The sequence below is a fragment of the Prevotella falsenii DSM 22864 = JCM 15124 genome, from assembly GCF_000613945.1.
Classification (GTDB): Bacteria; Bacteroidota; Bacteroidia; order Bacteroidales; family Bacteroidaceae; genus Prevotella; species Prevotella falsenii.
Window position 1 is genome coordinate 1 of sequence record NZ_BAJY01000002.1, and the last position, 115343, is coordinate 115343.

Sequence of the window (115343 nt, forward strand, 5' to 3'; positions counted from 1 at the left end):
GCCATTACGCCGAACTCACGTTAATGGCCATTTTTTTACCGAAAAGTATATACAAATGAAAAAGAATTGTGTATATTTGCAAACTGTAGAAATCTATTTATCTCATAAAATAAATAAATATTCTTATAACCATTATACACAAATAATTAAAAACAAATCGAATTATGGAAATACCATTTGCAGAGTCTTGGAAAATCAAGATGATTGAACCAATCAAGAAAAGTACACGTGAGGAAAGAGAACAGTGGCTCAAGGAAGCACACTACAACGTATTCCAACTCAAGGCAGAACAAGTTTACATCGACCTGCTTACCGATAGCGGAACAGGTTCAATGTCTGACCGTCAGTGGGCAGCAATGATGCTGGGCGACGAGAGCTATGCCGGTGCCACATCGTTCTATAAGTTCGAGGAGACGGTACAGAAAATTCTTGGACTGAAATATATTATTCCGACCCATCAGGGACGTGCTGCCGAGAACGTGCTCTTCTCTTATCTTGTTAAGAAAGGTAACGTAATTCCGGGCAATGCTCATTTCGATACCACCAAAGGACACATCGAAAGCCGCAAGGCACACGCCATCGACGTAACTACCGACGATGCGAAGGACACCCAAAAGGAAGTTCCTTTCAAAGGTAACGTTTGCTTGAAAAAGCTCGAGAAGGTGCTGAAAGAAAACCAAGGCAACGTGCCTTTCATGGTGCTCACCGTTACCAATAACACCGTGGGCGGTCAGCCGGTCAGCATGAAGAATATCAAGGAGACCTGTGCACTCTGTCATCAGTATGGCGTACCGGTAGTAATGGACTCTGCCCGCTTTGCCGAGAACGCTTATTTTATTAAGGTACGCGAGGAAGGTTACGCTGATAAGACCATCAAGGAAATTGTTCGAGAGATGTATGCCGATGCCGATGCAGCAACAATGTCTGCAAAGAAAGACGGCGTTGTGAATATGGGCGGATTTATAGCTACCAATAATAAAGAGTGGTTTGAGGGTGCAAAGATGTTCTGCATACCGATGGAAGGCTACGTTACCTATGGTGGAATGAGCGGACGCGACCTCAATGCGCTTGCACAGGGACTGGACGAGAATACCGAATTTGATATGCTTCAAACCCGAATCCATCAAGTGGAGTATCTTGCAAAGAAGCTTGACGAATACGGAATTCCTTATCAGCGTCCTGCCGGCGGCCATGCCATCTTCGTAGATGCAAGCAAGGTGCTCACCCACGTGCCTAAAGAAGAGTTCCCTGCACAGACACTGACCTGCGAACTTTACCTCGAAGCGGGCATTCGTGGCGTGGAAGTAGGCTACATGCTTGCCGACCGCGACCCTGAAACAGGCGAGAACCGTTTCGGTGGACTCGACCTTCTGCGCTTGGCTATCCCTCGTCGCGTATATACAGACAACCACATGAACGTGATAGCAGCTGCCTTGAAGAATGTCTTCGACCGTCGCGAGAGCGTTACACGTGGTGTTGCTATTGAGTGGGAAGCTCCGCTGATGCGCCACTTCACCGTGCAGTTGAGACGACTCGGATAATAATATGGCTTTATTGTTGATGGAGTCTGAAAGTTGAACGACTCTGTCAGTATCCAAGAAAATGAGGGTATAATATAAAAATGAATTATGTTATACCCTCTTATTTTCTTTTTATATATACCTTATATATATACGTTAATGCGGCATAAGAAGGCAGATTAAGAAGGCAATCTTGCAGATGTTTTTAGTAATATCCCTGATGAGGCAGTGAAAGCTTTTCCGTTTATAAAAGGCTTTTTAAAGGTAATAAACATAAGAATGTACCTTAAATGAAAGACGGAGAGAATGTGATATTAATTCTTCTGTTTTTTTTGTGTTTTCCAAAAAACTTTATTATATTTGCATCGCAAGAAAAATGGGAGGTATTCCAACCTAAATCAAATAATAGCTGGACCAATGATATAACTATCAAAGGGCAGCCAAAAAATAAAATTCTAAAGCAATTATGGAGAATAAAAGAACATGCCTTTATGACAAGCATGTAGCATTAGGAGCATTGATTTCACCGTTTGGTGGTTTCGATATGCCAATTCAGTATTCAAGTATTATTGATGAACACAATGCAGTAAGAAAGCATTGTGGCGTTTTTGACGTGTCTCACATGGGCGAACTTGTTGTTTCGGGCAATGAGGCAGAGAAATTCGTTAATTATATCTTCACCAACGACGTTACAGGCTTACCTGTAGGCAAGGTGCTTTACGGTATGTTCTGTATGGAAGACGGCGGTGTGGTAGACGATACCTGCATCTGCAAGGTAGGCGAGAACGAATTTATCCTGACAGTAAACGCTGCCAACATCGAAAAAGACTACGAATGGATAAAGAAGCATACGGAAGGTTTCGATGTTCAACTCGTTAATGATAGCGAGAAATATGGTCAGCTTGCCATTCAAGGACCTGAAGCAGAAAAGATTATTCAGGACAAGCTCGGCATTCCTTGCTCTGACTTGAAGTTCTACGAAGTAAAGAAAGCGCAGCACGAAGGCGAAGACATTATCATTTCTCGTACAGGTTATACGGGCGAAGATGGCTTTGAACTTTATGGTGCTCCTGCATATATTGTCAAGATGTGGGACAAGCTGATGGAGGCAGGTGCTACACCTTGCGGTCTTGGTTGTCGCGATACATTGCGTTTCGAAGCAGGTATGCCGCTTTACGGACACGAACTTTCTGAAACAATTACTCCGGTAATGGCAGGCTTGTCAATGTTCGTGAAGTTCGATAAAGAGAACTTCCTCGGTAAAGAAGCATTGTTAAAGCAGAAGACCGAAGGCGTAACGAAGCGTCTCCGTGGTATTTGGCTGGACGACAATGCAATTCCACGCAACGGCTATAAAGTATTTAAAGATGGCAAGGAAGTGGGCGAGATAACAACAGGTTACAAGCTTATTTCTGTTGAAAGAAGCTGTGCGGTTGCATTGGTTGATGCCGATATAAAGATGGAAGACCGTGTAGAAGTACAGATTCGCAAGAAGTTCTTCCCTGCAACAGTAGGCAAGAAGAAATTTTACGACCCACATTACGTTAAGTAAAAAACACAAGGTGAGAATGTAACAATGCCGGTGCATTCCCACCTTATATATATAATAACAAAAAAACAATAAAAAGATAAACATAAAATGGCAAAAGTAATTGAAGGACTCTACTATGCAGAGTCGCATGAGTATGTAAAGGTTGAAGGCGATGTAGCTTACATTGGTATTACTGACTATGCACAGCACGCACTTGGCAACGTTGTTTACGTTGATATGCCGGAGGCTGATGATGAGTTTGAAGCAGAAGAAGGCTTCGGCGCAGTAGAAAGTGTTAAGGCTGCTTCTGACCTTAACTCACCTGTTTCTTGCAAGGTGTTGGAAGTAAACGAGGCACTTGAAGACCAACCTGAGCTTCTAAATCAAGACCCATACGCAAACTGGATACTCAAGGTAGAACTTACAAACAAGTCTGAACTCGACAACCTCATGGACGCAAAGGGCTACGAAGAGTTCTGCGCAAAATAGTTTATAAACAAGCATTCTTTATTAAGTTTATAGCTGTTTTCCTTCTCAAAGTAGGTTTTTGCGAAAGAAAACAGCTATTTCCTTTGTGAAAGCTAAATGATTAAATACGAAAATTATGACTTTTAAATTCTTTCCACATACTGAAGAGGATACACAGGCAATGCTCAATAAGGTTGGCGTGAAAAACATTCAAGACCTTTTTGCAGGTATTCCTGAAGCATTACGATTTAAGGGAGAATATGATATTCCTGAAGCAAAGAGTGAAATCGAGATAAGAAACTTCTTTAAGAAGTTGGCAGATAAGAACCAACAGCTGACTTGTTTCGCCGGTGCAGGCGTGTACGACCACTATACACCAAGTGCTGTTCCACAGCTTGTAAGTCGTTCAGAATACCTTACCTCATACACTCCGTACCAAGCTGAAATTTCGCAAGGCACATTACACTACATATTTGAGTTCCAAAGCATGATAGCAGAACTTACCAATATGGACGTTGCCAATGCGTCTATGTACGATGGGTCTACTGCTACTGCTGAAGCAATGATGGTAGCTGCGGCTCAATCGAGCAAGCGCAAGACCGTCTTATATTCTGAAACAATCAACCCACAGATTATCGAAGTGCTCAGAACATACGCACACTTCAATGGTGTAAACCTTGTTTCAGTTGCCGGCGAGAATGGTGTAACATCTAAGAAAGACTTGGAAACTAAAATCGCAGAAGGTGGTGTAGCAGGCGTTATTGTTCAACAACCAAACTATTATGGTATTGCTGAAAACTTCACAGGCTTTGCCGACATCTGCCACGACAATAAGGCTTTGTTTATTGTAAATAGTGTTGCAGCCGACCTTTCTATTCTTAAAACTCCGGGCGAGTGGGGGGCTGACTTTGCAGTAGGCGATGTTCAAAGTCTTGGTTTGCCCATGGCGTTCGGTGGTCCATACGCCGGTTATATGAGCTGTACGCAAAAAATGATGCGTAAGATGCCCGGTCGTATCGTCGGACAGACAAAAGATACCCGTGGACAGCGTGTATTTGTACTTACCTTGCAAGCTCGCGAGCAGCACATTCGTCGCCAAAAGGCAACATCGAATATTTGTTCTAACCAAAGTTTAATGGCACTTTATGTTACCATCTATATGTCAATGATGGGCAAGCAGGGTGTCAAGGAAGCTGCACAGATAAGTTTCGATGCGGCTCATTATCTATGCGATAAGATGGTGGCTACCGGTAAAGCACAGTTGGTTTATAATCAACCATTCTTCAATGAGTTCTTGGTGAAAGTTGAAAATCGTGATGCTTTCTACGATAAAGCAATCGAACAAGGAATCCTACCGGGCGTAAAGGTTGGCGACGACCAACTCCTTGTTGCCGTAACGGAAAAGTGTACGAAAGAAGAGATGGAAGCACTTGTTGCACTTCTCTAACCTAATGAACTTTAAGCAAAGTTTTACAAACACTTAAATTATTGAAGAAATGAACAATAGATTATATGGCAATTTAATATTTGAGCTTTCTCAACCGGGTTGCAAAGCTTATAGCCTACCTAAAAACGAATTTGGAAACTACGAGCTTCCAAACAACTTGAAGCGTGAAAAAGACGCAGAACTTCCGGAGTGCGATGAGCTCACAGTTGTGCGCCACTATACAAACCACAGCGGAAACAATTTTGGTGTAGACAATGGTTTCTATCCATTGGGTTCTTGTACTATGAAGTACAACCCTACTATCAATGAGGAAATAGCTGCTATGCCGGGCTTTACAGGCATTCACCCAATGCAGCCTATCAGCACCGTGCAAGGTGCATTAGAGGTTAATTATGGCTTGGCAAATGTTCTTTCAAGCATCTCCGGTCTTGCAGACTTTACGGTAAATCCATTTGCAGGTGCACAAGGAGAACTTACAGGTCTTATGATTATCCGCTCTTACCACGAGAAACGTGGCGATACGAAGCGTAAGAAGATTATTATTCCTGACTCTGCACACGGTACAAACCCTGCTTCGGCAGCTGTTTGTGGGCTTGATGTGGTAGAAGTTAAGAGCACTGCCGATGGTCTTGTAGACGTTGAAGACTTGAAACCATTGCTCGGCGACGATATAGCAGGTATGATGATGACCAATCCTAATACACTTGGTTTGTTTGAAAAGAACATTCCCGAGATTGCTAAAATGGTTCACGAGTGCGGTGGTCTGATGTATTACGATGGAGCAAACCTCAACCCACTGTTGGGTGTTGCACGTCCCGGCGATATGGGATTTGATGTAATGCACATCAATATCCACAAGACCTTCTCTACTCCTCATGGCGGTGGCGGTCCCGGTGGTGGTCCTGTTGGAGTAAGAACAGACCTTGTTGAGTTCTTGCCAAAGCCACACGTTGTGAAAACAGATGCAGGTTTCGATGTTGAATTGCCTGAAGCAACTGCCGAATACAACCTCAACAACATGCACGTTGGGCAGTTTATGGGCAACTTCCTTGTGTCTTTGCGTGCTTATACTTACATCTTGACACTGGGCAAGGAGAACTTGAAGATGATAGGTTCTTACGCTACACTCAATGCAAACTACATTAAGGAATGCTTGAAGGACGACTACGAATTGCCAATCGAAGGCATTTGCATGCACGAATTTGTATTCGATGGACTCAAAGATAAGAGCACCGGTGTTACAACGATGGACGTTGCAAAACGTTTGCTCGACTATGGCTACCATGCTCCAACGATTTATTTCCCATTACTCTTCCACGAAGCAATGATGATTGAGCCTACAGAGAACGAAAGCAAGAAGACACTTGACGGTTTCATTGATATTATGCACACCATCGCACGTGAAGCGCGCGAAACTCCGCAGGAAGTTTTGGAAGCACCACATAGCACTCCTATCGGTCGTGTTGATGACGTGTTGGCTGCGAAAGAGCCTATCCTTAACTACCGTCAGGCAATGATGAAACAGTAATCTTATAGATTTTATATTATGGAAAAGACCGATTTAATTATAATCGGTGCTGGTCCCGGAGGCTATCATACAGCTGTGCATGCGGCAAAAGATGGCCTCAAGGTTACCATCATCGAGAAACGAAATCCCGGGGGTACGTGTCTGAACGAAGGTTGTATACCTACGAAGAGCTTTGCTCACGATGCTGACCTCTATCGCAACCCTCTGTTGTCTTGCGTGGGGGGCGGCAGTGTTAATTTCGCTCGCATACAAGAGCGTAAGAACAATGTTATCGCTCAACTGCGCGAAGGCGTAAAGGGGCTGATGTCGATGCCCGGCATCACCTATATAGAAGGTGAAGCAAAGTTTGTGGATAAGAAAGTAATAGAAGTGAACGGCATACAGATGACAGCCGATAACATTATTATCGCCACAGGTTCGCACGCTCGTTTGCTTCCGTTTATCCCTGCTTTCGATACACCTGAAGGTGAACCGTTGAAAGACAAGGTTATGACTTCTACCGAGTTGCTCGATATAGACCACGTTCCACAGACAATGGCTATTATCGGTGCGGGTGTTATCGGGCTTGAATTGGCTTCTGCCTTTGAAACATTCGGCAGTTCGGTTACAGTCATCGAGTTCTTGAAAGAATGTTTGCCTACTATCGACTCTGATATTGCAAAGCGTTTGCGCAAGACATTGGAGAAACGTGGCATCAACTTCAACATGAATAGCGGCGTCAAGAGTATCGTTGCCACCGACGACAAGAAGCAAGCGATTGTTACTTTTGAACAAAAGGGACAGGAGAAGCAAGTGGTTGCCGATGTTGTGCTTGTTGCAACAGGACGTGCTGCCAACGTTGAAGGGCTCGGACTTGAAGCAGCGGGTATTAACTGCATCAAGCAAGGCATTGAAACCAACGAACATTACGAAACCAATGTTCCCGGTGTTTATGCCGTTGGCGATGTCAATGGCAAGCAGATGCTTGCACATGCTGCAAGTTTCCAAGGAACACACGTCATTAACCGCATACTTGGAAAGGACGATAAAATACGCTTCGACATTATGCCGGCAGCAGTATTTACCTATCCCGAAGCCGGTTCGGTAGGACTATCGGAAGATGCTTGCAAGAAAGAGAGCATAAGCTACACCGTTAAGAAAGGTTTCTATCGCTCTAATGGTAAAGCGTTGGCAATGGAAGAAACCGAAGGAATGGTGAAGGTAATGGCAGACGAGAATGGAAAAATACTGGGTTGCCACGTCTTTGGTGCCCACTCTGCCGACATCACACAAGAGGTAGCCGTTCTTATGAACAACGATACAACACTTGCCGACCTTGCCGACATGATTCACATACACCCAACCATTGGCGAGGTACTTTATGAAACAATAATTTAGTGCAAATGTTTGGTACATCGAAAAAAAGTGCTACCTTTGTGCTTAGAAAGGAAAAGCTATAGTCGTATCGATTCGATTGGGATAGTCATCAAATAAATCTGAAAACCGAGAAGACTTCTCTTGACAATGGCGGGCCACATAAAACGCATTTCAGCGACTAAACCTTCGGGTCGGTGGATTACAAAAGCAGAGAGCTCTCTTATCATAGATACTCGGACTTTTCATCACATCATCGATACGGCTTTCTCAAATCCTCTCAATACGAGGACTACAAAAAAGGTGGAGTTCCAAAGGAGTTCCACCTTATTTTTTGTGAGTAAAAGCATTCCTGCAAGTTTAATAAAGTTTTTAATAATAAGGAATTATGTTCTCCGGAATTGTAGAAGAAATGGCACAAGTGGTTGCCATTGAGCGTTATCAAGAAAATATAAACTTCGTTTTAAAGTGTTCGTTTACGAGTGAATTGAAGATAGACCAAAGCATTGCACACAATGGCGTGTGTCTTACGGTAGTCCGCCTGCAAGGCGAAACCTATACCGTAACAGCCATGAAAGAAACTTTGGACAGGTCGAACCTTGGTTTGCTGAAAGTGGGCGACCGTGTAAACGTAGAACGTTCCATGCTGATGAATGGTCGTTTAGATGGTCATATCGTTCAAGGGCATGTAGATGAAACTGCTCGTTGCATTGCTATGGAAAATGCAAATGGCAGTACCTATTTCACCTTTGAGTACAAGGGCGATGTAGAAATGGCACAGCGAGGCTACTTCACTGTGGATAAAGGTTCGGTTACAGTCAATGGCGTATCGCTGACAGTGTGCGAACCCACTGCCAACACTTTCAAAGTGGCAATTATTCCCTACACGCTCGAAAATACAAACTTTGCCGAGATACAAGTAGGGACGGTTGTAAATATTGAGTTCGACATACTTGGCAAGTATATAGCAAGGCTCAATAGTTTGTCAAAGTAGATATTTCGTAAAAGTAAAAACCTATGTTCTGCCCCCTAAGAACATAGGTTTTTTAAATATACAATCTGCTTAACAGACAATATTGATGATGGTTCGGCAGGGGGTTATTTCAGCGAATGATTTTCTTTTCACAGCTGAAAGATAGTCTTTAAAGTATCGATAATTTTGTAAAGATAATTCTCTTAAAAAGTGATAAAAGCACTTTGGCGTTGCGAAACCGTAGGTTTTGCAACGCAAAACCTACGGTTTTACCGTGCAAAACAGCCGCTTTTGCATTGCAAAACAATAGGTTTTACAATGCATTGATAACGAGATAGTTACACAAGATGTATCGTTGCTAAAAATCTTTACATATTTTCCGTCTTTTCTCCGCTTATATAAGAAGGAATATTGCTGTATTTTGAGTTTTATCGGACGGCAAATAACAGCTTGTTTTAAATGTCTCTGCCTTTAATGCAATTGTAGCATATCGAGTGCGTTGAGTGTGTCGTACTGAAGGTTCAGATAAGGTTACGCCTATTTTAAGTTTAGCAAACAGCAATATTTCCCTGACAGAATAGGGCGCAGATACCTTATAAAGAAAAAGCTGAATTTTCCTTATTGTGTTTTATCTGTTCTCGTTAAAAGTTTGTACCTTTGCAGAAATAAACAATAAAAAAGTAGAGAAGATATGTATCGGACTAAGACTTGTGGTGAACTTCGCTTAACAGACGCAGGTAAGGAAGTGGTACTTGCGGGCTGGGTTCAACGCTCACGTAAAATGGGTGGTATGACCTTTGTCGATTTGCGCGACCGTTATGGTATTACACAACTTGTATTTAACGAAGCTGAAGATGCTGGTCTTTGCGATGAAGCTAACAAATTGGGGCGCGAATATTGCATTCGTGTGAAAGGTATTGTAAGCGAACGTCAAAGTAAGAATAATAAGATAGCAACAGGCGATATAGAGATTATTGCCAAGGAACTGACGGTGCTGAGCAGCTCGCTCACCCCTCCATTCACGATAGAAGACAATACAGACGGTGGCGACGACCTCCGAATGAAATACAGATATTTGGATTTGCGACGCCCTGCGGTGCGCAGCAACTTGGAATTGCGCCATAGAATGACAATTCTTATTCGTAACTTCCTCGACAATCTGAACTTCATCGAAGTTGAAACACCTATTCTTATAGGTTCTACTCCTGAAGGAGCACGCGACTTTGTGGTGCCTTCTCGTATGAATCCGGGTCAGTTTTATGCACTTCCACAAAGTCCGCAAACACTGAAACAGCTACTGATGGTGGCTGGTTTCGACCGCTATTTCCAAATAGCAAAGTGTTTCCGTGACGAAGACTTGCGTGCCGACCGTCAGCCGGAGTTTACCCAAATCGACTGCGAAATGTCGTACGTGCATCAAGAAGACGTTCTTCAGGTGTTCGAAGATATGGCTCGCTATCTGTTCAAGGAAATCAGAGGATTGGAACTTCCTGCTAAATTGGAACAGATGACGTGGCACGATGCCATGAAGCGTTATGGTTCTGACAAGCCTGATGTGCGTTTCGGAATGGAGTTTGTAGAACTTATGGACGATTTGAAAGGTACGAGCGAGTTCTCTGTATTCAACGAAGCAAACTACATTGGAGGTATCGTAGTGCCGAATTGCGCTGATTATAGCCGCAAGCAACTGAACGAACTTACCGATTTCGTGAAGCGTCCGCAAGTTGGTGCAAAGGGATTGGTTTATATCAAGTACGACGAGAACGGCGAAGCAAAAAGCTCTGTCGATAAGTTCTTTACACAAGAGCAGCTGCAAAAGGTAAAGGAAACAACGGGAGCAAACAATGGCGACCTTGTTCTGATACTTTCGGGCGACAATGTAAATAAAACAAGAGTTCAGCTGTGCTCGCTTCGTTTAGAGATGGGTAATCGTTTGGGCTTACGCGATAAGAATGTTTTCAAGTGCCTGTGGATAGTCGATTTCCCACTCTTTGAATGGAGCGACGAAGAACAACGCCTCATGGCTACCCACCACCCATTCACTATGCCAAACCCGGAAGACTTGCATTTGCTCGACGAACACCCCGAGCAAGTAAGAGCATTGGCTTACGATTTTGTATGCAATGGCATTGAAGTTGGTGGCGGTTCTATTCGTATTCACGACACTGAATTGCAGGAAAGAATGTTTGAAGTGCTTGGATTTACGAAGCAACAGGCAGAAGAGCAGTTTGGTTTCTTGATGAATGCTTTCCGCTACGGTGCTCCTCCTCACGCAGGTATTGCATTCGGACTCGACCGATACGTAAGTATCATGGCAGGACTCGACACAATCCGCGATGTAATAGCGTTCCCTAAGAACAACAGCGGACGCGATGTGATGCTTGACGCGCCGTCGGTTATTGCACCAAAACAGCTCGATGAATTGCAGATAAAATTAGACTTGAAAGAGTGATATATGTTGATGTAAATCAATAAAACTCAACTCTTGGGTCGTTATGGCTTCGAAGTTGTTGTTTTTTTATCAATAAATTAGTTTCATTGAGATATTTAACGTATATTTGCAGCAAATAATAGCGTTTGTTATTATCTACTTCAGTAGTATTTAAATAAGTGATGAATGATTATGGTAGAAAAGAAAGAAGTTGCTAAAGCGGCAACCAAACGGACAACAACAAAGAAAACCAGTGCAAAGAAAGTTGCAGCGAAGGTAGATTTAAGCTCAGAAAATGTAGGCTTTAAAGCCGGCGATGTGTACAATGCACTTGCAGCAGATAACAAAGGACTTACTGTTTCTGAAATTGCAAAGGCAGCAAAAATCACCATTGAAGAGACTTATCTTGGTATAGGTTGGCTTCTAAAGGAAGGAAAAATAAATAGCGAAGACGACAAAATAGTCTTGGCTTAATAAGAGAAACAAAATTAAGAGGGGAGTCTGTATTTATGGTATAGACTCCTTTTTTATGCGATACGAGAAAGAAATATTGTTGTTGTTGATAGAAGCTGGCGAGAAAGGATTGTCAGTTGGTAAGATTTCGCGCCATATATTCAACACGCACAATTCGTTCTTTCTGCCTTTAGACGTTGAAGAAGTGCACCAAGAAGTGCAGCAAAGCCTCATAAAGATGAGCAGACGCACAGACTCTATGTTGGGAAAAGTAAAGAAAGGAGTTTATTGTATTAATACTGAAAACCAACAAATTAAACAGTTGAGGTTAAAATTCTTGGACGAACAGAATGAAACAAAGGAAGTAAAACCTCAAGCCGACCCAAGTTTGAATTTGTTCGAGTAAGGTAGAAAGATAAATATAAAGCTTGTCTTTTCAAATATTTATTTGTATATTTGCACTTATTCTATTTACAAATAAGCTAAGCCTAAAGAAGTTATGATACATACAAACAACCATCTTGTGATAATGGCAGGAGGAGTCGGCAGCCGATTCTGGCCTATGAGTACGATTGATAAGCCCAAACAGTTCATCGATGTGTTGGGTGTCGGCAGGTCGTTAATGCAACTTACATACGACCGTTTGAAAGGTATCACGAAGCCTGAAAACGTTTGGGTGGTTACGAACGAAAAATATTGCGAGCTGGTTCACGAACAATTGCCCGACATTCCTGTTGGTAACATCTTGAGCGAGCCGTGCAGAAGGAACACAGCACCTTGCATAGCATACGTTAGTTGGCGCATAAAGAAGTCCGACCCTAAAGCAAACATCATCGTAACTCCAAGCGACCATATCGTAACCAATCAAGATGAGTTCCGTCGTGTTGTAACAAATTGCTTGAAGTTTACCTCTGAAACCGATGCTATCGTTACGTTGGGAATGAAGCCTTCGCGCCCTGAAACGGGGTACGGATATATACAAGCCGATTTAACAGCACCTTCTGTACGCAACAAGGAGATATTCCGCGTAGACCAATTCCGCGAAAAACCCGATGTAGAAACGGCAAAGAAGTACATCAGTATGAATAATTTCTTTTGGAACGCAGGTATCTTCATCTGGAATGTATCTACCATCGTGAACGCTTTCCGTATATACCAACCCGGCATTGCCCGTATCTTTGAACGTATTTTTGATGTGTTAGGCACTTCCGAAGAACAGAAATACATTGATGAGGTTTATCCGGAATGCGAGGGAATATCGGTCGATTACGCTATTATGGAGAAGGCTGAAGAAATCTTTGTTTGCCCTGCCGACTTCGGTTGGAGCGACCTTGGCACATGGGGTTCGCTGCACTTGCAGTCTCAGCACGACCTTTACGGCAACGCAGTGATAGGCGATAACATACAAATGTATGATAGTAAGAACTGCATAGTCCACGCAACCGATGCAAAAAAGGTTGTAGTTCAAGGTCTTGAAGGCTATATCGTAGCCGAAAAAGATGGCATGTTGCTTATCTGCAAACTTGACGAGGAGCAGCGTATAAAGCAATTTTCAGAAAACGATTGATGAATTAAAATAAACTTCTTAAATAGCCGTTTAAAGTTTAAAACGGAATAATAAATGAGTAAGAATATAGCATTAATAACAGGAATTACGGGTCAAGACGGAAGCTACTTGGCAGAATTTTTGATAGAAAAAGGTTATGAAGTACACGGACTGTTGCGCCGTAGTTCTTCTTTTAATACGGGACGCATTGAGCATTTGTATTTAGACGAATGGGTTCGCGATATGAAGAAAGACCGTTTGATTAATCTGCATTGGGCAGATATGACCGATTCGTCTTCTTTAATCCGTATTATTGGCGAAGTAAAGCTACCGAAATCTACAACCTTGCAGCACAAAGCCATGTTAAAGTCAGCTTTGATGTGCCCGAATATACAGCCGATACCGATGCGGTTGGCGTACTCCGGCTCTTGGAAGCCGTACGTATTTGTGGCTTGGAAAAGGTTTGTAAGATTTATCAGGCATCAACTTCAGAACTGTTTGGTAAGGTTCAGGAAGTTCCACAGAAAGAAACAACACCTTTCTATCCGCGTTCTCCATACGCTGTTGCAAAGCTCTATGGCTACTGGATAATGAAAAACTATCGCGAATCGTACGGAATGTACTGTTGCAACGGTATTCTTTTCAACCATGAAAGCGAACGCCGTGGCGAGAATTTCGTTACGCGCAAAATCACTTTAGCAGCTTCTCGCATTGCTCAAGGTATGCAAGATAAACTTTATCTTGGCAATCTTAGCGCACAACGCGACTGGGGATACGCTAAGGATTATGTTGAATGTATGTGGCTAATACTGCAGCAAGACGAGCCGGACGACTTCGTTATCGCTACCGGAGAGATGTACACGGTGCGTGCTTTCTGCATGGCTGCGTTTAAAGAAGTTGGTATAGAACTTGAATGGAGAGGCGAAGGCATCGACGAAAAAGGATATAACAAAGCCACTGGCGAAGCGATTGTGGAGGTAGACCCTAAATATTTCCGTCCTGCCGAAGTGGAACAACTGCTTGGCGACCCTACGAAAGCAAGAACAAAGTTGGGTTGGAACCCTCGCAAAACCACCTTTGAACAGTTGGTTAAGATAATGGTTGAACACGATATGAAGTTCGTTAAGAAACTATATCTAAAGGCACAGTTGCCTGAATAAATGGAAAATAGATGATAAAGACATATTAGGTGGTTTTCGTTTCTAATGAAAATCACCTTTTATTAATTCAAGTTCGGTATAGGAAAATTCTTAAAAAGTTGAAGCATGAAATATTTTTTGGTAACTTTATATGCGATAATCAAATCCATATCCGTCGTTTTCAACACTTCAAATCATTTCGTTTCATAGTATATATGGAGTTCGACAGAAAGTTATGGGTGAAGGAACGATTTTCTTGTTGTTGCTTAAGCGAAATACCAAAAAATAGCTTTACTTTTGTAAAAACAATTCCGTTAAAAAGCGATAACTGCGATTTGACGTTGCGAAAGTGTAGGTTTTGCTTACCAAAACATATAAATAGCATTTCAATGAAGTTACTTTTTGCTTTATTTCTTGCCCTTATTTCGGCATCAACGTTTGGACAAAACTATCCTAAACCGGTAGCTTTGAATGCACAACACCATTTTAAGGCAACAGTTCCAAAGGGTAATTACAGTGGAATAACATGGCTGGGAGGTAACCGTTATGCAGTTGTTTCCGATAAAACAGAGCGCAGTGGCTTTTATATTTTCACGTTAGATATAGATTTAAACACAGGTGATATTAAGCAAGTGGTGTCTGATGGTTTCTTTGGTTCGCTTGCGTCAAATGCCGATGAAGAAGGTATTGCCTTTCATTCGGATAGAAATAGCCTCTTTATAGCACATGAAGCCGACAATACAATTTATGAATACGATTTGTCGGGCAACCTTACAGGAAAGGCATTGGTTGTACCGGCTGCTTTTCGTAATGCTTCGCACATCTATGGATTGGAGTCCTTAACCTACAATGCTGCTACACATTTGTTTTGGACTACTACCGAATCTACATTGGAAACCGATGGCAAACAGGCAGCACCCATGCAGTTGTTGGAAAACCGTTTGCGGCTTCAAGCTTTCGACGAAAGCCTCCAACCCGTAGCGCAATATGCTTACAAAATGGATAAAAGCACTGTGAACAAGCCTGCAATGAACTATGCCATGGGAGTTGCCGATATGGTTGCATTAGATAATGGCATGCTTCTTGTTTTGGAAAGAGAACTTTATGTTGCACCGAAGAAGCTTGGTTCGTTTGTTAAAAACAAACTTTACAGTGTCGATACCAACACGGCGCAGCAAATAGACAGCGACAATCCGCTCACAGACGCAAGTCCCTATATGCAGAAACAGCTGCTTGCAGAATGGAAAACATCATTAACCTTGTTTCGTCAGGACTTCGCCAACTACGAAGGAATGTGCCTTGGACCTAAGCTGAACGATGGTTCGCAAGTTCTAATCCTGTGTGCCGACAGTCAAAATCAGTATGGAGGCATACTGCGCGATTGGTTTCGCACAATCGTTTTCCGTTACTAATGCCTTCCATCTGATACCTTTATTTCAGCCGTTTTTGTAGTTTGCGCAATGCCTTGTTGCGTATTTGGCGCACACGTTCACGCTTTATTCCCATTTCTTTGGCTATCTCTTCCATAGTATAACGTTGGCCATTCTGCAGTCCGTAGATAAGCGTGATGACTTTCTGCTGCCTTTCGTCCAGTACGTCCATGCCTTTTGAAATTTCGGCAGCAATAATCCGGCGTGTTAAATCCTCGTCGGCTTGTGGCGAGTTCTTGTTTTCCAAGACACTTTGCAAGGTGAAGTTGCCGTTGCTGCCAACAGGTACGGGCTGGTCGATAGATAGCGTGCGGGCTTTCCGACTGCGTTGCTTTTCTTCCCCGACATTCTGTACCTTATAGGTATCGAGCTGTTCTCTTATCGCTTCTTCCATTGCTTTGCGTATGTAGGTAGCAGCAAACTTGACGAACCGTGTACCTTTTGTACCGTCAAACTTCTGTGCTGCGTGCATCATACCAATATTTCCTTCGCTTATCAGGTCGTCTTCGCCAAGCCCGCGATTTCTGTATTGGTGAGCCAATGATACGACAAACTTCAGGTTAGCTTTCGTTAGTGCCTCCAAAGCCTTTGCATCTCCAAGTTTAATCTTGGCTGCAAGTTCGCGCTCTTCAGCATCGGTAAGTAGTTGCTGATTGGCAATTTCTTCTATGTATTTACTGTTTGTAGCCATAATATCTAATGTTTAGTGTTATTCTATTATTAAAATGGTAGCGTGTTGTTGCTTGCCTTTCCTTTTCTCGGTGTAGGTTTAAGCAGTGGATATGCCTCCGGTTTGCTGTCTTCGGGATATAAATCGGCCAGTAAATCTTTTGTTTCTACCAAGTTCTTCTTGATGGCAACGTCTAAAATTCTGTTGTATTCGTCCATCAATCCAAGTTCGTAACAGCATCGTGCATAATGCGCATAGCCTATGTTCCAGTCCTCTGATACTCTTTGCAGATTAGCAGAAAACAGCTTATAGGCATCGCTCATATAGCCGTTACCCATCAGCGAAATAGCCATTTGTATGTATGTTTCCTCTTTTGCTTCTGAGTTTTCAATTGCTTTTTCGAAGTACTTAAACGCCTCTTCTATCTTCTTTTGGTTCAAATAAATATCTGCAATCGTAATGTTCACGAAGTTTTGCCTTGCTCCGACAGTAACTTTCTGAAAGCGTTTGTAATAGTTTATCGCTTCATCACCGTTGCCGATGCTGTATAAGGCATTGGCTTTGTTTACGAGAGCGTCTTCGTCTTCGGGGTCGATAGCCAAGGCATATTCGCTCGCCGTGATAGATTTGTTGTATTCGCCACGAACGAAATGGCATTCAGCCAATTCGTTCCAATAAGTAGTAGAGTAGGGGTTGCTGTCGATTAGCTCGTTCAGCACATCTTCGCTTTCATTGCTTTTCCCCGTCCATAAAAGTATCTTTGCTTTTAGTTCCTTGTAGTCTTTCGCTTCTGTATCTTCATATTGGCTTAGCCATTTTTGCGCAAGTTCTGCTAAACCGTAGTCGTAAAAGAGCGAAGCAACATCGAAAATATAGTCTTGTTGTTCGTCTGCTGCAATTTCGTCGAAGTGTTCCGAAAGATACTTGTTGGCTTCTTCGTGCTTGTTCTGCATCATCATTATCTCTGCAATCAGATAATAATAGTCTAAATCTGTTTTGTCTATAATCTCCTCTGCAAGCAGTTCAGCCTTTACAGGGTCTTTGTCTACAAACAGTGCAGTGCGTGCCAAAAAGCAAAGAGGGGCAGTAGCACCCGGAAAAACATTTACTGCGTATGTTGCTGCTGCCCTTGCTTCTTCCTCCTTACCTATTATATGATAATACTCGGCAATATCGGCAAGATTCTCAGAGTCGAGGAAACTGCCGGCATTCTGCTTACATAACTCTTCGTATTCGTGAAGAATATGTTGGAATTTATTGCTTTTAAAATATTCGTTCAATCGTTTTATCCTTTATTTTGTGTTTTAGCCCATGCGTCTTTCAGGCCTACTGTCTTGTTGAAAACAAGTTTTTCGGCTGTAGAATCGGGGTCGAGCATAAAGTAACCCGTGCGCTGGAACTGCAAGTAATCGCCCGGTTTCTTTTCCAAAAGATATTTTTCAACGTAGCAATTGTTGTACACCTTCAAGCTGTCGGGGTTCAGAAGCTCTCTGAAATCGCGCTCGTCGGCAGATGGATTTTCTACGTTGAAGAGTCTGTCGTATTCACGAACTTCCGCCTTCAGGCAATGTTCTGCGCTCACCCAGTGCAGTGTTCCCTTCACTTTACGGTTGGCTCCTTCCATTCCGCTCTTACTTGTTGGGTCGTATTCCGCTTGAATTTCCACAATGTTTCCTTGCCCGTCTTTGGTACAGCCTGTACATTTAACGATGTATGCACTCTTCAAACGCACTTCTTTACCCGGTGTCATACGGAAGAATTTCTTAGGTGCGTCTTCCATAAAGTCGGCACGTTCTATCCATAAATTCTTAGAGAAGGTAATCGTGTGTGCGCCTTCTGCCTCGTTTTCGGGATTGTTTATGCTTTCCATTTCCTCGGTCTGACCTTCCGGATAGTTGGTTATCACCAGCTTCACAGGGTCGAGCACTGCACTTACACGTGTTGCTTTCTTGTTCAAATCGTTGCGTACGGCAGCTTCGAGCAATGCCATGTCGTTCAGTGCATCGAACTTTGTATAACCGATAGAGTCGATGAAAGCACGGATAGATTCAGGAGAATAGCCGCGACGACGCATTCCGCAGAGGGTAGGCATGCGAGGGTCGTCCCAGCCACTTACAAGTTTTTCGTCTACAAGTGTGTGCAATTTTCTCTTCGACATCACGGTGTAGGTCAGGTTCAGACGGTTAAACTCAATCTGTCGTGGGCGGTTGTCGTTCAGCACATCAGCCGTATTGTCCGACTCTTTCAGGAAGTCGATGAGCTTATCGTAGAGCGGACGGTGGGGCACAAACTCCAATGTGCAGATGGAATGTGTTACTCCTTCAAAGTAGTCGCTTTGTCCGTGTGCAAAGTCGTACATCGGATAGCAGTTCCACTTTGTGCCTGTGCGATGGTGTGGCGTATGTATAATACGGTATATGATGGGGTCGCGGAAGTGCATGTTGGGGTTTGCCATATCCAATTTCGCACGCAGCACCATGCTACCTTCGGCAACTTCGGGTGTATTCATCTTCTCGAAGAGAGCAAGGCTTTCCTCTATGGGTCGGTCTCTGTATGGCGACGGCGTGCCGGGCTCGGTTGGTGTACCTTTCTGAGCTGCTATTTGCTCAGAGCTTTGCTCATCAACGTATGCCAGTCCTTTCTTGATGAGCCATACCGCAAAGTCCCAAAGCTTTTCAAAATAGTCGCTTGCGTAGTATATGTTTCCCCACTTGAAGCCAAGCCAGCTAATATCGTGGAGAATGTTTTCTACATATTCGTTGTTTTCTTTCGATGGGTTTGTATCGTCGAAGCGCAGGTTGCAAATGCCGTTATACTTTTCTGCTACACCAAAATCCATGCAAATAGCCTTTGCATGCCCTATATGCAAGTAGCCGTTAGGCTCCGGCGGGAAGCGGGTTTGTATGCGTCCTCCGTTCTTTCCTTCGGCAATATCTTCTTCTACCAATTGTTCTACAAAGCTCAAACTACGTTTTTCTTCGTTCGTGTTACTTTCTATTGTATTCATAATCTATAATATTTCTTTTGCAAAGATAGCTATTTTTTTCTTCTTATATATACATTTTCATTATTAATAATGTAATTCGATAGCCATAAAGCGTTGCATAATGCTTCTTTTGACGTAAATCTTAAAGCACTTTTATACTTACATTGAATATTTTTGAAAAATAATAATAAAAAAATTTGGTAGGTATTAGAAATTAAACTATCTTTGCACTCGTTATCCTGAATACAATCTTTTTACCTTAAATGACTAATACCTATTGAGGTTGAGTGCCCGTCGCTGCGAAGCGTTGGGCATTTTTATTTTCTTATCGAACCGTTCTGTTCACACGCCGGAAATGTAACGAAAATACGATAGAAGCCGAAATCCGGTGGAGAAAACAGACTGAAAAGCGGCAATAATTTTGTAAATATTTCTCCAAGCTTTAGCTCTTGCCTAACTTTCTCGTTACCAGCGTTTTACAAAACCTATTGTTTTGCATTCTAAAAGCGGCTGTTTTGCACGGTAAAACCGTAGGTTTTACATCGCAAAACCTACGGTTTCGCAACGTCAAATCGCAATTATCACTTTTTAAGAGAATTATTTTTACAAAATCAAAGAGTTTTCGGGGCATTTTCATCAAGCAACGGAAAGAATGTTTTACAAAAAGAAAGAATCAATTTAACATTTGTTGTTGATAAATTTTCCTATAAAAATACGAACTTATTTAAAAAGATGTGAATAAATTTTGAATTATGGATTTTAATGCCTAAATTCGACACAAATACTAACATTGTTGTAGTTACTAACCATTTAAAGAAAGGAGTTTAACATGAAAAATTATTTACTCATCAGTATTATCGGACTATGTATGCTCTCAATACCTGCCTATGCCGACGGCGATGAAACCTTAACGCCGACGAAGTGCAGTATTGAGAACAAACTCGTATATGAGCCTATAAACGAGGCTCACATCACGTTTGCGAGCCATATCGGCATAGCCCAAGGTGCGAAAGCAACGATAACGTGCAACGGTAATACAATGGCAACCGGCGCAATCAGCTCTTATACTTATAAGGAAGAGGGCATTGCAACCGTCGCTTTCGACAATATTGTTCTTCCCAAAGGCAATTCATATAAGTTGGAAATACCGGCGGGAGCTATCTATTTGGAAGCTGCGCCCACTGTGAAAATAGGAAATCTGAAGTTCGACTTTACTGTTCCCGAGAAGATTACAGATGCTGAATGTACGGTGGAGAACGGTTCTGTGGTTGTAACGGAACGGTCTATATGGTTCTATTATAAAACAGAAACAGAGCCAATCGGCAATCCAACCATGACGTTGTATCGTGAAGGCGTTCCCGTAAGGACGCTTAAGGCGCACGTAGGCTGGGATTGGGATTTAGGACAGGTATATGCTGACTTTGGAAAAGGAATGAACTTCGAGAAAGGTGTGCACTTTTCGCTTGTGTTACCCGAAGGTAGTCTGAGTCCGAGGTTCCGCACAGACATCACCAACGAGGAGGCAAGGGTAGACTTCATCGGAGGATATACGAAGCCACTGGAGTCGATAAGCTATGTATGGTGCAGTCTTTTTAACAACCATAATATCGACGTGATTGACGAAGTTCGCTTCTTCTACAACCAAGCCGTCGTGCTTTCGCCCAATCCGAAGATACAATTGCTGAACATAGACCAAACACTTATTAAGGAGGTAACGCCGGTATTGACCGAAGAAAACGGGCAATGGGTGGTATCTTGCAACTTCGGAGGCGTGAAGGTTCCGGAGAAAGGCTGTTGCATAACCATTCCTGAAGGAACTGTCATCTCGGCTAATGGTGATGTGGTAGTTAATGCCAAGAACACTTTTGACGTGAACGTAGCCACCAAGATAGGTAATGTATCGAACCGAAACATTGAGGTCAAGGCGTCTGACGGAAGAGTTGTCATCGATAACGCACCTATAGGAGAAACACTGTATGTATATTCTGCAGAAGGAAAGAAAGTTGCCGAGCGACTTGTTTCTTCGCCACGCACCGCTTTGGATTTGCCGTCGAAAGGCATCTATATTGTTGCCATTAATGGCAAGGCATACAAAGTCAATATACGATAAATGCTTTGTCTGAAACTGTCAGCGCACAATTGCGATGCCGACAGTATGGCAGAAAGAACTTAAAATCGTCGTAATTGACAGAAAACAAATAGCGTAAAGTATTGTTTGTAAATGCTTTACGCTATACCAATAAACTTCACTTCTTCTTCATTATAAGCATATTAAATCATAAAAAACTCTTTCTTTAAGCGTCTTAATAAGTAATATACCGGCATAATTTTTATATCGAACTCACGTTAGAGTATCAGATGTGGAAGCATAATGAATAACAATGAATAGCGAAAAATAGAAATATGGAACAGGTTAAGCGTCTTCGCCCGGTGTGCGAACATAATGCAGGCATACTGTGTCCTTGCCCGAAAGAATGTCCGCGTCATGGCAAATGTTGTGCCTGCGTGGCACATCATCGTCAGCAAGGAGTATTACCTTTATGTTTAAAAGGTTTGGCATAATAATTGCTCACCTTATTATAAAGGAACAACATCGATGGCGAAACAATATAGCGACACAGAATAAGATTGAAATAAGAACAAAAGAAACAGAATATGAAAAGCTTTGGTAAGAAAGCGTGGATACTTCCACAGCCCGTGCTGATAATCGGCACATACGACGAAAACGGTAAGCCTAACGCTATGAATGCAGCGTGGGCAGGTCAATGGGACAACCATGAAATTATGATTTCGATGGGAAAGCATCAGACAACCGAGAATTTAAAACTTAAAGGAGAGTTCACGGTGGCTTTCGCAACGGCAGAAACGATGGTCGCTGCCGACTTTGTCGGCATTGTAAGTCAGAAGAACGACCCTGACAAGATGGCAAAATCGGGTTGGACTGTTGTGGCTTCTGAAAATGTAAATGCCCCTGTATTCACCGATTTTCCAATGACAATGGAGTGTCGCATCAAAGAAAAGCAGAAAGAATCAGCGTCAGGTTGCTACATCATTGCAGAGATTGTGAATATCCTTTGCGACGAGAACTATCTTGCAGAAGACGGCAAACCCGATGTCGAAAAGATGAACCTCATCACCTTCGACCCTATCCACATGGGATATATTCAGTTGGGTAAGCATGCAGGCAATGCGTTCTCAGACGGTAAAGCCCTGAAGTAAACAGCGTGGGTATGGCAATATAGTCTACCCGCAGCAGTTGGTGAAGGCGAACATCGCTCCCGATGTGCAGGAATACAACGTATCTATGCCAAAGGCTTTTCCTGTTGATGAGAACGGCGAAGGGTCGCCCCATAGGCTTTTCATGGGCGAAATCGTTGAGGAAAAAACGAAGTAGTATATTTTATCAGACAAACAACAACATGAGAAGACTATTTTTAGGCTTAATGGTTATGATGGCAATAAACTCGTCTGATGCGCAGACAATAAACAGCGCAATGGAGCAAAACCCGGTGTTGAAGACTATTATGGAACGCCGTTCCATTCGTAAATACATGGATAAACCTGTGGAACACGAGAAGCTGGAAATACTTGCTATGGCGGGAATCAACGCTCCAAGCTCGCACAATGGACAGCAATGGCAGGTGCGCGTGATAGAAGACAAGAAGCTAATGGCAGAGTATAAGAGTATGTTTTACGATGCTCCGAACGTTATTTGCATCTGCACACCAAAAGAAAACAGCGAGTACAACGCCGGTCTGCTGAGCGAAAACATCATGATAGCAGCCCAATCAATGGGCTTGGGTACCGTTTGCCTTGCTGCTTCGGTAAGGTTAATCAATTCAGATGCGCAGTACAAGTCGTTCCTCGACCGTCTGGAAATTTCGGAAGACTATAAGTTAAGCTACGTTATTGCCGTGGGTTATCCTGCCGAACAGCCACAGGCAAAGCCACGCGATGTATCGAAAGTGAAGTTTATTAAATAAACTTGATGGTTATGAAGAAGATATTTGCATTCGCCCTGATAGCGAGTTTGCTGACAATACCGGCGTTTGCACACAAGAAAACAGCCAAGGTAGCAAAGAAAGAACGCACCGCCATTACGTGGATAGAGGATAAACCGGGTCCTACTTTTCAGGCAAGGAAGATATTCTCAACGGTGCCTGACTCGCTTTGGGCATCGCTTGGACTGGGCGACGGTGTACCTTCGAGCGTGAGTTGCTTCCTTTTGCAGACGGAAGGAAAAACCATCTTGCTCGATACCGGCTATGGTGCTCCATTCAGTCAGTTGCAGAAAAAGCTGTCGGAAAAGGGGCTGAAGTCTCGCGACATCAGGCTTATCTATCTTACGCACATGCACCGAGACCACATCGGAGGACTGCTGAAAGACGACAAGGCTGCATTCCCGAATGCAGATATATATATCAACCGCATTGAAGTTGAGGCATGGAAGAACATGCCCGACACGGAAAATGTCCTGCAAAGAAAGGTTTTGGCAGCCTACAAGAACCATCTGCACCTCTTTGAAGCGGGCGAAACGCTTGCCGGCGGTGTGAAGACGATAGATGCCTACGGACATACTCCGGGGCATACGGTATTTCAAAAAGGCACCATACTTGTGATAGGCGACCTTATCCACGGTGCTGCCATTCAGCTGGAACACCCCGAATACTGCCCATCTTACGATATGGACCCTGCCACTGCCACTGCTTCGCGTATCCGTATTATGGAGTATGCACGCAAAAACCACCTCACCATGTATGGCATGCACCTGCCGGAACCCGGATATATTAAGTAGTTTGCACGATAAAAAACAAAGACCGAACTTCCGCAAATGGGAGTTCGGTCTTTTGTTTTGCCTTTGTTTTCGAGCGTGGGACAGCGTTGTGCTACAGCTATATAGACCTTTGTGCAGACCATTTCGGCTTGTAGCAGACGGCATTAAAGTCCATACAAATGTTAAATATCGCATCTGTTCCGTTGATTCTATTCCACAACCTATCATAAAATGAATATAAATGACTACTTTTGTGCTTGTAATAAAAGGTTGGGTTATGGTTAAAACAACGATGGGAACAAAGCTTCCTCGCAAATTGGAACAGAAGATGCAGACTGTAGGCGAGCAGATACGGCTTGCCCGTCTGCGCCGTAATCTTAGCATAGCGCAGGTCGCTGAACGGGCAACTTGTTCTCCCGTAACCATCAATAGGGTGGAGAAGGGTGCTCCCACGGTTGCCATCGGCATATACCTCCGTGTGCTTTATGCCTTGCAGTTGGACGACGACATCTTGCTTCTGGCACAGAAAGACGAGATGGGACGCACCTTGCAAGACCTTGCTCTCAAGCATCGTGAACGGGCATCTAAGAAGAAGTAGCAGATGAACAGATTATTTGTATATGGCGATTTCGATTGGCTGGAGCACCCACTCCTGATAGGTGAGCTTAGCTATGAGTCTCTTCGTGGTGCAGATTCCTATGCCTTCATGTTTGATAAGGACCGGTTTGCCAAGTATGGCTATATCTTCTTGAGTGCGATATTAACAACTATCCGGGTCAGCAGTACACGCAACCGGGAAGAGACATCTTTGGTTGTTTCAGCGATGCATTGCCCGAACCATCGTTAATGAGGTTGTGCAAGGCGTCAGCAAATGGAAGTCTCTCGCTGTAAGGTTGGGCATTAGCAATCGTGAAATCGACCTCTTTGCACATGTATATGGTAGGTCGGCGGATAGCTTATAGGTCGGTATGGATTCTTCTCACATAGAAATAATTTCTTAAAAGTAAATAAAAAAAGATTATGTTTGAACACATTGCAGACTTCACGGCATGGCCAATACTGACAGGTTTCCTCATCGGCTATATTGCCAACCGCATTATGAGTGGCGAAGGAAAAGGGTGTTGTATGAATCTTATAGTAGGTATCATCGGTAGTTATGCCGGAACTTTCATCAGTCATCTGCTTGATATAAACTTGTTTGGTAAGGGTTATCTCACCAATTTCGTATTCTGCGTGCTTGGTGCAGTGTCGGTATTGTGGATTTGGAAGAAACTTTTCGATTAGTATGATAACCATTGACACAGCCAATATGTGCTCGCATTTGCAGCAGAAACTGTTTGATGAACATGGTGTTTACCATCATATTTGGACAGCTATGCAAGGTGAGGACAACCTGACGGCAGTTGTTCGTTCTCGTCAATTGCACATCTACCGCAATGGAAAGAAAGTGCTGGTGCTGGCAGGAAAGGCAAAACCGAAGATTATAAGAGAAGACAAGCTGTGCGAAATGATTTCTAAGGATATGCCGAAATGAAGCTGACGTATATTTTTCATAGCGGTTTTGCCATTGAAACAGAAACTTGTGTGCTTATTTTCGATTGCTGGAGAGACCCGGCCGGAGTTGTTTCAAAGGTTCTTTCTGCCACAAAGCCGGTCTATGTCTTCGCCAGCCATTTCCATGAGGACCACTTTTCAAAGGAGATATTGAAGTGGCGAAATGCGTATCCTTCGCTTTCTTTCACCTATATTCTTTCCAAGGATATACTGAAGCATAGGAGAGCTGTCAAGGAAGATGCAGATGCGTGGCTGGCAAAGGGGGCTGAATGGGAAGACGGGCACGTTAAAGTCTATGCGATGGGTAGCAACGACAGTGGCGTTTCGTGGATAGTGGAAGTTGATGGCAGGCGTATTTTCCATGCAGGCGACCTCAACAACTGGTATGCACGCTTTCTGACAGACGACTATAAGGGTGGTACTATCTTCAGCGAGGAGTTCGGGAAAGTTAATCCGATGCAAGATGAGAAACGCTTTCTTGGCGAGTTGAAGGATATTAAGAAGATTGCAGACTCCTTTGACGTTGCGATGTTCCCGATAGATGGCAGAATAGGGAACGGATATACACGTGGCGGCAGACAGTTCATAGAACGGTTTAAGGTAGGCTTGTTCGTGCCGATGCACTTCGTGGCAAGCGGATTTGAAAGTGCTTGGCGCATGAAAGAGTTTACCGACGAGTGCAACATTCCTTTCTGGAGCATTGCCTATGAAGGCGAAACAATGGAACTATAAACGAAGAAGTATAATATGAATACAGTCGCTTTACGCCTTCTTAATCAGCAACTTATATCTCCGCAGTTCACGAGCGTTGAGGAAGTGGCAGACTATATGTGCGCCATGCAGGCGCAAGACTATCGCATGATGCGTTGGGCAATGGCGATGCGCACAAAAAATCCATCGGCAAAGACATTCAAAAAGGCGTTCGACGATGGTCGCATCGTCAGGCTTCACCTGATGCGCGGCACGTGGCAGATAGTCTCGGCTGCGAACTATTGGTGGCTGTTGGAACTGTGCGCGCCACGGGCTATCAGCCTTATCAAAGGATTCATAAGCAGCAACAAGATTACTATTTCTGATGAAGAACTGTTGCGTGTGCGCGAAATCATTGCCCAAACGGCAGCCGATAAGGGCAGCGCAACGAAGGAAGACTTTGTGCAAGCATTGGTAGAGAGGGGCATTGTGATGGACGCCCACCGATTGAACTACCATATTCGCATGGCTGAAATGGAAGGCGTTATCTGCAGCGGAGCCTTGTTGCCAACGAAAACAACGTATGCTCTCGCTGCCAATAGAATAACCCCGGCTACGCCAATAGACAGAGATGAGGCACTGATGCGTATGGCACGGCTCTACTTTAACAGCCGCCAGCCTGCCACTTTGGACGACTTTGTATGGTGGTCGGGCTTGACTTTGCGCGACTGTCGCAAAGGCATTGCGCTGTTAGGTGATGGCATTCATAAGGAAAACTACTTCGGGCGGGAGTTCTACCTTACCGATGACTGCCGCTCAAGGGGTTTCCGAAAAGGCAAGTATCTGCTGGTGCCACCTTACGACGAATACCTGATTAGCTACAAGAGTCGCGACATTGTGCTGCCACCAGAATACAAACACAAAGCCCATAACAACAATGGCATCTTCCAACCCATCATCGTTCGTGATGGCATCGTTTGCGGAAATTGGACTCCATATAAGGAAAATCCGCAGCCATCGTTCTTCCTTGGCGACCACGATACGGATTTGCAAGCCGAATGGGACGCCTACAAGAAATTCCTTTAACTTTACCGGTACGTGTTTGTGAAAGACAAAAGATGGTAACAAATGTGCCCTTTGTCAGTGTGTCAGCCATGTTGCAGTGTACAAATGTTATCAAAAGTGTATGCTAAAAATGCCGTGGCACAAGTTTTGCACGTTAGCTAACAAACAACATTAGTAACGAAATTAAAAGCGATAGATTATGAAATTCGAGAAAGGAAAAGTATTTGTAGCAAGTGAGTTGGCAGACTATACGGAAGGTGGTGTAGTAAGCAAGGAATTGGTTCACAGCAATGCAGGTAGCGTTACACTCTTCAGTTTCGATGCCGGTCAGGGACTTTCGCAGCACACTGCACCCTTCGATGCGTTTATTCAGGTAGTAGACGGCGAGATGATTCTCAATGTGGAGGGTACAGACTATCGTATTAAAGCAGGCGAAAGTTTCATTATCCCAAGTGGCGCACTCCATTCTGTGAAGGCAGAACAGCGTTTTAAGATGATAATAACGATGATAAGAGGATAGAATATCATTGCTGTCCGATAAGAACTTTTATATTACGAAACAGTTGCGGGATTGCCTTTAAGTAGGCAATCCCGTTTCTTTTGCAACAATCTTATTAACCTCAATCGGTTATTAGGGCGCATTTGTTTAGATTTGTTATTACCGTCATGCTCCCTTACTGCTTTCGTCCGCTTGCCGACATTTGCGCAGCCATTCCATCTCGCCGTAGTCCGCTACGCCTTTGATGAAATATCAGCATATCTGCTCACCAATCGAACAAAACCGGTCAAGGACGCTAACGACCGATTTGGGTTAATGGAGTAACAAGAACTTTTCGCTTTGATTTTGTAAAAACAATTCTCTTAAAAGGTGATAACTGCCGAATAAGTAAGTCATCAGTTCCGTTATGTCCCGCATCCGACCAAGTGTCTACCTTTACAGCAGAACCTTTCAGCTTGTGTCCATCTATCCGGAATACCCCGAAAGATGTATCTATTGAGTTATCTAAAGAGGAAAAGAAGGTACAAGAAATGCTGAAAAAGTCGTCCAAAATCTTTGTTTCTTAAATTATTTACACGTAAAGAAATATTTCTTTACGTGTAAGAAAATATTTATTTACATGTAAAGAAGAAATTATTTACGTGTAAGTAATTTGATAAATCCTTGCTAAAGTGGGCACAAATCATAGTCAAAGACAAGGGAACAGATAAGAACAACGCTGCCAAACCTACATAACGATGAGGTTTGGCAGCGTTGAAAGCACGTATATACTACTGATATACTGAAAATAAAACGAGGGTATGTCAGGATAAAAGTTTCTGACATACCCTCGTTTATATTTAGTTTTTCTACTTCGCTACTTTTTCAAGTTTACCCATTACTGCAAACATGAAGATAGCAGAAAGGATACAAAGCACGATGAATACGCTCCATACAACAGTCAATGGAAGGTCGCCCCAAAGGAAACCACCGACACTAACGAGGAGGTTACCTAAGGCTGTTGCTACGAACCAACCACCCATCATTGCGCCCTTGTACTTCGGAGGAGCAACCTTTGATACGAATGATATACCCATAGGCTGAGCAACAACTCGCCGAAGGTAAGAACAAGGTAAGTACCGATGAGCCAGTTTGGAGATGCAAATGTCTTTGCACCTTCTGCAGCTGCCTTCTGTGCGTCAGGAGTGTTGAGCCCCATAGAAGCGAGCAACATTACCAAGAAACCGCAACCGGCAATCAACATACCGTAAGCAATCTTACGAGGAGCTGTTGGCTCTTTGCCCTTGCGAGCAAGCGCACCGAAGATAGCCATGCTGACAGGTGTGAGGGCTACAACATAGAATGGGTTGAATTGCTGGAAAATAGGAGCACTAACAGATACGCTGCCCTCTACAGCACTGTACTTATAGGCTATTACTGCCAATGCACCGAGGATAACGAGAGCTGAAATACCTTTGGTTTTACCGGTCTTAGCACCGAAGAATGCAAATCCGGCATAGACAATGACAATCACCATAAAGAGGTTAATTACATCGAATACCATGCTCTGAGCACCTTCTGCAGTAGGTTGCACAAACTCGTCGGCAAAGTAAGTAAGCGTAAGACCGTTCTGGTGGAATGCCATCCAAAAGAAGATAACTACGGCAAATACAAGGCAAAGCGCAATGATGCGTTCTTTTGTTTCTGCCGGAGAAATTTCTTCTGCTTCAGTTGCAGCACCTGATTTCTCGTCTTTTTTCTTTGAATTGCCTTCCAAATGCTTAAATCCCGGGCGGAAAGTGTAATAGATAGCAATAGAAAGAATTAAAGAAACACAAGCTACGGCAAATGCCAAGTGGTAAGCTGCGTTAGGGTCCATGTGCAACGAGGTTACAGCCCAATCGTGAATTTTCACGGCAGCTGTCGGAGCAAACAATGCACCGATGTTGATAGCCATGTAGAAGATAGAGAAACCGGAGTCGCGTTTGCTTTCCATTCCGGGGGCATCGTAAAGGTTACCTACCATTACTTGCAGGTTGCCTTTGAACAGACCTGTACCCAGCGAAATCAAGAGTAGGGCTGCAAGCATGCTTGAGAAAGCAACGGTGCCTGTTCCCAATGGGATAGCCAAACAGAGGTATCCGATGAACATAATCATGATACCTGTTGTTACCATCTTTCCGTAACCGAACTTGTCTGCCATGATACCACCAACTAGTGGCAAGAAGTAGACTAATCCAAGGAAAGTACTGTAAATAGCCCCTGCGGCACCCGGATCAAGTCCAAAGTTTCCTCTGAGGAAAAGGGCAAAAACTGCAATCATGGTGTAATAACCAAATCGCTCTCCTGTGTTGGCTAATGCCAATGCATAAAGACTTTTAGGTTGTCCTTCGAACATAATTTTAAACTTTTAATTTTGTTATTAATTGATTTTATCTATTGTTTTTACTTTTTGTTATATCGAACAGGTAGGTTGCCTTGACAATTATATTGCTGTTGTTGGATTTCCCAAAGAAATCTTCTTTTGTGTTGCCGTATATATTGCCCAACCCGTAGTAATAGCGTGCCTCTACAAGGAAATGTCCTAAGTGGCGAATACTCCATTCTGCACCTAAACCGGCTGCAATGCCATAATCGAACTTCTTTTGTGCGGGCATAGATTCCTGTTCTACGATGGTGTTGCTTCTTCCTGTGCCGTCTTTCGATAGGTTTGGTGTTTCGTAGTTCTTAGCTGTTGTCTCGTTCAGTAAAATACCAATCTGTGGTCCTGCCTGAACAAAGAAGTTGAAACCGTTCTGCTCTCGTCCCCATGCCAAATGTGCAAAAACGGGGATTTGAAGATAGTTCAAGGTACGTGAATATTCCTCTGCTGCGCCATTGGCATTGATAACAGGCTCATCTCTCGATGTCCGTATGTCTTGTTTCCACCCCATCGAAGCATAGTTTATTTCGCCATAAATGGAGCAGATGGTGTTGAAATATTTTTCGCACACATATTTAATGCTCAATCCGGCAGTAATTCCACCATGCATCGATTGCGATACTTTAGGGTCGAAACCTATATTTGAAAGCACATAGCCGGCATTGCCACCTATGGAAAGGTCGCTGCGATGGTCTCCTACTTGTGCGTATGTACACAGTGGAAGTATCATCAACAGTGCTGTAAGTATCTTTCTATGCATGTTTTTAGTATCCGTTGTTTTTATCTGTCAGGTTATTGGAAAATTAGTAGACTAAGTTCTCCATCGTCTGGTCGGCTTTGAAGTGTACCAACTGGAAATGATTATTGATATATCCGCCATCTCCTACACGTTCAAAGTTGTATCTTGTCTGTAGCGGAGCGTAGCTAACCTCTGCACTTGTGCCTTTAAAATTCTTGCCTTTATTCTTAATTCCTCTGACGAAGAATTGCGCTTGGTCGTATCCTACTATCGCAAAGCGTGGTATATAGGTATTTTTCATAGGTTCACCATATTTGCTGATATATAGTTTTTCCAATGCTTCTGTTTTCTTTGCCACCTTACTATAATAATAGGTAGAAGGGATATACACTCCGTATTTAAAGTAATTGGATAGGTTGTAGTCCTGATACATAAACCATTCGTTGTAGCCGTATGTTGAAATAGCTATGCCGGGATTTGTTCTTTTGAGCGAATCCAATTTTGCAAATACTTTATTTAGATAAGGACTCTTTTCAGAGTTTATAACTATCACATTAGGTTGCGAAGAGCTAAACTGCTTCACAAAGTTTATTTGCGGTGTGTTTATGTTCGTTACATTGTAGCGAATGTTTGCAAGTCCGAGTTGTTTTCTCAGTTCACTTGTGAAGCTGCCTACTTGGCTACCTTGGTCATTGCAATTAATAAAGACAGGGTGATGCGTCTTCTGAAAACGTTCAAAGAAACAAGCTATTGCCTTTTTTGTTAAACGATTGTAGTCTTGATAGACTTGGAAAATGTTAGGATTGGTGGCAACTTCTTTTGCTTCGATAGAGAAAGGTATCACCAGCTTTATGCCATAGCGTTGGCAAAAGTCGCCCAATGGTTTTACTTGATTAGAGTAAAGCGGTCCAAAGATAATGTCTAAGTTAGAAGCATTCTTATCAACCAAAGTGGTTCTGATGTCAGCATCTTTAGGTACATTCCACGCATGCACATCGGTATTAATGCCTTCTTGCTTCATTTGTTCGAGTGCAAGCAAGATTCCTCTATAATATTCCACCATTCTCAAACCGTCGCCATCTTCTCTGTGAAGTGGAAGCATCACACCGATGCGAACAGTATTCGTAACAGGTGTGTTGGCTGTTATCGGCTTTTTAGCTGTATTGCTTGTTGTATTGGTCTCCGTGTTGGCTGCATACTTCTTGTCGCCCCCTTTTGCAAAAGGCACAAAAATCCAATTCCCCTTTTTAAGCTCGTATCCTTCTTGCTTCATTTCAGGGTTTGCGTTGATAAGTTCTTGTATGCTGACACCATATTCCTTGGCTATACCAAAGAGTGTTTCCTTTTTCTTTACCTTATGAAGGTCTCTCCATACCGTGGTTTGTGCAACGACGTGGACGGAGAAAACCAAAACAACTAATAAAAGTAAATACTTATAATAATGTTTCATAATTGTACGTTGTGAGTTTAACACCTTGCAAAGATAACAAAAAGTATTCACTATTTGCTTTTCGTCAATAGTTTTTTTGTATTTTTGCAGAAATAAGAAGATTATGCAGTCATATTTCAATAAAATATCCTTAATAGTGGTATTGTTTTTATTTACCACGAATGTTTTTTCCCAATCGTGCGAACCATACGGAACGTACATTGGTGAAAACGGAAGTTCAGAAACCATTAATTCTGCGCAAGGCTTTTCCGGCTCTGCTCCATTGACGGTCGATTTCATTGCTAATCCTGTTGTCGATTATCCCAATGGCACTCAATTTGAGTGGCATTTCTTTGAGCAAGGTAATCGCAAAAATGCGTTTTTAATACGTTATGAGCAGAATACGCAATACACTTTTACGACAGCAGGCTCGTTTCAAATTTGTTTGTACGAAATCTTAGGTAGCGATACAATTAATATCTATGACCCGATAACTGTTTCAATAAGCGAGAGCGAAATATCTTTCCCGAATGCTTTTTCGCCTAACGGTGATGGTATAAACGATGTCTACAAGGCTAAAAAAGGATTTAAGAGTATTGTAGAGTTTCGTGCAATTATTTTCAACCGATGGGGACAGAAATTGTTTGAGTGGACCGACCCTAATGAAGGCTGGGACGGAACATTCAATGGAAAACCTGTTGCGCAAGGCGTTTATTTTGTGAATGTAAAGGCAAAAGGTGCCGACGGTAGAAGGTTTCACATCAGAAAAGATGTGAATTTATTGCGTGGATACAATGAAACCACTACGCAGATGCCTTAGTGGTTTTGTAAATTAACTAACACTGATTAATTAATGAACGATAAAATAGAAGTATTAGGGGCACGTGTGCACAATTTAAAAGGTGTAGACGTAACAATGCCTCGCAATGCACTGATTGTTTTTACAGGATTATCGGGTTCAGGTAAAAGTTCTTTGGCGTTCGACACTATATTTGCTGAAGGGCAAAGACGATATATCGAAACATTTTCTGCTTATGCCCGCAACTTTCTTGGTGGTATGGAACGCCCGGATGTTGATAAGATAACAGGACTTTCGCCTGTTATTTCCATCGAGCAAAAAACAACCGGCAAGAACCCACGTTCAACAGTTGGAACTACTACGGAGATATACGATTATCTTCGTTTGCTGTATGCACGCGCGGGAACTGCTTATTCTTATATGAGTGGCGAAGCAATGGTGAAGTACACAGAAGAACGTGTTGTGGAAATGATTCTTCACGATTATGCCGACAAAAGCATCTATGTGCTTGCTCCCTTGGTGCGAAATCGTAAAGGGCATTACCGTGAATTGTTCGAACAAATGCGTCGTAAAGGTTATCTTTACATTCGTGTTGATGGCGAAATCTTTGAAATCACGCGTGGCATGAAGGTTGATAGATACAAGAACCACAACATAGAAGTTGTGATAGACAGGCTCAAACTCGGTGCTGATGATGATGAAACGTTTAAAAACCGATTAACCAAAACAGTGTCGGTTGCCATGAAACAAGGCGATTCGCTTATTATGATAATGGATAAAGACAGCGGGTCGGCTAAATATTTCTCCAAGCGATTGATGGACCCGGTTACGGGAATAGCCTATAAAGACCCCGCTCCGAACGTCTTTTCATTTAATTCTCCTGAAGGGGCGTGCCCCCATTGCAAAGGCTTGGGCAAGATTAGCGAAATAGATTTAAACAAGGTGATACCCGATACTTCGCTGAGTGTCCATGAAGGTGCTATTGTTCCTTTAGGCAAATACAAGAACCAAATGATATTCTGGCAGATAGCTGCCATTCTTGAGAAGAGCGAATGCACTTTAAAAACACCTATTAAAGATATTCCAAAAGAAGTGCTCGACGAAATACTCTATGGTTCTTTGGACAAGGTTCGTATATCGAAAGAACTTGTTCATACCAATTCCGACTATTTTTCAGCCTTCGATGGTGTTATAAAATATTTGCGTTCGGTAATGGAAAACGATGAAACTGCAGCAGGGAAAAAGTGGGTTGACCAGTTTATTGCCGAGCGAGAATGTCCCGAATGTAATGGGCAGCGTCTTAATCGTGAAGCACTTTCTTATCGTATATGGGACAAGAACATTGCCGAACTTTCGGCAATGGACATTACCGACCTTAAAGTGTGGATTGAAGAAGTAGAACAACACATTAGCGAGAAGCAGCAATTCATTGCAAAAGAGATACTAAAGGAAATTCGTAAACGTATAAACTTCTTGCTTGATGTAGGTCTTGACTATCTTTCGTTAAACCGTCAGAGTGCAACACTTTCGGGTGGAGAAAGTCAGCGTATAAGGTTGGCGACGCAGATAGGTTCTCAGCTTGTGAATGTGCTTTATATTCTCGACGAACCTTCCATCGGTTTGCATCAGCGCGACAACAACCGCTTGATAAAGTCGTTGCGCGAACTACGCGACCTTGGCAATACTGTCATTGTTGTGGAGCACGACGAAGATATGATGCGTGCTGCCGATTGGATTGTCGATATTGGACCAAAGGCAGGGCGAAAGGGTGGCGAAGTTGTTTTCCAAGGTACATACGAGCAAATGCTCAAGACACATACGCTTACGGCGCAGTATCTCAATGGCGAGCAGACCATTGCGCTTCCCGAAGTGCATCGCAAAGGAAATGGCAAATCGATATGGCTGTATGGCTGCAAAGGAAACAATCTGAAGAATGTCGATGTAGAGTTTCCGTTGGGTAAACTTATCGTTGTTACGGGTGTATCCGGCTCCGGTAAGAGTACGTTAGTAAACGAAACCCTGCAGCCAATACTTTCACAACACTTCTATCGTTCGCTGAAACTTCCTATGGAATATGCCAAGATAGAAGGCATAGACAATGTAGACAAGGTGGTGAATGTAGACCAAAGTCCCATCGGGCGTACCCCACGCAGCAATCCTGCCACCTATACTGGCGTGTTTTCGGATATTCGCAATCTTTTCGTAAACCTTCCGGAAGCTAAAATCCGAGGTTATAAACCCGGACGTTTTTCGTTCAATGTAAAAGGCGGACGTTGTGAAGCCTGCAGCGGTAATGGTTACAAGACAATAGAAATGAATTTCTTACCCGATGTAATGGTTCCGTGCGAGGTATGCCACGGAAAGCGTTACAACCGCGAAACGCTTGAGGTACGCTTCAAGGGAAAGTCTATTGCAGACGTCTTGGATATGACGGTTAATATGGCTGTGGAGTTTTTCGAGAACGTCCCGCTTATTCTTCCGAAAATAAAGGCTTTGCAAGATGTCGGCTTAGGTTACATCAAATTAGGGCAAAGCTCTACGACTTTATCGGGCGGAGAAAGTCAGCGCGTGAAGTTGGCTACCGAACTTTCCAAGCGTGATACCGGCAAAACGCTCTATATTCTCGACGAACCTACTACCGGTTTGCACTTTGAAGACATTCGTGTTCTTATGGGTGTGTTGCAGAAACTCGTAGACCGCGGCAACACAGTTGTCATTATCGAGCACAATCTTGATGTAATAAAACAGGCTGATTACATTATCGATATGGGGCCTGAAGGCGGACGCGGCGGAGGAAAAGTTGTTGTAACGGGCACTCCGGAAGAGGTAGCAAAGAACCAAGAGAGCTATACTTCGCCTTTTATCAGGAAGTTCTTTGAAGGCAACAAAGATTAACTTCACCCCCCAAAAACAAGTAAATTCAGTTACGTAGCTTTGTCGGTATTCTCCGTTTCATAAGCGAAAAACAGATGGAAATACTGTAAATATTTTTCGTAAGAATATCTGTCGTGTAACTATCTTGTTATCAGCGTATTGCAAAACCTATTGTTTTGCATTCCAAAAGCGGCTGTTTTGCACGGTAAAACCGTAGGTTTTGCGTTGCAAAACCTACGGTTTCGCGTTGCAAAACCTACGGTTTCGCAACGCAAAAGCGATTATATCACTTTTTAAGAGAATTATCTTTACAAAATTAAGGCGATTTTCTGCATTTGCTTTGGACGATAAAACGGAAATCGTTACCCTAATAAATCTTTGCGGTGCACCATGTTTCATCTGCGTTGCAGACCGGTTTGTAGTCCGTTTTTGATAGGTGCGGAATACCGTGAACCTTATTTTTGTCTTGTAGATTTGTCTGTTTCCTTTTTTTTTTCTACTTTTGTACTTCTCTATTGGTTATAAGAAAATGATACAACAAGAAGATATTAAGAAGGCTGTTGAAGTGTTGCGAAAGGGTGGGGTGATACTCTATCCTACCGATACCGTATGGGGAATTGGCTGCGATGCCACCAATCCCGAAGCCGTGGCTAAGGTTTACGAAATAAAACGACGCGATGATTCCAAGGCATTGGTCTGCCTTGTCGATTCCGATGCACGCTTGCAGCGATATGTGCGCAACGTTCCCGATGTGGCATGGCAACTTATTGATGCTGTGGTGAAGCCGACAACATTGATACTTGACGAAGCTGTAAACCTTGCGCCCAACCTTATAGGCGAAGATGGTTCTATCGGTATAAGAATAACCAACGAGCCTTTCTCGAAAGAGTTGTGTTACCGTTTCCAGAAAGCAATAGTCAGCACATCGGCAAATATAAGCGGCGAACCCGCTGCACAGAACTATCGCGACATTTCGGAAGAAATATTGTCGGCTGTAGACTACGTCTGTACTTCTCGCCGACAAGAGCATAAGCCTCACCAACCTTCTACGATAATAAAGATTGGTGGAGCAGGCGAAGTGAACATAATAAGAAAATAAATCATCGCAGCAGCCTTATATATACATATCTATATAGAGGAGCAGGCTTGAAAAATGGCAAACGAAAATAATAGCAATATAATAAATCGGATAGACGAATGGCGGAAGAAGAATATTTCCGACCGCCAGTTTGTATTGGTGCTTGCGTTTATTGTTGGCTTCTTGGCTGCTGTGGCAGCATACGTGCTTCATATTATTATTGGCGAAATAGAGAAACTCATTACGTCCGGCTTTCGTATGACTACCATCAACTGGCTGTATCTTCTTTATCCGGTTATTGGTATTTGGCTCACCAGTTTGTTTGTCAAGTATGTTGTCCGCGACCGTATTTCGCATGGAATTACGCGTGTATTGTATGCAATTTCCACCAAGCGTTCCAAACTGAAGGCGCACAATACGTGGACTTCCATAGTAGCATCGGCAATTACAATCGGTTTTGGTGGCTCGGTAGGAGCAGAGGCTCCTATTGTATTAACGGGTTCTGCCATTGGCAGCAACCTCGGCAGACTTTTCGATATGGACCGTCGGACGCTGATGCTGTTGGTGGGTTGCGGTGCGACAGCTGCTGTTTCGGGTATTTTCAAAGCACCCATAGCAGGTTTGGTGTTTACTTTGGAAATACTTATGGTAGACCTTACCATGGCAGCCCTGTTGCCCATCTTGATAGCTTCGGTTACGGCAACTTGCTTCTCATACTTCTTTACGGGTGGCGAGCCTATGTATAACTTCAAGATGGACTATTTTTGGAGTCTTAGCAAAGTGCCGCCAACCATACTTTTAGGAATTGCCTGCGGTTTTCTTTCACTCTATTTCATGCGTGTCATGTCGTGGTGCGAAGACAGATATGCGAGTCTTTCCAATCGTCCTTACCTTAAATTGTTGGCAGGTGGCTTGGTTTTGTCATCCCTTATTTTTCTTTTTCCTTCCCTTTATGGCGAAGGTTACAGCAGTTTGCGCCTTTTTATAGAAGGTAATGGCGAAGCCGATTGGAATCAGGTGCTGCGCGGTTCGATGTTTGCAGGGCAGGCAAAATTCTTGTTACTGTATGTTGGATTGGTAGCATTGACAAAGGTTTTTGCCACCAGTGCGACCAATGGAGCAGGTGGCTGTGGCGGTACGTTTGCACCGTCATTGTTTATTGGCGGATTTGGAGGCTTCTTTTTTGCACGATTTTGGAATGTTCAACAGATAGGCGAATATATTCCTGAAAAGAATTTCACGCTTTATGGCATGGCAGCAGTAATGGCAGCAGTTATGCATGCCCCATTGACAGGCGTGTTCTTGATAGCCGAACTTACAGGCGGATACCATCTTTTCATTCCTTTAATTATTGTAACCATTAGTTCGTATCTGACCATAAACATTTTTGAACAGCACAGTATTTATGCCGTTCGCTTGGCTCGACAAGGGAAACTCTTGACGCATCACACCGATAAAGCTGTGATGACAATGATGAACATGCAGAGTATTATCGACCGCGACTATACGTCGGTAGACCCAAACATGGAAATGGGAAAACTCGTACACGCCATTAGTTCAAGCCGCAACAACTATATTCCGGTTCTTAACGATGCCGGAATACTGTTAGGAGAAATTGATATTACAAAACTTCGACATATAATCTTCCGCACCGAACTGTATCATCGGTTCTTGGTAGAGCAGCTTATGACACCGCCACCGGCAACAATTGGCGTGAACGACCCGATGGAGAGCGTTATGAAAGTGTTTGAAAAGACGGGAGCACAGGTATTGCCTGTAACCGAAATTGACGGCAGACTGGTTGGCTATATATCGCGTGCACGACTGTATAACCTGTATCGACAGCTCGTAGCCGACTTTAGTGAAGAGTAGTTTGCAGTTTGTTTTCACAATATCAAGATAGACATTATGGATAAAAAAGATATGAGAATCGTTTTTATGGGTACGCCGGAGTTTGCCGTAGAGTCGCTGAAGGCTTTGGTAGAAAACGGTTATAATGTTGTGGGAGTAGTAACACAACCCGACAAACCCGTAGGACGACATCAGGAAAAGCTCCAACCACCTGCCGTAAAGGTATATGCCCAGTCGGTGGGATTGCCGGTATTGCAACCTATTAAGATGAAAGATGCTGAGTTCTTAGAGCAGTTGCGTGCTTTGAAAGCTGATTTGCAAGTGGTTGTAGCGTTTCGTATGCTTCCCGAAGTGTATGGTCGATGCCACGTTTCGGAACATTTAATGTTCATGCTGCCTTGTTGCCTCAATATCGGGGCGCAGCACCTATAAACTGGGCAGTGATAAATGGTGAAACCGAAACAGGAGTAACAACTTTCTTTCTTGATAAAGACATTGACACAGGACGGATTATAAAGCGGAAGTATTTACCTATTCCGGATGATGCAAATGCAGAATATGTTTACGATGGGCTGATGCGGTTAGGAGCAGAGTTAGCCATTGAAACGATAAACCTTCTGTGTGAAAAAGTTGCAGATGATTTTGATGCTGATAAAATCTTATCGGTGATGAACGAAATAACCGAAGCACAAGACGAAACACCGGATTTGCGCCATGCACCGAAGATATTTAAAGAAACTTGCGAAATAGATTGGCGACAGAAAGCAAAAGCCATTTACGACTTCGTTCGTGGACTTTCGCCTTATCCCGGAGCATGGTCAAAGATGGTATCGTTAGACAATGTTGCTGCCCCAACTGCTGAAATGGTTTTGAAGATATTTGAAGTTGCCAAGACAGACAAGGCTGTAGTAGCCGAACCGGGCACGTTTATAGTAGAAAATAAAAAGGTATATGTAAATACAAACGATTTTCTATTGGAATTGAAAGAACTGCAGCTTTCAGGCAAAAAACGTATGGACAGCCGTTCATTCTTGAATGGCTTTAAGCAGATTGAAGAGTATAGATTAGAGAAAGAATAATTAAAGGGGCATTCATTATAATTTTATAAAAGTATGTATTAGTAAGATTTTTTTTGTACTTTTGCATTATTATAAGCGATAACGGATTAATTATTTGACAGATTAGTAAAGTATGAAAGTTATAAATAAGATTTTCGAATGGTATTTTACAAAGAATGCTCTGCCTTATTGGGTAGTGTTGGCAATCGATATTTTTATTTGTTATTTATCTGGAATACTTGTGTTTTGGTTCTATTATCATGGAGCCGTTGAACTTTCCAATCTGTCTATACTTACGAGAACTATATTTGTTTATATGGTTTTCGTGCTTGTGGGGTTCCGAGTTTTTAAGACCTATTCCGGTATAATACGTTATTCTTCCTTTGTAGACTTACAGCGTGTCGGTCTTGCTATGCTTTTATCGCTGTCCATAGCAGAAGTAATGCACTATGTAATATATTCTTGGGACATTAAATTTGTGCGTCTTCAAGGTCGCCAAATTGCGGTTATGTATCTTGTTGCTACCATCGGATTGGTTGTTTTCCGTATTTTAGTGAAGACCATCTATGATGCATATTTAAATCCAAACAGGCGAATAAGGACGCTGATATATGGTGTTAAGGAAGGCGGAATAGGCATTGCAAACAACATTTGCAACGATAGGAATAGCAATTTCTTGTTGAAAGGTTTTATTTCTCACGACGATTTATATTCAGGAAACACACTGTTGGGTGAGAAAATATACACAATAAATGACCAACTGGAAGAAACAATAAAGGCAATTGATATAAGGGCTGTGCTTGTTTCGCCCTTGCAAGTAGACAGATTTCGAGCTGATACAAGATTGCAGGACATACTTATTAATGCCAATGTCAAGATATACCTGACGGAACATACAAAAGAATGGAAGGGCGACAACAGCTTTGAACATGTACAGTTCAAGGAAATAAACATCGAAGACTTATTGCCACGCGATGAAATAGTTGTAGATATGGACGCTATTGGCAACTTGCTGAACGATAAATGTATTATGATTACAGGCTCGGCAGGTTCTATTGGTTCGGAAATAGTGCGGCAGATTTCTATTTATAAACCTGCAAAACTCATTCTTATCGACCAAGCAGAAACACCACAGCACGATATTAGATTAATGATGGGCTTTGATTATCCCAACATTAAGGTTGAAACCATTGTCGCAAACATAACCAATCTTGATAGAATGGAAGCCATTTTTAAGCAGTATAAGCCCGAATACGTCTTTCATGCAGCTGCTTATAAGCACGTTCCGATGATGGAAAACAATCCTTCGGAAAGCATTCAGAACAATGTTTGGGGAACAAAAGTCATTGCAGATTTAAGTGTAAAGTATGGCGTAAGAAAGTTTGTTATGGTTTCTACCGACAAGGCTGTGAACCCAACGAATGTGATGGGCTGTTCAAAACGCATCTGCGAAATATATTGTCAGAGCTTGAATAAAAAGATAAATCAGGCTAATAGTAAAGAAGCACCTACGCAATTTGTTACCACCCGCTTCGGTAATGTGTTAGGTTCAAATGGTTCGGTTATCCCATTATTTGAGAAACAAATAAAGAATGGTGGTCCTGTAACAGTAACCGACCCTAATATAATTCGCTTTTTCATGCTTATTCCGGAGGCTTGCAAGCTGGTACTTGAGGCCGGAACGCACGGAAAAGGTGGAGAAATATTTGTGTTTGACATGGGTAAACCTGTCAGAATAGCCGACCTTGCTAAAAGAATGATTAAGCTTTCCGGGGCAGAGAATGTTAAAATAGAGTACACCGGACTACGTGCAGGCGAGAAGCTTTACGAGGAAGTGTTGAGCACAACAGAGAACACACTGCCAAGTTTCATGAAAAGTAAGAATAGCACAAGTGCAAGAATATGACTATGATGTTGTAAACCGACAAATCGAAGAACTTTTGCAAGTAAGCCATACATACGATAGCATGCAAATTGTAAAGATGATGAAGAACATAGTTCCCGAATATGTCAGCAACAACAGTGTTTATTCAGTATTAGATAAGTAGTAAAATGCTAAACGAGAGTGTCTTTATTCACTCTCGTTTTTCATTTTATAGAACCATATACCCAAATCTTTAGTTTCAATACGCATTCATTATCATCAGCATGATAATGGATTATCATGAACGTTAGTTCGGCATAAAAAAGCAGGTTTTCAAAGAAACAATATGCAGCCAATGCCCGAGTATAGGCTTATAATGAAATAGTGTATCTATCTCTTTGCGAAAAACGATAGTACTTTTTGGGCAAAACAATAGTACTTTTTACTGAAAAAGTACGTACTTTTTAGTGGAAGGTGTATTCTTTTTGCGGAAAAACGTCTATTTATAGAAGTCTTTTGTTATTTCTTTGTACCATTCCGATTTGTTGCCTGCACTGTCTTGTAGGTATTCTGTCGTTGAAAAATATTGGTCCGGGGCTTTGCTTAATTCTACTAAAATGCGTTTCGGTTGCTTGGAAGGAGTGGTTTTTATGAATACTTTCTTTGTAACCGAAAAGCCTTTTAGAATGGCTTCCGGCTCTAAAATGCGGTACGATTCAACGGGAAGTACTAATGAAAAATGCCCATCGGGGGCAAGTAGTTGGTATGCGCATTTTATTAATTCGTTGAAAGGTAACGCATCTGTGTGCCGTGCAATGGTTCTGTTATTATCGTTGCTTTTCAATGAATCTACGAAATAGGGGGGATTGCAGACAATGGAATCGTACTGTTTTTTGTTTTCTGAATAGGTTTGTAGCGAACAATGTTTCACTGTTACTTGTTTGGCAAATGGTGAGCACAATACGTTTTCGGTTGCTTGTGAAACAGCATTTTCGTCTATTTCAATGGCATCTATGTTGGCATCGGGAAACCGCTGCGCCATCATTAAAGCTATCAGCCCTGTTCCTGTGCCTATGTCAAGAATGCGTTTGCCGCCTTTTGCCCAGCTTCCTAATAAAACTCCGTCGGTGCCAACTTTCATTGCGCACTTGTCTTGCTCTATATGGAATTGTTTAAAAGTAAAGCCCATTTAAATATTAAGCTTTCTTAGAATGGTTTTGTTTAATGCCTGCACTTTTCTGCTTTGTTTGTTTATGTTGCAGCGTATCAGGTCGATGTTCGAGAATAACTGTGAAAATGATGTCTGTATCATATTGGGTTGTTGTTGCTTTTTATGTTTGTTGGGGTTTACAACAACCTTAATTCCTTTGCGGATAAGTTTAATATCGACATCGGTTCCTGCCATAATAGGGTCGCCATCGAAATGTATTACCCCTTCTTCCTTTCGGTGAATGTGTATGTGTTTCGCTTTGAATGTTTTTATTTTTGAGTTTTTATCAAGTGTTTTGTTGAACATTTCTATCGCTACTTGCGGTGCTTCGAGTATGTCGAAAGGCTCCATAATGATAATATCCAGCAGTCCGTCGCTCATAGAGGCTTGTGGTGCAATGTAGCATTGTTGCCATATTGCGAGGCATTTGCTACCGATATAAGAAATGCTTTATAATGATGTATTCCCTCATCGTCCTCAATATCGTATGTCTGTGGCTCATACTTTAATCCTTCTTCCAATACTTTCTGAACGTAGGTAATAACGCCACGCTTGCCTGCTTCTGCGAACTTCATCGATATGAAAGCATCGAACCCCATTCCGCAAGTACAGAAAAACGGAATGTCGTTAATCGTACCGTAATCCAATTCGTGGATACATGCTTGATTTAATATTTGAAGACTTTTCTTTATATTTACAGGAATAGCCAGATGGCGTGCCAATCCGTTGCCCGACCCGGTAGGTATGATGCCGATAGCCGTATCCGTATTAACAAGTGCTTTGCCCACTTCGTTCACAGTTCCGTCGCCGCCTATCGCTGCCACAATGTCGATTTTATCCTGTGTTGCCTGTTGCGCCAACTCCGTAGCATGGCCGGCATATTCTGTGTTTGCTATTTGGTAATCGAATAAATCTTTATCAATATACTTGTCGATTAATTCGGGAATGGAATCCTTTCTACCAACTCCCGATTTAGGGTTCATTATGAATAGAATTTTCGTCTTCATATATCACTCTTTGTTTCCTTTGAGGGAATTAACAAACAAAATTACATATTTATCAATATTTCGTCATTATTTTATAGTGAAAAAACTTTAATTAGTTAATCAATTAATAATTAATGCCATATTTCAACAAAAAATTGTATCTTTGCAGCCTAAAGAAAAACGTAGCTTATGCTACACCTAATTTATATATGGGACAGTTACAAGAAAAGTACAAAAGTTACCGTGAGCCGCAAAAATTTATGGAAATGGGAGTATATCCATATTTCGCGAAATCACAAGCAAGCAAGGCACGGAGGTTACTGATGTCGATGGGCATAAAATTTTAATGTTCGGTTCTAATGCCTACACAGGTTTGCCAAACGACCCAAGGGTTATAGAGGCTGGCAAGAAAGCCTTAGACAAATATGGTTCAGGTTGTGCCGGTAGCCGATTTCTGAATGGAACACTTGATTTACACGTACAATTGGAGAGAGAACTCGCAGAGTATATGCACAAAGACGATGTTCTTTGTTTCTCAACAGGGTTTTCTGTAAATTCGGGTGTTTTGGCATCGGTAGTAGGCCGTGGTGATTATATTATCTGCGACGACCGCGACCACGCAAGTATTGTAGACGGAAGACGATTAAGTTTTGCCACACAGCTCCATTACAAGCACAACGATATGGAAGACCTTGAGCGGGTATTGCAGAAGTTGCCTCAAGAAGCCATTAAGCTCATCGTGGTCGATGGCGTCTTCTCGATGGAGGGCGACCTTGCAAATCTTCCTGAAATCGTAAGGTTGAAGCATAAGTATAACTGCTCTGTCATGGTAGACGAGGCTCACGGATTGGGCGTTTTCGGCAAGCAGGGTAGAGGAGTTTGCGAGCATTTCGGCTTAACCGACGATATAGACCTTATCATGGGAACTTTCTCAAAGAGCCTTGCTTCCATTGGCGGTTTCATCGCAGGCGACAAGGATACCATCAACTTCTTGCGCCACACGTGCAGAACTTATATCTTCTCTGCAAGTAACACACCGGCTGCCACAGCTGCCGCATTAGAAGCTCTACACATTATGCAGGCAGAACCCGAACGCCAAGAACACCTATGGGAAGTTACAAACTATGCCTTGCAGCGTTTCCGTGAAGAAGGTTTCGAGATTGGCGACACAGCAAGTCCGATAATCCCACTTTATGTACGCGATATTCAGAAAACATTTATTGTTACCAAAATGGCTTACGATGCCGGTGTATTCATCAATCCTGTTATTCCACCGGCCTGTGCTCCGCAAGATACACTCGTAAGATTTGCACTTATGGCAACACATACAAAAGAACAGGTTGAACGGGGTGTAGTAATCCTAAAGAAGATTTTCCAAGAACAAGGCATTATCAAATAGTTTTTATTTGATATTTGCTAAAGCCTTGTGGTGAAATATAAAAGACTTGCAATCGCTGATAAATATGCGGTTGCAAGTCTTCTTTTTTATCTTAATCTCTCGAAAGCACCATACGTTTGACCACATCTATTGGTTCTGTAGGATTTTATTGGTGAAACGACTTTCTTCTTGTTTGCTTATTGTAATTGCTAAAACACATAGAAAAGAGTAGATAGCATCTGTAAGGGCTTGTTTCTTCATCTTCCTAACCACTAAGGAAAAGTGGACTGAATATGTGAAATGCGATAAATCGCACCCCCTACGATACAACTATGATTTGTGCATCAAATCACCTTTATTTTGTAAAGATAATTCTGTTAAAAAGTGATATAATCGCTTTGGCGTTGCGAAACCGTAGGTTTTGCGTTGTAAAACCTACGCTTTTACCGTGCAAAACCTACGGTTTTGGAACGCAAAACAATAGGTTTTGTAATGCGCTGATAAATAAATAGTTACGCAACAGTTATGTTTGCGAAAAATATTTACGTTTTTATTGCCTTTTTTCCGTTCTTTTCTCGTTCCTCGAAAAGTGCTTTTTCTCGCCATAACAGTGCTTAAATAAATTTGGCATTGCTCATTTGGCGGAACGAAAACGTTCATGGATAACGTGAGGCAGGTGTAGGAATTTGAAGACGAAGATACTTCACTTCTTCGTGATTATAAGCATATTAAATCATAATCAAGTTCTTTCTTCAAGTATCTCTATGAATAGTATATTGGCGTAGTTAGCATATCGAACTCACGTTATTACAGCAAACAAAACACAAAGAGCCGATTCTCGATACGAAAGTCGGCTCTTTGTGTTTCTGAAAATTACAAGTTCTGTGGCATGAAACAGCAACCGGCTTTCCGTGCAACAGCACTTTATTTCCTTATATTTAGGGGTTGCTTGATGTTACTTTCTCTATTAGGTCGTCGGGCGAAACAAGTATCTGTTCGCCTGTATTCATATTCTTCAAAGTAAGTTTCCCTTGTTCTATTTCGTTATCGCCTGCAAGAACAACGAACGGAATGTGCTTTGCGTTTGCATAAGCCATTTGTTTTTTCATCTTTGCAGCGTCGGGGAATATCTCCGTTCTGATATTTGCCTGTCTTGCTTTTGCTACAAACGGCAACACGTAGCTTGTTTCTTTATCGCCAAAGTTAATGAATAGCAGCTGTGTATCGCTGATACTTTCTTTCGGATAAAGGTTTAACGCGTTGAGAACATCGTAGATACGGTCTGCACCAAAGCTGAAACCAACACCCGAGAGGTTAGGCATTCCGAATATTCCCGTAAGATTATCGTAGCGTCCGCCGCCTGTAATAGAACCGATTTCAACGTCCAAAGCCTTCACTTCAAATATTGCGCCTGTATAATAGTTCAGTCCGCGCGCTAAAGTTAAGTCGAGTTGTATTTCATTTTTCAGCTCTATTTGCTTCAAAACATCAAGAATATACCTTGTCTCCTCCACTCCCTTCAGTCCTGTTTCGCTGTTTTCAAGCACTTCAGCTATCGTGTTCAGCTTGTCATCGTTGCTGCCGCTTAACTGTATTATAGGTTGCAGTTTCTCTATGGAAGACTTTGACAACCCTTCCTTTTCAAGCTCGGCATTCACCGATTCAAGCCCAATCTTGTCGAGTTTGTCGATAGCTGTCGTGATTTGGACAATCTTTTCCTGCTCGCCAATTACTTCTGCGATACCCGAAAGTATCTTGCGATTGTTTATTTTAATCTGTACTCGGATACCAAACTTTGTGAAAACGGTGTCGATAATCTGCATCAACTCCACTTCGTTGAGCAGAGAATCGGAGCCGACAATGTCGGCATCGCATTGATAAAATTCACGATAACGCCCTTTTTGTGGTCGGTCAGCACGCCAAACGGGTTGTATCTGATAGCGTTTGAAAGGCATTTGCAACTCTTCGCGGTGCATTACAACGTATCGTGCAAACGGAACAGTAAGGTCGTAGCGCAATCCTTTCTCTGCAAGTTTGGTCTGCAACTTCAACGGATTGCGCGCTAAAAGCTCCTCATCGATAGTGTTTTTAAGGAAATCGCCTGAGTTTAAAATCTTAAAAAGCAACTTGTCGCCCTCTTCTCCATACTTTCCCATCAGGGTTTGGAGGGTTTCCATTGCAGGCGTTTCTATCTGTTGGAAGCCATAAAGCGCATACACGCTCTTTATCGTGTCGAATATATAATTTCGTTTTGCCATCTCATCGGGACCGAAATCGCGCGTTCCCTTTGGGATAGAAGGTTTATTTGCCATCGTCGTTATTTTCTTATTATAGTTTGTTCTCGGTCCGGACCTATTGAGATAACACCTATTCGTGTTTCCAAGAAGTCTTCAAGGAACTTCACATAATCGCTGAATTCTTTCGGGAATTGTGCTTCGTCGGTGAGTTGTGTCATATCTGTATGCCAACCTTTCAGCTCTTTGTAAATTGGCTTCACGTTACTAATATCGTATGGCAACTCTTCGGTTGTTTCGCCGTTCGGCAGTTCGTAGCCAACACAAACCTTAATTGTGTCGAACGTATCGAGCACGTCGCTCTTCATCATGATGAGTTCTGTTACACCATTCACCATTATCGAATAGCGCAGTTGCACCAAGTCTATCCAGCCACAACGGCGTTTTCTGCCTGTAACGGCACCGTATTCGTGTCCTAAGTCGCACAGTTTTTCGCCTGTTTCATCGAAGAGTTCGGTTGGGAAAGGCCCTGAACCAACTCGGGTACAGTAGGCTTTCATAATGCCAAACACATTGCCTATCTTGTTAGGTCCTATGCCCAGACCCGTACAAGCACCTGCGGAAATGGTGTTCGATGAAGTAACAAAAGGATAAGAACCGAAGTCTATGTCGAGCATCGTGCCTTGTGCGCCTTCGCAAAGAATGCGTTTGCCTGCACGAAGTGTATGGTTTATTTCGTGTTCCGAATCAACAAAGCGGAAGTTCTTCATATATTCCACGCCCTCCAACCATTGCTTTTCGGTTTCCTCAAAGCCGTCAAAGTCTGTCCAACCCATTGAGTTCAACTGTTTAAGGTGGCGTTCCTTGTGCTTCTGATATTTGCTTTCAAAGTCGTTCAGTATATCGCCTACACGCAAACCGTTCCTGCTTGTCTTGTCTGTATAGGTAGGACCGATGCCTTTACCGGTAGTTCCCACCAGCTCTTTTCCCTTTGCAGCTTCGCTTGCCTTATCCAATATTCTGTGTGTAGGCATAATAAGGTGTGCCTTTTTGGAAATGTAAAGCCGTTCAAAGAGCGGGTGTCCCGATGCCGCCAAGTCTTCTGCTTCTTTCATAAACAAGTCCGGCGCAAGCACAACTCCATTGCCAATGATGTTTATCTTTCCACCTTGGAAGATGCCGGAGGGGATAGAGCGCAGCACATACTTCTCTCCTTCAAACTCTAAAGTATGCCCTGCATTGGGTCCTCCCTGAAAGCGTGCCACAACATCGTAGTGCGGTGTAAGCACATCGACTATCTTTCCCTTTCCTTCGTCGCCCCACTGTAATCCCAATAGGACATCAACTTTACCTGTTTCCATTCGTCTTTATCTTGTTTTTTACTTTGTTACGTTCGCGTGAGAGTTTTGCCTGACAACGTGAACAGACGCCATATATATATAAGGAGAAGCCATCTTTGCGAAAACGCGTAAACTTTGTTTCGGCAATAGCTCCGTTATCGGTGTCGATTCTATCTCCGTTACAACTCCACAAACGGTACATATCTGATGTATATGGTCGTCATTATTATAGCAAGCCTCGTATTTGGTTTGCCCTATAAAACGATGACGCACAACCAAGCGCAGCTCTATGAAGAGCCGCATTGTATTATAAAGTGTGGCACGCGATACTCTGAAGCTCTCTTCCAACATCTTTTCGCCCAATTCTTCTAGCGAAAAATGCCCTTGCATATCATAAACCGCATCAAGAATGGCAAATCTTTCCGTGGTCTTTCTGTGATTATTCATCTCAAGATAGCCATCGAGTATGTTCCTAACTTTTTCTTTGACTATATCTTTAGTCACGATTCACTGATTAAATTTCCACAAAGTTAAGGTTTTTTTCCGAACAAATATAAATAAGGGAAATAAAAAAAAAGTTAAAGATAAAGGCAAGATGGAAGAATAGAAACTTTATGAAGGCTTATCATTCGGTTTAAACCTCCGGAATGGAAAAGGCTTTCCAATCGCTATGCTGCTGCTCGTTCGTTCCTTATTTCAAGAATGCAAAGAAAGCCGCAAAAGTGCAAATGTTTTTCACGGACGCAACTATTGTATAACCATCTTGTTATCAACGCATTGCAAAACCTATTGTTTTGCGTTTCAAAAGCGGCTGTTTTGCACGGTAAAACCTACGGTTTCGCAACGCCAAAACGCAATTGTCGGTTTTCAAGAGAATTATCTTTACAGAAAAGAGGCACCGACTTGTTGATACAGCCGATACCTCTTTATGGTGTTGCAATATTTATTTGCTTACAATATATCGAACTTCTTCAATGCCTTTTTGGCTATGGTTTCGTATTCGTCGCCTAAATCGCAGAAGCGCATTACGCAGCGATAAGCGGCTTGTTTTGCAGCCAAATCGTTACCATCGAGGGCTGTTTCCGCTTGGTCGAGGAACTCATTCATACCTCGTTCGTTGGGTTCTTTACCGTCAGAAAACAGACAAGCCAACGTCTGAAAGCCACACGTTTGGTACAAACTCTTATCGGACGCAAGGCATTGATAAGCCAACGATGGAGCAAAGTCTAAATATCGAAGCAGATTGAACGAAAGAAGTTCTGCGATTTCCTGCGTCGGTATTTGTTCCAACCAGATGTCTGCAATTTCCGGCAACATTTTCTCGGCCGGCATTATGTAGGTTGCAAGTATCTTACACTCGCGGCTGTTCTCTTTCCAAAGTGCAATCGCCAAGTCGTAATCCTTGCCATATTCTTTTGCTATTTTCCGCAGATTAACTAAGTCTATTCCCCAATTTACTTTGTATTCTGCCCCTTTCTCACGCATCGACTGAGCAGTAACACCATTCATGAACAAGCGAAACGATTGCTTTATCTGCTTTAGTTTATCGTGCGTTTCTTCTGTCATCATAAACTATAGTCTTTTGAATATCTCATCATTTGGTCTGTGTAGGTCTCGTTATAATCCAACTTTACATCAACTATTTGGTTATCAGAGCCATACTTTAAACTCATTACAGGATTTATAAAACCTTTGTAAGGGGCTATATTCAATCGTTCATAGCGTTGCAGAACTTCGGTATGAAGCGTCTTGTCTACCTTTATGGCGTAGCCTTCTACCAGTTCCCGCGCCTTATCGAAATCGCCCATGCCCTTTATTCGTTGTATTTCTGCAAGCTGTTGAGCAAATATCCGGCGCAACGCTGTATAGTCGTTGATGCGCACAAAGGTCTTTAGCTCGTTCGTCACACTATCGGACAGCTTCACAAACTCTATTACATTCTCCTCCTTACCCAATTCGTATGCCCACCATGCTATTAAGGCACGGTTCTGCATGTGCGATTCTTCTATCTGTTTATCGGGTTTGATGCGAGCTAACTGCGTCATCAAGCCATTCATTATATAGCTGTAATATTGCGCTTTGAAGGCTTCTTCCGATTGCAACAGCCCCAATTCCAACAGCTTTTTGTCTGCCATATAGTAAAGCCCGAACAAGTCTGCCCTTGCCTCTTCTATGGTATTGCCATAATTCTTGAGCGAATCGGGGTCGGTTTCGGGAAGCAATTTGCCGCTACCATGCCCCAAACATTCGTGCAAATCCGTATGCAGTTCATCGGTTAAGTTGCCATAGGTATCTATCAACTCACGTGTTTGCGCATCAATAACAAACTCTTCTATGAACATTGCCTTTTGCTGCCATATCGTAAGCATGCGTAAGATTGGATATGGTAACACTTTTTGAACCATATTCTGCCCTTATCCAATCGGCATTGGGCAGATTTATGCCAATAGCCGACGCAGGATATTCGTCGCCTCCAAGCATTGCCGCACAAACAACATTGGCAGTTACTCCCTTCACCACTTCTTTCTTGAAACGCTTATCCACAGGAGAATGGTTCTCAAACCACTGTGCGTTAGCCGAAATAGTTTGCGTTCGCTTTGTCGCTTCCAAGTTCTTGTAGTGCACTATGCCCTCCCATGAGCCTTTTAAGCCAAGCGCATCGCCATAAACTTCGATAAATCCGTTGATGAAATCCACTTGTCCGTTACATTCGGTAACCCATTTAATGGAGTATTTGTCAAAGTCTGCAAGGTCGCCCGAGGTATAATAAGCGATAAGTAAACGTATTATTTCTTTCTGGTCATCATTCTCACAATAGGCAATTGCCTTGTTCAGCCAATGGATAATCTGCTCTATGGTTTTGCCATAACGTCCGTTCAGCTTCCAAACAACTTCTTCGAGCGTGTCCCCGCGCTTCACTAAAGTAGAGTTCAAACCAAACGACAACCGCTTATCGTCGGCAGTTTCTTTCTTCTCCGCATAGAAACGCTCCACCTCTTTTTGGCTGACACCCTCGTAATAATTGTTTGCCGATGTTTTTATTACGTCTGCTCCCTCTGCCTTGTTTACCCGTTTGGGCATACATACAGGGTTGAATATTACTTCGCTTAATGTATTTATATGGTCTGTAAGAGATTCTTCTGCGCCAAGACCTAACTTTTCTTTGCCAACCGAACCCAACGCTTCGGCGAAATAACTGCGCGAGAAAGCGGGCACAAACTTGTCCATTGCATAATGATGATGGATACCACCGGCAAACCAAACTTTTTTCAAGTACAGTTCCAAAGCTTTAAAATCGTCGCTATCCTGCTTGTATCTTTCTGTAACGATACATTCTAAAGCCTTTCTTATCGGCAAGTTGTACTTACCGAACTGATGGAAAGTGATGTCGCGTCCCCACAAAGTAGCTTGTGCAAGACAGTATATATAGAGTTTTTTCTTTAGGGTAAGGTCTTCAAATCCATCTAAACGATAGCGCAACATCTGTATGTCGGCAAATCGTTCAGATGAATATCTAAAAGAATCTTCATTCATTTGCATTGTCGTTTTATTCACTTTTACTTGCTTCGCCCTTGCCGGCAGCGTCCTTGTTTGCCGACTTCCGAGCGTTCAATTTGTACTCACGGGGTGTCATTCCGTTTATACGATAGAAAGAAGCATAGAACGACTGGCGATTAGCAAAGCCGACCATATCGCTAACATCTTCCATATTCAAGTCCTTGTACTTTTCCGATGAAAGAATATTCATAGCCTCTTCTATTCTGAATTTATTTACAAATGAAGTATAGTTCATATTGAACTTTACGTTCACCACAGCAGAGATGTATCTTGTGTTGGTATTCAAATCTTCCGCAAGTTGCTTTGCAGAATAGCTCTTATCCCGATACTTCTGTTGAAAGAGTATTACATTGAGAATTTGATCCTTCAACTCTTCCATTAACCTTTGACTTACAAGACCGCGATAGGCAGCCGTTTTCGCCTTCTTTTCTGTTATATTATACTTTCCCATAATAGTTAAGCTTTAGATAAGTTACTGCTCAAATTGTTTCTTTTGCAAATATAAATATTTTTTTTTACAAAGTCAATTATTAATCAAACTTTTTTCTAAAATATACTAATTCATAAGTTAAAAAGAGATAAACGAAGCATTTAGGTCTCACAATAACCGATTTTCCGGTAATTAAAAAGAAAGAAAAGTAACTTCATTTTAAACACGGAAAAGAGGCACTGAAAGTGTAAATATTCTTCGCAAGGCTACCTTTTGATTAACTACCTATCTATCAAAGCGTTGTAAAACCTATTGTTTTGCATTGCGAAAGCGGCTGTTTTGCACGGTAAAAGCGTAGGTTTTACATCGCAAAAGAGCCGCTTTCGCAATCCTAAATCGAAATTACCGTTTCCTCTTAGAATTACTTTTACAAAACTGCCTTGCAACTATAACGATACAAAACCAACAAAATCTCCTCGCACAAGCAATTCCAAGTGAGGGGATTTCCGTTAGTTCGTTCTTCCCTGTAAAAGGAAAAAAGAGTTTATTGCTACATCGTTTTCCGTCCATATACGCCGGAAATGCCTTATTTTACCTTATAAAACTTGCTGCATATAAAAAATATTTATAATATTGCAGTAGAATAAGAACATCTAACAAAATAATAGTTAATACATGAAGAAAAAAGCACTGACAGCTGTTTGCCTATTGATAGCATTGATTGCTAATGCGCAAAACTTCTCGTCAGATATAAACAGGAAAAACAAAGGCTTGGGTGCAAAGCCCGGTACGGACGCCTATCGGCACTCAAGCGCAGGCGGACAGAAAAGCAACAACAACAATCCGTTGATAGATTTTAAAACATATTCTAACGATTTTCTGCTCAAAGAGGCGTCTGCCTATATATACAAAAAGAATTATATGGACAGTGCGCTGATGTGTTACAGCATTATTTACAAGCGATATGCAGAGAATAAGGAAACTGTAAGCGACACAATGCTGACGAAAACGCTCAACGGCTTGTGGTACATTTACTTCTTTCATTATTACGATTACATAAAATCGAACGAGATATTGAAGGAAAGTCTGAATGTCTGCAAAGAAAGAAAGCTGAACAGTGCTTGGGTTTATCTGGATTTCGGATTTATGTATCAGATGATTGCCGAACAGAGTATGGAAAAGAGTTTGTACCGTAAAGCATTCGAGTATTACAAATCAGCTTTCCATGAAGCACGGAAATACAAGGACTGGGGAATTATGCTGAATGCTTTTGGCAACATCGTGATGGTTTCAACCGAATTGCAGGGTTTGCGTTCCATTCATTCAGAGGTGGCTGCCTTCAAGCAAATTCCTAAGGATTTTAATGCTTTGGAATATGAATATGACTCCTTGCTCTATTCCGGCGTCATGGCTTTGGAAAGGAATGATATAGAAACGGCTTTGAAATGCTTCAAGAAACAGCTGCTGTTGTTCAAGAACTTCGCTCTTGATTACGCCCGTTATGCCTATTTGGCACATATCAATCTGGCGAAAGGTTACAACCTACAAGGCAACTACGAGAAAGCTTTGCAGGAATTGAAGATAGGAGTACGCATCAGTGCAGACTTTGAAACGAAGGATACAAAGCTGGAGGCTTACAAGCTTTTACACGAAACTTACACCAAGATTGGCGATGCACGGCAAGCAACAACCTATCAGAATAAATATGTATTGCTGAAAGATTCGCTGCTGAACTATCGGCTTATTGCGGGCATCAATGAAATGGAATTCGAGAATAAGATGAAAGATGTAGAGCTTCATCTGAAACAATTAGAGCATCAAAAGGAAATTCAGAGGATTGTTATTTTCCTGTTTATGATTATCGGAGGCATCGTTGCCGTCTCATTACTTTTGATAACTTCCAAGAATAAAAAGCTAAACCAATCTAATCAAGCCCTTTTCCGGAAAAACATAGAGCTTTTTCAGTCGGAAGAGAAAGAACGTTTGCGCAGACAAGAACTTGAGGAACAGATTGCGGAAAACAAGCAGGAGAGGAAGTATAAATCCAGTAATCTCAGCGACCGGCGCAAGGAGGAGTTGCTTCAGAAGGTGCTTACGCTGATGGATAACGACGATTGTATTTATCTTTGCGACTTCTCGGCAAACCAGTTGGCAGCAAAGGTCGGGGTAAACTATAAATATATTTCTCAAGTTATCAACGAAATGATGCATTGCAGCTTCTCCAATCTGCTGAACAAGTACAGAATTAAGGAAGCCTGCAAGCGGATTGAAGACAAGGAACGATATAGCGGTTTCACTTTGGAAGCTATCGGAAACAGCGTCGGATTTAAGTCGCGCTCATCATTCATAGCGGCATTCAAGCAGATAACCGGCTTAACACCGTTCGACTTTCAGAGAAATATTGATGCAAAAGCAAAGGTGATTTCAAAATAAGAAAGTAGGTTCAGCACGCCATCTCGCAGATGTTTTCAAGCAAGTTCACCAATGAAACAGTGAGAGATTTTCGGTTCAATTTTGTAAAGATAATTCTGTTAAAAAGTGATATAATCGCTTTGACGTTGCGAAACCGTAGGTTTTGCAATGCAAAACCTACGGTTTTACCGTGCAAAACAGCCGCTTTTGGAACGCAAAACAATAGGTTTTGCAATGCACTGATGATGAGATAGTTAAGCGATAGATATTGTTGCGAAAAATATTTACGTTTTTATTGCCTTATTTTCGTTCTTTTCTCGTTCCTCGAAAAGTGCGTTTTCTCGCCATGGCAATGCTCAAATAAATTTGGCATTGTCCATTTGGCTGAACGAAAACGTTCATAAATAACGTGAGTTCGGTATAGGAATTTGAGGACGAAAATACTTCACCTCTTTTTAATATAAGCACATTAAATCATAGCCAACTCTTTTTTAAAAGTATCTTATAAATAACATACCGGCGTAATTCTTATATAGAACTCACGCTAAAGCAAAGGAAAAGCGTTCCGATTTTGTCTGAATTCAAGAATTCAAACAAACCAAACCCCTGAATAACTTGTTTTTTTCGGCAATAGTTTCTAACTTTGTGGAAAACAATCTGATAATATTTACCTCAAAAAGTACAGAATTATGAAACATCTATCTTTTTACATTTCGTTGATTAGTGCAGCGTTTGCTGTGCAAGTTTCTGCTCAAACTCAGACAGAAAGCAATCCGCAAGTTATTTTTACAGGAACGTCTGTGAACGTAAAAGGCATATCCAACAACGGCAGATACATCTGTGGAGCTCGCATGTATACAGAGGCTTATCGCTTCGATATAGAGAAAAAGGAGCTTATAACCATACCTGCTGCCGACTCCTATTCGGATATGGCGGCTTTAGATGTTATGGACGACGGCACCTTGGTCGGCAAGAACGACAAGAAAGAACCCGGCATCTATCGCGACAGCGAAGTAGGTTGGGAATCACTGCCCTACCCTAATGGAGATTGGAAAGAAGGTTCTTGTACGCAATGTACAGGTGATGGGAAATATATTACAGGATATATTATGGGAAAAGGAGATGCCACCAGCCCTTACAAGACATTCCCCGCTTTATGGGAAAAACAGGAAGATGACAATTATAAATATGTGGGATTGCCCAATCCTCAAACAGATTTCTTGGGCGGAAAAACACAATTCGTTTCTCCTCGTACCATATCGCCGGACGGTAAGACCATCATCGGCGTTATGATGGAACAACGCGGTTTCTATTCTCAACCTATCGTCTACCATAAGAAAGATAACGGTGAATGGGAATATGAAACACCTTTCGTTGCCCTATCTTATAATATGGACGTTTATAAAACGTGGATGGATAAAGAGCCTCAAATGAAAGATTACATTACTGCCCACCCGGGCGAAAGTGGTTATATCGAACAAGTAAAAACCTACCAGAGAGCCTATGCCAAATGGCAATTTGAATTTTTCAAAGCTTGGAAGAAAGGTCCGGAGTTTACTTCTGTACCTGTTATAATGAGCGAAAACGGAAAATTCCTTGCACCAACCACAGTTATAAATGAATATTCCTACACCGAAGGAGCTACCGACATCGAACTTGTTTCACAGTTGGTTTACCCTTGCCGTTACAATACTGCTACGAAAGAAGTGGAAATCATAAAGACAGTTCCCGACTTTGTGCCTGTGGCTGTTTCCAATTATGGCGACATGCTATCGTCTGATGGCGAAAAGATATTCCTTTTACTACACGAGAACAACGAAAAAATCGAACTTAGCGAATGGCTTAATAAGAAGTACGGCTTTAATCTATACGATAAACTGCCTTCAAATACAGAATATTTAGATTGCCAGACAGTTGGTGGAAGCCTCGATTTGATAGTAGCTTCTTATCGCTCAGTGCTTGAAAATGGAGATTTAGATAAAAAAGAAGTGTTCTGCATAAAGCTCCCTATCGTCAATAATATTATGCAAACACTCAACACGCCTTCTTCAGCTACCATATATATTAAGGACAATATGCTGATGCTGACTTCTTCTGAAAAGGTTGAAAAGGTAAGCATTTACGACTTGGCCGGTGGGAAAGTCTTTGAATCTGCATCAAACCAAGATTGCTATGATATAAGCAGCCTGCCTAAGGGAGTTTATATTGTGGCAGCGAAAGTCAATGGGCAGACCGTCAAGGCTAAAGTTTACAAGGAAAGCGGAATATAAACTTAAAAGTGTATCAACTATGAGGAAATTATTTTCTATACTCTTTTCTTTCTCTGCACTTCTGTTATCGGCACAGCCACAGGCAATGCTGAAGAAAGAAAAGATTGAAACCTACCGCATAAAGTTCCAACAATCTCCCGACGGCACACCAATAAAGACGGAGGAGAAAAAGAACTTGGAACGTTATTTCTACGATTATCAAGGTCGTTTGGCACAAAGCAGCAAATATAATTACACACAAGATGGCAAGTTGCAACCTCCGCTAAACACAGTTTATGTTTATGATGCACAGTCGCGTTTGCTTTCCGATAGTACAGATAGAGTAAAATCCTGCTACTTCTATAACGCAAACGGAATGTTGGATTATTCTACCCAATACAACTACAAATCCAATCTGCCTCGCCGCATAGACTCTGTCGTATGCGCGTACGACCAGTCAAACCGATTGGCTTCCATTACCCATTATAAAAATAAGGGTGAAAAGAATACCGAGGAACAATATACTTATGACGACAAAGGCAGAACTGCATCAATAACCTATTTATCGTACAGCAATGGAGCAAGCACACCCAAAAAGCAACGTCAGACCATCTTCGCCTATAATGCCGATGACCTGTTAAGCGAAACAAAGCTTATCAGATTTACTTCGACGAGCGAAGAACTGCAAGAAAGAAAAGTGTTCGCTTATGATGAACAGAAACGTCTGCTGTGTGATACATTATATAAAAAGGTTACCGACCGAATGGGTCTTCCAATTTCAGTTTGTATCAGAAACACGACTATATTTACACACTTACAGATACCATTCCCTCTGAAGTGGACGAATACAGGTTCAATACCACCTCGCAACAGTTCTTGCAAACATACAAGTTTGCTTATCTGAATTATCTATACAAACAGGAAAGAACACCGCAAGCAAGCATAACAGCTCAGGAAGGAACACCCGGGGATATAGTATTTCAAGTAACTCCTCCTGCAGATGCCACAGGCTTGCAAGGTTATATGGTGCTTGCAGATTATACTTTGCAAGACGAACTGTTTACCGATGTACGTTTCACATTGCACAACCAGCCGCGTGGTATCCACTACTATCGCGTAGTTCCCGTCTACGAACAGGGAACAATGGGCAACTGCAGCGAGCTTCTCACGCATACAATCAAGATAAACTTGCCTGCTCCTACCAAGCCGGAACTGGTTTATAAAGAGTATTATACTAAATGGAATGTCAAGTTTAAGTTCTCTGCACCTCAATACCAAGGTCTTACACTAAAAGGTTATAGGTGGGCTGTATCGGGCAATGGGCACCAAACAACAGGTAAAACAGACTCCCCAAATCAGCTTTTTGGAACTTTCACTTATTACAACAAGGAAAAAGTAAAGGTTGAACTCTATGCTGTTTACGAAGAAGGTGAATCCGACCCATTGACATTTGAGATTGATTTAACTGATGTTACTGATATGATTACCGAGCATTGGAGAAATCAATACTCTACAGTTAAAGACGAGACCGGCAACATTAAACAAACCAACAAGTTCTATTATACAAGCGACTCGATGGGCGAAACGTTTTCTTTCAGTGTCGGTTACGATTCTTCGGGGCAACCGAAAGAGCGCACAACAACAACCTTACGCAAGTATTCTTCCAAGATCGAATCGGAAGAGATTGACCTCTACGACCCGACAAAAAAGAACTGGGAAGGACACCGGAAGATACTTTATACTTACAACTCTGCAAGCTCTTTATCCGGCAAGCAGGTTCTTGTCTTCAACAAAGACCAACAAACCTTCATCAAAGACAAAGCAGAATACTATTTCATGGACCCCAAAGTTTCTTATCAATATCCAATTGAAACAACTGCCTACACATTCGATACACAGGGCGACTCCACCGTTACAGCTTTCACAAACAGCACGTTAGAATTTACCGGCAAGTATCTTTCTCACCAGATAGACAGCGTCTACGCATCGTTAGATACAACTCTTCCGGCAGTCGCATGTATAGAAAAGACTTTTGACGATAAGGGAAAGATAAAGACGTCGGTAGAATCTCGCCGCATAAATGGAAAGCTCACGCCTCATCAGCGCATACAGTACGACTACTCTGCGGATACCGAACTTCCGACACGCATCACCCATTCAGCTTTCCGCAACAACGATTGGCAAACCGATTCTATTGAAGATTTCGTTGCGTCGAAGGAGTATCACTTCACCCACATGGCAAAATCGCTGACACTGACAAAAGACTCTTTGCGTTGGAAAGCACCGGACCGCATTCAAGACCTCACCGGTTATAAGGTATTGGTAAACGGCATCGAGACTGCCTTTGCAGACACCTGTTGCTGGTCGGCTATGTCTCTTCCCAATGGCGTCTATACCTTCCAAGTCGTACCTGTGTATAACGACAGGGAAGCCGGCATCTCTGAAACACTCAAAATCAGATACAAGAACAGAACCATTCTTGCCGATGTTGCAGCTTTGCGCAAAGCCAAGCCAAACGTAGATTACCCCTACACCCTGACGGGCGAAGTTCTTGTTACAGGCCAGGCCGGTGCAAACCCCGCTTACACCTTCTTCGAAGACGAGACAAGCGGCATTGCGTTAGACACAAAGGAGCTTGCAGGCTATGGCATCAAGGTTGGCGACAAGATTGGCAAACTTAAAGGAAAGTTAGTGAAAGAAGCAAACGGCTTACTGCTCTTTAAGCCCACATACCTTTCTATTCTTTCTTCCGGAAATGCCGTTACAGCCAAACCGTCAGACTTCAAGACGCTCTTGGAGAACACCGAAACGCTCGAAGCACGTTTCATCGGCTTGGAAGGCATCACCTTCAAGCAAGGCGACGCAGGCACAATGCTTATAAGCGATGCCGACAAGGAACTTCCTATTCTCATTCCGAACGACACCGACGAACAGCCGGTTGCCGGTGCTAAGGGAAACGTTGAAGGTTTCCTGAGCCGTTCGGGCGAAGGTTTCATCTTCTTACCAACACGCATCTTCAACGTTACGGGCATTCAAGCAATCAGCGAAAACGAATATCCCGTTGTTATCAATGGTCAATTGGTGCTGAAACAGGCGCAGGAAATTCGTGTCTACGATTTACAAGGAAGCCTTCTGAGCGTTACGAATACGAACCATATAGACCTGTCGGCAATGCCTAAAGGCACCATCTTGTTGCAAGTCTACTACAAAAACGGTTCAAAGCAAGCCTTTAAAATCCTACATTAATAAGTAATAACGGTTATTCGCACTCTCATCTATGTCTTGACTGACATACGATGAGAGTGCTTTTTATAATTTGGTAGACTGGCAATTTCAGCCTACCAAATTGTCCATTACGCCTATTCTTCTATCGCTCTATATGTTCAGCGTATAGCCTGCTATACGTTGAACGTCTATCATCGAGACACTTGACCGTCCGTTATCGAATATCCGAATAGTCTACATTGGACAAGCGCGTCCAATATTATAAGTATTATAGGAATGGATAATGACCTCTTATAGAAGAACCTATGGCACAAGAGAAAGTCGCTGTTCCTGCAACTTCTTTATGACGGAAAATACAGAGAAAATAGGAAAATGAGCCTTGTGGAGAAACCTAAAAAACAAGATTGGGAGATAGAAAATAAACAAATCGGAATGCAGCAGATATATTAGAAAAGTATGGGAGAATAGTAAATGCTCTTACTTTCTTCCCTATTCCTTATGCTTTCATTGCCATTTTAGTATTCTTTCAACTTCTCTACAAGGTACTTTCCCGTTAAGCTGTTCTTATTGTCGGCTACTTCTTCGGGGGTGCCAAATGCAACGAGCTTGCCGCCATTATCGCCTCCGTCGGGTCCGATGTCGAGAATGTAGTCTGCACACTTTATTACATCAAGGTTGTGTTCAATAACAAGCACCGAATGTCCCTTTGCTATAAGTGCATCAAAGGCTTTCAGCAAGCGTTTTATATCGTGGAAATGCAAACCTGTTGTTGGCTCGTCGAAAATGAACAACGATGGTTCTTGCCGTTCCTTTCCTATAAAATAAGCAAGTTTTACACGTTGATTTTCGCCACCCGAAAGTGTAGAAGAACTTTGCCCCAATTTAATATAGCCCAACCCGACGTCTTCCAATGGTTGCAAGCGAGTAACGATTGTTTTCTGCTTATTGGCGGTAAAGAACTGTATTGCTTCGGAAACCGTCATATCCAACACGTCGTTAATGTTCTTCCCTGCAAAGGTAACGTCAAGTATTTCTCGCTTAAAGCGTTTGCCATGACATTCTTCACATTCCAAAACCAAGTCTGCCATAAACTGCATTTCGATGGTTATAACACCCGCACCCTTGCACTCTTCGCATCGTCCGCCATCTGCATTGAACGAGAAGAACTGGGGCGAATAGCCCATTTGCTTCGAAAGTTGCTGTTCAGAAAAGAGCTTTCTTATTTCGTCGTATGCCTTCACGTAGGTTGCAGGATTGGAACGCGAACTCTTCCCAATCGGGTTCTGGTCTACAAATTCTACGTGCTCTATCTGCTCGAAATCGCCTGTAAGGGAAGTATATTCACCGGGCAAATCGGATACTTCATCGAGATGACGCTTCAATGCAGGATAGAGTGTTCCCTTTATAAGCGACGACTTTCCGCTTCCACTGACACCCGTTACGACCGTAAAGACGTTAAGCGGTATTTTGGCATCTAATCCTTTCAGGTTGTTCATTCGGCAACCTTTTATTTCTACAGAAAGATTCCAAGGGCGGCGACTCTGCGGCACTTCAATGGTTTCTGCGGCGGTAAGATACTTTATTGTGTACGAGTCGGGGTGAAATGCCAACAAGTCAGCTTTGTTTGCATCGTTTATTTCGGGCACGATACCATTATATACTATATGTCCGCCCAATCGCCCTGCATCGGGACCGACATCGATAAGATAGTCTGCCGAACGTATTATCTCTTCGTCGTGTTCCACTACAATTACAGTATTTCCGATGGCTTGCAGCTCTTTCAGAACGTGAATAAGACGGTCGGTGTCGCGACTATGCAGCCCGATGCTTGGTTCGTCCAAGATGTAAAGCGAACCTACCAACGACGAACCTAACGATGTTGTAAGATTGATGCGCTGACTTTCGCCGCCACTGAGACTGTTTGATTGGCGATTTAGTGTAAGATAGCCAAGTCCGACATCCAAAAGAAACTGAATACGGTTGGTTATTTCCAACATCAAACGTTTACTAATGTTTCTTTCTTGCTCCGTCAGTTCTATATTGTCGAACCATTCTTTCAGGTTTATAATCGGCATTTCCACCAAGTCGGTAATGGCTTTTCCGGCTATTTTCACCCATGTTGCCTCCTTTTTCAATCGCCGTCCATGGCAATCGGGGCAGATAGTCTTGCCTCTATATCGGCTCAATAGGACACGATACTGTATTTTATATTGGTTGTCTTTCACCATTTGGAAGAAAGAATCAATACAGATACGGTCGGAAAGCGGATTGACGGCTTCACTTGGCAGTCCGTGCCACAGCTGGTCTTTCTCTGTTTGCGACAATTCAAAATACGGTTTGAAGATGGGGAAATTATCTTTTGCAGCCCGACGGCAGAACTCATCGTTCCATACTTTCATCTTTTCGCCGTGCCAACATTGCACACAACCCTCGTAAACAGAAAGCGAACTGTTTGGTATTACCAAACGTTCGTCGATGCCCATAATACGCCCAAACCCTTCGCAAGTAGGACAAGCACCCAACGGCGAGTTGAACGAAAACATATTGTCGTTAGGGTCTTCAAACTTAATACCATCAGCCTCAAAGCGTGTAGAAAAGTCGTAAGAGAGTTTCGATGGGAAGAACATCAGCCTCAACATGCCATCGCCCTCAAAGAAAGCCGTTTCGCAAGAGTCGGTAAGGCGTGATATTGTTTCCTTGCTATCATCGACCGAAAGACGGTCGATAACAAGATAAATGTTCTCTACTTCTTCCATGCTCTTCTCGTCGTGCGCTTCTATCCAATCTTCAATGCGCACAATCTCGCCATCTGCATAAATGCGCGCATAGCCTTCCTGCACTTCCATCTCGAGCTGCGCCATGATACTTCTGCCCTCACGAATGTGCAACGGGGCAAGAATACAGAATTTTGTACCGGCGGAATAGCTTTGCACTTTCTGTATAACATCTTCCACGGTGTGGCGTTTCACCTCTTCTCCCGTCGCAGGATTGATGGTTCTGCCTATTCGTGCATAAAGCAATCGCAGATATTCGTATATCTCTGTCGAAGTACCAACCGTAGAACGAGGATTTCGCGATATTACCTTTTGCTCTATTGCAATGGCAGGTGGAAGTCCTTTTATAAAGTCTACTTCCGGCTTTGCCATTCTGCCTAAGAACTGGCGGGCGTATGCCGACAAGCTCTCAACATACCTGCGCTGCCCTTCTGCATAAAGCGTATCGAAAGCCAACGAAGACTTACCGGAGCCAGAAACACCGGCTATGATAACGAATTTTCCGCGTGGAATCTTCACGTTTACATTCGCCAAGTTGTTTACTCTTGCGCCTTTTACTTCTATATAACCGTCTTCTTGTTTATTCTTTTTGTCCATCTGCTTGGGTAAGTCTATCTTTTTTGCCGTACAAAAATACAAAAAACTTTTGGTATCTTCCTTAAAATCTCGTATATTTGCAATATGTTGATTTCGAAATAAAATAACTACGGTTATATATAATAAGGAATAAAGAGAGAACAAACGCAATGTCTGACTTACATAATGATAAGGAGAGATAGATATGAAAAAGCAGAATAACATCATACACAACTTCGCTGACCCTGTTGAAGAACGACAGATTAGACATTTCGCTTGCAAGGAAATGGGCAGACAAATACACCGTTACATAAAAGGTATGCGCGGTTCGAAAGCGCAAATGCTGCGTTTTGAAGAATCGTTGGAGAACCTTTCGTTGGAAGAAAGAGAAAAGGCAATAGCACTTTACTTGGACTTAAATCGGAAAGCACTGAAGGGACTCGATATGAAAATGGTATTGGTGCGTTCGGTTGCCAACTATTCCGACACTTTTGAATACCTTGTTACATTGGTGAATGATAAGCGTAAGATGGCAAATTACCTGAACTTACTGAAAGATACATACATTCAATACCACCAAGTAATCGAAGAAAACGGTAAGTTCGGTATCGTGGATTATCAAGGAAACACCATACTAAGTCCGAAATATGACTTTGTCCGCACCTGCTACGTGTATGTCGATGACTTGCGCACAATGCCGATTATAGCACAGTTAGACGGAAAACTGGGACTTGTATTGCCCGACGGAAAAGAAACATTGGTTACACCTTTCAAATACGACCGCATTTCGCTCAGAGAAGAACCGCCCTACTTTGAAGCCGAATACGACGGTAAAAAAATACTCTTAACAACAGATGGTGTAGAGAAATAAAAAGAGCAAGCACATCAAGAACCGAGAAGTTCAAGATGTGCTTGCTTTTTTATAACAACATTTTAACCCCAATTCATTAGAAAATTTTATCATCAAAGTGCAAGCAAACTTCGTCTCCATTTTCACCGTTTTGGCCGTCAACACTTTCTTATTGCCTGAATAGCACCTGTCACCAAGCAAAAAGACAGTATTTTTTCTAATGAACCGATTGGGGGGAGTATTTGTGCCACAATGAGTAATTAATGAGTAATTAAGGGGAATTTAAAAGAAATTCCCCTTAATTATTCGAAGAATTCATATAAATGAACTATCTTTGCAACATCATTCAGTAATGTTCAAGAATATGATAGAGAGTACGCCCAAATTACAGAAAAACGATATTCTATCGGCTTTTAAATTGTTTAAGGATCAAAAGTATAAGGATCTTTTCACCAAAATCGATGACAATTATTTATACTGGGACAAGGTAAAGTATCTATCTCCAAACGATATAAAACCTAAAATACTATGGAGTGCCGTAAAGATAAAACGTTCTATGAATGTTATTAACTTAGAATTTGATAAGTATGTTTTCCATTTTACGATTACAGGGAGAATGCAAGCGTTACTCCATGAATTTGATATGAACTTTGGTGGCAATCTCGGTGCAGAGAGTATTATACCCGATAAGGATAGAAAACAGTACCTTGTAAGTTCTATAATGGAAGAAGCAATTGCTTCAAGCCAAATGGAAGGAGCTTCTACTACAAGAAAAATAGCCAAAGAGATATTGAGACAGCAGAAAAACCCGGTAAATAAGAGTCAACAAATGATAGTGAATAACTATGCAACCATTAGGTATCTGCTTGACCATAAAACAGAGACGATGACCCTTGACTATTTGAAAAAGATTCACCAATTAATCTCAAGCAAGACGCTGGATAATCCTGAAAACGAGGGGAAGTTCAGAAACGACAACAATATCTATGTGATGGATAATATCACAGGTGAGATAGCTCATACTCCCCCTGACGCCAGTAACCTTTCTGAACTTCTAAAAGAATTATGTGATTTTGCCAATGACGAATCGGATTCGCCCTTCATACACCCGATAGTAAAAGGCATTATCATACATTTTATGTTGGCGTTTTTTCATCCATTCGTAGATGGCAATGGCAGAACCTCAAGAGCACTGGTTTATTGGTATTTGCTGAAAAAAGGCTATTGGCTAACAGAATATTTGTCAATATCAAGAATTATTTGCAGGAGTAAAAGTCAATACGAAAAGGCGTTTCTCTATACAGAGAATGACGATTTAGATTTGTCGTACTTCATAAACTACAATCTTGTAGTAATGAAGAAAGCTTATGAAGAATTGAAAATGTATTTACAGAAAAAGATGAGAGAACAAAAGGAGTTTTTTACTTTCAGAAAAATCACAGAAATCAACGAGCGTCAAGCGCAAATAATTAAGATTTTAAACGAAAGACCTACCTCCATCTTTACTGTTAAAGAATTGACTAATAGATTTGGGGTTACCTCTAAGACTGCTAGAACTGATCTTCAGGGATTGGTTACGATTGGTTTAATGGCTAAGTCGCCTATGAATAAGAGAAAGGTGGGGTACATTCGTTCAGAGAAGTTTGATGAGGAATTACAGAAATTAACCAATGAATGAAAAATAAGATTCATAGCGATTGATAGAATAAAGAAGTATCTAAAGTTTAACCCAAATCGGTTCATTAGGACGCATTTGCTTAGATTTGTTATTAGTGTCATGCTCTTCCTTACTGCTTTCGTATGCTTGCCGGCATCTGCGCAGCCATTCCATCTCGCCGTAGCCCACTATGCCTTCGATGAAATGCCGGCACATCTGCTTCGACAATCGAACAAAATCGGTCAAGGACGCTAATGACCAATTGGGATTTAAAGCAATTCAATGCTCGTTGATACGCTGTTTGGAGAAGCATATAATTTCACTTTTCCGAGTAGAAAGAATTCTTTAGCTCTCTACATCGCTACCCCTCCATTCCTCATTTTATAAACGGAAAACAAGCAATAAAAGTGTAAATATTTTTCATAAGTATATCCGTTGCATAACGCTCTCATTATTAAGGCGTTGCAGAACCTATTGTTTCGCATTCCAAAACCGTAGGTTTTGCACGGTAAAAGCGTAGGTTTTACATTGCAAAACCTACGGTTTCGCAACGCCAAAGCGATTATATCACTTTTTAACAGAATTATCTTTACAATATTAAACCGAAAAGCTCTTGCTGTTTCATTAGCGGACTTGCTTAAAAACATCTGCGAGATTACCTTTCTAATCTGCTGTCTTCGTACCGAATTCACGTTAAGTGAAGGAGTACAAAGTGCTGTTGCACGGAAAGCCGTCTGATGTTTCGTACCGCAGAACTTGTAATTTTCAGAAACACAAAGAGCCGATTCTCAATACGAGAGTCGGCTCTTTGTGTTCTGTTTGCTAAAATAGCAACAAACACATTCAAAGGAAAATGGAAGGAAAATCAGATAGATTTATATCCTCTGGTATAGTTTTTTTTCAGCAAGTCTTTCAACGACAGCTCCTTGCCGCCATCGTGTTCGTATGCTTCGCGCATCTCTTCGTACCCCTCTTCTTCCTCCTTAGAGTGTGTAAATTCTATTGCTTTGCTTTTTGCTTCTGCTATTGCCCAACCGATTATTGCAATTACGAGTAAGGCAATCAATCCTATCATAGGTGTTGTCATAATGCTACGTGTTTGTTATTTATAGTGCAAAAGTACGTTAAGTTTGCCAAAACACCAAATTTTCAATAACTTTTTGTACCTTTGTCTCGCATTAGAAAGAAATGATAAACGACAAGATGACAAGAAAAGAACGCTACGACTATATATTAGATTACTTCAGGAAGAACGTTGGCGAAGTATCTACCGAACTTATGTTCGGTTCGGCTTTCCAGTTATTATGTGCCACTTTGCTTTCAGCCCAATGCACCGACAAACGCATAAATGCCATTACTCCCGCTTTGTTTGCCAAGTTTCCCGATGCGAAAACTATGGCTGCTGCCGAGGTTGAAGACGTTTTCGAACTTGTGCGCAGCGTTTCTTACCCAAATTCCAAGGCAAAACACTTGGTTGAAATGGCGCGTATGGTTGTAGACGAATATGGCGGCGAAATACCTTCAGACCCCGACGAACTGGTGAAACTGCCCGGAGTAGGGAGAAAAACCGCAAATGTGTTGCAGGCAGTATGGTTCGGAAAGCCGACTTTGGCAGTAGATACGCACGTCTACCGTGTCAGTCATCGGTTGGGATTGGTGCCTGCCAATGCCAACACGCCACGTAAAGTAGAAGACTGTTTGATGCGTAATATCCCTTTGAACGAGGTGTCTTCGGCTCACCATTGGATACTCTTGCACGGTCGGTATATCTGCAAGAGCCTGCGTCCGATGTGCGAAAAATGCCCGTTTGAGTTCTTCTGCCCCAAGAATATGGATAATAGCAAACTAAATAAGTAGATAAAAATGAACACGAAAATCATATTGGCATTTTTAAAGAACATAGCTGCCAACAATAATAGAGAGTGGTTTCAAGAACATAAACCCGAATACGAAACCGTAAGAAAAGAGTTCGAAGCAGGCGTTGAAGAAGCCATAACAACTTTAACGGCAATCGACAGCGAAATAGCCCACTTGAAAGTAAAAGACTGCACCTATCGTTTCTATCGTGATACACGTTTCTCGCCCGACAAGAGTCCGTACAAACGACATTTTGGTGCTTATATTTGTGCAAAGGGACGAAAGGCGTTGCGGGGCGGCTATTATATTCATTTAGAGCCGAACAACTGCTTGGTTGCAGTGGGTTCTTATTGGTTGCCAACCAATATTCTTACTTCTTGCCGCAACGAGATAATGGCGAATATCGACCAATGGCGCAAGATTGTTGAAGACGGAAAGTTTATAAAGACCTTCGGTTATCCTAACGACGGACAATGGGAGGACAACGCTGTTTCTGAAAAAGGTTTTGGTTTGGCAGCTTTGAAAACCATTCCGAAAGGCTTTCCGCGCGACTATGAGTTTGCTCAATATCTTCGTATGAAAGATTATTGCTGCTGGGTGAAAGTCCCCGACAATTTCTTTGAAGGCAACAAATGGAAGGAGAAGCTAATCGAAATAGCTAAAACCGGAAAGCCGATGATGGATATGATGAACAACGTAATAGACGATTACGAGTAGAACAGCAACGCACTGTCGGAGAAGCAGGGGTTCGGTATGCGAGATATAGTATCGCCCGACCATTCCATAAACAGAAAGATTTCTTCTTGTTTTGTGGACAGAAATAAGGCGATGGAATTGTAAATATTCTTCACAGACATATCTGTCGTGTAACCTTTTTACTATCAACGCATTGCAAAACAGCCGCTTTCGCAACGTCAAAGTGCAGTTATCGCTTTTTAAAGAAAATATCTTTACTAAATCGTCTTGTTTACACAAGAGGAAGAAATGTGCCCCACTGGTAAATTGCTGAGTTGTTTTGTTGGTGCGCAGGCATGTTCATCGAAAACAAAGAGACGTTATTCTTCTATTTCAGAAAGTCCTCTGATAAAGCCGTTAATGAAGTTGCTGGTTGTTTCCAATGGCGCATAGTTTATGTATTTGTAGCTTCTGCGAAGGTTTCTGCGCAACATCTTGCCATTGTTTTGCACGAAACCTGCAGAGTTCTGCCTGAAATGCCATTCACCCGCAGTGTCTTTAACAAGGTTCGAGATTATCTTTATTGTCAGCTTGTAAGCTATCGGTTCTTCTTTTTTCACGAAGTCGATTTCGTCTTTTTCAAATCCAAACACGGCAATGAGAATGCTGCCTTGGAGTTGTGCCATACGCTGTAGATGGAGCGAAGACAGCCAACCTTCCAACTTTAAGAAGTCTACTTTGTCGCCTTTCTTCCTTAAATATTGCCCCAATCTTATGATGCTGTCAAGATTAATGCCGTGATTGAGCATTGCGTTTGTGTTGGAAACGATGAGTTTCAAAATTTCTAACGTTTCAACAGATGTGTCAATGCTGTGCAATTCATTGTGTATTATCTTGTGATACTTTTTGTTCAGCAATCCGTTGCTAAGGTTTATGCCGTTTTCGGTTGTCTTTTTTTCTTCTTGTTCGTCTAACTTTTTCTGAATTTCCTCGATAAGTGCGGCCGGCAAGTTCAAGTTCTTGTCGTTAGCGTGGTTATTTACGCCACGCACAAAATAGTCGAGCACGTTTTGAAACAGCACAATTTCGTAGAGTCTTCTCCATTTAAACGGCGACATAACTTCAATAACCGACTTGTCGTCGAAAGCCCCCGAACGGATAAGTTTAAAGAAATTGCGTTGTATGATGTCCATTTTTATTCTCTCGGTTTATATCATTCGGTTAGAAATCCTAAATTCGTGTGCGGTGATAGAAGTCCATGTTTTCTTTCGATAAGAGTTCTATCGACATATAGTTGATGGGTCGGACTTCTTTCTTCAATACTATTTTCTGAAACAATGTGTCCACGCTTGAAAAGCCTTGCTGGTAAGCGTGTTGTGCGATAAGGAAGGAGATGCTGCCTTTTCGCATACATTCTGCATTTCTGGGAACCATGTCGTAGCCCATAATCTGCACGTTCTTCCTGTTTGTTTCTAAAATGAAATCGCCTACAATGTATGCTTTTGAATTGATGGTGAAGCAATGACGGACGTCCGGATTGGCAGTGAAAAAGTCTTCCAACATCGCATTGTAGGTTGCTTTGTCTTCCCCCATAGGCAAGTCCAGTACCTTTATTTCAACTTTCGGATAGAACTTTTCCATGTAATTGCGAAATCCTACCTCGCGGTTTTCTTGCTGTCGGCTCGTAACTTTCCCCTCGAAGGTCTGCCTCATCAGCATTATCGACTTTTCTTTTTGTGCTATCAGCATTAGCATCTTTGCAGCAAAATATCCGCTTTGAAACGAATCTTGCCCGTAAAACGACAGTGGCTTCAAGTCGGGCATATATGAATCTAACAAAACAAAGGGAGTATTGCGCTTGTGAAGTTCATCGGCAAAAGCCCTTGTAGCCTCTAATGTTGTTGGAACCAATATGACGCCGTCGGGCTTTTCTTCCAAACATGTCCGGCAAGCCTCTAAGTACGACTCCGGTTGGAGGCGGCTAAAATACTTTAACTTTATATTCAAATGAAAGTCGCATCTGAATTCAACAGCCTTTATAGCCCCTATTTCAATCTCTTGCCAGTAGGCTTCGCTGGTGTGTTTGGGCAATATGCAGTATAAAGTATAGCTTTTGTTGTATGCCAATGCGCTTGCGTAAACATTGGGTTGGTAGTTTATTTCCTTCAGAACCTTCTCTACTTTTTCCAATGCAGACTTAGATACGTTAGGGCGTTTGTGCAGAACTCTGTCCACAGTACCAACGCTCACGCCCGCTTTTGCAGCTATATCTTTTATTCTTATTCTATCACCCATACGGCGTTTTCTTATTTTATTTCCTGCAAAAATAATAATAATAGTTGGGAATTAAGGTGTATTGACGACTCTTTTTCAGTCAAAACAATATAAAAATGAAACTATTTGGTATTTTATCCGATTATCTTTTGTATTTTTGTATCAAATATAAAAGTTATCTTACAAACGACGAAACATAAACCAAGAACATACCTTATAATTATATTTATATTGGTTTTATGTTCTTTTCTTTCGGCTTGTTCACGGGTAGACAGAGCTAAAGTGGATAGGTTGAATAGCATTTCCTATTCTTTCCACTATCGAAATATAGACACGGCATACGTGTATGCCAAACGTGCTTTGGAACTTTCAAAAGGCTATGATGCCGGAAAGGCGGAGGCATTGAACAATCTTGCTTTTGTTGATATGGTAAGAATGAACTATAAAAGTGCTTACGAGAAGTTAGATAGTGTTCTTTCCATAACGGATAATCAGGTAGAACTGCTGATTGCCGACGTTCAGTTGATGCGTCTGTGTCAAAGAGAATCGAAGAATAAAGACTTCTATGACTTTAGAGAAAAGGCGATTAGAAGGCAGAAACGCATTGCCGAAGAGGAGAAACTGCTTACCGAACATCAGCGAAAACGAATGGTTTATGCCAATTCCGAATTTAGTATTGTGTCTTCCACCTATTATTATTATGTGGGCTTGCGAGCACAATCGGCGCAAGCTATGGAAGATATAAACGAAGACTGATAGCTCGCGACGACACGGCACAATATCTTAATTATCTTTATAACGTTGGTGCCGGTGGTGTTTTAAGCAAGGGGACGCAGCAAGAAGTCAGCCAGCAAGAGTTTGAATATTTAATGCGATGCTTCATGGCAGCACAACAACACGGCTATATATATTGGCAGGCAAACTCGTTGCAAGGTTTAAGCGAACACCTTATTATACCTGAAATGCGTGATAAGCTAATAGAAGACAACCATGCTTCTATTCGCTTTATCAATACAGACAATGTTTCTGACAGCTTATTGGCAGGAAACTTAGCCGAAAGAGCTGCCGATTTGTTTATAAGATATGGTGATGTGTATCAAATAGCAGGTGCTTTTAGAACGTTGGCATCGTGTTATTGGCAAATCAACAATTATCCGTCTGCCATTATTTGTTTGCAAGATGCATTGGAAAAGAACAAGGCTATCAATCAAGCACCCGATTTGGTTGCTTCCATTCGCGAACAATTGAGCGTGGTTTATGCAGCTGTAAACGACAAGCAAGGCAGCGACTTTAACCGCAATATCTATCTCGACTTGCAGGAACAAACACGTCAAGACAGGTATTTGGAGTCGCGTGCGGGAATCCTTGAATCAACTTCGCAACAGCTGAATCTTATGATAGTTGCCGTCTTATTAATGATAGCATTGGTATTGGGCTTGCTTTTGCTGTTCCATTATTTAAAGAAAAGAAATCCAAACGGCAACTCTTTAGACGATTTACTGCTACCGTTGAAAGAGTGGCAAGTAAGAAACGAGAAAGAACTTGACGACCTTGAGGAAGAATATCAAGAGGTTCAAGAAGCATCTTATATAACGCACACCAACGTAGTAAAGAATAAAAAGCGGAACATAGAGAAGCGTGCGAAGTTATTTCTCGTCAATACACTGAATCCTTTGATTGATAGAATGATTCACGAAATCAATCAATTGAAAACCAACAATGGGACAGAAGCATTAAGAAACGAACGGTATGCCTATATTGCAGAACTTACAGACGACATCAATAAATATAATAATGTATTGACGCAGTGGATTCAATTGCAACAAGGAGAACTCTCTTTGCACATTGAGAGCTTCTCGTTGCAACAAGTTTTTGATGTTGTTGCAAAGTCGAGAAAGGCTTTTGAACTGAAAGGAATAACATTAAACATAGAGCCAACGCAGAACATTGTAAAAGCCGATAGGGTACTTACGTTGTTCATGATAAACACACTGGCAGAAAATGCTCGCAAGTTTACGCCTGAAGGGGGAACGGTTTCCATATCGTCAAAGGAAGAAACAGATTTTATTGAAATATCTGTGGAAGATACGGGGATAGGGATTGAGCCTGAAGCATTGCATCATATCTTCGACCGAAAGGTAATCGTGGACAACAAGGAAACAAACTCGCACGGCTTTGGGCTTATGAATTGCAATGGCATCATTAATAAATATAAGAAAGTAAGCAAGCTGTTTGCCGTATGTTCGATAGGTGCAGAAAGCAGATTGGGCAAAGGCAGCAGGTTCTATTTCCGTCTTCCGAAAGGAATTGTCCGCATTTTGGCATTGCTCTGCCTGCTCTCTACCTCTTTACTTTCGTATGCAAATAAACCTGATACGCCTGTAAATGCAAATGCAAACGGGCAAAACAGTTCTTTAAGAGAGCTGGATATAGCCAATATGTATGCCGATTCGGCTTACTTCAGTAATATTAAAGGAGATTATAAACGAACTTTAGACTTTGCCGATACCTGTCGTTACTACTTGAATAAGTATTATTTACGGTTAAATCCCAATGGCAGACATCTGATGAAACGTATTGCCGACGACAATATTACACCTGCCGAAGTGCAATGGTTGTACGATGATGTGCCTACAAACTTCAGCATTATACTCGACATTCGTAACGAGAGCGCAGTCGCAGCATTGGCACTTCACGACTGGGCGTTGTACAGATACAACAACAATGTATATACATTATTATTTAAAGAAAACTCTGCCGACAAGAATTTGGGCGAATATTGTCGTATGATGCAACGTTCGGAATCGAACAAAAACGTAGCAATTGTTTTGTTGATATTGCTTCTTTTATCCATATTTCCGCTGTATTATTTTATGTATTATCGACAACGATTTCGTTTCCAATCGTATGTTGAGAATATTCGGCAAATAAACGCAATACTTTTAAGCAACGGAACGCCCGTTGAAAAGCAAAAAGCGATAAGTGCCATTGCAACCAACAAATTCCCGGAGAGTTTGAAAGAGATAACAAAGAAGATTAACGAGGCACTGAAAAAGTCTATTGAAAGTTATAATACAAGCTCGACAAACATAGAATTGGCGCAAGACGAATTGCGCAGAATGGAGTTTGAGAACAACAAACTGCACGTAAGTAACAATATTTTGGATAATTGTCTTTCTACGTTGAAGCACGAAACAATGTACTATCCTTCAAGAATAAGTCAGCTTGTTTCCGAGAAAGACGCCGAATTGGAAACGATTGACCAGCTGTCAGTATATTATAAGGAACTCTATTCCATGTTGAGTATGCAGGCTATGCACCAAGTTTCGGTAATTAAACCATCGTATGGGCGCATAGAAGTAGGCAAACTGCTTGCCAAAAACATGGAACTCTCATCGCCGGAAATGGGAAAATTTGCCGTCTTGGGCGATGCAGATTTGCTGAAATACCTATTTGAATTGTTGCAGAAACAAGATGCAAGCGAGCGCATCAAAGTAGATGTGGAAAGCTTATCGCCCGAATATTTAACCCTCCATTTGTATATGTCGCAACTGCAACTGTCCGACGAAGCCTGTGCAAACTTATTTGTTCCAAGCATAGAGCATGCACCTTATATGATATGCAGGCAGATTGTACGCGAGAACGGAGAATTTTTCAATCGCCATCGTTGTGGTATCGTCGCCCACAATACCGACAAGGGAACTACATTAAGTATAACATTATCAAGAGCAAAGAAAGAATAATAAAGGATATGGAAGATTTTAAAGTAATCATTGTTGAGGACGTGCCTTTGGAACTTAAAGGAACAGAAGGCATATTTCGTAACGAAATACCGGAAGCGCATATTATTGGCACTGCCGAAAACGAAGTGGCTTATTGGAAACTGATGAAGGCAGAGTTGCCCGACTTGGTATTGCTGGATTTGGGTTTGGGTGGTTCGACGACAATCGGCGTGGAGATTTGCCGTCAGACAAAAGAGCTGTATCCCAACGTAAAGGTATTGATTTTCACGGGCGAAATATTGAACGAGAAACTATGGGTAGACGTTTTAGATGCTGGAGCTGATGGAATTTGCCTCAAAAGTGGCGAACTTCTTACGCGAGGCGATGTCTCAAGCGTAATGAGCGGAAAGCGTTTGGTTTTCAATCAGCCTATTTTGCAAAAGATAGTAGAGAAGTTTAAATACAGTATCAACAATCAATTGATGCGCCAAGAGGCATTAATCGATTACGAGATAGACGAGTACGACGAGCGATTTCTGCGCCATTTGGCCTTGGGTTACACCAAGGAACAGATTACAAATCTGCGCGGTATGCCTTTCGGAGTAAAGAGTCTGGAAAAACGCCAGAACGAACTCGTGCAGAAACTGTTCGGCAACGACCGTAGAGGACAGGGTGTTAATGCCACTCGTTTGGTGGTGCGTGCATTGGAATTACGAATAATAGACATAGACAACTTGTATTCAGATGAAGAATAAGTATGGAATTATAGCGTTGGGCTTAATGGTGCTGCAGTTGCTAATCGTGTTCGGTTCATGGTTGGTAACTGCTGCTTTCCCCGATGTCAATATTAATTCTTTACTGAGTGGCAGAGGTTTTCGATGGTTTGTAGGGCAGTTCACGAACAATCTGAAGAGCGATATACTTATATGGCTGTTGCTTCTTTCGATTGCTTGGGGCGTCTATAGAACAAGCGGACTCCACAATATATTATGTAAATTGATAGACAGGAATAACAAGTTTGCCGATTTCCGTTATAGAGAGAGGGTAGGGATAAGGCTTGCATTGTTCGATTTCGTGTGCTTCATAGCATTGAGCATCATCTTCGCGATGTTGCCTGAATCTCCTTTGCTGAGTGTTACGGGAAGTTTGTTTCCCAGCAGTTTCTCCTTAGGACTTGTTCCGGCTCTGTCTTTCATCGTCATTGTTTCTTCTTTATCGTACGGCATTGCGTGCGGAAAACTAAAGACAGTGTCGGAAGTGTACAACTCTATTTCAAGCGGTTTGGTTTTTTGCAGCAAACTGTTTCCTATGTATATTTTAGTCGTCCAGCTGTTTTATACGATAGCTTACGTGTTCAATTTAAATCTGTCGATACATTAATGTGGTCTGAACGGTTGCATTTCCAATAGACAGTAATATTTGTCAGCACTTGTCCTTCCGGTCTTTTTACTTCTTGGTTCATACACCGTTATCCCCCCCACTTATGAAATAATATACATTCGTTTAGACGGTGTTGATGCTTCCTTTTTAGCTTAATGCAGAGGCTGAATACGGTGCCTGTATTGTAAAGATAATTCTGAAGAAAAACGATAATTTCGGTTTGGCGTTGCGAAAGCGTAGGTTTTGCGATGCAAAACAATAGGTTTTACCGTGCAAAACCTACGGTTTTAGAATGCAAAACAATAGGTTTTGCAATGCGTTGATAACAAGATGGTTACGCAATAGTTTTTCTTGCGAAAAATGTTTACGATTTTTCTGCCTTCTTTTCCTCCTTTCACGAAGTTATCTGCTAAAGTTCTACGCTCCCTTGTCTGTCCGTTTCTCCGTAACATAAACTCTTCTGCGCTTTCGGTGCGACGAAGCCATGGAAAGACAGCAGAAATGCTAAAATGAAGGCAAGGCGAGGATAGAACGCGAAGTTTTTGTATTTGTATAACTTCCTCAAAACTACCAATATAGTTGAGCAAGCAACTTTTATTAATAAAGAAAGTATGAAAAAAAGCATAGTAAAATTTGGAGGAATAAAAAGAATACAGTACCTTTGCACTCGCAAATCGGGAATAGAGCAGTCTATGAAGATAGCAGCGGGGTGTAGCGCAGCCCGGTAGCGCGCCTGGTTTGGGACCAGGTGGTCGCAGGTTCGAATCCTGTCGCCCCGACTTTTAAAGCATTTGGTGAAATGTTTGTTTTGCGGAAATAGCTCAGTTGGTAGAGCACAACCTTGCCAAGGTTGGGGTCGCGAGTTCGAGTCTCGTTTTCCGCTCTTTTTGAAATATTGGTATAAGTAGATAGAGACCTGTTCTCGAATGCCCAGGTGGCGGAATTGGTAGACGCGCACGTTTCAGGTGCGTGTGTTTATACGTGCAGGTTCGAGTCCTGTTCTGGGCACTACTACTTATATGGCAGAATACTTGGAGAGGTGGCGGAATTGGTAGACGCGCTACTTTGAGGGGGTAGTGAAAATTGCTTCGTGGGAGTTCGAGTCTCCTCCTCTTCACTTAATAAGAGAAGGTCTTATTTGTTTTGCGGAAATAGCTCAGTTGGTAGAGCACAACCTTGCCAAGGTTGGGGTCGCGAGTTCGAGTCTCGTTTTCCGCTCTTAGTTTTAGAGAAACATACTAACACCGACTAAATGAATTTATACTTAAGATATTTCGATAACGAAACATTAGCATATAGTGTTGAAGAAGCTTTAGATTTTTTAGCATCAATACCCGATATTCAGCTTACACCTGAATTGGAAGACGATATACGTTTGTATGCCGAAAGCGATGTTTATTATCCAAAGCGATACAAAGTACGCCCACGTATTTATTTCATTATCATAAAGACCGAGGCTGAAACAATGCTCGATTTCAAGCAGAAAAAAGCTGTAAGAACAGCCGGCGTGGCATTGAAGAAAGACAATCCGACCATAATGCATCTTAATGAAGAGCGCGATGGCTGGTACGAAGGCTCTCTTAGTTTCAAGCGGGTGGTTTACATTGCAGCAACAGGAAAGCACGAATATCGTGATACCACATTTGTTGCACAGTGCAAATCGGTGTCCGGTATCGACTGCTATAACCGCATTGTCGATTACCTTAAGGACCGTGTAGATTCTCGTAGCCAGTTCCCGTCTGCCAAAGGCAAGAACTTCAGCTTCAGATACCTTGGTATGTGGAAGTAATTTCCACTATCGGGTAAACAATAAAACAACAGCCATGAACAAGGTTATGTTAATAGGTCATGTAGGAAAAGACCCTGAAGTGCATTACTATGATGCCGACCAGTGTGTGGCATCTTTCCCTTTGGCAACTACCGAAAGGGGCTACACTTTGGCAAATGGGACGAAAGTACCCGACCATACCGATTGGCATAACATCGTATTGTTCAAGAGTTTGGCTAAGTATGCAGAGAAATACATTCATAAGGGCGACAAGCTGTACGTGGAAGGGCGTGTCAGATACCGAAGTTACGACGATAAGAAAGGTGCACGCCGGCAAGCCACGGAGATTTATGCCGACTCTTTAGAATGGTTGGCTGCACCTAAGAAAGCGGAAAGTTCTAATGTTGAGAGTGGAGAAACATTATCGACGATGGACGAAATGGAAAATTCCAAATTACCATTTTAAATGAACGACTTAGTTACATTTGTTACTTCCTCCGTAGAAATTCATACACCAACAGTAGGAGTTGTCGTTGCAGCAATATTAGTATGCCTGCTTCTTTATGTTTCGGGCTTTGCCAGTGGCTCTGAAATCGCTTTTTTCAGTTTGTCGCCAAACGATATTGACGAACTTGAACCAACAAAAAGCAGTACCGATAAGAACATTCAAATACTGCGAGACGATAGTGAACGCACATTAGCCACTATCTTGATATTAAATAACTTGGTAAATGTAACAATCGTTATGCTTTCAGGTTTCGTGCTGAGAGAGATTGTTGAGTTTAAAGTTGCTTGGGTAGAAATATTCTGTGCTACCATTCTTCTTACCTTCCTTCTTCTTCTTTTTGGCGAAATAATGCCCAAAGTGTATAGCAGTATGAACCCTTTAAGGTTTTGTCGCCATGCTGTTGGCGGAATAATGATTGCCCGCAAACTCTTTTGGCCAATCGAAAACGTGCTGATGCGCAGTAGCGTTTTTGCCGAAAAAATGATGAAGAAGGAAAAGCGAAAGCTGTCGATGGACGAGATAGAGCAGGCATTGGAATTGACAAACAAGAACGAAATAAGCAACGAGCAGGAAATGCTTGAAGGCATTATCCGTTTTGTTGATGAAACTGCCAAGGAAGTTATGACATCGCGTCAAGACATTGTAGACCTTGATATACGTTCCAATTATGCAGAAGTATTGAAGTGTATAGTAGAAAACAACTACTCGCGAATACCCGTTTATCAAGATAACGAAGACAACATACGAGGTATTTTATACATTAAAGACCTACTGCCATACTTGAATAAGCCTGCTAATTTCAGGTGGCAGAGCTTGATACGACCACCTTATTTTGTTCCCGAAACGAAGAAAATCGATGATTTGTTGCGCGAGTTTCAAGATAATAAGGTGCACATAGCAATCGTTGTAGATGAATTTGGAGGTACGAGCGGACTTGTAACGCTTGAAGATATACTCGAAGAAATTGTGGGCGAAATCAACGACGAGTTCGATGACGACAAATCGTTTTATCGTAAGTTATCAAACGGAGTATATTTGTTTGAGGGAAAAACATCTGTCGGCGATTTTACGAAGGTACTTGATTTGGACGATGATACATTTGAAGAACTGCAGGGCGATGCCGATTCTATGGCAGGATTGTTGCTTGAATTGAAGGGCGAATTTCCTGTTCTGCACGAAAAACTAAGCTATAAGAACTTCCTTTTTGAAGTGATGGCTATTGAAAATCTTCGTATTAGCAAAATCAAAGTAACGATTCAAGATGAAAAGTAGCATCACTTATCCTGCCGAAGATATTGTTTTGGGTATTCTTGAAATCGGAAACGGCAGGGAAGCAGAAAAGCAAGGAGAGCGAGAACTGCTTAAACAAATGTTGGGCTACGACGTTATACTGAATCACAATGAAGATGGAAAACCTTTGATTGAAGGGTATAATATCAGCATTTCACACACGAAAGGCTTTCTTGCCATACTCTTGTCAGAACGTTTACAAGTAGGAATTGATATTGAATACCATTCGGACAGAATACAAAAAATAGCCCGAAGGTTTCTGCGGGCAGATGAAACATACACCACAACTTCCGATTTATTGATTGCTTGGTGTGCCAAAGAAGCTGCATTCAAGCTTTTTTCTGAAGAGCATCTCACTTATCAGGAGATGAAAGTAAATATATCCGAGAACCAATTAATAGATTTAAAGACGACCACTGCCATAGACTTTGTTCCTTTAATACATTCCGAATATGTAATTGTAATGTGTTGGGCAAATAAGTGAAAAAAGGTTTAGATTCTTGGAAAAGCCACTTGAAAAGTGTATCTTTGCAATTAAAGACAATTATAAATGCAAATGAAGAATCTGTATATCACAATAATATTTTCAGTAATGCCATTCTTTGCTATGGCGCAAAGTGGAGAAATAAAATCTATTGTTTCAAAAACAGGCGACCGATATAAGGGAAATGTTGCAAACGGCAAACCATCGGGACGTGGCAAAACAACTTATAAGAATGGTGATGTTTACGAAGGTGAATTTGTAAAAGGAAAACGTCAGGGCGAAGGAACTTATACTTTCTCAGACGGAGAAAAATATATAGGGCAGTGGTTTCAAGACCAACAACACGGCAAAGGTGTATTTACGTTTAAGAACGGAAATGTATATGACGGACTTTGGTACAAGGATTATCAGCAAGGACGTGGCATAATGCGCTATTACAATGGCGACGTATATAATGGTGAGTGGGATATGGACAAACGAAATGGTATGGGACGTTACACATTTGCCAATGGAGCGTATTATGATGGAATGTGGAAGAACGATGTTAAAAGCGGACACGGCCGCTTTGTATGGAGCGATGGCACAACCTATGTGGGCAATTGGGTAAACAATGTCAAAGAAGGCAAAGGCGTTTACATCTACCATGGTGGCGAGGAATATAATGGCGATTGGAAGAACGACCTACGCAACGGAAAGGGAGTGTATAAGTTTAGCAACGGCGACATATACGAAGGCGACTACCTTGATGATGAACGAACAGGACAAGGTATATTGCGTTATAAGAATGGTGAGCACTATACGGGACGTTTCTTGAAGGGCTTAAGGTCCGGACTCGGAACAATGGCTTGGAACAATGGCGATGTTTATGTTGGAAACTGGGAGAATGGTTTGCAAAGTGGGCAAGGAAAGCTGACCAAAAAGAATAAAGATATTATTGAAGGGCAGTTCCGTAATGGCAAGATGGACGGTCAAATTATAATCCATTATGCAGACGGAAGCAAATTCCGTGGTATGTATCGCGATGGAAAGCGCAACGGAGCTGCCATAGAACAAGATAAAAAAGGAATACGTTTTGAAGGTTCTTACCGTGATGATGTGCGAGACGGAAAGTTTACAGAAACCGACCGCAATGGTAAAATAGTCGCGCAGGGTTATTACGAAAATGGTATTCGACACAACAATTAACAGCAAAAACGAAATGGTTATGAAGGTTCAGGGTAAAGCAACTGCTGCAAAAAGGGCAGAAGACAATACTCAGTTGATGGGTATAGTAAAGAATGATAGTTATTTGGCTCCTTTTAACGAAGCTATTTCCGGCAGACATAAGCATGCCATGGAACGCATTAAGGAACTTACCGACGGAGGGAAGCAGACCCTTTCCGAATTTGCTAACGGGTATAATTACTACGGATTGCATAACGTAAACGGCAAATGGATATTCCGTGAATGGGCACCCAATGCCACAAATTTATATTTAATAGGTGATTTTAATAATTGGGAACGCAGCGAAGATTACCAATGCAGAAGAATAGAAGGTACTGCCGGCGATTGGGAATTAGTACTTGATGAAAAGAAAATACATCATGGTGATTTGTTCAAGATGTATGTGTTATGGAATGGGGGAGAAGGAGAGCGTATCCCTGCATGGGCACAACGAGTTGTTCAAGATGAAGGAACAAAAATATTCTCTGCGCAAGTATGGTGTCCTGAAGAAGAATATCATTGGAAACATAAAACCTTTAAGCCAAACAAATCTCCACTTCTTATTTACGAATGCCACATTGGAATGGGGCAAGATGCAGAGAAAGTGGGCACTTATGTTGAATTTAAAGAGAACGTATTGCCTCGAATTGTAGAAGAAGGCTACAATGCCATTCAGATTATGGCAATTCAAGAACACCCTTATTATGGAAGTTTTGGCTATCATGTAAGTTCGTTTTTTGCACCCAGCTCTCGCTTTGGCACACCGGAAGAACTTAAGGAACTTATCGATGAAGCACATTCCAACGGCATTGCGGTTATTATGGACATTGTTCATTCGCATGCTGTAAAGAACGAAATAGAAGGATTGGGAAACCTTGCCGGCGATCCTAATCAATATTTTTATCCCGGCGAACGCCACGAACACCCTGCTTGGGATTCGCTTTGTTTCGATTATGGCAAGAACGAAGTGTTACATTTCCTTCTATCGAACTGCAAATACTGGCTTGAAGAATACCATTTCGACGGTTTCCGCTTCGATGGTGTTACATCAATGCTGTATTATAGCCATGGTTTGGGCGAAGCATTTTGCAACTATGCCGATTATTTCAACGGACATCAAGACGACAATGCCATTTGCTACCTTACATTAGCGAATTGCTTAATACATGAAGTAAACAGCCACGCCATAACCATTGCCGAAGAAGTTTCGGGTATGCCGGGATTAGCAGCAAAGTTTAAAGACGGCGGTTATGGTTTCGATTACCGAATGGCAATGAATATTCCCGACTATTGGATAAAAACAATAAAGGAATTACCCGACGAAGCTTGGAAGCCCTCATCTATATTCTGGGAAGTAAAGAACAGGCGTAGCGACGAACGTACAATATCTTATTGCGAGTCGCACGACCAAGCTTTGGTCGGGGACAAGACGATTATTTTCCGCTTAATAGATGCCGATATGTACTGGCATTTCAAGAAAGGCGATGAGAACGACAGGGCAAGGCGTGGTATTGCATTGCACAAAATGATACGATTGGTTACCGCTGCCACTATCAATGGTGGATATTTAAACTTTATGGGTAACGAATTTGGACACCCGGAATGGATTGATTTCCCCCGAGAAGGCAATGGTTGGAGCTATAAGTATGCACGCCGTCAATGGAATTTAGTAGACAACAAGGAACTCTGCTATCATTTTCTTGGCGATTTTGATAAGAAAATGCTGGAAGTTATAAAGAGCGAGCCGAACTTTAACGATACGCCGCTGCAAGAAGTATGGCACGACGACCTTGACCAAATATTGGCTTTCAGTCGTAACGATTTGCTGTTTGTCTTCAACTTCTCGCCTTCACGCTCGTTTTCCGATTATGGTTTCCTCGTTCCTGATGGAGTTTACAATGTGGTATTGAATACCGATTCGTGGGAATATGGCGGTTTTGGCTTTGTTGATGAGAATGTAAAGCACGTTACTTTAGCCGATCCACTTTATGAGAAAGAAGGAAAAGGTTGGCTGAAACTGTATATTCCTGCTCGCAGTGCATTGGTTTTAAGAAAGAAGAAATAGTGCTGATGAGATTTGAAAGTAAGTTTATGCGCATTTCTTGCGCCATTGTATTTTGTGTATTCACATTCTGTTATCTGTACTTTTATCAGGCAGACATTCTTGTGCTTACACAGCATTTGGCATCAAACGGACAAACGCATTACGTGCCGTGGTTGGGTGCAATCTTAATAACATTTGTGTTGCAACTATGTCAAATTGGTATTAACTCTTTGTTGAAATTGAGCAAGCGTGGCTATGCACTTACTTACTTTCCTTCTGTTCTTTTGCTGACGATACTCACCGCCATTAGTTCAAATGTAACAACTTCGATTATTTTCGGAGTCTGGGCGTGGCTTGCTCCATTATTGTTAATTCTTTATGTCGTACTCGTGTTGTATGTACGGCGTTACGAACCATACGAACCGGAAGTGCGTGGTGTGGGGTTTACCTCTCAATTATTGTGGATAAACCTCGGTATAATGTTTGCTTTTTTCTTATTTGTGGGAATGTTCAGCAATTCCGACAAGCATTTTCACCAGAAAGTAAAGGTAGAGGTCTTGGTGCATAACCACAAGTATTGCAATGCTTTACATACTGTAAAGCAGATGCAGACAGTGGATTCTTCCACCACAATGCTTACGATATATAGTGTGGCTCGCATAGGACATCTGTCCGATAGCCTTTACGAATACCGCCTTGTTGGTGGCAGCGACGTGTTGCGTCCGGGCAAAGTACATTCGTTGCTATTGCCCGATAGCGTTATTGATAAGGCAACCAAGAAATCCGTACACTATCAATTAACAGGTTTCTTGCTTGACCGAAACTTACCGAAATTTACTCGTTTCGTAACGAAGTACTATCCTGTTGATAGTCTTCGCCCCCGATATTATGCAGAAGCCTACAAGTTGCATGCGCTATTGGCGAAAGGTTTAACACCGAAACCACCGTATGCTAAAGGCAGCTATACCCACTATTACTTTGCAAAGAGATAATGAAAGTTGTACTTGCTTTCGATTCTTTTAAAGGTTCGCTCACCGCAGAGAAAGCGGTAGAAGCAGCTGCAATGGGCGTAAAAGATGCCCTCCCGACAGCAGAAACAGTGTGTTTACCTATGTCAGATGGTGGCGAAGGTACAACCGAAACGCTTGTACGCTACACAGGTGCAGAATGGACGACGTGTAAAGTTCACAATCCTTTGATGCGCCCGCTTGTTTCTCGCTATGCTATCGGGACAAACCGACGTGTTGCATTATGGAAATGGCAGCGGCAGCAGGACTTACACTCTTGCAAGCGAAAGAGCAAAACCCGATGAAAACTACTACTTTTGGTGTAGGCGAAATGCTTCTTCATGCTGTCAGAGCCGGGGTGCAGCATATTCTTATAGGCATTGGCGGAAGTGCTACAAGCGATGGAGGCACGGGAATGCTGGCTGCCTTAGGTGCAAAGTTCTATATAAACAATTGCGTCATTGAATGTCCCAAAGGGGGCGACCTTATACATTTAACTTCCGTAGACCTTTCTTCGCTTGATGCTTTCCACAATGTTCAGATTGAAGTCCTTTGCGATGTCAGCAATCCATTGTTTGGGTTCAACGGTGCCGCATACGTTTATGCGCCTCAGAAAGGAGCAAGCTCGGAGGAGGTAAAACTGTTAGACAGCGGCTTGCGCAACCTTGCCCGCCTTTGTAAAGCAGATCCGTCTATACCTGGCAGTGGGGCAGCAGGCGGCTTGGGATATGCCTTTTGTTTGCTCGGTGCACAATTGCGGAAAGGTGTAGATGTTGTACTGGAGACGGCAGGATTGGCTACTCACTTGCACGATGCCGACCTTGTGATAACCGGCGAAGGCAAAATAGACAGTCAGACATTGAACAACAAACTTCCGTTTGGCGTAATGTCAATGGCTCGAACTTACAATATTCCCACGATAGCACTTGCCGGTTGTGTAGCCAATCAAGACCTGTTGATGTCGGCAGGTTTTCATAACGTTGTTGGAATTAACCCGTCGGACTCTCCTCTCAGCGAGGCTATGAAACCTGAAATAGCTGCTCACCGATTACGCAAAACAGCGAAAGAAGTCGTAAAAGAAATGTTGTTAAACGATAAGCATCAGGCAAAGTAAAGCTAACGAATATAGAAATAAAAACTATTAATTGTTGTTATGGCTCTTTGAAAGAAACAGAAACTTTCAAAGAGCCATATTTTTTTGATATAAACACTGCTTATTCTATTCCTCTTTCTGTTAATGCCTTGGCATATTTTTCGGCATTAACAGAATGTTCCTCGTAGGTTTCAGCAAAGTTGTGTGTACCGCTGAAATCTTCTTTTGCACACATATACAGATAGTTGTGGTGCACATAGTTTAAAACGGCATCGATAGCGGCAACGCAAGGAATGCGGATAGGGCCCGGAGGAAGTCCTTTGTACTTATAGGTATTGTACGGACTGTCGTAGCTTAACCATTTGTGATAGATGCGGTGAGCCTCGAACTTGCCGAGTGCAAACTTCACCGTAGGGTCGGCTTGCATAGCCATTTTCTTGTTTAGACGGTTGATATACATACCTGCTATCTTGGGCATTTCGCCCTCGTCGTCGGTTTCTTCGTCTACGATACTTGCCAAAGTCATTACTTCTTCTTTACTGAAACCATTGTTTTCAGCCTTTTGGGTGCGCTCGAAAGTCCAGAACTTCTTGCTTTCTTTTTCCATTTTCTTCAGGAAAGTCGAAACAGAAGTGTCCCAATAAAAGTCGTAAGTGTTGGGTATGAACATTGCAATGATGTTTTCACGGGTATATCCGTACCTTTGGCAAACGGCTTCGGAAGAGAGTGAATCCATGAGTTCCCGCTTTGAGAACATCAGCTTTTTGCTTACGTCGGTAGCCAAATCGTCAAGCGTGCGAACCGAGCGTATGGTGAGCGAGATAGAGGCTTGTCTTCCATTCTTGAAGTTGCGAAATGTCAGCAATGCGCCTGAACTGCCAATGGTGTATCTGCCGGGTTTTATATTGTCTTTATAAGAGAATACAGCTGCCATTTGCTTGAATGCCCATAGACTGTGCTTGGTAGACACTTTTTCCAACTTATGGTAAACAGAGTCTATGTTGTCATCGTGGTCGATAAAGATATACTCGGTCTTACCGCTGCTCGACATAGAAGAGAATAAAAAGAAGTAAGCAACTAAAATGCCGATACCGACGATAGTGCCAACTATCTTCAGATTTTTATGATTGTTCTTTTTGCGTTTTGATTTTGCCATATTGCTGTTTTTATAATGCGTGCAAAGGTAAGCATTTTTGTATGAAATCTGTACTAACTCACAAGCCAAAGAAGGCTATTTTTCTTCTTTTAACGTGAGTTCGGTATAAGATTTATGCCGGTATATTATGTATTAAGATACTTAAAGAAAGAAGTGATTATGATTTAATATGCTTATAATCAAGGAAAAGTAAAGTATTTCCGTCCTCGAATAGTTACACCGAACTCACGTTATTCATGAACGTTTTCGTTCAGCCAAATGAGCAATGCCAAATTTATTTAAGCATTGCCATGGCGAGAAAACGCACTTTTCGAGGAACGAGAAAAGAACGTAAATAAGACAATAAAAACGTAAATATTTTTCGCAAGTATAGCTGTTGTATAACTTTCTCTGCATCAGCGCATTACAAAACCTATTGTTTTGCGTTCCAAAAGCGGCTGTTTTGCACGGTAAAACCGTAGGTTTTGCGATGCAAAACCTACGGTTTCGCAATGCCAAAGCGCAATTATCACTTTTTAAGGGAATTTTCTTTACAGAATTAAACGGAAAATCTCTCGTTGTTTCATTCGTGGGCTTGCTTAAAAATACCTGCGAGATAGCTTGCTTAACTTTGCTTTTTATAACTAACTAACGTTATGGCGACGGTGGAAAAACGTTTTAGTGGCGTGCAAAAGCCTTTGTACTTTTGTTGCAATGGCGTTGTAACATTACTGCTGCGCATCGGCAACGCTATTGTAAACCGCTCTGCAATGTTGGTGCAGAGCGGTTTTACAGTAGGTTGGTTGCGGTAGAAGATAGGGTTATACCCACTCTTTTGCAGATGAATAACTGCTGTTTAATAGTATCGTATTCAGCGGTTTAGGTTACTTTACTTACTTTATTTGTTGAATAATCTGTGCCACTACTTCGGTAAGTGTTTCTTTTCTGCCGCTTTCTGCCATTCCCGATGCCGACCCATGTATCTCGGTTGCCCCCGTTTCTGCGAGTATCTTTTTAGCATTCAGAGGCGTAACGCCGCCGCCCGGCAAGATGGTCATACGTCCTTCGGTGTGCTTTATGTATTCTTTTAATGCCGGTATGCCTGCCTCGGCAGTGGGAGCTTGCCCCGATGTAAGTACGCGTGTGCAGTTCAAATCTGCAAGTTCGTCAAGTGCTTTCAGTGGGTTTCTGCAAACATCGAAAGCACGATGAAAGGTGAATGGCTTTCCTTCGCAGGCATTAATCAGTCGGCGTGTGGTTGCAATGTCTATGTCGCCTGTTGCGGTTAGTGCCCCGCAGACAATTGCATCGGCGTATGGAAGTACGGCTTTAATATCGGTTTCCATCGCCTTGACCTCCTCTTCGGTGTAACAGAAATCACCCTCGCGCACTCTGATAAGTACGTGAATGGTGAGTTCTGGAAACAGTGTGCGCACCGTTTTTATAAGTCCCAACGAGGGCGTTAGTCCGTCGAGCGATAGGGCAGAACAAAGTTCTATGCGTTGTGCTCCGCCCTTTACGGCATTCATAACGCTTTGCAGGCTTCCTGTGCAAACTTCTAATATCGGCATAATTGTTACTTTTCTATTTCTATTACATAGTCTACAACGTCCTTATGACTGTCAATGTGGACGGTAAGCGTTTTTGTTTTCTTGTCGTAACTGTACGAAAGTGGCTGGCGAGAAACAAAGTCGATGATGCGTTTAGGCTTTTTCGATAATACGCAGGAAACAGTTTCAGCATCTTGTTTCAACACGTGCAGGTAGGTCTTCTTTCCCTTTGATGTGCTCACACCCCAGTCGGCTTCAGCCACATCGCCTGCCATTGTTTCGTAAATGGTTTCCCCATACAGTTTCAGCCATTTGCCAATACCTTGCAAACGGTCGAGCGCAACCGCAGGAAGTTCGCCGTTAGGCTGTGGTCCGATGTTGAGCAAGAGGTTGCTACCCTTAGCCGCCGAGCGCACAAGGAGTTCTATCAGTTGGTTGGTTGATTTGTAATTGGTGTCTGCAACCTTGTATCCCCACATACCGTTCATCGTCTGGCAGGCTTCGAGCGGTAGGCGACTGATAGCCTGACCGGATAGTCCCGCCTTGTTTTCGCCGGGCAAATCGCGTTCAAACATTTGGAAATCTTCTCCGTCTATCGGCGTTATGTGGTGGTTGTTGCCTATCAGACAGGCAGGCTGAATGTCGTGAATGTAGCGGTAAAACTCTTCCATACGCCAATCAAACGGAATGCTGTCGCTGTCGTGATCCCAATAGCCGTCTAACCAAATAGCACCCACTTTTCCGTAGTTGTGGAGCAATTCGCTTACTTGTCCTTTCATAAAGTTGAAGTAAGTGTCGTAGTTGGGCTTCAAGTTTCTGCCTGTGTAAAGTCCCGTTCTACCGATGGGATAATCCTCGCGTATCCAATCGAGAATAGAATAATATATGTGCAGGTCTATATTCTGCTTATGGCAAGCATCGGCAAGTTCTTTCAGCACGTCGCGTTTGAAAGGTGTTGCGTCTACAATGTTGTAGTTGCTTTCCTTTGTTTTGAACATTGAGAAGCTGTCGTGGTGGCGCGATGTGAAAGTTATATACTTTGCTCCGGAGTCTTTAATGGCACTTACCCAAGCGTTGGCATCGAAATACGATGGATAGAAAGCCGATGCCGCCTTGGCATATTCGTCTTTGTTTATCTTGTTATTCAGATACCATTCGCCTTGTGCAAAGGTGCTGTAAACGCCCCAATGCAGGAATATTCCGAAGCGAAATCCTTCAAACCGTTTGCGTGCTGCAAGGTTTTCGGCAGTAGGAACATACTTCTCGAAAGCACTTGGAGCTGTTAATACCCGATTGTTTCTTTCTTGTTGTTGGCTGTTTGTTTGTGCAAAGATGGGTGTTGTCAATGCAATGCCTAATAACGATGTAGTAATTATTCTTTTCATGTTTATTTCTTAATGATTGTGCAAATATACTTAAAATGTTTGAAACGCGTGCAATGATAATGTCTCTTTATACTTTATAATATGACTTCAAGAAGTATTGGTTTACTCAAAAAATAGGGAAAAACCTATATTAAGTTAGGGAAAATCCGTATATTTGCACAATAAGATGTAGTATTTTTGCATTGGATAGAAAAGAAAACAAGAAGAAAACAGATATAAAACAAAGAGATGGAGGTAATAATATGAAAAAGTTTGTTCTACTTTCAGTTATGGCTCTTGCCTTACCAACAGCTTTGTTGGCGCAAGACGATGTGTATTTCACACCGTCGAAGGAGTCAGTTCGTGAGTATAAAGATGCGCAGAAAACCCACCGATACGCTTATTACAGTGGAATAAGCAAGTCGGATAGCGAATACAATCGACGGAATGAGTTAGATAAAATCTATAAAAAAATAGGTCAAGACTCGTTAGGAAACGATATTGTACAGTATAGAAGCCAAGACGGCGTATATCGAATAGATACGATTTATCAGTTCGACCGCTATTTTGAGAATACTGAAGACGACTTTGCCTATAGCCGTCGGTTAGGCAGATTTGAAGGTTTCTATGGCTATTACAACCCTTGGTACTATGATTATCCGTATTACGGATTCCGCTATTCGTACAGAAGCCGGGACCCTTGGTATTGGGGTTACTACGATCCATGGTACATGGGCTATTACGATCCTTGGTATTACCGTTACCGCGGTGGCTGGTATGACCCTTGGGGGTACGGCTATTACGGTTGGGGATACCCTTACTACTATTATGGTTTTGCAAGACCTTACGTCAGATACAACTACGCCGGAGGGCATACGGGCACAGCTAACCACTGGGGCGGTGCATACGGCGGCAGCTTTGGAAGCAGAAACTCTGTGTACAACGGACAACCTCGTAATGTCGATTCTCCACGTTCGTTCGGCAATATGAACGCACGCAGCGGTCAGTTTGGCAACTCAAGAAACCGAGTTGTGATTGAAAGAAACAACTCTTCTAACAACAGAGGCAGTAGTTTTGGCACGCTTTCTCGCGACAGAAAGCCTGAAAGCGCACCAAGAAGAGATGTTTTTGATAACAGAAACTCGTTCGACAGCCAGCGTAGTACACCACGTAACTACAATTCGGGTCCATCAAGAGGTCCTTCACACGCAGTAGGCGGTGGCAGTTTCGGTGGCTCACGCAGTGGCGGCGGTTCACATTCGGGTGGCGGCAGCTTCGGTGGTCGTAGATAATAATTCTTACTTTTTATAATAGAAAAGTTAGTTTAACAGGTCAAAAACAGACATATAATTATGAAAATACATCATTATTTGCTTGCAGCAACATTGTTTTCGTTGCCTGCAGCAGCACAGGAAACATACGAGAACGCCCGTTTGACGGGTAACGACCTTAACGGTACAGCCCGCTATGTAGGTATGGGTGGAGCAATGGAAGCCTTAGGAGCTGATATTTCTACCATAGGAAGCAACCCTGCAGGTATCGGTTTGTTTCGTCGTAACACACTTTCGGTGAGCGGTGGCTTGCTTATGCAGAGCAACGGCAAGGAGTTTGCCGATGGCAAAAAGACCAATGCAAGTTTCGACCAGATAGGTTTTGTATATTCAACACGTGCGGCTTACCGTTCAAATATAAACTTTGGATTTAATTACAGCAAAGGCAAGAACTTCGACTATATATTGAATGCAAGCGGCAGATTAGGACGTGGTTCGCAAAACAACCAGTCTTACTTGAAGCACGTACTCGGTTCGGAAAACTATGGAGGCTTTGACGTTCGTAAGAAGAATAATATATATACAGGTTTCGTAGACCCCAAGAGCAATAATGTATCGTGGACGTGGAGCCAATTAGACTATTTGTACTTCAACACGCTGTTGCCCGATGCTAATAAAGAAGGCGATTTCAAGAGCTATCTTGCCGATTCGTATGTCTTTGACAAGGCAAATACAGGTTATATAGGTAATTACGACTTCAATGTCAGTGGTAGCATTGAAGACAAAGTGTACCTTGGTATAACCTTCGGATTGAAGGACGTAAACTACGAATCGGAAAGCAGATACGACGAGAAACTCTCTAATGGAGTTGGCGACGTAACGGTTCGCGACATTCGTCGTATTACCGGTACGGGTTTCGACCTTACCGCAGGTATTATTGTCCGCCCTGTATTGGATTCTCCTTTCCGTTTGGGTGCATACGTTAAGACGCCTACTTGGTATGATTTAATTACCGAAAATACAACCCGTATCGACAGAAACACCAACACCGGCGGTAAAAACGACTGGGGAGAAGTGCCTAACAAATACGATTACAAGATGTGGACACCTTGGAAGTTCGGTGTTTCGCTCGGTCATACCGTGGGCAACTACCTTGCATTGGGTCTGACATACGAGTACGAAGACCACGCTTCAACCAACACGCGCATAAACGATGGAGGATATTACAGTGGTTATTACGACGAGTATTTTGAAACTTCGTCGCCCGATAAAGGTATGAACAGGCACACCAAACAAGCCTTGCAAGGGGTAAGTACATTGAAGGTGGGTGCCGAGTTTAAGCCAACAACCGACTTCGCACTGCGTTTAGGCTACAACTACGTTAGTCCTAAGTACAACAAGGACGCACAGAAAGACCCTACGGTTGTATCTCCCGGCAGCAGCTATTCGTCTGCAACCGACTTCGTTAATTGGGAAGCAACCAACCGATTTACGTTCGGTGTGGGCTATCAAGTGAAGAAGTTCAACATCGATTTGGCTTATCAGTACAGCGCACAGAAGGGAACTTTCTATCCGTTCTCTACGATGAACTTCGATATAAGAGACACTGCAACGGGCAAAACTACATCATATTCCAACGAAGCAGCCGGAACAAAGATTGATAACAATAAAGGACAAATCTTATTGACAGTGGGCTACCGCTTCTAAAGAAAGTATATTACACATAATATAAATAAAGGCACGACAAGTACACTTCGTATTTGTCGTGTCTTTTTTATTGGGTAGTTGCACCTTTAAATATTAATTGATTGGTAGGTGTCTGTGCTGTTCCAAACTTGCAACTGCTTGAAAGTAATGACGGAATTGAAGTAGGAGTGGGAGGCGAAGTGCCTGTTGGATTAGATTTTTTAATACAGTCTTCTTCCTTTTCTCTTTTTTATTGATTATCTTTGTGCATTGGAATGCAGAGCAAGGATAATAAGATGCGAACAATAGAACTATTGGCTCCGGCTAAGAATTTGGCTTGTGGAATAGCAGCAATAGACCACGGTGCAGATGCCGTATATATTGGTGCAGCCAAGTTTGGTGCAAGGCAATCGGCAGGCAATAGTGTAGAAGATATAGCTGCGTTGTGCGATTATGCTCACCGATTTGGTGCAAAGGTGCATGTAACGGTGAATACAATCATCTACGACAACGAGATAGACGATATGTTGCAGCTTGTTCGCGAATTGGAAAAGGCTAAGGTCAATGCCCTGTTAATTCAAGATATGGGACTGTTGAAGGTTTGCAAGGAACAGCTAAAGACTGGCATATCGCTGCATGCCAGTACACAATGCGATAGCAGAACTGCCGAAAAGGTGCGTTGGCTTGCTTCTTTGGGCTTTGAACGGGTGGTGTTGGCACGAGAGTTGTCGGTGCAAGAGATAGCCGATATACATACAGCTGTGCCCGAAGTAGAGTTGGAAGCCTTTGTGCACGGGGCACTTTGTGTGAGTTACAGCGGTATTTGCTACGCTTCCCAATATTGTTTCGACCGTTCAGCCAATCGTGGAGCATGTGCCCAATTCTGCAGAATGGCATTCGATTTGAAAGATTCCGACGGCAGAACAATAGAGCATCAGCGTTATCTTCTTTCGCTGAAAGATATGAGCCAAATAGATAATCTTGAGGCGTTGATGCGTTCGGGAGCCTGTGCTTTCAAGATAGAAGGACGGCTGAAAGATATTAATTATGTGAAGAATGTTGTGTCGGCATACAACCAACGTTTGAATGCCATCATAGCAAAGCACCCCGACGAGTTCCGACGCGCATCGTTTGGAAAAGTGGAATGTAACTTCACACCCGACCTTAACAAGACTTTCAATCGTGGATATACCCATTATTTTGCCGACGGACGGCAGCAAGGCATTTTCTCGCCCAATACGCCGAAAGCGTTGGGAGAATATGTTGGCAAGGTAAAAGAAATGCGGCGCGACTCGTTTAACGTTTCTACGACGGCAAGTTTTGCCAATGGCGACGGTCTGTGCTTCATTCATCGGCAAACCAACCGTGAAGGACGAACGGTGGAAGCATTGGAAGGGTTTCGTGTAAACAAGGCTGTGGGCAACCGGTTGTACCCTTACAAGATGCCACAAGGCTTGAAAGCGGGTATGGGTTTGTACAGAAACCAAGACCAAGCTTTCGAGAAAGAACTTGCAGGACAGTCGGCAGTACGCTCTCTGCCCATTGATATGGAGTTCGGATTAACCCCCGATGGCTATTCGCTGACGGTTCGTTTAAGCGGCAACGGTGTTCCAAAGGTAGAAGCAAAAGCTACCGTTCGGTTTGCACATCAGGAGGCCAAGAAACCCCAGCGCGACAATATCGTCCGCCAGCTCACCAAGTTGGGCAATACCATTTACACTTGCGAGGGAATGGAAATAGACAATGATGCCGACCAATATTTTGTTCCGCGCAGTGTGCTTGCCGAGTTAAGGCGCAGTGCCATTGACAGTTTTGCATGTCAGCCGTTGTTTTTTGAAGAAGCAAACACGCTGAAAGAGCACGATTTGGGCAACACCAATGGGGCAGCTTTTCAATACATAAATCCATCGCAATACAAGCGTTTCCCCTACCTTTACAACGTTTCCAACCGTGCGGCAAGGGCTTTTTACGAGCAACAGGGGGCAAACGTAAAGTCTGCTTTCGAGTGTATGGACACGAAACCGATGCACGATGAGGCTCTTATTATGCAGTGTCGCCATTGCATTCGCTATTCGTTGGGCTATTGCGTGGTGCACGGCGGCAAGAAACCAACGTGGAAAGAGCCATTGTTTTTGGAACTTGGCGACAAGAAACGCTTCCGTTTAGAGTTCGATTGCAAGGACTGTCAGATGAATATATATGCTGAATAACGACCGAATGAAACAACGATTTGAACATAGCAAGCCATTAAAGAACCTCCGAGAGATGTATGTTTATTTCGGAGCAGTGGTTTTGTTGCTTCTTCTTTCGCTTGCTTCTACAAGTTGTTACCACAAGAAAACGCCTTCAAACTTCCGTCTTCCCGACAGCGTTCAGGAGGCACAGATTTCCCGGCGTATACTTCCGAACCACGATTCGCTCGATTTGATGAAACAAACCGATAATAGTTTAGGGTGGTCCGGCAGTACGACGAAGTTGGATTCGTTTGCTTTCCGTGTGAAGCATCATTATTCAGAGGGATTTAATTTTGTAGTAAGTAAAGACTCCCTGATGCTTCTAAGGCAACAACCGGAGGAAGCTGTGAACAATCTTGAAACCGATTCGTTTGCTGTAACGAAGGGAAAATCGTTGGTGGTAGCCGATATTCGCATTCTTCCGAACGACAGTATCGATTCGGTCTGGGTGCGCATTGCCACGGAAGATTACGCCTTTGGCTGGGCGAGAGAGAAGCAACTGCTGAAGAAGGTAGACCCCGACACGCCCATATCGCAGTTCATTTCTCTGTTTTCAAACACACACTTGCTTATCTTCTTGGTTGTTATTTCGTTGATTGGCGTAAGCTATCTGATGCGAAAGATTATGAAACGCAATGCCAACATTGTGCATTTCAACGATATAAACTCTTTTTATCCGACGCTGTTGGCAATCATTGTAGCGACGTCGGCGACTTTCTATGCAAGTATTCAGCTCTTTGCGCCTGAAACATGGCGGGAGTTTTACTTCCACCCATCGCTCAATCCGTTCTCGCAACCTATACTTTTAAATATTTTCCTGTTGCTTGTCTGGGCAATGTTGCTGGTAGGCATTGCTGCTTTCGACGATGTCCGCCGACTGCTTCGTTCGGGCGATGCTTTTATGTATCTGTGCGGTTTGGCAGCCATCTGTGCGGTAAACTATATTGTTTTTTCGGTTCTCACCTTATACTATATAGGCTACCTGCTTCTTTTGGTCTACATTTATTACGGCATTCGGGTTTGGTTCAAGAAAAGCAGCGATGCTTACGAGTGCGGAAACTGTGGTTCTCGTCTTCACAGGAAAGGGCGTTGTCCCCATTGCGGTGTGGTAAACGAATAGTTTTTCGGTTTACTTTTCTTTCTTTTTGCAGCGAAACCGCTGCAAGACTATTCTCTTCTTAAATAGTTAATCAATAAGCCATATTCTTGTTTTTAATGTTAATATGCGGGGCTTACAAAGGTTCTGACATTGTTTCTGATAGGTTTCCGTTTCACAAGAAACCGTATATAATACAATCTTTCTATGTACATTTTCAAATTATCTAAGCTTTGGGAAATACTTATCAAAGGTTAGAAAAATTATTATCAGAGTTCTGAAAAGTATTTCCTAAAGCTTGGATAATTCAATTTTAAGGCACATAAATATCTTCGGAACCGCACTCTTTTTTATTCTTAATGCTTCGGAAGGACATCGGAACGTTGCCTTTGCAACATCTCATTGCCGTCTTGTTTGTATTTCCTAATAAATAAGGATTGTGTAATTATTAGGTTTTCACTACCTTTGCATTCGCTAAGCGATATTAAATTAATGCAATAAAGAAATGGTAATGAACAAGATTTTACTTACATTTTTATGTGCTTCACTCCTGCCAACTTCATTGTTGGCAGATGACAATGAAGAGATTAACGACACCGTACGCATTTACGACATTGAAGAAGTATATGTTTACGACAACCCCAAAGAGGCTTACCGCCTTCGTCAGCAACCATTAAACAGCACTTCTTTCAGCCAATTGCAGTTGAAGAGCCTTAATACACAAGACCTTCGGCAGCTTTCGGCTTTCGTTCCTTCGTTCGTAATGCCCGAATATGGTTCTCGTTACACATCGTCGATGTATATGCGCGGCATAGGTTCGCGTGTAAATTCGCCTGCGATGGGAATGTATGTAGACGATATGCCCATTCAGAGCAAGAGTGCTTTCAACTTTCATACTTACGATATAGACCGTGTTGATGTGCTCCATGGACCTCAAGGCACGCTCTATGGCATGAACAATGAAGGCGGATTGATACGTCTTTATAGTAGAAATCCGTTTTTATATCAAGGCACAGACCTTAAACTTTCGCTCGGAAACAAGTTCCGGCGCAAAGCAGAGATAGGGCATTACACAAAGTTGAACGATGAAACGGCTTTCGCTGTTTCGGCTTTCTACAGCGGACAGAATGGTTTCTTCACCAATAAGTTTAATGGTGAGCGTGCCGATAAGTTCAACGAATTTGGTGGAAAAGCCCGTTTATTGTGGAACCCGACCCATCGGTTGAACTTCAGTTTCGTAGCCGACTATCAGTATGTGAACCAGAACGGATTCCCTTACGGTCAGATAGTAACGAAAGAACAGATAGCTACTGCCGACATAACTTCGCCTTACTACGCTTTGAAGGCGGGAACACAAAGTCCAAGCCAGAACCGTCAGAGTGTTTACAGACGCAATATGCTGAACACGGGGGTAGGTGTAAAGTACAACGGCAATGGTTTTGTGCTTAACTCTATGACCTCTTGGCAGTTTCTTCGCGACTATATGATGATGGACAACGATTATCTTCCGCAAGATTTCTTGCATTTGGAGCAACGCCAATTGCAAAACTCGCTTACGGAGGAACTGTCTGTAAAGAGCAAAAATCATAGTCGTTGGCAGTGGGCATTCGGTGCTTTCGGTGCTTATCAATGGCTGAAAACCGATGCACCCGTTTATATTGATGGCGATATGAATAAATATCTTTCACGCCGTATTACCGATGTTGCATATAACGGTGTGCTTGCAGCAATGACAAAACGAATAGCCGCAGAAATGATAAAGAAAGGTATACCCGAAGAAAAAGCTATGCAAGCAGCAGCAATAGCGGCAAAAGCTGCGATAGCAAAGGCAGGCGGTATAAGCATAAATATGCAGATGCAACCTATCTTGGGACTTTTCCGCACGCCAACTTTCAACTTGGGTTTCTACCATGAAAGCAATATCGACATTACCAACCGCTTGCGTGCAACGCTTGGTTTGCGCTACGACTACTCGCACGTGGCAATCGACTATAAGACATCTGCCCGCTTGCTGATGGACGAAAGTGTAATGGGCGTGAAGATAAAGCCTACAATTACATCGTTGCTTGCCCATCACGAGAGCAACCATTTCAAAGAATTGTTGCCTAAGATAGGTCTTACTTATCGTCTCGACAATGGCAACAACGTTTATGCAACTTGGTCGAAAGGCTATCGTGCAGGTGGTTATAACATTCAGATGTTCTCGGATATATTGCAGACAGAGATTGCAGCAGCGGCTCAAAAGGCGCGTGGCGACATTGACATTGCGCACGATGAGGCGTATTATAGCAATATTGCGAAGACCATAGAGTATAAGCCCGAAACAAGTTTCAACTATGAAGCAGGTGCTCACTTGAACTTAATGGACGGACAGATGAAGCTCGATTTGGCTGCCTTCTATATGCAAATCCGCAATCAGCAACTGTCTGTATTGGCAAACAACTACGGATTTGGTCGTATGATGACCAATGCGGGAAAGAGCCACTCGTGTGGTTTGGAGGCAACATTGCGTGGCGTTGCGCTCAACGACAAGCTGTCGTATGCTTTAAGCTATGGTTTCACGAGCGCAAAATTCGACGAATATGTCGATTCAACCGCTGCCGGTGTGGTGAATTATAAAGACAAACGAGTGCCATTCGTTCCGCAACACACCCTTGCCGGCAATGCCGATTATCGTATTGATGTAGACCCCGCAGCCTTGCTCGACCCATCAAACAGGTTCCATTTGCGCTCTGTTACAGTGGGATTGAACTTGTCGGCACAAGGCAATACCTATTGGGACGAACTGAATACCATATCGCAAAACTTCTACGCAACATTGGGCGCACACGCAGATGCCGATTTCGGACCGATGCACATTAATCTTTGGGTGCGCAACCTTACCGATACAAAGTACAACACCTTTGCTGTGCAGAGTGCTGCAACGGGAACAAAGCATACTTCGGGCAGCTTGGCAACCCTTTCCAAATAGGTGTTGATGTGTCTTTCCATTTCTAACGAAAGAGAAAAATTGTTTGTTTATAGCGAAAAACAAAGGTTTTCGATACATTAAATATATTGTTGGAAATCCTAAAAACCGCTTTGCTCTTTACGAGTTTGGCGGTTTTTATTTTGTTCGTCGGTATCTTTTTGCAGATTGCTCGGTATCTTTCTGTAGATTGCTCGGTATCTTTTTGCAGATTGCTCGGTATCTTTTTGCAGGTTGCTCGGTATCTTTTTGTGGATTGCTCGGTATCTTTTTGCAGGTTGCTCGGTATCTTTTTACAGATTACTCGGTATCTTTTGGAGAGGTGTTTATGTAAGCTCATTTTAAACAAAATAGTCTATAAAAAAGATGTTATATCCGAACGATATAACATCTTTTAAATAGAACCGCAAAGTTCTTACATTATCTTAAATAAATAAGTGTTGTTTACAACTTGTCGTTGGTATCCTTCATGTCAATGAACTGACGTTTGTTGTCGTAGAACTCGTATTGCATAAAAGCAAGTTTCTGCGATGGTACAATCTTGACACCGAGCCCATACTTCATCTGCCACTTCATTTTCAAGGAAACAACGCCTTTGTTGATGTAAGCGGCAACGTATGGGTGTACGTGCAAGTAGAACTTCTTAATGCCAACCTTATTCACAAGTTGGGCTATCTTACGTTCAAGCAGGTCGGTAAATAGCAAACTTGAACGTATTTTGCCTGTACCAAAACAAGTTGGGCAATCTTCTGCCACATCAACGTCCATGACCGGGCGGACTCTCTGGCGGGTTATTTGCATCAAACCGAACTTGCTCAATGGCAAAATGTTGTGGCGGGCACGGTCTTTCTGCATCGCTTTGCACATACGCTCGTAGAGCATTTGCCGGTCTTCCGCCAAGTTCATGTCAATGAAGTCTACTACAATAATACCCCCCATATCCCTCAAACGGAGTTGGCGAGCTATCTCGTCGGCTGCGCCAAGATTGGTATCAAGAGCATTTTGTTCCTGTCCTTTCTCCTTTGTTCTGTTTCCGCTATTCACATCGACAACGTGCATAGCTTCGGTATGTTCAACGATGATGTAGCAACCGTGTCCGTAGTTTATTGTTTTTCCAAAGCTCGATTTAATCTGCTTCGTTACGTCAAAGTTGTCGAAGATAGGCAACTTGCCCGTATATTTCTTTACTATGTTTGCCTTTTCAGGGGCAATGAGAGTAACATAGTTCTTTACGGCGTTGCAAATCTCCTCATCGTTTACATAAATATTCTCGTAGGTGGGATTGAAGAGGTCGCGAAGCATACCTACCGCACGTCCTTTCTCTTCAAAAATGAGTTGTGGTCGCTCTTGAGTCTTTTGTACTTTTGTTATGGCATCGTGCCATCTTCCGTATAGTACTTTCATCTCAGCGTCGAGTTCCGCCACCCTTTTGCCTTGTGCCACCGTACGAACAATCACGCCAAAGTTCTTCGGGCGAATGCTCTGTATGAGTTGCTTCAGGCGGGCGCGCTCTTCTCCACTTTTAATTTTGGTAGAAACGTTTACTTTATCCCCAAAAGGAATGAGTACGATATAGCGTCCTGCAAAAGAAATTTCGCCTGTCAGGCGTGGTCCCTTTGTAGAAATGGGCTCTTTTACTACTTGCACCATTACATCTTGACCCACTTGCAGCGTGTTCTGAATACTGCTATCCTTTTGCAAGTCGGGCAATCTGCCGGCTTTTTCAATGGGGAAAAGTCGTTTTCTGTCGCTTTGTACCTGTTTGAGATATTTAGCAAAGGAGTTGAACTGACTTCCTAAATCAAGATAATGAAGAAATGCGTCGCGTTCATAACCAACATCTACGAAGCAGGCATTAAGCCCCGGCATTAGTTTCTTGACCTTCGCAATGTAGATGTTTCCAACTGAGAAATTGGCTTCTCTTGGTTCGCGTTGGTATTCCACCAATCGCTTGTCCTCAAGCAATGCAATCGAAATCTCTTTCGGTTGGGCATCAATAATTATTTCGCTTGTCATTTTCTTCTGTTCTTATAAGCATCTTTTGCGACGCTTATCCAATAAAAAGCGAGACGTGCCGTCGCACTCCGTCGTAGGAGTTTATTGCGATGACATGCCCCGTCATGTTGAAAGACTTAATAGGAGTCTTCAGCCCGATGAGGCTTACTTGCTCTTATGTCTGTTCTTTCTTAATCTCTTCTTACGCTTGTGCGTAGCCATCTTGTGTCCCTTTTTCTTCTTTCCGTTTGGCATAGCTTTAAATGTTTAAATTGTTTATATTGTTTTGTTTATTATTTCTTCATATCCTCGATGAATGTCTTCGCCGGTTTGAAGCTGGGGAAGTCATGTGCAGGGATAGTAATCGTTGTGTTTTTTGAAATGTTGCGTGCTGTCTTCTCGGCGCGGTGCTTAACGATGAAGCTGCCAAAGCCACGAAGATAAACGTTCTCCTTGTTCTCTAACAAGCTGTTTTTTATCGCGTCCATGAAAGATTCCACAACTGCTGACACATCTTTCTTAGATATACCTGTCGAAGATGCAATCTCATTGATAATATCTGCCTTTGTCATTTTGTTTTGTTTGTCTATTAATTATACTTATCTTGTTATCTCATCATAACGGAATGCAAAGATACTCATTTTCAGATAAGTAGAGAAATGTTTTTCGCTTTTTTTTGCAAAAACTCTTTCATAAGCTGTCTGACAATCTACTTTTTTTTGTATCTTTGCCATGTAATAATATATAAGGTGTTATGAAAATAGCTATTGGAATTGATGTCGGAATATCGACAACAAAGATAGTTGGAATAAGAAACGGAGAGGTGGTGCGCCCTTTGCGCATCAAGGCGACCGACCCTGTAACTTCTCTTTATGGTGCATTCGGAAAGTATCTGTACGACAACAAGATAGAATTGAGCGATGTCGGTAAGGTCATGCTTACGGGTGTGGGCTCTGCCTATATAGACAAGCCTGTTTATGGACTGCCTACGGAAAAGGCTGACGAGTTTTTAGCCGACGGATTAGGTGCTCGCTTCGAGGCTAACCTTAATCGTATGATAGTTGTTTCGATGGGCACCGGTACTTCGCTTGTGTTGTGCGACGGCGACGATATTCGCCATATCGGTGGCATTGGAATAGGAGGAGGAACGCTGAATGGGCTTTCGCGACTGTTGCTGAACACCGACGACATTCATCAAATATCCGACTTAGCAAAGAAAGGCGATATAGGAAATATAAATCTGCAGATAAGCGATATATCAGCGAAGCCTTTGCCCGGCTTGCCAATGAATGCTACTGCGTCGCTTTTTGCCAATGCACGTGGCAATGCACGGAGCGAAGATGTGGCATTGGGACTTATCTGTCTGGTGTTGCAATCCATAGGTTCTGCAGCGATTTTAAGTGCATTGAACAGCGGAATAAAAGACTTTGTGATGATAGGAAATCTTTCGCGTCTTCCTCAATGCAAGATTCTTTTTCCAATGATGGAACGCCTTTACGATGTTCATTTCATTATCCCTAAGTACTCGGAATACTGCACTGCTATTGGCAGCGCATTGCAAGCCTGCGATGAATTAAAGCTCGGTTAAGAATAAAAAATCAGCTCGTGAAAGTAGAAAAATACTTTTAACGAGCTGAAAGTGTGTGTGTCATAGCATTGTTTTATGCTCTTATCGTTTTATTAACGTAGTATTGCATTCCATGAAGTGCCGTCGTCGGGGCTTGATTTATGTTAGCAAAGTTACGAAAAAAGGTTTTATATACAAACTAAAATACCAACTTATTTTCTTCTTTATTGTGCAATGATTATTATTGGAACCATACTTGTTTATTTCTGTCTGCTTTTGTTCATCAGCAAACTGACGGTAAAGAAAAGCAGTAACGATTCGTTTTTCCGTGCAACTCGCCGGTCGCCTTGGTATCTTGTGGCGTTTGGCATGATTGGTGCAAGCATTTCGGGCGTAACATTTGTCAGCGTGCCCGGTATGGTGATAGGGCAGAATATGGCTTACGCACAAACTTGTATAGGCTTCATCTTCGGCTATGTGTTGGTGGCTTTTGTGTTATTGCCTATTTACTATCGCTTGAACCTGATAACAATATATTCCTTTTTGAAAGAAAGGTTAGGCGTGCGGAGTTACAAAATGGGAGCTTCGTTTTTCATTTTGTCCAAGATGTCGGGGGCTGCCGTAAAGTTTTATGTTGTCTGCATGATACTGCAACGCTTCGTTCTCGACAGTTTCAACGTTCCTTTCCCACTTACTGTTGTCGTGCTGGTATTGCTAATATGGCTTTATACACGCAAAGGCGGCATCAGAACATTGGTGTTTACCGATTCTTTTCAAACGCTGTGCATGTTCCTGACCTTACTCCTTATTATATATAAGGTGATGGGTGCATTGGATTTAAACCTGTCGGAAGCCTTTACTGCCGTAGTAAACGACAGCCATTCGCAGATATTTGTCTGGGACGACTGGGCTTCCAAACAGAACTTTTGGAAGCAATTCCTAAGTGGTGTGTTCATTGTTGTGGTGATGACAGGGCTTGACCAAGATATGATGCAAAAGAACCTGACGTGCAAAACCTTGCGCGATGCACAGAAAGACATGTGCACTTATGGTGTGGCTTTCTTGCCTGCCAACTTGTTATTTATGGCTTTGGGCGTGTTGCTTATGATGTTTTTGCAGCAAACGGGAAAGCCTTTGCCTGCTTCGCCCGACGAACTGATGTTGTTGCCCGTAGCCGGCGGAATGTTGGGCAGTGGGGTAGAGGTGTTGTTTGCCATAGGTGTGGTAGCCGCCTGCTTTTCGAGTGCCGACTCTGCACTTACTTCGCTCACTACCGGTTACTGTGTAGATATTTGCGAACAACCAACGAACGAAAGCCTGCGTAAGCGTGTGCATATAGGTATGTCGGTAGTTTTTGTACTCTTTATCTTGGTTTTCAGGGCAGTAAACTCTACAAGTTTAATCGATGCGGTTTATATATTGTGCTCTTACACCTATGGTCCGCTTCTCGGCTTGTTTGCCTACGGCTTGCTGACCCGTAAGACGGTGAACGACCGCTTGGTGCCTTACGTAGTTGTGGCAAGCCCGTTGCTTTGCTTTTTGTTGGACAATATGGCTTTACAGCTATGGAACTATAAGTTCGGTTACGAGTTGTTGATGCTCAATGGACTATTGACGTTTATGGGATTGTTGGCTACAAGAAAGCTAAAATAAGAAGGGGCAGTTGATGTTTTCGGGAGATTGATTTTCTTTATCCTGCTTAAGGATTTTACTGAAAAATAGCACCGGATTTGTAAAGATAATTCTGTTAAAAAGTGATATAATCGCTTTGGCGTTGCGAAACCGTAGGTTTTGCGATGTAAAACCTACGCTTTTACCGTGCAAAACCTACGGTTTTGGAATGCAAAACAATAGGTTTTGCAATGTATTGATAAACAGATGGTTATCCGATATGTATGTTTGCGAAAAATATTTACGGTTTTATGGCCTTTTTTCCGTCCATAAAATAGGTTGTTTCATCAAGCTTCTATTGTTCTATAAGAGTTGGAAATGAGAAGGCTGAGAATAACAAAGAGTAGAAAGATAGCCCACTTTGCGGTTTTCTTTCTACTCTTTTTGCTTATTGTGCGAATGTTTTTATTCGGCGAGCAACTTCTCTATTTCCTTCTCAATGTTTTCGATTTTCTCTGTTGGTTCGAAGCGTGCAACAACTTGTCCCTTCTTGTTGATAAGGAATTTTGTAAAGTTCCACTTAATGTCCGACTTCTCTTTGTAGTCCGGGTCAGCCTCCGACAACATCTTGTCGAGTATAGGTGTGAGCTTGTGGCTTTCGTCCCAACCTGCAAAACCCTTTTGTTCTTTCAAGAATTTGTAAAGTGGGTCAGCATCTTCGCCGTTTACTTTAATCTTCTTGAAGCGTGGAAATTCTGTACCGTATGTAAGTTTGCAGAATTCGTGAATGCTCTCGTCGGTTCCCGGAGCCTGCTGTCCAAACTGGTTGCAAGGGAAGTCGAGCACTTCAAAACCTTGTGAGTGGTATTTTTTGTAAGTAGCTTCAAGCTCATCGTAAGTTGGTGTGAACCCACATTTAGTAGCTGTGTTTACAATTAACAACACTTCGTTGGCAAACGCCTTTAAAGAAATTTCGCCGCCTTTTCTGTCTTTGACAGTGAAATCATAAACTGTTTTCATCTTTTTATTTTTATTTTTAAATGACTACCTTGTAGTATCTGCAAATTTACAAAATTATTCCGAATAATCAATTTTGTAAGCATTAAAAAATCTTATATGTGTTATTTAACGATTGGCTTCTATAATTTGCTTTCATTCAACGATTACATTCATACTGTCTTAACTTAAAAAGTCCTGACCAAACTTGCATTCGGTCAGGGCTTTCCTTTTTATTAATGGCATCTCAAAGATACCTTATGGGCTTCTTTTTACTTTACCAATACCTTGACAGTAGAGCCGTCAGACATCTTGACGATGTTAAGACCGTGCTGCGGAGCACTGATTTTGCGGCCGTCTATGGTGTAGCGTGCTACCTCTTTCGGTTCGCCCTTGTTCTCGGATATACCCTCGACGCCGGTTGGGTCTTGCAAGTAGAATTTGGCTGCATTGTCAATCTTGCCGTCGCTGCGGATAATCATTGCGATGACTGCGAGTTTGTTGTAGCCTGCTTTCTTTATAGCATCTTGCAGTGTATTCTTCGTTGGCAGCGTAAGAGTGTAGGTATTGGTTACGACTTTACCTTCCTGTAATGGGGCGAGTTTTGCATTGTTGGTAGTTGATTTGTAAGAACCGGTGAGCAATACATCGTCGTAATTCAATGTTACTTTGGCACTTCCATACTTGCCGTCCTTGCAGAATGGAGAGAGGTATGGGTCGTTGGAAACGTTTTGGCTAACGTATTTGTAGTAATAATTGTTCTGTTGCCATGAGGCATCAGTACCGGTAAGTTCGTCTCCAATGAGAGCATAGGCAATTTCGTATGTTCCATTTACCAAAGGTTCAATGGTTGCCGTAGCTGTTACTTGTGTACAATCGGCATTCAGTTTGCCTGTAACCGATACGCCTACCGTTGCTATATGGGCAAGTGATTCTTTGAAGTCTGCGCATATATCTTCTTCTGTTCCGTAGAAAGGGTCTAATATTGCGTTGTCGCGATCTATCCTACAAGCAGGTGCTTCGCTAAAGTTCAGCTCTGCATAGTCAGGACAGTACATGGCATCGGTTTCGTTAAACTGATGAATGGCAATACCTATGAAGTTCTCGCCGAACTTGTCGCGCATCTTCTTCATGCCTGCCCAACCGCGTGGACACCACCCACAGCCTGTGCCTGTATTCTCCTCAACAACGACACCTCGCTTTACTTGTTTGCCGACGGTGGTTAGTTTGAAGGTTGCCGACTTCTTTTCAGCTTCGTTTGCCTTGCCGTTCACTTTCGTAATAGTGATGCTTTTTTCGCTTATACCAATCTTGGAATCGGCTGTGAGGGGCAAGTCGATGGTGCACTGAGCACCCATTGTCTTGACCGGAGGGTTGATGTCGAGATGCTGCTCTGCACCCGCTACGCCATCAGTAGTGATGGTATAGTCGATACTGTTGATGCCGGCACTGCCGCCATTGAAAAGTACGAGCTTGCTCTTGCCGGTGCCGTTCTTTAGTAAAACAATGTCTTCCATTGTATCGGGAGAAGCTGAATTTTCTACGAATTTACCTTCTACGAGTATCTGCAGTGCCAATTTGCCGAAGCCTTCTTCCGCTAAATCGCTCCATTTTGCTGAAGTTGATGAGGTTCGTATAAAGAAACTATTTGCCTCTTCGCCTTCAAATGTAACGATAGGAAACTTTGTTGCACTTTCCGAAACATCGGCAACAGTAACGCTGTAACCTATATAAACGCCGTCGGTACCAATAATGTAGGGTGTGGTTAGTTCAACATCGTTGGCAATTCCGTGCTTTTCTTCGCTCTCATCACCGGCAGTCAAAGTTGTCTCGTCGATATTCTGAACATAGTCAGCACTGTTTACATCATCGGGCAAAGTCTTTGAAATCCAGACTTTGATGTTATTTGTGTTCGCTTTATCGCGGAGGTAGAAGCGAATAGCCTTGATGGTTTTTCCCACGATAACAGCATTGCCGGGGGCAACGAAGATAGCCGCAGCGTAGGTTTCGGCTTTCGATACACCGATAGAACTACGTTCTTCCGCTTCAGCTTGGTATCCCCACCATATTTGATTGGCTGTGGGTTCAATCTTATTGAGCGATGCTTTGTGTGGTGTGAACAGCCGTGTGTGTCCCGCTGCATTCGGTTCTTGTTGAAATACTCCTGTTTGTGCATAGGCTGAAATGCCCAGTACAAATGCATAGGTTAAAAATAATAGTTTTCTCATATTTACAAAAGTTTAAGTTAATGTTGCTGTATTTGATTATTACGATGTTGTTTAATACACCTTTTTTGTTTTACTCTGCAACGGTGATGTAATTTTTCACAGATTGTTTTCGCCTCTTTATCTTTACATCTTGTAGTATCTGCAAAATTACAAAATTATTTTGAAAATATAATCTTGCAGGCATAAAGAGTTCTTATGTGCGTTATTTTAACATAACTTTGATACAAGAATTACGCCGGTATATTAGTTATAAGATATTGAAAGAAAGAGCCGATTATTACTTAATACGCTTATCACCGGAAAGCAGCTGAAGCATCTTCGGGCTTAAATTCTTACGCCGACCCCACGTTGTTCATCTGCGCAACCATTCCATCTCGCCGTAGCCCGCTACGCCTTCGATGAAATGCCGGCACATCTGCTCAACAATCGACAAATCAGTCAAGGACGCTAATGAACCGATTGGGGTTAAAAAGCCCCGACCAAACTTGCGTTCGGTCGGGGCTTTCCCTTTTGTAATGGCATTTCGTATATGCCTTATGCGTTTCTGTTTACTTTACCAAAACCTTGACAGTAGAGCCGTCAGACATCTTAACAATGTTAAGACCGCGCTGTGGAGCACTGATTCTGCGACCGTCTATGGTGTAGCGTGCTACTTCCTTCAGTTCGCCCTTGTTCTCAGAAATACCTTCAACGCCGGCTGGAGCTTGCAAGTAGAATTTGGCTGCATTTTCAATCTTGCCGTCATTGCGGATAATCATTGCGATGACTGCGAGTTTGTTGTAACCTGCTTTCTCGATTGCTTCTTTCAGCGTATTCTTCGTTGGCAACGTAAGTGTGTAAGTGTTGGTTACGACTTTACCTTCCTGTAGTGGTTCGAGCGTTGCCTTGTTGGTACCTCCAACATAAGAGCTGGCAAGCAAAACATCTTCGTAAGAGAATGTAACCGAGCTACTTCCATACTTGCCACCCTTGCAGAACGGAGTAAGGTATGGGTCGTCAGTGCCCCATTGAGCAGCAGTGCGTGAGGCGTAATTGTTGGCCTGCTTCCATGAAGTAGCCGTTCCGGTAAGTTCATCGCCAATAAGAACATAGGCAATTTCGTATGTTCCATTTGCCAAAGGTTCGATAGTAGCTGTAGCTGTTATTTCGGTACGGTCGGCATTCAGATTACCTGTAACCGATACGCCTACTGCTGCAAGACGTGCGAGTGCTTCCTTGAAGTCGTTGCAGATGTCGTTGTTTGTACCATAGAAAGGATCCATCATATTACCACGTTCTATTTTACAAGATGGTGCTGAGTTAAGACCAATCTTTGCATAGCCACTGTAGTACATTGGGTCGGATTGGTTGAACCCGTGTATACCAATACCTATGAAGTTCTCACCGAATGTGTCGCGCATCTTCTTCATACCTGCCAAGCCACGTGGACACCAAGGACAGCCTGTGCCTGTAAACTCTTCGACAACAACACCTCTCTTCACTTCCTTGCTGACAGTGGTCAGCTTGCAAGTTGCAGTGTTGTTGCTTGCTTCGTTGGCCTTGCCGTTCACCTTGGTAATGGTAACGGTTTTCGTTGTTGTACCTGTATTGGCATCAGCTGCGAGAGGCAGGTCGATAGTGCACTGACCGCCATATACATTGAACGCCGGGTTAATGTCGAGATGCTGTTCTGCACCTACCGTACCATTGGTAGCGACTGTATAGTCGATGCTACTGATACCGGCACTACCGTTATTGGTTACGACGAACTTGCTCTTGCCTGTGTTATTCTTCGCTACAACAATATCTTGCAATGAATTAGCAGATACCGAATTCTGAACGAAATCACCCTCTACGAGAATCTGCAATGCCAATTTGCCATAATTTTCGTTAGAAAGATCACTCCATTTACTTACAGAAGTTGAGGTGCGAATAAAGAAGCTATTAGCTGCTTTATTGCCCGTCCATGTAACGATAGGGTATTGTGTTCCACTGCTTGAAGCATTGGCAACGGTGAAAGAATAACCTACATAAACACCTTCAGCACCTACAACGTGTGGTGTGGTGAGTGCAACGTCGTTGGCAACTCCCATTTTTGCATTGCTCTCGTCGCCGGCATTCAGAGACGATTGAGCAACATCTTGAACATAGTCTGCCTTGCTGACGTCCTCAGGCAGGCTCTTTGAAATCCATACCTTGACGTCGCTCGTGTTCGCTTTATCGCGGAGATAGAAGCGAATCGCCTTGATGGTCTTTCCCACAATAGCACTATTGCTAGCGGTAACGAAGAAAGCAAGATTGTAAGTTTCGGCTTTTTGTATGCCGAGTGCTGAACGAGCTTCGGTTTCATTACCATATCCCCACCAAATCTGGTTGGCAGCGGGGTCTATTTTCTTGACCTGCGCCTTATATGAGGTGAACGACTGTGCATTTCCCGCTGTACTTGGGATTTGCTTTAATACTCTCGTTTGTGCATGGGCTGACATGCCCAGTACAACTGCAAAGGTTAAAAATAAAAGTTTTTTCATACTTGTAAAATTTAAGTCAATGCTCCGTATTTGGTTATTACGGTATTATTTAACACGCTTTTGTCTTTCTTTTAAGATAATGATACATTATTTTAACAGTTTCCTTGTCAATTTTTTACTTCTTTCTTTAGACAGTACCATGTATCGAACACAAAATTACAGAATTATTTTGAAAAGACCACTGTATTGTTGGAAATATTTATTAAAAAGGTTTAAAAAGCATTCTATACGCCCTTTCGTAGGGATTTCCCTATTGCAAAATAGAGAAAAAGAATTTCAACAGCTTGTGGTTTTCTCTAAATTTGCGGTATTGAAAAGAATATAAACATAAAAAGTTACAATTATGAAACAGATAGCTAAGTTTTTAATGGCACTTACATTGGTGGCTGTTCCCGTAGGATTTACAAGTTGTGATAACGAAGAAGAGCATTATAACTATTACAACGACCTCGTAACAGAGGCTGTTCGGAACTATTGGTACACATATCCCGGTGGGGCTGATTACTATACAACCCGAGACTGGTTTTTGTATTACTATCCGTCGGCTACGGCAGTAGAATTTGCAGAGTTTATGAATGCGGTAAACTATGGCTATGTAGACAATTACAATCCTAAAGAGAACGACCCGTTAATGGCAGAAGTCCAGATGCTTTCGGGAGAATGGGCTGGCGATATGACCATCTATTTCGATGAAAAAGGGAAGCGAATGTCGCAGACTTTCCATGCCAATATGAAGTTCTTCCAGTACGAAACGTCAAAGAATTCGTTGAGTGGGCACGGTATAGAGGTTGATACGGCAGACAACGGTGCAACACAAACGTTGGAATTCTCGTGGTTTGTAGACAAGAATGGCGATATTTATATCCGATATACCAAGTCGGGCACAATATTCAGAATGGACGCAAACTCTTCTAAAAAGGGCTTCCACCTTGGTTATGAGCAGCAAAAGGGCTACGATACATTCTTCGGTTACGGTGTCAGCACGAATACTACAGACGAATTTTATATCGACTTAGCACGCCAAGCAACCAACAACAGCAAGGCAGAATGGTAAAGACACGCACTGCAACCGGTACGATAGCAGGCAAGGCGTTTGGCAAAGCCACGCTGAACAATGCAGCTGAGCACAAGGCAAAAGCCGTGAGCGGCTTGAGGGAAAGATAAAACTTCTAATTCTAAGTTCATTAAGAAGCCTCGTTTGGAGAAGTCCGAACGAGGCTTTTTGTGTCTGTGTACAATGGAATTTCAGTGGTGTGATTTTCCTTTTATTGCTTGTGTAAGATGTTGAAGAACCACTTTGATTTTGTAAAGATAGTTCGTAGTGAAAATGATAATTTCGATTTGGCATTGCGAAAGCGTAGGTTTTGCGATGCAAAACCTACGCTTTTACCGTGTAAAACCTACGGTTTCGGAATGCAAAACAATAGGTTTTGCATTGTGTTGATAATGAAGTGGTTACACAAAACATAATCTTGTGAAAAATGTTTACAGTATTTCAGTCGTTTTTTCGTTTGTTGTTTTGTTATTTAATGTTCCACAGATTTATGATTATATCCTTGTTCAAGCTCTCTACTTTCTTCTCTATGTCGTCGGGGAGATTGCAGAAGAAGTCTATATGCGTGAGCTCTTCAAGTTCTTTTATGTTCACGACATAAGGTTTGAGCGATGTTTCTTGGTTGTTTTCGTGTTTAAACCAGAAACCGATGGCTTTGTATTCCCATTTGTTGTGTGCATTATTATAGTATTTCATAAGTGCTGCCGAGAAGAAATAGCCCGGCACAATGAAGCCGTTGCGTAGGTAGGCTTTCACTTTAGACGACTCGTCGATGGTGCCGCCACGACATATAAACATTGTGTCTTTTGAATTTATATTGAACGCAGCACGTATTTTGTTTTCCATTGTCAGCCAAATACCGCCACCTTTTGCACTGCCGTTGAATGCGCTAAGCTGCGGCTGCATGTTGCTGATGTAGAAGGTTTGCTTTTGTGCTTCTTCTGTATTTCTGCGGTCTGCCGATGGACAAAGGTGCCCGTGGTCGTAACCTGTATTCCAATAGGGGTCGTAGCCGAATGCCATGGAAGCGGGAATTAAGGGGTCGGAAGGATATTGTGGGTTGCCATACCATCTGCCAGTGTTCCATTTGCTGTTACTTTGGTATAGCTGATAGCAAGTCCAACGATTCGATTTCTTTTCGCCGTCCCATTCAAGCTGTAGTTTACTTCGCCTGCGCTTTGGTCTATGTGGGTAATAACGATGCTTTTGCCTCCTTTAAGCTGTGGAAATTCCAAGCGATGTGTGTATCGGTTGCCATCTTTCAGATTGGAATTGCTGTTATTGGCGATGGTTTTGTGGTTGTCATCATCGGGCGAATTGTTGCTGTCGTTGCCACAAGCCGAGAGAAAAATAGCTGCAACGAAAAGGAGAGAGAAGATGCTTAATAAAGGTTTTGTAGGTTTCATTTGTCTTGAGGGTTTAGTTATAATCTGTTGATACCAATTTTGTGTTGTTGAAAAAGAAAAAGTGCGAGCAAACGCATATGCAACTACGTTTGACCGCACTTTATACTGTTGTGGGTATATTGTTTTACTTCTTCAACTTACCGTAACGGTTCATGAAGCGGTCTACGCGACCTGCAGTGTCCACAAGTTTGCTCTTACCTGTATAGAATGGGTGAGAGGTGCTTGAGATTTCGACTTTAACCAATGGGTAAGTTTCGCCTTCAAACTCTACAGTGTCGTTAGATTTGCATGTAGATCTTGAAAGGAACATATCGCCGTTGGACATATCTTTGAATACGACGGGGCGATAGTTGTCTGGGTGAATACCTTTTTTCATTTTACTTTTATATGTTTTATTATTAATAAAAATTTCGTTGTTTGCATTGTGTCGTACAAGTGGTATTCTGCCACCACATACTCACAAGGTGCAAAATTACGAATAATTCTGCACCCTGCCAAATATTTACGATAGTTTTTTAGTTTACCGTAACTTTCTTAATTTCCCATGTTGTGGTAATTTCTTTGGTACTGTTGTATTCAAACGCAACGAATACTTTTTCCTGACCGGCATACTCTTTCAAGTCGCAAGTAGAATCTACGAAGTTCCAATTCTTGCCAGAAGGAGGATTGTTGATAGCCACCGACTTCCAGTTGTTGCCATCGGTAGAAACAAGTACCTTGACAGCATCGTTGAGAGCGGCTGTCTTCAGATAGTTCAAGGCATTGTTGAAAGTCAGGGTAGCTGTGCTCAGACCCTTTAAGCTGAATGCCGGCGATATGAGACGGCTTTGCGTTTCATAGTTGGTATTGTTGGCACGACCGGTTGCTTTCATTTGTTTGAAGTTTGCATCGTGAACCCATACATTTGTCAATCCTTCGGGGAGAGCCTTTACATTCACGATGGTGAAGTTGGCAATGTCGTTTTCGAACGTTGCATTTAAGCCGGTATTGGCAGGTGAAGGAGTTTCTTGCACCTCGCCGTTAAGCGAATAGATGTAGTTGCCTTGCCCAAGTTGCTTGACGCCATTGGTATGTGTCATCAGCTTACCGCAAATAATAACCTTGTCGCCCTTCTTGATTTTATTGCTGTCTGTGAACTTTACGTTGCCCAAAGCCTTTCCACGGAAAACATAGAACTGGTTGGTAGTGGTGCCATCGTCAGAGATATAGTAGGTGGCATTGCCGTATTGGGTGTTGATTTCCTGAACACTTACGACGATGCCCTGTACATAGACCTCCTTGTCGAGCCCCTCTCCTTTGGTAATATAGTTTTGTGCAGCTACAATATTGAAAGGATCGTCCTTTGTACCGGTGCCTTTAGCCTCCATGTCGGAAGGATTTGGTGTATTATTGTCTTTCTCGAATGTAATGTCGTATGGCATTGGTACATCTTCGCAGCTTGTCAGTGTGAAAGCAGCGATAGCCAATGCAAACATTGAATTAATTAATTTCTTCATATCTGTTTTACTTTTTTTGTTTGTCTGTGCTTAATGTTTTATTTTACTACGAGGTTCTTGAATTCCCACGTAGCAGCAGTTGTTTCGGTACTGTTGTAGAAGAAACTAATGTAAATCTTCTTGCCACAGTAAGCTGTCAGGTCGGCTTTTGCAGTTACAAAGTTCCAGTTCTCGCCCGTTGGCTTTTTGTCGATGGTAAGGTCTTTCCATGTTTTGCCGTCGGTAGAAGCTTGTACTTTGAGCTCTTTGTCGAAGTCGCCGAAGTAGCGGGCTGCGTGGTCGAAAGTTAATGTAGCCTTTTTCACCTGTGTAAGGTCGATTAACGGTGATGTAGCACGGGCGTGGGTTTCGTATCGTTTCCCATTAACGTACGCTGTAGCTTCATTCCGAAGGCTGGAGAAATCCATTTCCAAACGAACGTTATACCCTCCGGGAGTGTGCCTTGGTCGAGCGTCCAGTCGGTCGGTGCTTCTGCAAACGAGTTGCTGTAAATCGTTTTCTCTGCCGGTGCAACAGGCTTAATATCGTCAAGAGAGCGGATAATGATTTCCCACTGATTGTTGAAACGCTTGAAAATACCTGTAATATCAACCTTACCGGTGGGGACTTTGGCATTTGCAAAGTCAGCGAAGTTGCTGTTATAGACAATTACTTTCTTGCCGTCTTGTTCGTTCAACGTCCACGAAACGCTGCCCGCGCCACCTGTTGCGTTAGCGAAAGTACCATCAACAGACGGTGTACTCGACTTGAAGCTGACGTTGCGAATGACGCCGAGCTTACCGGCATCTTTCTCAAATGTCCAACCGGTGCCGGCAGAACCATTTGCAAACTCTTCAGCCTCTACC

General features: G+C 42.5%; 82 protein-coding genes, 5 tRNA genes and 13 pseudogenes (1 of these 100 running past the window's edge). 66 read left to right on the forward strand and 34 right to left on the reverse strand.

The window, feature by feature from the left end:
• The first annotated feature begins 164 nt into the window (after positions 1-164).
• The 13 genes and pseudogenes from tnaA to JCM15124_RS01170 all read left to right on the forward strand — a co-directional run bounded on the left by tnaA (position 165) and on the right by JCM15124_RS01170 (position 15801).
• Complete coding sequence (tnaA, locus tag JCM15124_RS01100) at positions 165-1541, forward strand: tryptophanase TnaA (protein ID WP_024997945.1); 1377 nt, start codon at positions 165-167, stop codon at positions 1539-1541.
• Between the two features lie 445 nt (positions 1542-1986).
• Complete coding sequence (gene gcvT, locus JCM15124_RS01110) at positions 1987-3072, forward strand: glycine cleavage system aminomethyltransferase GcvT (RefSeq protein WP_024997947.1); 1086 nt, start codon at positions 1987-1989, stop codon at positions 3070-3072.
• Between the two features lie 87 nt (positions 3073-3159).
• Positions 3160-3540, forward strand: a complete 381-nt coding sequence (gene gcvH / locus JCM15124_RS01115; protein WP_024997948.1) for a glycine cleavage system protein GcvH — start codon at positions 3160-3162, stop codon at positions 3538-3540.
• 115 nt (positions 3541-3655) lie between these two features.
• Positions 3656-4966: an aminomethyl-transferring glycine dehydrogenase subunit GcvPA gene (gcvPA, locus tag JCM15124_RS01120; RefSeq protein ID WP_024997949.1), complete on the forward strand. Its 1311-nt coding sequence runs from the start codon at positions 3656-3658 to the stop codon at positions 4964-4966.
• Between the two features lie 49 nt (positions 4967-5015).
• Complete coding sequence (gene gcvPB / locus JCM15124_RS01125) at positions 5016-6494, forward strand: aminomethyl-transferring glycine dehydrogenase subunit GcvPB (RefSeq protein WP_024997950.1); 1479 nt, start codon at positions 5016-5018, stop codon at positions 6492-6494.
• Between the two features lie 18 nt (positions 6495-6512).
• Positions 6513-7871: a dihydrolipoyl dehydrogenase gene (gene lpdA, locus JCM15124_RS01130; protein WP_024997951.1), complete on the forward strand. Its 1359-nt coding sequence runs from the start codon at positions 6513-6515 to the stop codon at positions 7869-7871.
• Between the two features lie 364 nt (positions 7872-8235).
• Complete coding sequence (locus JCM15124_RS01135) at positions 8236-8841, forward strand: riboflavin synthase (RefSeq protein WP_024997952.1); 606 nt, start codon at positions 8236-8238, stop codon at positions 8839-8841.
• 670 nt (positions 8842-9511) lie between these two features.
• Positions 9512-11272 (forward strand): aspartate--tRNA ligase, encoded by a 1761-nt coding sequence (gene aspS, locus JCM15124_RS01145; protein ID WP_024997953.1) that lies wholly within the window; start codon positions 9512-9514, stop codon positions 11270-11272.
• A 171-nt stretch (positions 11273-11443) separates the two neighbouring features.
• Positions 11444-11725, forward strand: a complete 282-nt coding sequence (locus tag JCM15124_RS01150) for a winged helix-turn-helix domain-containing protein (RefSeq protein WP_024997954.1) — start codon at positions 11444-11446, stop codon at positions 11723-11725.
• Between the two features lie 55 nt (positions 11726-11780).
• Positions 11781-12110: a hypothetical protein gene (locus tag JCM15124_RS01155; RefSeq protein WP_024997955.1), complete on the forward strand. Its 330-nt coding sequence runs from the start codon at positions 11781-11783 to the stop codon at positions 12108-12110.
• A gap of 93 nt (positions 12111-12203) precedes the next feature.
• Positions 12204-13271 (forward strand): mannose-1-phosphate guanylyltransferase, encoded by a 1068-nt coding sequence (locus JCM15124_RS01160; protein ID WP_024997956.1) that lies wholly within the window; start codon positions 12204-12206, stop codon positions 13269-13271.
• A 54-nt stretch (positions 13272-13325) separates the two neighbouring features.
• Positions 13326-14410, forward strand: a pseudogene (gmd, locus tag JCM15124_RS12770) (GDP-mannose 4,6-dehydratase).
• 368 nt (positions 14411-14778) lie between these two features.
• Positions 14779-15801: an esterase-like activity of phytase family protein gene (locus JCM15124_RS01170; protein ID WP_024997957.1), complete on the forward strand. Its 1023-nt coding sequence runs from the start codon at positions 14779-14781 to the stop codon at positions 15799-15801.
• Positions 15802-15820: 19 nt separating this feature from the next.
• Here JCM15124_RS01170 and JCM15124_RS01175 read toward each other — a convergent pair whose 3' ends face one another.
• Genes JCM15124_RS01175 through JCM15124_RS01185 form a run of 3 tightly spaced genes read right to left on the reverse strand, consistent with a single transcriptional unit; the run spans position 15821 to position 19496 of the window.
• Positions 15821-16510 (reverse strand): sigma-70 family RNA polymerase sigma factor, encoded by a 690-nt coding sequence (locus JCM15124_RS01175; protein WP_024997958.1) that lies wholly within the window; start codon positions 16508-16510, stop codon positions 15821-15823.
• 29 nt (positions 16511-16539) lie between these two features.
• The gene (locus JCM15124_RS01180) at positions 16540-17769 is read right to left on the reverse strand and encodes a tetratricopeptide repeat protein (RefSeq protein WP_024997959.1); all 1230 of its coding nucleotides are present in this window, start codon (positions 17767-17769) and stop codon (positions 16540-16542) included.
• 5 nt (positions 17770-17774) lie between these two features.
• Positions 17775-19496 (reverse strand): glutamine--tRNA ligase/YqeY domain fusion protein, encoded by a 1722-nt coding sequence (locus JCM15124_RS01185; RefSeq protein ID WP_024997960.1) that lies wholly within the window; start codon positions 19494-19496, stop codon positions 17775-17777.
• Positions 19497-20304: 808 nt separating this feature from the next.
• Between JCM15124_RS01185 and JCM15124_RS01190 the strand changes: the two genes are divergently transcribed.
• On the forward strand, positions 20305-21585 hold the full coding sequence (locus tag JCM15124_RS01190) for a DUF6383 domain-containing protein (protein ID WP_024997961.1): 1281 nt from the start codon (positions 20305-20307) through the stop codon (positions 21583-21585).
• A 303-nt stretch (positions 21586-21888) separates the two neighbouring features.
• Here the strand turns inward: JCM15124_RS01190 and JCM15124_RS15665 are convergent, their stop codons facing one another.
• On the reverse strand, positions 21889-22035 hold the full coding sequence (locus JCM15124_RS15665) for a hypothetical protein (RefSeq protein ID WP_156930590.1): 147 nt from the start codon (positions 22033-22035) through the stop codon (positions 21889-21891).
• A gap of 95 nt (positions 22036-22130) precedes the next feature.
• Here JCM15124_RS15665 and JCM15124_RS01200 point away from each other — a divergent pair, with 95 nt between their 5' ends.
• From JCM15124_RS01200 to JCM15124_RS15670, 12 genes and pseudogenes are all read left to right on the forward strand, one after another.
• Complete coding sequence (locus JCM15124_RS01200) at positions 22131-22694, forward strand: flavin reductase family protein (RefSeq protein WP_024997962.1); 564 nt, start codon at positions 22131-22133, stop codon at positions 22692-22694.
• A 40-nt stretch (positions 22695-22734) separates the two neighbouring features.
• Positions 22735-22869, forward strand: a complete 135-nt coding sequence (locus tag JCM15124_RS16895) for a hypothetical protein (RefSeq protein ID WP_262499258.1) — start codon at positions 22735-22737, stop codon at positions 22867-22869.
• A 25-nt stretch (positions 22870-22894) separates the two neighbouring features.
• Positions 22895-23458, forward strand: coding sequence for a nitroreductase family protein (locus tag JCM15124_RS01210; RefSeq protein ID WP_084608775.1), 564 nt, complete (start codon positions 22895-22897; stop codon positions 23456-23458).
• An 11-nt stretch (positions 23459-23469) separates the two neighbouring features.
• Positions 23470-24270 (forward strand): MBL fold metallo-hydrolase, encoded by an 801-nt coding sequence (locus tag JCM15124_RS01215; protein WP_198019107.1) that lies wholly within the window; start codon positions 23470-23472, stop codon positions 24268-24270.
• 256 nt (positions 24271-24526) lie between these two features.
• Positions 24527-24847 carry a helix-turn-helix domain-containing protein gene (locus JCM15124_RS01220; RefSeq protein ID WP_024997965.1) on the forward strand — a complete coding sequence of 107 codons (321 nt, stop codon included), beginning with the start codon at positions 24527-24529 and terminating at the stop codon, positions 24845-24847.
• A gap of 3 nt (positions 24848-24850) precedes the next feature.
• A pseudogene (locus JCM15124_RS14720) lies at positions 24851-25086 on the forward strand (type II toxin-antitoxin system HipA family toxin); the annotation flags it as partial.
• Between the two features lie 183 nt (positions 25087-25269).
• Complete coding sequence (locus JCM15124_RS01225) at positions 25270-25533, forward strand: GlsB/YeaQ/YmgE family stress response membrane protein (protein ID WP_024997966.1); 264 nt, start codon at positions 25270-25272, stop codon at positions 25531-25533.
• Between the two features lie 4 nt (positions 25534-25537).
• The gene (locus JCM15124_RS01230; RefSeq protein WP_024997967.1) at positions 25538-25783 is read left to right on the forward strand and encodes a hypothetical protein; all 246 of its coding nucleotides are present in this window, start codon (positions 25538-25540) and stop codon (positions 25781-25783) included.
• Positions 25780-26535 (forward strand): MBL fold metallo-hydrolase, encoded by a 756-nt coding sequence (locus JCM15124_RS01235; RefSeq protein ID WP_024997968.1) that lies wholly within the window; start codon positions 25780-25782, stop codon positions 26533-26535. Before JCM15124_RS01230 ends, JCM15124_RS01235 begins: the two co-directional genes overlap by 4 nt.
• Before the next feature lie 15 nt (positions 26536-26550).
• Entirely contained in the window at positions 26551-27579 is a 1029-nt protein-coding gene (locus tag JCM15124_RS01240; RefSeq protein ID WP_024997969.1) for a winged helix DNA-binding domain-containing protein, read from the forward strand.
• Between the two features lie 175 nt (positions 27580-27754).
• Entirely contained in the window at positions 27755-28078 is a 324-nt protein-coding gene (locus tag JCM15124_RS01245) for a cupin domain-containing protein (RefSeq protein ID WP_024997970.1), read from the forward strand.
• Positions 28079-28210: 132 nt separating this feature from the next.
• A complete protein-coding gene (locus tag JCM15124_RS15670) occupies positions 28211-28381 on the forward strand; it encodes a hypothetical protein (RefSeq protein ID WP_156930591.1) in 171 nt (56 codons plus the stop codon).
• 524 nt (positions 28382-28905) lie between these two features.
• Here the strand turns inward: JCM15124_RS15670 and JCM15124_RS12775 are convergent.
• The 3 genes and pseudogenes from JCM15124_RS12775 to JCM15124_RS01260 form a co-directional block, all read right to left on the reverse strand.
• Positions 28906-30434: pseudogene (locus tag JCM15124_RS12775) on the reverse strand (peptide MFS transporter).
• Positions 30435-30468: 34 nt separating this feature from the next.
• The gene (locus JCM15124_RS01255) at positions 30469-31218 is read right to left on the reverse strand and encodes a porin family protein (RefSeq protein ID WP_024997971.1); all 750 of its coding nucleotides are present in this window, start codon (positions 31216-31218) and stop codon (positions 30469-30471) included.
• 43 nt (positions 31219-31261) lie between these two features.
• A complete protein-coding gene (locus tag JCM15124_RS01260) occupies positions 31262-32647 on the reverse strand; it encodes an amino acid ABC transporter substrate-binding protein (RefSeq protein WP_024997972.1) in 1386 nt (461 codons plus the stop codon).
• A gap of 103 nt (positions 32648-32750) precedes the next feature.
• Here JCM15124_RS01260 and JCM15124_RS01265 point away from each other — a divergent pair, with 103 nt between their 5' ends.
• From JCM15124_RS01265 to JCM15124_RS12785, 6 genes and pseudogenes are all read left to right on the forward strand, one after another.
• Positions 32751-33446 carry a T9SS type B sorting domain-containing protein gene (locus tag JCM15124_RS01265; RefSeq protein ID WP_024997973.1) on the forward strand — a complete coding sequence of 232 codons (696 nt, stop codon included), beginning with the start codon at positions 32751-32753 and terminating at the stop codon, positions 33444-33446.
• A 33-nt stretch (positions 33447-33479) separates the two neighbouring features.
• Positions 33480-36320, forward strand: coding sequence for an excinuclease ABC subunit UvrA (gene uvrA / locus JCM15124_RS01270; protein ID WP_024997974.1), 2841 nt, complete (start codon positions 33480-33482; stop codon positions 36318-36320).
• A gap of 508 nt (positions 36321-36828) precedes the next feature.
• Positions 36829-37398 carry an L-threonylcarbamoyladenylate synthase gene (locus JCM15124_RS01280; RefSeq protein ID WP_024997975.1) on the forward strand — a complete coding sequence of 190 codons (570 nt, stop codon included), beginning with the start codon at positions 36829-36831 and terminating at the stop codon, positions 37396-37398.
• Positions 37399-37452: 54 nt separating this feature from the next.
• Positions 37453-39249 (forward strand): chloride channel protein, encoded by a 1797-nt coding sequence (locus JCM15124_RS01285; protein WP_024997976.1) that lies wholly within the window; start codon positions 37453-37455, stop codon positions 39247-39249.
• Positions 39250-39285: 36 nt separating this feature from the next.
• A pseudogene (gene fmt / locus JCM15124_RS12780) lies at positions 39286-40307 on the forward strand (methionyl-tRNA formyltransferase).
• A 112-nt stretch (positions 40308-40419) separates the two neighbouring features.
• Positions 40420-42334, forward strand: a pseudogene (locus tag JCM15124_RS12785) (polysaccharide biosynthesis protein).
• A gap of 315 nt (positions 42335-42649) precedes the next feature.
• On the opposite strand, the gene JCM15124_RS01300 reads toward JCM15124_RS12785, so the two are convergent.
• Entirely contained in the window at positions 42650-43339 is a 690-nt protein-coding gene (locus JCM15124_RS01300; RefSeq protein ID WP_024997977.1) for a tRNA1(Val) (adenine(37)-N6)-methyltransferase, read from the reverse strand.
• A pseudogene (locus JCM15124_RS12790) lies at positions 43340-44367 on the reverse strand (diacylglycerol/lipid kinase family protein).
• Positions 44368-44555: 188 nt separating this feature from the next.
• On the opposite strand from JCM15124_RS12790, the pseudogene spt reads away from it, so the two are divergent.
• Positions 44556-45745, forward strand: a pseudogene (gene spt, locus JCM15124_RS12795) (serine palmitoyltransferase).
• Between the two features lie 917 nt (positions 45746-46662).
• Here the strand turns inward: spt and hisS are convergent.
• The 6 genes and pseudogenes from hisS to JCM15124_RS01345 form a co-directional block, all read right to left on the reverse strand.
• Positions 46663-48036: a histidine--tRNA ligase gene (gene hisS, locus JCM15124_RS01315; protein ID WP_024997978.1), complete on the reverse strand. Its 1374-nt coding sequence runs from the start codon at positions 48034-48036 to the stop codon at positions 46663-46665.
• A 5-nt stretch (positions 48037-48041) separates the two neighbouring features.
• Entirely contained in the window at positions 48042-49319 is a 1278-nt protein-coding gene (locus JCM15124_RS01320) for an adenylosuccinate synthase (protein WP_024997979.1), read from the reverse strand.
• Positions 49306-49802 (reverse strand): annotated as a pseudogene (locus JCM15124_RS12800) (Fur family transcriptional regulator). Before JCM15124_RS12800 ends, JCM15124_RS01320 begins: the two are co-directional and overlap by 14 nt.
• A gap of 447 nt (positions 49803-50249) precedes the next feature.
• Complete coding sequence (locus JCM15124_RS01335; protein WP_024997980.1) at positions 50250-50867, reverse strand: DNA alkylation repair protein; 618 nt, start codon at positions 50865-50867, stop codon at positions 50250-50252.
• A pseudogene (locus tag JCM15124_RS12805) lies at positions 50864-52832 on the reverse strand (dipeptidyl-peptidase 3 family protein). The gene JCM15124_RS01335 and the pseudogene JCM15124_RS12805 overlap by 4 nt, the downstream one beginning before the upstream one ends.
• 13 nt (positions 52833-52845) lie before the next feature.
• Positions 52846-53307, reverse strand: coding sequence for a helix-turn-helix domain-containing protein (locus tag JCM15124_RS01345; RefSeq protein ID WP_024997981.1), 462 nt, complete (start codon positions 53305-53307; stop codon positions 52846-52848).
• Between the two features lie 654 nt (positions 53308-53961).
• Here JCM15124_RS01345 and JCM15124_RS01350 point away from each other — a divergent pair.
• A complete protein-coding gene (locus tag JCM15124_RS01350; protein ID WP_024997982.1) occupies positions 53962-55719 on the forward strand; it encodes a helix-turn-helix domain-containing protein in 1758 nt (585 codons plus the stop codon).
• Between the two features lie 10 nt (positions 55720-55729).
• On the opposite strand, the gene JCM15124_RS16355 is transcribed toward JCM15124_RS01350, so the two are convergent.
• Complete coding sequence (locus tag JCM15124_RS16355; protein WP_232220049.1) at positions 55730-55945, reverse strand: hypothetical protein; 216 nt, start codon at positions 55943-55945, stop codon at positions 55730-55732.
• Positions 55946-56387: 442 nt separating this feature from the next.
• On the opposite strand from JCM15124_RS16355, the gene JCM15124_RS01355 reads away from it, so the two are divergent.
• Both JCM15124_RS01355 and JCM15124_RS12810 read left to right on the forward strand, forming a co-directional pair.
• A complete protein-coding gene (locus JCM15124_RS01355; protein WP_024997983.1) occupies positions 56388-57968 on the forward strand; it encodes a T9SS type A sorting domain-containing protein in 1581 nt (526 codons plus the stop codon).
• A gap of 762 nt (positions 57969-58730) precedes the next feature.
• A complete protein-coding gene (locus tag JCM15124_RS12810) occupies positions 58731-61193 on the forward strand; it encodes a hypothetical protein (protein ID WP_232220045.1) in 2463 nt (820 codons plus the stop codon).
• A 494-nt stretch (positions 61194-61687) separates the two neighbouring features.
• Here JCM15124_RS12810 and uvrA (JCM15124_RS01365) read toward each other — a convergent pair whose 3' ends face one another.
• Positions 61688-64543 carry an excinuclease ABC subunit UvrA gene (uvrA, locus tag JCM15124_RS01365; RefSeq protein ID WP_024997984.1) on the reverse strand — a complete coding sequence of 952 codons (2856 nt, stop codon included), beginning with the start codon at positions 64541-64543 and terminating at the stop codon, positions 61688-61690.
• Between the two features lie 184 nt (positions 64544-64727).
• Between uvrA (JCM15124_RS01365) and JCM15124_RS01370 the strand changes: the two genes are divergently transcribed.
• The 3 genes from JCM15124_RS01370 to JCM15124_RS15675 all read left to right on the forward strand — a co-directional run bounded on the left by JCM15124_RS01370 (position 64728) and on the right by JCM15124_RS15675 (position 67284).
• Positions 64728-65393 (forward strand): hypothetical protein, encoded by a 666-nt coding sequence (locus JCM15124_RS01370; RefSeq protein ID WP_024997985.1) that lies wholly within the window; start codon positions 64728-64730, stop codon positions 65391-65393.
• Between the two features lie 343 nt (positions 65394-65736).
• Positions 65737-67050 (forward strand): Fic family protein, encoded by a 1314-nt coding sequence (locus tag JCM15124_RS01375; protein WP_024997986.1) that lies wholly within the window; start codon positions 65737-65739, stop codon positions 67048-67050.
• A 75-nt stretch (positions 67051-67125) separates the two neighbouring features.
• A complete protein-coding gene (locus JCM15124_RS15675; protein ID WP_156930592.1) occupies positions 67126-67284 on the forward strand; it encodes a hypothetical protein in 159 nt (52 codons plus the stop codon).
• 610 nt (positions 67285-67894) lie between these two features.
• On the opposite strand, the gene JCM15124_RS01385 is transcribed toward JCM15124_RS15675, so the two are convergent.
• Positions 67895-68116 (reverse strand): hypothetical protein, encoded by a 222-nt coding sequence (locus JCM15124_RS01385; RefSeq protein ID WP_024997987.1) that lies wholly within the window; start codon positions 68114-68116, stop codon positions 67895-67897.
• 116 nt (positions 68117-68232) lie between these two features.
• Here JCM15124_RS01385 and nth point away from each other — a divergent pair, with 116 nt between their 5' ends.
• Together nth and JCM15124_RS01395 are read left to right on the forward strand one after the other, a co-directional pair.
• Positions 68233-68886, forward strand: a complete 654-nt coding sequence (gene nth, locus JCM15124_RS01390) for an endonuclease III (protein WP_024997988.1) — start codon at positions 68233-68235, stop codon at positions 68884-68886.
• A 6-nt stretch (positions 68887-68892) separates the two neighbouring features.
• Positions 68893-69603, forward strand: coding sequence for a DUF2461 domain-containing protein (locus tag JCM15124_RS01395; protein WP_024997989.1), 711 nt, complete (start codon positions 68893-68895; stop codon positions 69601-69603).
• Here the strand turns inward: JCM15124_RS01395 and JCM15124_RS15680 are convergent.
• The 3 genes from JCM15124_RS15680 to JCM15124_RS01410 form a co-directional block, all read right to left on the reverse strand.
• The gene (locus JCM15124_RS15680) at positions 69594-69743 is read right to left on the reverse strand and encodes a hypothetical protein (RefSeq protein WP_156930593.1); all 150 of its coding nucleotides are present in this window, start codon (positions 69741-69743) and stop codon (positions 69594-69596) included. The genes JCM15124_RS01395 and JCM15124_RS15680 overlap by 10 nt on opposite strands.
• Before the next feature lie 198 nt (positions 69744-69941).
• Positions 69942-70754: a hypothetical protein gene (locus JCM15124_RS01405; RefSeq protein WP_024997990.1), complete on the reverse strand. Its 813-nt coding sequence runs from the start codon at positions 70752-70754 to the stop codon at positions 69942-69944.
• Positions 70755-70791: 37 nt separating this feature from the next.
• Positions 70792-71856, reverse strand: coding sequence for a LacI family DNA-binding transcriptional regulator (locus JCM15124_RS01410; RefSeq protein WP_024997991.1), 1065 nt, complete (start codon positions 71854-71856; stop codon positions 70792-70794).
• A 261-nt stretch (positions 71857-72117) separates the two neighbouring features.
• On the opposite strand from JCM15124_RS01410, the gene JCM15124_RS17045 reads away from it, so the two are divergent.
• From JCM15124_RS17045 to JCM15124_RS12820, 17 genes and pseudogenes are all read left to right on the forward strand, one after another.
• Positions 72118-72591 (forward strand): DUF5112 domain-containing protein, encoded by a 474-nt coding sequence (locus tag JCM15124_RS17045; protein WP_306303119.1) that lies wholly within the window; start codon positions 72118-72120, stop codon positions 72589-72591.
• On the forward strand, positions 72591-75578 hold the full coding sequence (locus JCM15124_RS12815; protein ID WP_306303122.1) for an ATP-binding protein: 2988 nt from the start codon (positions 72591-72593) through the stop codon (positions 75576-75578). The genes JCM15124_RS17045 and JCM15124_RS12815 overlap by 1 nt, the downstream gene beginning before the upstream one ends.
• Before the next feature lie 8 nt (positions 75579-75586).
• Entirely contained in the window at positions 75587-76312 is a 726-nt protein-coding gene (locus tag JCM15124_RS01420; RefSeq protein ID WP_024997992.1) for a DUF5932 domain-containing protein, read from the forward strand.
• Positions 76302-76937 (forward strand): AbgT family transporter, encoded by a 636-nt coding sequence (locus tag JCM15124_RS01425; protein ID WP_024997993.1) that lies wholly within the window; start codon positions 76302-76304, stop codon positions 76935-76937. The genes JCM15124_RS01420 and JCM15124_RS01425 overlap by 11 nt, the downstream gene beginning before the upstream one ends.
• A 705-nt stretch (positions 76938-77642) precedes the next feature.
• A tRNA-Pro gene (locus JCM15124_RS01435) sits at positions 77643-77716 on the forward strand.
• A gap of 31 nt (positions 77717-77747) precedes the next feature.
• Positions 77748-77820: transfer RNA gene (locus JCM15124_RS01440), tRNA-Gly, on the forward strand.
• Positions 77821-77865: 45 nt separating this feature from the next.
• Positions 77866-77945: transfer RNA gene (locus tag JCM15124_RS01445), tRNA-Leu, on the forward strand.
• Positions 77946-77970: 25 nt separating this feature from the next.
• Positions 77971-78054 (forward strand) — tRNA-Leu (locus JCM15124_RS01450).
• A 28-nt stretch (positions 78055-78082) separates the two neighbouring features.
• Positions 78083-78155: transfer RNA gene (locus tag JCM15124_RS01455), tRNA-Gly, on the forward strand.
• Between the two features lie 34 nt (positions 78156-78189).
• The gene (locus JCM15124_RS01460) at positions 78190-78726 is read left to right on the forward strand and encodes a hypothetical protein (protein ID WP_024997995.1); all 537 of its coding nucleotides are present in this window, start codon (positions 78190-78192) and stop codon (positions 78724-78726) included.
• Between the two features lie 34 nt (positions 78727-78760).
• Entirely contained in the window at positions 78761-79171 is a 411-nt protein-coding gene (locus JCM15124_RS01465; RefSeq protein ID WP_024997996.1) for a single-stranded DNA-binding protein, read from the forward strand.
• Positions 79172-80485 carry a gliding motility-associated protein GldE gene (gene gldE, locus JCM15124_RS01470; protein ID WP_024997997.1) on the forward strand — a complete coding sequence of 438 codons (1314 nt, stop codon included), beginning with the start codon at positions 79172-79174 and terminating at the stop codon, positions 80483-80485.
• Positions 80475-80987 (forward strand): 4'-phosphopantetheinyl transferase family protein, encoded by a 513-nt coding sequence (locus JCM15124_RS01475; protein WP_024997998.1) that lies wholly within the window; start codon positions 80475-80477, stop codon positions 80985-80987. Before gldE ends, JCM15124_RS01475 begins: the two co-directional genes overlap by 11 nt.
• 72 nt (positions 80988-81059) lie before the next feature.
• Positions 81060-82172 carry an MORN repeat-containing protein gene (locus JCM15124_RS01480; RefSeq protein ID WP_024997999.1) on the forward strand — a complete coding sequence of 371 codons (1113 nt, stop codon included), beginning with the start codon at positions 81060-81062 and terminating at the stop codon, positions 82170-82172.
• A 19-nt stretch (positions 82173-82191) separates the two neighbouring features.
• Positions 82192-84255 (forward strand): alpha amylase C-terminal domain-containing protein, encoded by a 2064-nt coding sequence (locus JCM15124_RS01485; RefSeq protein ID WP_024998000.1) that lies wholly within the window; start codon positions 82192-82194, stop codon positions 84253-84255.
• Positions 84256-84260: 5 nt separating this feature from the next.
• Positions 84261-85226, forward strand: coding sequence for a hypothetical protein (locus JCM15124_RS01490; RefSeq protein WP_024998001.1), 966 nt, complete (start codon positions 84261-84263; stop codon positions 85224-85226).
• Positions 85226-86355 (forward strand): annotated as a pseudogene (locus tag JCM15124_RS12820) (glycerate kinase). The gene JCM15124_RS01490 and the pseudogene JCM15124_RS12820 overlap by 1 nt, the downstream one beginning before the upstream one ends.
• 100 nt (positions 86356-86455) lie before the next feature.
• Here JCM15124_RS12820 and mltG read toward each other — a convergent pair.
• The 3 genes from mltG to JCM15124_RS01520 all read right to left on the reverse strand — a co-directional run bounded on the left by mltG (position 86456) and on the right by JCM15124_RS01520 (position 90404).
• Positions 86456-87490, reverse strand: coding sequence for an endolytic transglycosylase MltG (gene mltG, locus JCM15124_RS01500; RefSeq protein ID WP_024998002.1), 1035 nt, complete (start codon positions 87488-87490; stop codon positions 86456-86458).
• Between the two features lie 872 nt (positions 87491-88362).
• The gene (locus JCM15124_RS01515; RefSeq protein WP_024998003.1) at positions 88363-89040 is read right to left on the reverse strand and encodes a copper homeostasis protein CutC; all 678 of its coding nucleotides are present in this window, start codon (positions 89038-89040) and stop codon (positions 88363-88365) included.
• Positions 89041-89045: 5 nt separating this feature from the next.
• The gene (locus tag JCM15124_RS01520; protein ID WP_024998004.1) at positions 89046-90404 is read right to left on the reverse strand and encodes an alpha-L-fucosidase; all 1359 of its coding nucleotides are present in this window, start codon (positions 90402-90404) and stop codon (positions 89046-89048) included.
• Between the two features lie 242 nt (positions 90405-90646).
• Between JCM15124_RS01520 and JCM15124_RS01525 the strand changes: the two genes are divergently transcribed.
• From JCM15124_RS01525 to JCM15124_RS12825, 5 genes and pseudogenes are all read left to right on the forward strand, one after another.
• Positions 90647-91675, forward strand: a complete 1029-nt coding sequence (locus tag JCM15124_RS01525) for a hypothetical protein (protein ID WP_024998005.1) — start codon at positions 90647-90649, stop codon at positions 91673-91675.
• 60 nt (positions 91676-91735) lie between these two features.
• Positions 91736-93361: a hemin receptor gene (locus tag JCM15124_RS01530; protein WP_024998006.1), complete on the forward strand. Its 1626-nt coding sequence runs from the start codon at positions 91736-91738 to the stop codon at positions 93359-93361.
• A gap of 254 nt (positions 93362-93615) precedes the next feature.
• Entirely contained in the window at positions 93616-95550 is a 1935-nt protein-coding gene (locus JCM15124_RS01535) for a peptidase U32 family protein (RefSeq protein ID WP_024998007.1), read from the forward strand.
• Positions 95551-95557: 7 nt separating this feature from the next.
• Positions 95558-96694 carry a hypothetical protein gene (locus JCM15124_RS01540; protein WP_024998008.1) on the forward strand — a complete coding sequence of 379 codons (1137 nt, stop codon included), beginning with the start codon at positions 95558-95560 and terminating at the stop codon, positions 96692-96694.
• A 487-nt stretch (positions 96695-97181) separates the two neighbouring features.
• Positions 97182-99667, forward strand: a pseudogene (locus JCM15124_RS12825) (TonB-dependent receptor).
• Between the two features lie 415 nt (positions 99668-100082).
• Here JCM15124_RS12825 and JCM15124_RS01555 read toward each other — a convergent pair.
• Together JCM15124_RS01555 and JCM15124_RS01565 are read right to left on the reverse strand one after the other, a co-directional pair.
• The gene (locus JCM15124_RS01555; RefSeq protein ID WP_024998010.1) at positions 100083-101654 is read right to left on the reverse strand and encodes an Rne/Rng family ribonuclease; all 1572 of its coding nucleotides are present in this window, start codon (positions 101652-101654) and stop codon (positions 100083-100085) included.
• 272 nt (positions 101655-101926) lie between these two features.
• A complete protein-coding gene (locus tag JCM15124_RS01565) occupies positions 101927-102205 on the reverse strand; it encodes an HU family DNA-binding protein (RefSeq protein WP_024998011.1) in 279 nt (92 codons plus the stop codon).
• Between the two features lie 182 nt (positions 102206-102387).
• Here JCM15124_RS01565 and coaW point away from each other — a divergent pair, with 182 nt between their 5' ends.
• Both coaW and JCM15124_RS01585 read left to right on the forward strand, forming a co-directional pair.
• Positions 102388-103221, forward strand: coding sequence for a type II pantothenate kinase (gene coaW / locus JCM15124_RS01575; protein ID WP_024998012.1), 834 nt, complete (start codon positions 102388-102390; stop codon positions 103219-103221).
• A 213-nt stretch (positions 103222-103434) separates the two neighbouring features.
• Positions 103435-104853: a sodium:solute symporter gene (locus tag JCM15124_RS01585; RefSeq protein ID WP_024998013.1), complete on the forward strand. Its 1419-nt coding sequence runs from the start codon at positions 103435-103437 to the stop codon at positions 104851-104853.
• 423 nt (positions 104854-105276) lie between these two features.
• Here JCM15124_RS01585 and JCM15124_RS01595 read toward each other — a convergent pair whose 3' ends face one another.
• The 3 genes from JCM15124_RS01595 to JCM15124_RS01605 all read right to left on the reverse strand — a co-directional run bounded on the left by JCM15124_RS01595 (position 105277) and on the right by JCM15124_RS01605 (position 110542).
• Positions 105277-105831 carry a glutathione peroxidase gene (locus tag JCM15124_RS01595; protein WP_024998015.1) on the reverse strand — a complete coding sequence of 185 codons (555 nt, stop codon included), beginning with the start codon at positions 105829-105831 and terminating at the stop codon, positions 105277-105279.
• Positions 105832-106079: 248 nt separating this feature from the next.
• Positions 106080-108035 carry a hypothetical protein gene (locus tag JCM15124_RS01600; protein WP_024998016.1) on the reverse strand — a complete coding sequence of 652 codons (1956 nt, stop codon included), beginning with the start codon at positions 108033-108035 and terminating at the stop codon, positions 106080-106082.
• A gap of 548 nt (positions 108036-108583) precedes the next feature.
• On the reverse strand, positions 108584-110542 hold the full coding sequence (locus JCM15124_RS01605) for a hypothetical protein (RefSeq protein ID WP_024998017.1): 1959 nt from the start codon (positions 110540-110542) through the stop codon (positions 108584-108586).
• Positions 110543-110885: 343 nt separating this feature from the next.
• Between JCM15124_RS01605 and JCM15124_RS12830 the strand changes: the two are divergent.
• A pseudogene (locus JCM15124_RS12830) lies at positions 110886-111706 on the forward strand (hypothetical protein).
• A 358-nt stretch (positions 111707-112064) separates the two neighbouring features.
• On the opposite strand, the pseudogene JCM15124_RS12835 reads toward JCM15124_RS12830, so the two are convergent.
• From JCM15124_RS12835 to JCM15124_RS12845, 5 genes and pseudogenes are all read right to left on the reverse strand, one after another.
• Positions 112065-113002: pseudogene (locus tag JCM15124_RS12835) on the reverse strand (DNA/RNA non-specific endonuclease).
• Positions 113003-113126: 124 nt separating this feature from the next.
• Entirely contained in the window at positions 113127-113378 is a 252-nt protein-coding gene (locus JCM15124_RS01625) for a type B 50S ribosomal protein L31 (RefSeq protein WP_004364223.1), read from the reverse strand.
• A gap of 139 nt (positions 113379-113517) precedes the next feature.
• Entirely contained in the window at positions 113518-114498 is a 981-nt protein-coding gene (locus JCM15124_RS01630) for a choice-of-anchor J domain-containing protein (protein ID WP_024998018.1), read from the reverse strand.
• A gap of 38 nt (positions 114499-114536) precedes the next feature.
• Complete coding sequence (locus tag JCM15124_RS16360; protein ID WP_232220047.1) at positions 114537-114803, reverse strand: choice-of-anchor J domain-containing protein; 267 nt, start codon at positions 114801-114803, stop codon at positions 114537-114539.
• Between the two features lie 14 nt (positions 114804-114817).
• A protein-coding gene (locus tag JCM15124_RS12845; RefSeq protein WP_232220048.1) for a DUF5689 domain-containing protein crosses the window boundary here: on the reverse strand, positions 114818-115343 show its 3' portion. 521 nt of this gene lie beyond the right edge of the window; 526 of the gene's 1047 nt are visible here — the last part of the coding sequence; its start codon lies beyond the right edge, outside the window; its stop codon occupies positions 114818-114820.

Bases quoted from the DNA above. Each gene is read 5' to 3' on its own strand.
- tnaA (WP_024997945.1), top strand. From the start codon at position 165: ATGGAAATACCATTTGCAGAGTCTTGGAAAATCAAGATGATTGAACCA.
- gcvT (WP_024997947.1), top strand. From the start codon at position 1,987: ATGGAGAATAAAAGAACATGCCTTTATGACAAGCATGTAGCATTAGGA.
- gcvH (WP_024997948.1), top strand. From the start codon at position 3,160: ATGGCAAAAGTAATTGAAGGACTCTACTATGCAGAGTCGCATGAGTAT.
- gcvPA (WP_024997949.1), top strand. From the start codon at position 3,656: ATGACTTTTAAATTCTTTCCACATACTGAAGAGGATACACAGGCAATG.
- gcvPB (WP_024997950.1), top strand. From the start codon at position 5,016: ATGAACAATAGATTATATGGCAATTTAATATTTGAGCTTTCTCAACCG.
- lpdA (WP_024997951.1), top strand. From the start codon at position 6,513: ATGGAAAAGACCGATTTAATTATAATCGGTGCTGGTCCCGGAGGCTAT.
- JCM15124_RS01135 (WP_024997952.1), top strand. From the start codon at position 8,236: ATGTTCTCCGGAATTGTAGAAGAAATGGCACAAGTGGTTGCCATTGAG.
- aspS (WP_024997953.1), top strand. From the start codon at position 9,512: ATGTATCGGACTAAGACTTGTGGTGAACTTCGCTTAACAGACGCAGGT.
- JCM15124_RS01150 (WP_024997954.1), top strand. From the start codon at position 11,444: ATGGTAGAAAAGAAAGAAGTTGCTAAAGCGGCAACCAAACGGACAACA.
- JCM15124_RS01155 (WP_024997955.1), top strand. From the start codon at position 11,781: ATGCGATACGAGAAAGAAATATTGTTGTTGTTGATAGAAGCTGGCGAG.
- JCM15124_RS01160 (WP_024997956.1), top strand. From the start codon at position 12,204: ATGATACATACAAACAACCATCTTGTGATAATGGCAGGAGGAGTCGGC.
- JCM15124_RS01170 (WP_024997957.1), top strand. From the start codon at position 14,779: ATGAAGTTACTTTTTGCTTTATTTCTTGCCCTTATTTCGGCATCAACG.
- JCM15124_RS01175 (WP_024997958.1), bottom strand. From the start codon at position 16,510: ATGGCTACAAACAGTAAATACATAGAAGAAATTGCCAATCAGCAACTA.
- JCM15124_RS01185 (WP_024997960.1), bottom strand. From the start codon at position 19,496: ATGAATACAATAGAAAGTAACACGAACGAAGAAAAACGTAGTTTGAGC.
- JCM15124_RS01190 (WP_024997961.1), top strand. From the start codon at position 20,305: ATGAAAAATTATTTACTCATCAGTATTATCGGACTATGTATGCTCTCA.
- JCM15124_RS15665 (WP_156930590.1), bottom strand. From the start codon at position 22,035: ATGCCAAACCTTTTAAACATAAAGGTAATACTCCTTGCTGACGATGAT.
- JCM15124_RS01200 (WP_024997962.1), top strand. From the start codon at position 22,131: ATGAAAAGCTTTGGTAAGAAAGCGTGGATACTTCCACAGCCCGTGCTG.
- JCM15124_RS01210 (WP_084608775.1), top strand. From the start codon at position 22,895: ATGAGAAGACTATTTTTAGGCTTAATGGTTATGATGGCAATAAACTCG.
- JCM15124_RS01215 (WP_198019107.1), top strand. From the start codon at position 23,470: ATGAAGAAGATATTTGCATTCGCCCTGATAGCGAGTTTGCTGACAATA.
- JCM15124_RS01220 (WP_024997965.1), top strand. From the start codon at position 24,527: ATGGTTAAAACAACGATGGGAACAAAGCTTCCTCGCAAATTGGAACAG.
- JCM15124_RS01225 (WP_024997966.1), top strand. From the start codon at position 25,270: ATGTTTGAACACATTGCAGACTTCACGGCATGGCCAATACTGACAGGT.
- JCM15124_RS01235 (WP_024997968.1), top strand. From the start codon at position 25,780: ATGAAGCTGACGTATATTTTTCATAGCGGTTTTGCCATTGAAACAGAA.
- JCM15124_RS01240 (WP_024997969.1), top strand. From the start codon at position 26,551: ATGAATACAGTCGCTTTACGCCTTCTTAATCAGCAACTTATATCTCCG.
- JCM15124_RS01255 (WP_024997971.1), bottom strand. From the start codon at position 31,218: ATGCATAGAAAGATACTTACAGCACTGTTGATGATACTTCCACTGTGT.
- JCM15124_RS01260 (WP_024997972.1), bottom strand. From the start codon at position 32,647: ATGAAACATTATTATAAGTATTTACTTTTATTAGTTGTTTTGGTTTTC.
- JCM15124_RS01265 (WP_024997973.1), top strand. From the start codon at position 32,751: ATGCAGTCATATTTCAATAAAATATCCTTAATAGTGGTATTGTTTTTA.
- uvrA (WP_024997974.1), top strand. From the start codon at position 33,480: ATGAACGATAAAATAGAAGTATTAGGGGCACGTGTGCACAATTTAAAA.
- JCM15124_RS01280 (WP_024997975.1), top strand. From the start codon at position 36,829: ATGATACAACAAGAAGATATTAAGAAGGCTGTTGAAGTGTTGCGAAAG.
- JCM15124_RS01285 (WP_024997976.1), top strand. From the start codon at position 37,453: ATGGCAAACGAAAATAATAGCAATATAATAAATCGGATAGACGAATGG.
- JCM15124_RS01300 (WP_024997977.1), bottom strand. From the start codon at position 43,339: ATGGGCTTTACTTTTAAACAATTCCATATAGAGCAAGACAAGTGCGCA.
- hisS (WP_024997978.1), bottom strand. From the start codon at position 48,036: ATGGCAAATAAACCTTCTATCCCAAAGGGAACGCGCGATTTCGGTCCC.
- JCM15124_RS01320 (WP_024997979.1), bottom strand. From the start codon at position 49,319: ATGGAAACAGGTAAAGTTGATGTCCTATTGGGATTACAGTGGGGCGAC.
- JCM15124_RS01335 (WP_024997980.1), bottom strand. From the start codon at position 50,867: ATGATGACAGAAGAAACGCACGATAAACTAAAGCAGATAAAGCAATCG.
- JCM15124_RS01345 (WP_024997981.1), bottom strand. From the start codon at position 53,307: ATGGGAAAGTATAATATAACAGAAAAGAAGGCGAAAACGGCTGCCTAT.
- JCM15124_RS01350 (WP_024997982.1), top strand. From the start codon at position 53,962: ATGAAGAAAAAAGCACTGACAGCTGTTTGCCTATTGATAGCATTGATT.
- JCM15124_RS01355 (WP_024997983.1), top strand. From the start codon at position 56,388: ATGAAACATCTATCTTTTTACATTTCGTTGATTAGTGCAGCGTTTGCT.
- uvrA (WP_024997984.1), bottom strand. From the start codon at position 64,543: ATGGACAAAAAGAATAAACAAGAAGACGGTTATATAGAAGTAAAAGGC.
- JCM15124_RS01370 (WP_024997985.1), top strand. From the start codon at position 64,728: ATGAAAAAGCAGAATAACATCATACACAACTTCGCTGACCCTGTTGAA.
- JCM15124_RS01375 (WP_024997986.1), top strand. From the start codon at position 65,737: ATGATAGAGAGTACGCCCAAATTACAGAAAAACGATATTCTATCGGCT.
- JCM15124_RS01385 (WP_024997987.1), bottom strand. From the start codon at position 68,116: ATGACAACACCTATGATAGGATTGATTGCCTTACTCGTAATTGCAATA.
- nth (WP_024997988.1), top strand. From the start codon at position 68,233: ATGACAAGAAAAGAACGCTACGACTATATATTAGATTACTTCAGGAAG.
- JCM15124_RS01395 (WP_024997989.1), top strand. From the start codon at position 68,893: ATGAACACGAAAATCATATTGGCATTTTTAAAGAACATAGCTGCCAAC.
- JCM15124_RS15680 (WP_156930593.1), bottom strand. From the start codon at position 69,743: ATGTCTGTGAAGAATATTTACAATTCCATCGCCTTATTTCTGTCCACA.
- JCM15124_RS01405 (WP_024997990.1), bottom strand. From the start codon at position 70,754: ATGGACATCATACAACGCAATTTCTTTAAACTTATCCGTTCGGGGGCT.
- JCM15124_RS01410 (WP_024997991.1), bottom strand. From the start codon at position 71,856: ATGGGTGATAGAATAAGAATAAAAGATATAGCTGCAAAAGCGGGCGTG.
- JCM15124_RS01420 (WP_024997992.1), top strand. From the start codon at position 75,587: ATGGAAGATTTTAAAGTAATCATTGTTGAGGACGTGCCTTTGGAACTT.
- JCM15124_RS01425 (WP_024997993.1), top strand. From the start codon at position 76,302: ATGAAGAATAAGTATGGAATTATAGCGTTGGGCTTAATGGTGCTGCAG.
- JCM15124_RS01460 (WP_024997995.1), top strand. From the start codon at position 78,190: ATGAATTTATACTTAAGATATTTCGATAACGAAACATTAGCATATAGT.
- JCM15124_RS01465 (WP_024997996.1), top strand. From the start codon at position 78,761: ATGAACAAGGTTATGTTAATAGGTCATGTAGGAAAAGACCCTGAAGTG.
- gldE (WP_024997997.1), top strand. From the start codon at position 79,172: ATGAACGACTTAGTTACATTTGTTACTTCCTCCGTAGAAATTCATACA.
- JCM15124_RS01475 (WP_024997998.1), top strand. From the start codon at position 80,475: ATGAAAAGTAGCATCACTTATCCTGCCGAAGATATTGTTTTGGGTATT.
- JCM15124_RS01480 (WP_024997999.1), top strand. From the start codon at position 81,060: ATGAAGAATCTGTATATCACAATAATATTTTCAGTAATGCCATTCTTT.
- JCM15124_RS01485 (WP_024998000.1), top strand. From the start codon at position 82,192: ATGAAGGTTCAGGGTAAAGCAACTGCTGCAAAAAGGGCAGAAGACAAT.
- JCM15124_RS01490 (WP_024998001.1), top strand. From the start codon at position 84,261: ATGAGATTTGAAAGTAAGTTTATGCGCATTTCTTGCGCCATTGTATTT.
- mltG (WP_024998002.1), bottom strand. From the start codon at position 87,490: ATGGCAAAATCAAAACGCAAAAAGAACAATCATAAAAATCTGAAGATA.
- JCM15124_RS01515 (WP_024998003.1), bottom strand. From the start codon at position 89,040: ATGCCGATATTAGAAGTTTGCACAGGAAGCCTGCAAAGCGTTATGAAT.
- JCM15124_RS01520 (WP_024998004.1), bottom strand. From the start codon at position 90,404: ATGAAAAGAATAATTACTACATCGTTATTAGGCATTGCATTGACAACA.
- JCM15124_RS01525 (WP_024998005.1), top strand. From the start codon at position 90,647: ATGAAAAAGTTTGTTCTACTTTCAGTTATGGCTCTTGCCTTACCAACA.
- JCM15124_RS01530 (WP_024998006.1), top strand. From the start codon at position 91,736: ATGAAAATACATCATTATTTGCTTGCAGCAACATTGTTTTCGTTGCCT.
- JCM15124_RS01535 (WP_024998007.1), top strand. From the start codon at position 93,616: ATGCAGAGCAAGGATAATAAGATGCGAACAATAGAACTATTGGCTCCG.
- JCM15124_RS01540 (WP_024998008.1), top strand. From the start codon at position 95,558: ATGAAACAACGATTTGAACATAGCAAGCCATTAAAGAACCTCCGAGAG.
- JCM15124_RS01555 (WP_024998010.1), bottom strand. From the start codon at position 101,654: ATGACAAGCGAAATAATTATTGATGCCCAACCGAAAGAGATTTCGATT.
- JCM15124_RS01565 (WP_024998011.1), bottom strand. From the start codon at position 102,205: ATGACAAAGGCAGATATTATCAATGAGATTGCATCTTCGACAGGTATA.
- coaW (WP_024998012.1), top strand. From the start codon at position 102,388: ATGAAAATAGCTATTGGAATTGATGTCGGAATATCGACAACAAAGATA.
- JCM15124_RS01585 (WP_024998013.1), top strand. From the start codon at position 103,435: ATGATTATTATTGGAACCATACTTGTTTATTTCTGTCTGCTTTTGTTC.
- JCM15124_RS01595 (WP_024998015.1), bottom strand. From the start codon at position 105,831: ATGAAAACAGTTTATGATTTCACTGTCAAAGACAGAAAAGGCGGCGAA.
- JCM15124_RS01600 (WP_024998016.1), bottom strand. From the start codon at position 108,035: ATGAGAAAACTATTATTTTTAACCTATGCATTTGTACTGGGCATTTCA.
- JCM15124_RS01605 (WP_024998017.1), bottom strand. From the start codon at position 110,542: ATGAAAAAACTTTTATTTTTAACCTTTGCAGTTGTACTGGGCATGTCA.
- JCM15124_RS01625 (WP_004364223.1), bottom strand. From the start codon at position 113,378: ATGAAAAAAGGTATTCACCCAGACAACTATCGCCCCGTCGTATTCAAA.
- JCM15124_RS01630 (WP_024998018.1), bottom strand. From the start codon at position 114,498: ATGAAGAAATTAATTAATTCAATGTTTGCATTGGCTATCGCTGCTTTC.